Here is a 92,621-nt window from a genome sequence, read left to right on the forward strand (position 1 = left end):
GGGGGGGGCCGCACGGTGCGCCGCCGACGCGCCCCCCCCCCCCCCCCGGGGGGGGGGGGCGGGCGGGGGGGGGGGGGCCCCGGGGCCCCCCCGCCTCCAGTCCCTTGGTGGTGGCGACTACTGCAGGTCGGCCAGGAAGCGGTCCGTCCACGCGAGGGCCGGAGCGCTCGGGACCGAGCTGCAGGTGGACATCGCCGTCGTCGAGGAGCACGGGGTGTCGCGGTCGAGCGACCAGTAGTGGACCCCGGCGAGCCCGTTCGCCTTCGCGTAGGCGGACAGCGTGTCCACGTCGGCGAGGGTGAAGACCTCGTCGGAGGCGTCGTTCACGCCGATCATCGGGGTGACCTCGATCTTCGACGGTGCGATGCCGTACGTGTGCTCGAGGTTCGTGACGGCCTGGATCGAGGACTTGCCCATCTCGCAGGTCGATCCGGACAGGACGCAGTTCGCGGTCGTCGCGCGGCCGAAGTCCATCGTCATGAGGTTGACGGTGTAGTTCGTCAGGCTCGACGCCTTGATGGCCTTGACCGTGGCGTCACCGGTGCCGTTCAGGCCGCCGAAGCTCCCGTCGCTGGCGGCCAGGGTCGCGAGCGTGAACGAGAACCGCATCCCCGGGTACTTCGACTGCGCGAGCGCTGCGGCGTTGACGAGGTTCTGCACGTCGGCGGCGGACTGCCCGCTCTCGATGTCGAAGTCGACGCCGATCATGTGCGGGGTGGCGTACCGGGCGATGAAGCTCTGCAGCGCGGTGCCCGAACACTTGAACGAGCCCGCTGCACCGCCGGTGCTCACGATGTAGTTCACGCCCGCGGCGTCGAGCTTCGGGATGTTGGCGCTCGCGAAGGCGTCCGCGGCGACACCACCCCAGTTCTCGCTGCCACAGGTACCGGTGGCGAAGGCGAGGGTGATCGCCTTGAGGCCCGGCTCCCGGGTGGACACCAGGCTGTTGCTCGACCCGACGACCGGGATGCGCGTGCCGGTGACGGCCGTGTTCATCACGTTCGTGTTCCAGTCGAGGTTCACGGTGACGTCCTTGTAGGGGCTGAAGACCAGGCCCTTCGCCGTCCCGCCGCTGCCGCCGGTGCCCGGGGTGGTGGTGCCGCCGCCGGGGTTGGTCGTACCGCCGCCGCCGGTGCCGGCGCAGGCTCCCGTGGACGTCCAGGGCTGGCCGCTGCCAGTCGCGCCGGAGTGGGTCGCGGGGTCGTCGCCCTGCGTCCACCAGTTCGCGGTGTAGTTCGTGCCGCTCTCGCTCACCGTCGCGCCGCCGTTGTACGCGGTGCCCGCGCTCCACGCGGTGGCGCACGCCGGTGTGGCCGCCATGGCCGGTGCTGCTGCGACGGACCCGCCCGCCAGTGCAGCCGCGAGGGCCGCGACGAGTCCGATCCTGAGTCTGGTCCTGCTGTTCACACGGTTCTCCTGTCCTCGGTCCGGCGGCGTTGCCGGACACGGGTGGAGCCCCTGCGGACCCGATTCCGCAGGAGCATTGTGGAATACCCCTGCATATTGCTCCGCGGTGGAACGACCTGTCCATGAAAGGACGTACAGGCAGCGTCGATCGGCTGGCGGATCAGTCCTTCGACGCGACGATCGTGAAGGTCGTGGGGAGGCGGTCGCGGTCCTCGCCGGGCCACTCCCACGAGCCGTCCCCGGTGTCGACCATGCGCGGGCTGAACCGCCACGGCAGCGTCCGACCCTCGTCGAGTCGGCGCAGCCGGAGCCCGACGCCGAGCAGGGCGTTCACGATCTCCGACAGTGGATGCGGCCACTCGTACGTGCGGGTGTTCGACACCGTGCCGTCGCCCGCGTAGGTGCCGGCGTCGTCCCACTGCTGGGCGGAGCCGTCCGCGAAGTACCGGTAGCGGGTGACGAGCCCGTCGGCGTCCTCGTCGAGCGCGTACAGCGCGGGGTGGCCGTCGCGGATGAAGAACACACCGCCCGGTCGCAGGAGCGCTGCGACCTGGGCGGCCCACCGGTCGAGGTCGTCGAGCCAGCAGATCGTCCCGATGCTCGTGTAGACGACGTCGAAGTCGCCCACCACCGCGGCCCGGGCGTCGAGGACGTCCGTCTCGACCCAGGTCACGTCGAGGCCGAGGCGTGCCGACAGCCCGGCGGCCGAGGCGAGCGCCGCGGGGGAGAAGTCCACGCCGGTGACGCGGGCGCCCTCCCGCGCGAGCGAGACCGTGTCCGTGCCGATGTGGCACTGCAGGTGGCAGAGGTCGAGGCCGGCGAGGGAGCCGTCCGGCAGCCACGGTCGCAGTGCGGGTAGGTCGTCGCGGACGACGGTCGAGCGGTGGTCCGGGTCGGTCAGGGCGTCGATCTCGTAGGCGCCCTCGTGGATGGGCACCCGGTCGTCCCAGTTCGCGCGGTTGGTGTCGCGGGCCTGCTCCCAGTCGACGCTGACGTGATCAGTGCTCATGCACCCGACCCTACGACAGCGACAGCCCGAGCTTCCGGCCGGACAGCCCCCGTCCCATCGTGCCGACGCGGTCTGCGATCGCCGCCAGCGCCACCGCCGCCGGGTCCTCGGGATCGCCGAGCACCACCGGGACGCCGGCGTCGCCGCCCTCGCGGAGCGGCACGGACAACGGCACGCTGCCGAGCACCGGGACGGCGGTGTCCTGGTCGCGGGAGAGCCGGCGGGCGGTCTCGGCGCCACCGCCCTCGCCGAAGAGGTGCAGCACCGACCCGTCGGGCTGCACGAGGCCCGCCATGTTCTCGACGACGCCGATCACCCGCTGCCCGGTCTGCCGGGCGACGGTCCCGCTCCGTTCGGCCACGTCGGCAGCGGCCGCCTGGGGCGTGGTGACGACCAGGACCTCGGCGTGGGGGAGCAGCTGGCCGACCGAGATCGCCACGTCACCGGTGCCGGGCGGCAGGTCGAGCAGGAGCACGTCGAGGTCGCCGAAGTACACGTCGGTGAGGAACTGCGAGACGGTGCGGTGCAGCATCGGACCGCGCCAGGACACCGCGGTCGAGACGTCGTCCACGAACATGCCGATCGAGACGACCTTCACGTCGTGCGCGACCGGCGGCAGGATCATGCTGTCGACCCGGGTCGGGCGAGGGGCCACGCCCGCGGCGTCGGTGAGCCCCATCAGCCCGGGGACGCTGAAGCCGTGCACGTCGACGTCCACGATGCCCACGCGCTGCCCGCGGGCCGCGAGGGCGGCGGCGAGGTTCACGGTGACCGTCGACTTGCCGACGCCGCCCTTGCCGCTCGTCACCGCGATCACCCGGGTGAGCGAGTCCGGGGTGAACTGCACGCCCCGGGGTCTCCCCGCGCGGAGTCGTTCGGTGAGCGCGGCACGCGTCGCCGGGGCCATCACGGACACGTCGACCGCCACGCTCGAGACGCCGTCCACGGAACCGGCGGCCGCACGCACGTCGCGCTCGATGGTGTCGGCGGCCGGGCATCCAACGATCGTGAGCTGCAGGTCGACGCGCACCGCGCCTCCTGGCTGCACGTCGACACCACGGATCATGTCGAGCTCCGTGACGGGCCGGCGGATCTCGGGGTCGATCACGCGGCCGAGCGCGGCGAGGACCGCGCTGCCCAGCTGCTCGTCCGACCGGCCGCCGTCAGCCACGGGCCGTCGTGCCGGACTCGTCGGCGAAGCCGGCGTCCTCGGCGTCGCGCCGGTCGAGTTCCTCGAGCAGCGAGCGGATCTCGGCGCGGATGAAGTCCTTCGACGCCATGTCCCGCATCGCCAGGCGGAGCGCCACGACCTCGCGGGCGAGGTACTCGGTGTCGGCGAGGTTCCGCTCGGCGCGCTGCCGGTCTTGCTCGAACTGCACGCGGTCGCGGTCGTCCTGCCGGTTCTGGGCGAGCAGGATGAGCGGCGCCGCGTACGACGCCTGCAGGGACAGCACGAGCGTCAGGGCCGTGAAGCCGATCGCCGCGGAGTCGAACTGCCAGGGCTTCGGGGCGAGCGTGTTGTAGCCCATCCAGACGACGCAGAACAGGGTCAGGCCGACGAGGAACCAGGGCGTTCCCATCGCACGCGCGATGCCCTCGGTCGCGCGACCGAAGGCGTCACCGCGACCTCGGCGCCGGGTCGGCAGGACGCGGGTGCGCATGCCCTTGGGGGAGTCGAGTCGAGCATCGGTCCGCTCGCGATCGCGGCGGTTGTCATCCGTTCGGGCCACGGGTGGTCCTCCTTCCCGTCGTCACGGGCGTCCTGCGTGGGCGTTGGCGCGGAAGCGGTGAGGGTTCCCCCTCGCCCTGACTTCGCCAGTCGTCCGGCAGGACGTGGTCGAGGACATCGTCGATCGTCACCACCCCGACGAGACGGTGGGCATCGTCGACCACGGGGACGGACAGCAGGTTGTAGGTCGCCATGATGCGCGTGACCTCGGCCGCGCTCGCGTCGACGCGGACCGGGTCGGTCTGCTGGTCGATGAGCGTGCCGAGTCGTTCGTTCGGCGGGTAGCGGAGCATCCGCTGGAAGTGCACGAGGCCGAGGAACCGGCCGGTCGGTGGCTCGTACGGCGGCAGCGTCACGCAGACGGCGGCGCCGAGCACCGGCGCGAGTTCGTGGCGGCGGACGAGTGCGAGCCCCTCGGCGACGGTGGCGTCGGCGGAGACGATCACCGGTTCGGTCGTCATGAGACCACCGGCGGTGTCTGGTTCGTACTCGAGGAGCATGCGGACGTCCTGCGCCTCTTCCGGCTCCATGAGCTGGAGGAGGGCCTCGCTGCGCTCGTCGGAGAACTGCGCGAGGACGTCGGCCGCGTCGTCCGGCTGCATGTGGTCGAGCACGTCGGCCGCACGTGAGTCGACCAGCCGGGTGAGGATCTCGATCCGCTGCTGGTCGGGCATCTCCTCGAGCACGTCGGCGAGCCGGTCGTCGGGGAGCTCCTCGGCGACCTCGAACCGCCGCTCCTCGGGCAGGTCGAGCAGCGTCGACGCCAGGTCGGCCGGCAGCAGGTCGGAGTAGGCGGCGATCACGTGTTCGGCTGACTGGGCCTCGCCGGGGAGCTCGTCCTCGGTGACCTCGTTCCAGGTCGCGAACGTCGTCGGGCCCTTGCCGAACGGGGACGGCGTGGTCTTCGGCTTGCGGAGGAAGAGCTGCGACACCTCCCAGTCGCCCTGCCCGCGGTCCTCGATCGCGACGTCCTCGATGGTGGCGCGGATGCGCTCCTTCTTGATGAGGACCTTGCGACCGAGCATCTCCGCGATCACCCGGACCTCGCCACCGCGCTGCTCGAAGCGGCGCATGTTCACGAGGCCGGTCGTGATGACCTGCCCGGCACCGATCGAGGTGATGCGGCCGATGCTCACGAAGATCCGGCGCTTGCCCGGGACCTCGACGATCAGACCGACGACGTGCGGCGGATCGGCCCGGCGGTACACCACCAGGACGTCTCGGACGCGGCCGACGCGGTCTCCCGCGGGGTCGAAGACGGAGCACCCGGCGAGGCGGGCGACGAAGACCTTCGTGGCGCTCACCCGACCCAGCGTAGTCGGTGCGTCTGGCCGGATCCGCCGTGGCGGTCGGCGGCTTCCCTGAGAGTGCACGTGCGATTGCAAGGTGTGCGGTGAATGATGGCTGTGTGAGCAATCAGAGCCCGTTCGGCGGCCGGACCGCCCAGGCCTTCCCGACGCTGCCCAAGGGCGACGTCCTCGGCACCTACGACAGCTACCCCGACGCCCAGCGCGTGGTGGCGAAGCTCGCCGAGGCCGACTTCCCGGTCAACCAGCTCTCGATCGTCGGCAACGACCTCAAGACCGTCGAGCGCGTCACCGGCAAGATGACGTACGGCCGTGCGGCGATCGCCGGCGCGCTGTCCGGCCTCTGGCTCGGCATCTTCTTCGGCATCGTGCTGACGCTCTTCTCGCCGAGTGCCGGTGGCCTCATCCTCGCCGCCGCCATCATCGGTGCGGCGTTCGGCATGCTCTACGGCATCGTCTCGTTCGCGATCACGAAGCGGCAGCGGGACTTCACGAGCGTGCACCAGGTCCTCGCGACGAACTACCAGATCGTCGTCGAGCCGCAGCTCGTGGGCCAGGCACGTCGCATCCTCGGTGAGGCCGGGCTCGCCCCCACCACGCACTGGAACCCCGGTACGCCGGGTGCACCGGGACCGCAGAGCGGGCCGGGGGCCGGGTTCCAGGGGCCGCCGCCGCAGCAGCCGTGGCGTCCGGGTCCCGGTTCCGGCTCCGGTGCTCCCGGCTCCGGCGGGCAGTCGGCCGGGTCCGGTGGCGGGTGGGGTGCCGGTCAGCAGGGATCGCCGTACGGTGGGCACGCCACGCCGCACCACCAGCCAGGAGGCGCGCAGCAGCCCGGCACGCCGCCCTCCGGCGCGCAGACGGCGACGCCGCGCTACGGCACGAACGAGGGGCCGCGCTACGGGGAGACCCCGGCGACCGCTCCCGCGCCGGCAGCGCCCGCGTCCGCACAGCAGCCGCGTGCGGAGGAGCCGCCGCGCTACGGGGAGCGGGTGACCGGGGCGACGCCGCCGGCGCCGAGCTCCGCCGAGTCCGCGGAGTCGGCGCCCCCGAAGGACGACGAGTCGCGTTGAGTCGCTGGCGGCCGCCGAGCTCGGGGTCGGGGCGGGGCTCGGGGCCGAGATCGGGGCGAGGCCGGTGCCGAGGTCGCACGACGCGCCGCTCACGTCCGCCGAGGTCGCACGAACGGCCGTTCCCCGTCGCGGGGAGCGGCCGTTTCCGCGACCTCGGCGGCGGCCGTCCCGCGCGCGGATCGTCGAGCGGGCGGGACACGCCGCGCGCGGGTCGTCGAGCGGGCGGGACACGCCGCGCGCACGTCGTCGAGCGGGCGGGAACGGCCGCCGAGGTGCTGCGAGCGGGACGTACTTCGCCCGCTCGGGGCCCGGGCTAGAGGACCTTCGAGTAGCAGATCGAGGTCGGCACCCCGACGTACGGCCCGAAGTTCGCGATGCGCGTGAACCCCTCGCGCTCGTAGAACCCGATCGCACGCTTCTGCTCGTTCCCGGTCTCCAGCACGAGCGCCGGCGAACCGAGGTCGAGCGCAGCGTCCTCCAACCGACGCAGCAGCGCCGCCGCGACACCGGCACCCCGGGACTCCGGCCGGACGTACATCCGCTTGATCTCGGTGATGCCGTCCTGCACGACCCGCAGCCCGCCGCAGCCGAGCGGCGTACCGTCGTCGTCCCGCGCGAGGAAGAACACCGCGATGGAGTCCGCCGTCGGCTTGTCGCCGGGTTCGGTGTCGCCGCCGTACGCACGGTCGATCTCCAGGCGCTGGGCGGCGCGGAGCCGCTGGGCGTCGGGGGAGTCGAAGTGCTCGACGTCGATCGAGAACGCGCTCTCGCTGGGGCTGGGGGAGACCTCCGGTGTCGTCACCCGCTCAGGCTAGCGGCCGGAGCGGGCGATCCACCCCTCCACTTCCGAGGGGGTCCGGGGGATGCCGACGGACAGGTTCTCGGCGCCGTCCTCGGTCACGAGGATGTCGTCCTCGATGCGGACGCCGATGCCGCGGAACTCCTCGGGCACGGTGAGGTCGTCCTGCTGGAAGTACAGGCCGGGCTCGATCGTGAAGACCATGCCGGCCTGCACGGTGCCGTCGATGTACATCTCACGCCGGGCCTTCGCGCAGTCGTGCACGTCGAGGCCGAGGTGGTGGCTCGTGCCGTGCACCATGTAGCGACGGTGGAACTGGTTGTCCTGCTGGAGCGATTCCTCGGCGCTGCCGGGCAGGAAGCCCCACTCGGCGGTCTTGCGGGCGATGACCTCCATCGCGGTGGCGTGCACCTGACGGAAGGTGATGCCGGGCTTCACGATGGCAAAGGCCGCGTCCGCCGCTTCGAGCACGGCTTCGTACACGAGGCGCTGCACGTCGGTGAAGGTGCCGCTGACCGGGAGCGTGCGGGTGATGTCGGCCGTGTAGAACGAGTCGACCTCGACCCCGGCGTCGATGAGGATCAGGTCGCCCGGCTCGACGGCGCCGTCGTTGCGGGTCCAGTGCAGGATGCAGGCGTGGTGGCCGGAGGCGGCGATCGTGTCGTAGCCCACGGTGTTGCCGTCGGCACGGGCACGGCGGTTGAACGTCCCCTCGACGATGCGCTCGCCGCGGGGGTGCGCCAGGACCGCGTCGAAGTCGGCGATGACGTCGTCGAAGCCGGCCTTGGTCGCGTTCACGGCCTTGCGGAGCTCGTTGACCTCGTACGCGTCCTTCACGAGGCGCAGCTCGGAGAGGTCGCGGGCGAGGGCGTCGTCCGTCGCGGGCACGCCGTCGGCCTCGGGCGCGCCACCGACGGCGCTGCCGATCCGGTCGTCGAGTCCGCGGGTGAGGTCGGTGTCGGCGTCGCGCACGACGAGGGCCGAGGCGTCGAGCCCGGCGCGCACGGCGTCGAACGCGCCGAGGTCGGCGGTCGCGAGACCGAGGTCCGCCGCGACCTCGTCCAGCGAGGGGCGCGGGCCGACCCAGAACTCCCCGATCTCGGGGTTGGCGTAGAACTCCTCGGAGTCGCGCCCGGCGGTCGCGCGGAAGTACAGCGTGGCGTCGTGCCCGGAGCCGTTCGGCGTCATGACGAGCACGGAGCCGACGACGGTGTCGGTGCCCCAGCCGGTCAGGTGCGCGAACGCGGAGTGCGGGCGGAACGGGTAGTCGCAGTCGTTCGATCGCACCTTGGCCTGGCCGGCCGGTACGACGATCGTCCGGCCCGGGTGCAGCTCGGAGAGCTTCGCGCGGCGCTCGGCAGCGAAGGCGGCCTGCTCGCGGGGGTCGGGCAGCGGACGGTCACGATCGGCCCACTGCGAGCCGATGTAGTCCTTGAACGTCGAGGATCCGGGGGTGGTGGAACGGTTGCTCGTCGCGCGGGGCGTGGTGTCGGACATGCACCCATCATCGCACCGCCCGTCGTCCCGCGGCCTGTGCGCCCGCTCACCTGTGGATAGCATTGTCGACGTGCCCGATCCGTTCATCGACCTGCACGCGCACTCGAGCGTCTCCGACGGCACCGAGCGACCCGCGGACCTCGTCCGGGCGGCAGCAGCCGCCGGACTGGACGCCGTCGCGCTGACGGACCACGACACGACCGCGGGGTGGGACGAGGCCACGGCGACCGTCCGCGACCTGCCGGTCACGCTCCTCCCGGGTCTCGAACTGAGCACCCGCGTCGGCTACCGCAGCGTGCACGTGCTCGGCTACCTGGTCGACCCCGCCGACCCGGCGCTCGTCGCCGAGACCGAACGGATCCGCGACGGACGCCTCGCCCGGGCCCGCCGGATGGTCGACCGCATCGGCCGCGACCACCCGATCACCTGGGACGACGTGCTCGCGCAGTCCCGCGACGGAGCCACGATCGGCCGCCCGCACATCGCCGACGCCCTCGTCGCCCGCGGGCTCGAGGCCGACCGCAGCGCGGCGTTCCGGGGGATCCTGCACCCGGCCTCCGGGTACTACGAGCCGCACGAGGCGCCGTCCCCGCTCCGGGGCGTCGAGCTCATCCGACAGGCCGGCGGCGTGCCCGTCATCGCCCACCCCGCCGCGTCGTCGCGGGGGATCGTGATCGACGAGCCGATGCTCCGCGAACTGGTCGAGGCCGGGCTCGGTGGGCTCGAGGTCGACCACCGCGAGAACCTCGCGCACGGCAAGCGCACCCTGCTCGACTGGGCGACGCGGTACGGCCTGTTCGTGACCGGGTCGAGCGACTACCACGGCACGGGCAAGCCGAACCGGCTGGGCGAGCACCGCACGGCGTTGGCGGCGTTCGACGCCATCCGCTCCGAGGCGACCGGCAGCGCGCCCGTCGTCGGCGCCGGCTCCCGCCTGGCCTGAGAGCGGCCGCCCGGGCGTCAACGACGTCAAGTCAACGACGTCAAAGCGACAGTCTTCGCGCTGGTTGCTCCGACCTGGCCGTCAAAGCGACGGGATGCCGCGGAACGTTCGCGGGAGTCTGTCGCTTGTGCGGCAGGCGACTCCGGCCCGGCGCGGCCCCCGCCCGGCGCGGCCCGCACACGACGAAGGGCCCGTCGCGTCGGCGACGGACCCTTCGGTGACGGCCTGGAGGCGCTACTCGCCGTTCGACGACCCCTGCGGCGCCGAGGCGGTCGCCTCGGACGAGCCGCTGCCGCTCCCGCGGCGGCGACGCCGACGACGACGCTTCGCGGCGCCGTCGGTCGAACCGTCGGCCGGTGCGCCCTCGGCACCACCGGACTGGGCCGGGGACTCGGCGTCCGCAGGCTGCGAGGCGGACCGTGCCGCGCCTCCCGAGCCGTTGCCGGAACCGGATGCCGAACCCGAGCCGGACCGCGTCCGGGTGCGGGGCGGACGCGAGCCGCTGCGCGGACGGTCGCCCGACTGTTTCTCGGCGGGGCCACCGGCCGATGCCGCGTGCGCCGAAGCGCCGGGCAGACGGCCCTTGGTGCCGGCCGGGATGTCGAGTTCCTCGAACAGGTGCGGCGACGACGAGTAGGTCTCGACGGGCTCGGGGATGCCGAACTCGAGCGCCTTGTCGATCAGCGTCCACTTGTGCAGGTCGTCCCAGTCGACGAACGTGACCGCGATGCCGGTCTTGCCCGCACGGCCGGTGCGCCCGGCACGGTGCAGGTAGGTGTCCGGGTCGTCCGGGATGGTGTGGTTGATCACGTGCGTGACGTCGTCCACGTCGATGCCGCGGGCCGCGACGTCGGTGGCGATCAGCACGTCGCGCTTGCCGGCCTTGAAGGCGGCCATGGCACGCTCGCGCTGCTCCTGGTTGAGGTCGCCGTGCACCGCTGCGGCGTTGAATCCGCGGTCCTTGAGCTCCTCGACGAGCTTCGCGGCGGCGCGCTTCGTGCGGGTGAAGATCACGGTCTTGCCGCGCCCCTCGGCCTGCAGGATGCGGGCGATGACCTCGTCCTTGTCGAGCGAGTGCGCGCGGTAGATGAGGTGCTTGATGTTCGCCTGCATCAGACCCTCGTCGGGGTCGGTCGCGCGGATGTGCACCGGGCGGCTCATGAAGCGGCGGGCGAGCGCCACGATCGGCGCGGGCATCGTCGCCGAGAACAGCATCGTGTGCCGCACCTCGGGGATGGCCTGGAAGATGCGCTCGATGTCCGACAGGAAGCCGAGGTCGAGCATGCGGTCGGCCTCGTCGAGGACGACCTCCTGCACGTGCGACAGGTCGAGCAGGCGCTGGCGCTGCAGGTCGATCAGGCGCCCGGGGGTGCCGACGACGATCTGGGCGCCGGCCTTGAGCTGCTCGATCTGCCCCTCGTACGCCTTGCCGCCGTAGATCGCCGCGATGGTCGTCGGGCGGTTCGAGGTGGCGAGCTCGAGGTCCTCGGTCACCTGGACCGCGAGTTCGCGGGTCGGCACGACGACGAGGGCCTTGACGCCGGGCGCCGGGTCGGCTCCGAGTCGCTGGATGAGGGGGAGGCCGAAGCCGAAGGTCTTGCCCGTACCCGTCTTGGCCTGGCCGATGATGTCCTGGCCGGTGAGGGCGAGCGGGATCGTCTGCTGCTGGATCGGGAAGGGCTCGAGGATGCCCTTCGTCGCGAGCGCGTCGACGATGTCCTGCTCGATGGAGAGGTCTGCGAAAGTCAAAGAATCACCTTAGTTCTGGTGGAAGTCCCGACCAGTCTACCGGCGGGTCGGGCTCGGTTCTCCAGGCCCCTATGCTGGAGCCGTGGTGTCGTGGTGGAACCGGAAGCGCGCGGCGGAGCTCGCGTCCGCGTGGCTCGCGTCGCGGAACCCGCGGAACGCCTCGCCCGTGGAACGTCTGCAGCTCGACGACGTCAGCCCCGAGCTGGACGTCTACCTGGGCCAGGCGGCGTACCTCGAACTCTCGCTCTACGAGACGATGGGCCGCGCCGGGGCCGGTGCGCCGACCCTGTCCGGCCGGCTCGTCACGGGCGTGCTCGCGACGACGGCGCTCGAGCGGCACCGCGCCATCGTCGCCGAGATCGAACGGACCGGCGGTGACCCGGCTGCGCTGATGGCCCCCCACCGCGAGGCGATCGACCTGTTCCTCGAGCGCACGAGCGGCGCGGACTGGTACGAGTCGATGCTCACGGGCTACGTCACCGCGGGGATCCTCAACGACCTGTTCGGCTCGCTGCTCCGGTCGCTCCCGGCCGAGGTCCGGCAGCGCCTGAAGACCGTGTTCGACGCGCGTGAGGAAGCCGCCGTCGTCGAGGAACTCACCGAACGCATCGCCGAGGACCCGCAGGTCGGGTCGCGACTGGCGATGTGGGGGCGTCGGCTCGTCGGGGACACGTTGCTCGTGGCCCGGTCGGCGCTCGCATCGCACGCGCGTGAGGACCAGGAACGGCTCGAGCCGGTCTGGACCGAGCTCATCGCTGCGCACACGCGGCGCATGGACGCGCTCGGCCTGACGGCCTGACGGCCCCCGGGTCAGGCGCCGGAGGCCTTGACGCGCTCGTAGTACGCCGCGTCGGCAGCCGTACGGCGCTTGCCGAGGACCCACTCCGCGACGAGGGCGACCACACCGGCACCGACCAGGGCGACGACCCAGATCCAGGTCGCGTCGTACTGCCAGCCGGCCCAGGTCAGGGCCTCCCACAGCACCGCGGCGACGATGCCGCCGACCGCGGGGCCGAGCAGGGAGCCACGGCTCGAGCGCCACGGCAGGACCACGTGCGCGACGGCCCCGAGGATCAGCCCGCCGAGGACCGCGAAGAGCAGCTCCACGTCAGGCGACGAAACCGATGCGACGGGACTCTTCCGCGCCGACCTCGACGTAGGCGAGGGACGCGACGGGGACGATGAACCGACGGCCCTTGTCGTCCTGCAGCGAGAGGTGCGTCGCCTTGTCGTCGAGCGCGGCCGCGACGGCCTTCTCGATCTCGTCGGCGGTCTGGGCGGTCTCGAACGCGATCTCGCGCGGGCTGTTGGTGATGCCGATCTTGATGTCCACGAGCACAGCGTATCCGAGCGGCCCCGACGGCCATCGGGCGTTCGCCGCAGGCGCACTGTCGGTCGCTGCGGTTACCGTACGAGGGTGCCCCAGACGACGCTCACGCCCGCACCCGAGGCCACGGGCGTCGCGCGGGCGTTGGCGTCCGACCCGTCGCAGGCCGCCGTGCTCGCGCTGCCGGACGGCCGGCACGCCGCGGTCATCGGCGCACCGGGCACCGGCAAGACGACCACGCTGTCGCGGCTGGTGGCAGCACGGCTCACGCGCGACGACGCGATCTCGCCCGACGGTCACGCCACAGTCCTCGCCCTGACGAGCGCCCGCACGGCCGCGACCGCGCTCCGCGACCGGCTCGCCGCCTCGGTCGACCGGGTGATGCCGGGGGCACTCGCACGGACGGTGAACTCGCTGGCCTTCCAGCTCGTCGCGCACGCCGCCGCCGTCCAGGGCCTCGAGACCCCGACCCTCCTGACCGGCGGCGAGCAGGACCGCATCATCGCCGACCTGCTCGACGGGCACGAGACCGACGGCACGGGTCCGGACTGGCCGGCACCGATCACCGCCGTCGTCCGCGAACGCGCCGGCTTCCGCACCGCCTTGCGCGACGTCATGATGCGGGCGGTCGCCGCGGGCGTGGAACCCGAGGACATGCGCGAACTCGGGGACGACACCGGGCGTCCGGAGTGGCGGGCCGTCGGGGACTTCGTCGACGAGTACCGCGCCGCCGTGACCTCGTTCCGGGCCACCAGCCTCGACGCCGCCGAACTCGTCGCCTACGCCACGGCCGCCGTCCTGCGGGGGCAGGTCCCGGCGAGCGTCGCCGCGCTGCGCCTCGTCGTGGTCGACGACACGCAGGAGCTCGTCGAGGGGGAGATCGCGCTGCTCGGGGCGCTCGCCCGCTCCGGCGTGCAGATCGTCGCCTTCGGTGACCCCGACATCGCCGCGTCGGCGTTCCGCGGGGCCGAGCCCGACGTGCTCGGCCGCCTGGCCTCCCGGCTCGGTGTGGACCGCGTCGACGAGCTGGTCCTCGGCACGGTGCACCGGCACGCGGCACCCGTCCGCGCCCTCGTCTCCGGCATCACGGCGCGCATCGGTGCCGCCGCGGCCGGACGGCAGCGCACCGCCGTGGCGACCACGGCGGACGCCCGCCCCGACGCCGTCGTGCACCTCGAGGGCGCGAGCCGTGCCGCGCTCGTCGTCGCGATCGCCCGGCGGCTCCGCGAACACCGGCTGCTCGACGGCGTGCCGTGGCACCGGATGGCCGTCGTCACCCGCAGCGGTGCCGCGATCCCCGAGCTCGTCCGCGCGCTCTCCGTGGCCGAGGTCCCTGCGACCGCCGGGGCCGCGCCCGTCCGACCCCGCGACGACACCGCGGCGCGGTCCCTGCTCGACGCCGCGGCCGTCGCGCTCGGGGTTCTCCCGCTCGACCCGGTGCTCGCGACGTCCTTCGCGACCGGGCCGCTCGGCGGGCTCGACACCCTGGCGATGCGGCGACTCCGCCTCGCGCTGCGGCGGGAAGAACTGGCCGGTGGCGGTACCCGCACGGCCGACGAACTCCTCGTGGACGCACTCGGCGCGCCCGAGCGCCTGGCGACCGTCGACGCCGGGTTCGCCCGACGCGCGACGCGGCTCGCACGGAGCCTGGTGCAGGCGCACCACGACGCCGAGTCCGGTGCGAGCATCGAGGAGATCCTCTGGGGGCTCTGGGAACGGAGCGGGCTCGCCGGCGCCTGGGGCGGCCAGTCGGCCGCCGGCGGGGTCGGTGCGGCCGAGGCCGACCGGCACCTCGACGCCGTGGTCGGGCTGTTCACCGCGGCGAAGCGGTTCGTCGAGCGGACGCCGGACGCCCCCGCGCGGGTGTTCGTCGACGACCTGCTCGGCGCCGACCTGCCCGAGGACTCGATCGGGCCCGACCGCACCGCCGGCCGGGTCCGCGTGCTCACCCCCTCGGCCACGATCGGGCTCGAGTGCGACGTCGTCGTGGTGCTCGGGCTGCAGGACGGCGTCTGGCCGAACACCCGGGTACGGGGCAGCCTGCTCGACCCCGACGGCCTGGTCCGTGCCGCCGCGGGGATCGACCACGAGACGATCGACGACCGCGCCGCCGTGATCGCCGACGAACTCCGCCTGTTCGCCCGTGCGGTGTCCCGCGCCACCACCCAGGTGATCATCGGGACGGTGGCGAACGACGACGAGTCGCCCTCGCCGTTCGTCCGCCTCGTGCCCGTGCCGCCCGACCGGCAGCCGACCGTGCACCCGCTGTCCCTGCGCGGCCTCGCCGGATCGCTCCGTCGGCGCGTGGTGGCCTCGGGCGACCACGAGGCCGCGTCCGCCCTCGCGCGCCTGGCCGAGGCAGAGGTCCCCGGCGCCGCTCCGGACGACTGGTACGGGCTCGCCGAGCCCTCGACCGACGACCCGCTCGTCGACCTCGACGCCGAGCCGGCACCCGAGCACGAGGGCGGCGAGCCCGTGCCCCCGACCGTGTCGGTCTCGCCCTCCCGCATCGGTACCTTCGAGGAGTGTCCCGTGCACTGGTTCGTGCAGACCTTCGGCGGCAGCGCCCCGAGCCCCGCGATGGGCATCGGGACGATCGTGCACGAGACCATGGAGCACGCCACCGCCGTCGACGTGGAGTCCCTGTGGCAGCACGTCGAGGGCCGGTGGGACGAGCTGACGTTCGAGTCGCCCTGGATCGCCGATCGCGAACGCGCCCGCACCCGTCGCATGATCGAGGGACTGAGCGACTACCTCCGCACCTTCGCGAGCGCCGGACGCCGACTGCTCGGCGCCGAGACCTCGTTCGCGCTCGTCACCGGGCCGGCACGGATGCGCGGCAGCATCGACCGGATCGAGGTCGCCCCGGACGGCCGTGTCAGCGTCGTCGACCTCAAGACCGGGCGCTCGATGCCGAGCGAGAAGAACGACATGCCCGAACACCCCCAGCTCGGCGCGTACCAGCTCGCGGTCGAGGACGGCGCGGTCGAGGGGGTCCCCGCCGGCTCGGCGATGGCCGATGCCCGGCTCGTGTTCGTGCAGAACGCCCGCAGCGGCCGTGCCTACTCCGAGCGGACGCAGCAGGCGTTCGACGACGAGGCGCGTGAGGCCTACCGCCAGCGGCTGCACACCGTGGCGACGGGCATGGCCGGACGGACCTTCCTGGCGAACGTCGACGACCACTGCGAGAAGGCCCGGACCGGCGTCGAGTGCCGGATCCACGTCGTGGGTGAGGTGACCTGGTGAACGAGGAACAGCTGCTCGGCCCCGACGGTGCCCGCACCGCCGACCCCGACCGCGTCGAGCCGCCCCGGCACGACGCCGACGCGATCGCCGACGCCCTCGGACGCCCGCGCCCCACGCCGCAGCAGCGCGCCGTCATCGAGTCCCCGCTCACCCCGGCGCTCGTCGTCGCGGGAGCCGGCAGCGGGAAGACCGAGACGATGGCGTCGCGGGTCGTCTGGCTGCTCGCGAACGGGATGGTCCGCCCCGACGGCATCCTCGGCCTGACCTTCACCCGCAAGGCCGCCGGCGAGCTGTCGGTCCGCATCAACGACCGCATCCGCGCGCTCGAGGACGTCGGGCTGCTCGAGGCCGGTGACGCGTTCGAGGCGCCGACGGTGTCCACCTACAACGCGTTCGCCAACTCGGTCTTCCGCGAGAACGCCCTGCTCGTCGGCCGCGACGGCGAGTCCCAGGTGCTCACCGAACCGTCCGCCTGGCAGCTCGCGCGCCGGGTCGTCGTCGCGGCGCGGGACGACCGGCTGGCCGGGCTCGACCGCGACGTCGACACCGTGACCGCCGCGGTCGTCTCGCTCGCCGGCGCGGTGTCCGAGCACCTCGTCGAACCGGAGCGGTTGCGTCGGTTCGCGATCGAGTTCGCCGAGCTGCTCCAGCTGCCGGGGAACGCCCGCGGTGGCGCGTACAAGGCGATCACCGACGCCGTCGCCGCGATCGGTGCCCTCGAGCCCCTCGTCGACCTGGTCGAGGAGTTCCGCCGGCAGAAGGTGGACCGCGGGTTCGTGGAGTTCTCCGACCAGATCGCGCTCGCCCTCGCCGCGGCCGAGTCGGCACCGCGCGTCGTCACCGACCTCCGGCAGCGGTACGGCGTCGTGCTCCTCGACGAGTACCAGGACACCTCGGTCGTGCAGACGCGGTTCCTCGCCCGGCTCTTCCGCGGGCACCCGGTGATGGCGGTCGGCGACCCCCACCAGTCCATCTACGGGTTCCGTGGGGCGAGCGCCGCCAACCTCGCCCGGTTCCCGCGGGACTTCGGCGGGACGTCCGACGACGGCGCCGACGCCGCACGCCCCGTCACCTTCGCGCTCTCCACCAGCTGGCGGAACCCGGTCGACGTCCTCGCCAGCGCCAACGCCGTCGTCGCGCCCCTGTCCGAGGCGTCCGAGGTCGACGTCGAGCGCCTCGTCCCCCGACCCGGGGCGGACGCCGGGACGGTCCACGCCGTGTTCCCGGAGACCCTCCCGGACGAGGCCGCCGCCGTGGCGGAGTGGTTCGCCGCGCGCCGCGCCGCCGACCCGACGGGGTCGATGGCGCTCCTGCTGCGCTCGCGGAAGGACCTCGCCGCGTTCACCGCCGCCCTCGGCGACCGTCGCGTGCCGTTCCACGTGCTCGGCACCGGCGGACTCCTGCAGCGGCCGGAGATCGTCGACCTCGTCGCGTGCCTCCGCGTGCTGCACGACCCCGCCGCCGGCAACGACCTCATCCGGCTGCTCGCCGGCGCCCGGTGGCGGATCGGCGCCGCGGACATCGCCGCCCTGCACGCCCTGGCCCGCTGGCTGTTCGGCCGCGACCACACCCAGCAGCGACTCGACGACGACGTCACCGCAGCCTTCCGGGCATCGGTCGCCGCGGGGGAGCACGGCTCGATCGTCGACGCCCTCGACTTCGTCGCCACCGCCCCGGACGAGCACGGCGCGCTCGCCGACATCAGCGAGACCGGACGCCTCCGGATGCGCGACCTCGGCCGCCAGCTCCAGGCGCTCCGGTCCCGGGCCAGCGGCGACCTCGTCGACTTCGTCACGCTCGTCGTGCAGGAGATGCGGCTCGACATCGAGGTCGCCGCGCACGAGCAGGGGAGCGGGGCGTTCCTCGACGCCTTCATCGACGAGCTCGCGGGCTTCGTGATGACTGACGACCGAGCCGACCTCGGCGCGTTCCTCGGCTGGATCGACGCCGCTGCCCGTCGCGACGACATGGGTCCCCGCTCCGAGGAGCCCGAGGCCGGCACCGTGCAGATCCTGACGATCCACGGGTCGAAGGGCCTCGAGTGGGACGCCGTGGCGGTTCCCCGACTGGTCGAGGGTGCGCTCCCGGCCCGCCCGCTGGAGGGCTCGTCCGGGTGGATCGGCTTCGGCCGGCTGCCGTACGAGTTCCGGGGCGACGCCGACGAGCTGCCGCGACTGGACTGGCGCGGGCACGACACGCAGAAGGACGTCACGCTCGCGATCGACGCCTACAAGGAACAGGTGAAGGCCCGCAACGAGGACGAGGAGCGTCGCCTCACCTACGTCGCGCTCACCCGGGCGAAGCACGACCTGCTCGTCTCCGGCTCGTTCTGGGCGGGCGGGGTCCGACCCACCGAGCCGAGTCGGTACCTGCGCGACCTCGTCGACGCCGGTGTCGTGGACGCCGCCGCCGTCCCCGAGACGACCGAGCACGAGGAGAACCCCCTCGGTGACGCCGGGGCCACGCAGTCCTGGCCGCACGTGCCGTTCGGGCAGCGCGCCGCCCGGGTGGTCGCCGCCGCCGACCGCGTGCGGAACGCCAACCCCGGGGCGGCCGGTCGGTTCAGCGCCGACATCGACCTGCTGCTCGCCGAGCGCGCCGCGAACCGGTCGGCCCGGCACCGGGTGGTCGTCCCGCACCGCGTCCCGGCGTCCGGGTTCAAGGACTACCTGGCCGAACCGGACGCCGTGGCCGAGCGGCTGCGGCGCCCGATGCCGGAGCGGCCCTACCGCGCGACCCGCCTCGGCACGCTCTTCCACCAGTGGGTCGAGCAGCGTGCCCGCAGCGGCGGTTCGCTCGAGACGCTCGACGCCTGGCCGGACGAACTCGACCTCGACCCGGACGACGTGGTCGACGCCTCGGCGGACGTCGCGGTCACCGACGACGACGCCCGTCGGCTCGCCGACTTCCAGGCGACCTTCGCCCGGTCACGGTGGGCGGAGCTGACACCGATCGAGGTCGAGCGCGAGATCCACATCCCGTTCCTCGGCCACAGCGTCGTCTGCAAGCTCGATGCGGTGTACGAGATCGACGGCCGGGCCGAGGTCGTCGACTGGAAGACCGGCAAGGCCCCGTCGGGCGACGACGACCTGGCGAAGCGGCAGCTGCAGCTCGCGTTGTACCGGGTCGCCTACGCGGAGTTCACCGGGCGTTCGATCGACGAGGTCGACGCGGTGTTCTACTTCGTGGCCGACGACCTCGAGGTCCGGCCGCGCGAACTCCTCGACCGCGCCGGACTCGAGCGCGCCTGGCGGGACGCGATCGGCTGACGCCGGCCCGGCGCCGGCCGGCCGCGCTGACGCCGGCCCGGCGCCGGCTCGGCGCCGGCCGGCCGCGCTGACGCGGGCCCGCGGGTCGAACCACGAATCCGACGTCGAACCACGCGCGGACGCTGGTTCCGTGTCGGAATCGTGGTTCGATCCGGACCGGTGGCGCGGCGGACCGCCGGCGACGGGGCGGGGGCGAGCCGCGCCTCCAGGGCCGACGCGCGTCAGCTGCGCCGACGCGCGTCAGCTGCGCCGACGCGCGTCACCCGTGCCGACGCTCGGTCGACGACAGCAGCTGCTCGACCTCGCCGATCTCCATCGTCTCCGGCGAGACCGACTGCAGCGGTGCCGCGCTCGGCGTCTGGACCGCGTCCACCAGCCGGTGCATCATCGCGACCGCGTCGTCGACGACCTCGGTGCTCTTCACCTGCACGCCGTGCAGCAACCACTGCGCGGTCTCGAGCTCGTGGTGCACCCGCGCGCGCTGCGCGAGCTGCCGGTCCCGGCCGCCGCCGTTCGCCTCGTACGCGCTGAGGACGGTGTCGAACGCGTCCTTGCGGCCGGCGAGCACCCACGCGAGGTCCTTCGCCGGGTCGCCGAGCCGCAGCTCGCCCCAGTCGATGACGCCGGAGACGTCGTCACCGGAGACCAGGATCGTCTCGGTGCCGAGCGACCCGTGCACGACGGTGGGCGTGAACTGCCAGAGCTGCTGGTCGCGTGCCGCGCCCTCCCACCGCTCCTTGAGCGCCGCCGGGACGAGCTTCGTGGCGACCGCGCGGTCCATCACGGAGACGGCGGAGCGCAGGACCTCGAACGGGGTGAGGGACGGCAGGCCGGCGTCGGTGACGAAGCTCGTCGGCAGCTGGTGGATCGCGGCGATCGCCCGGCCGACGCTGGTCGCGAGCTCCGGTCGTTCGACGAGGGCCTGCAGCTTCGGGTGCGTCCCGGGCAGGTACGAGGTGACGATGGCGCGGGTCGAGCCGATCGGCGCCTGTCCGCGGTACTCGGCGACGCCGAACGGGAGGCGCGTGCGGATCCCGGCGCTCAGCGCTCGGATCGCGACGAGGTCGGCGGACTGTCGGGCCTCGGCCCGCTGGTTGCGTGGACGGCGGATCGCGGACCAGGCGCCGTCGGCGTCGCGGAGGACGGCCGACTCGTAGTCCCCGGACGCGGCCGAGCCGAGCGTGCGCGTGCCCGTGACGACGAGGCCTGAGACGGCCGTGGTCGCCAACGCGGCTAGAGTGAACTGGGATCCCGCCATGCCCCTCAGGGTAGGTCCGCAGCCGGTGGTCGAGCGTGCGCCACGCTGGCCCGCGGCAGCCCGGGCTCCCGCACCGCCGACCCGATCCGACCCGAGGAGCCCCCTGCCGTGACCGTCGAGTTCGCCGCGAGGCTGCCCCTCTCCCGCAACGACCTCGACCGCGACGCGGAGTTCCGCACGACGGACGACCTCGACCGGGTGCTGCGGGACGACCCGTCGACCCGGTACCTGCCCGTCCGCGGCTCCGAGATGCTGCGGAACGCCGACGGCGCCCTCCGCTTCGTCTCCGCCGATGCCGTGCCGGTCGACGCGGTGACGCTGTACCTCGGTCGTGCCGTGTCCGACGCCCCCGATGCGCCCGCCGGCACCCGGTTCGTCGCCGCGTTCCTCGACGCCGAGACCGCCGCCCGGATCGAACCGGCCGACGACGCGTGGGAGAGCCTGCGGATGTTCGGGACCGAGCTGTCGCCGCGCGACCAGGGCCTCGCGGTCGAGGCCGTGGCGATGGCGAACTGGCACGCCGTGCACGGCTTCTCGCCCCGCACCGGGTCCGCGACCGACGTGGTCACCGGCGGCTGGGTGCGCCGCGATCCCGAGGGGCACGAGCACTTCCCGCGCACCGACGCGGCGATCATCGTCGGGGTCACCGACGCCGACGATCGGATCCTGCTCGGGTCGAACGCGGCGTGGGACGCGGACCGGTACTCGCTGCTCGCGGGCTTCGTCGAGCCGGGGGAGTCGCTCGAGGACGCCGTCCGGCGCGAGGTCTGGGAGGAGTCCGGCGTCCGCGTCGAGGAACCCGAGTACCTCGGCTCGCAGCCGTGGCCGTTCCCGGCGTCGCTCATGCTCGGCTTCCGCGCCCGTGCGGTGGACGGGGACCCGACGACGGCTCGGCCGGACGGCGTGGAGATCCTCGACGTCCGGTGGTTCTCGCGCGACGAGATCCGGGAGCGTGCGGGCGACACCCTGCTGCTGCCGGGCAAGACGTCGATCGCCCGCGCCATCATCGAAGAGTGGTACGGCGGGCCGCTGGACCTGCCGTGAGCAGCGCCGCCGCCGGGGCCGGGGCCGGGGCCGAGCCGCTCCGACCGCCGTCGCCGGACGAGCTCCTCGCCGCCCTCGACGCCGAACAGCGCACCGTCGCCCGGACCCTGCTCGGTCCCGTGGCCGTCCTCGCCGGCGCCGGCACCGGCAAGACCCGCGCCATCACGCACCGCATCGCGTACGGCGTCGCCACCGGCACCTACGCGCCGAACCACGTCCTCGCCCTGACCTTCACCACCCGGGCGGCCGGCGAACTGCGGTCGCGGCTGCGCTCCCTCGGCGCGGGCACGGTGCAGGCCCGCACGTTCCACGCCGCGGCGATGGCGCAGCTCAGCTACTTCTGGCCGGACACCGTCGGCGGACACGCCCCGAAGATCGTCGAGTCCAAGGGCCGGATGATCGCGCACGCGGCGGACACGGTCGGCCTGCGGGTGGACACCCCGACGCTCCGCGACCTGGCCGGCGAGGTCGAGTGGCGGAAGGTCCAGATGCTCTCGTACGACGAGTACGAGGCCGCGGCGGCCGAACGGGTCATGCCGCGCGACACCGCGCCGCGCCGGGTCCTCGACCTCATGCGCGCGTACGAGCAGCTCAAGGACGACCGGCGGCAGCTCGACTTCGAGGACGTCCTGCTCGCGACGCTCGGCATGGTGGAGTCCGAACCCCGGGTGGCGTCGTACGTCCGGCAGCAGTACCGCTTCTTCGTCGTGGACGAGTACCAGGACGTCTCGCCCGTGCAGCACGACCTCCTGCGCGCGTGGCTCGGCGGCCGGGACGACGTCTGCGTCGTCGGCGACGCCAGCCAGACGATCTACTCGTTCGCGGGGGCGTCGAGTCGCTACCTGCTCGGCTTCGGCTCGGAGTTCCCCCGCGGATCCGTGCTGCGGCTCGAGCGGAACTACCGCTCCACGCGCGAGGTGGTGCACGCCGCGAACGCGCTCATGCGCGGGCAACCGGGCGCCCTCGACCTCGTCGCGCAGCACACCGAGCCCGGACCACGGCCCGAGGTGGTGGCGTGCGTGCACGACGGCGACGAGGCGCAGACGGTCGCCCGGACCATCGCGTCGCTGGTCGCCGACCCTGCCTCGGGCGCGTCCTACGGGGACGTCGCGGTCCTCTACCGCCTCGGCGCCCAGGCCGCCGCGGTCGAGTCGGCGCTCGGACGCGCGGGCATCCCGTACCGGGTCCAGGGCGGCACCCGCTTCTTCGACCGCCCCGAGGTCAAGCTCGCGGTGCACCACATGCGGGGCGAGGCCGTCCGGCAGACCGACGACGAGCTCACCCGGCGGGTCGGCCTCGTGCTGCAGGTGAGCGGGTGGACGCCGACGCCACCGGAGGGCACCGGCGCCGTGCGCGAGCAGTGGGAAGCGCTGCAGGCGATCATGGGCCTCGCCGAGGACGCTCCCGCCGGCACGACGATGCAGCAGTTCACGCAGGACCTGGTGGACCGTGCCGCGACGCACCACGAGCCGGAGCTGGACGCCGTGACCCTCGCCACGCTGCACTCGTCCAAGGGTCTGGAGTGGCCGCACGTCGTGGTGATCGGTGCGGCCGAGGGGCTGCTCCCGATCTCGTACGCCACCACCGACGCCGAGATCGACGAGGAACGCCGGCTCTTCTACGTCGGGCTGACCCGTGCCCGCCGGTCGGTGACGGTCACGTGGTCGCGACAGGGTTCCACGCGTGGGGGAGCCCGGGTGGCGAGTCGGTTCCTGGCAGCGCTCGGCACGAACAGCGCGGATGGAACGTCACCGGGAGCCGACTGACCGACAGGTCGTCGCGGTCGAAGACCAGTTGGTCCGGACCGGGGTGCTGGGTTCGGGACGGCAGCCGTTCGAGGAGCATCCGGGTCGCCGCCGCCGCGACCGCCGCGATCCGGTAGGGCGAGAGCGGTGCCGCGGGGCGGCCCCACACCTGCGCCGCGATGGCCGGCCAGCACGGGTCGTCGTCGACGTGCGCGTACTCGACGCACTGGAGGCACGGCCCGGCACCCGGGACGACGAACGGCCCGAGGCGCACGCGTCCGTCCCCGACGACGACCGGCAGGTGCGCGGTGCCCCGCCGGGTCCAGGCCGCGCGGACCGCCGGGTCGACGACGTGGTCGGCCACCACCACGGCGAGCTGGGGATCCGGGTCGGGGACGGTCACCGGTCCGCCCCGCGGCGCCGTCGTGCGTGCGACCGTGACGCCCTCGCCCGAGAGCAGTTCGGCGACCGCGTCCGGCAGGGTCCCGGTGCCGTGCACCTCGACCCGGGCCAGCGGTTCGGGCAGGACGTCGACGACCGCGGGCGAGGCGTCCCCGAGGACGCGCGCGGCGAGACCGGGTGGACACCCGCTCGCCGCGGCGACCCCGGAGAGCGCGTCACGGCCGGTCTCGCGACGGAGTGCGCAGAGGAACCGTTCCTCGGCCGTGCTCGGGACCGGCACGACGGCGCGCGGCGGATCGACCCCGAGCTGGACGGTGGTCGGGTCGCGCCAGACGAACTCGAGGGTCGGATCGATGCGGATGCCCATGCCCCCACGCTGGCGGACCGGGCGCCCGCGCGGGACAGGGACGGCGGATCTGTGGAGAACTACTTCGGAGCGTCGCCCTCGTCGACGTTGCCGGACTCGTCCTCGCGCGGACGGTCACCGGTGGCGTCGTTTAGCAGGTCCTCGAGCGCCTTGTCGAACTCGTCGTCCTCGGCGGAGCGGCCGGGGTGGCGCAGCCGGGCCACGAAGGCGTCCGGCGCGTCGATGTCGTCTGAGGTCGGGACCGCGTCGAAGTGCGACCAGAGCGCGTCGCGCTGCTCCGTGCCGAGCTCGTCGGTGACCCGCTGCCACATCGCCGCGGCTTCGCGGAGGCGACGGGGACGCAGTTCGAGACCGACGAGGGTGGCGAACGCGGACTCGGCCGGACCGCCGGCAGCGCGACGACGACGGACCATCTCGGCGATCGCGCCGGACTTCGGCAGACGCTCGGTGGCGGCGGCGGTCACGGTGTCGACCCAGCCCTCGACGAGCGCGAGCATCGTCTCGAGGCGGGCGAGGGCGGCCTCCTGCTCCTCGGTGCGCGGCGGGATCAGGGCACCGGACGCGAGGGCGTCGCGGAGTTGTTCCTGGTTCGTCGGGTCGATCTCGGACGCGAGCTCCTCGACGCGGTCGAACGGGATGTGGATGCCCCGCGCGTAGTCGGTGATCGACGAGATGATGTGCAGGCGGAGCCAGCGGGCCGAACGGAACAGCCGTGCGTGCGCGAGTTCCCGGACGGCCAGGTAGATGCGGACCTCGTCCTCGGGGACGTCGAGTCCCTCGGCGAACTCGGCCACGTTCTGCGGCAGGAGTGCGGCGACCTGCTCGTCGAGGAGCGGCACGCCGACGTCGCCGCCGGACACGACCTCCTTCGAGAGCTGCCCGACGACCTGGCCGAGCTGGATCGCGAACAGTGCGCCGCCGACGCCGCGCATCGCCTTCGAGACGTCGCCGAGCATCGCCTTGAGCTGCTCCGGGGCACGCTGCTCGATCGCCTCGGTCAGGGCGTTCGAGATGCTCAGCGCCACGGGTTCGGCGATCTGCGCCCACACCGGCGTCGTCGCCTTCGCCCACTGCTCGCGCGTGTAGAGGCTCGGCGTCGCGGTGAGCTCGGCGACCGAGGTGGCCTCGTCCAGCCAGAGCGCCGCGACCTGGAACGCCTGGTCGGCCGCCTGCGAGGTCGCGGGGTCGACCGGGTGGCCACCTTCACGGGCGATCGCGGTGGCGCGCTCGGACGCGACGGAGAAGTCGATGCCGTCACCGCCCGACTGCGCGGCACGCTGCAGCTGGCTCATCAGGTTCGCGACGAAGGCCGGGTCGTTCGGCAGTCCGGCGGCACCGGCGAGCTGCGACGGGTCGATCTGGCCCTCGCCGGAGAGGAGCTTCCGGAGCATCTCCTGGAAGTCGTCGTCCGGCCCCGGCTGCGGTTCATCAGGCATGACGACTACGCTAATCGCTGCTCACGGGGCCGCGCCTGGGACGCCCCCGTGGGAACGCCCGAACCGCTGCGCCGAGGGCGAACAGCCCCCGTGGAAGGACGTTCTCGTGACCCTCTTCGCCGCCGAGCCCCGCCGTCGTCCCCGTTCCCGGACCGTCGGCTGGGCGTTCGTGATCGGTGCCGTCGTCCTCGGGCTCCTCGCCAGCCTGCTGCCGAGCCCCTACCTGATCGAGGTCCCCGGCCCGGTGTACAACACCATCGGGACCCAGGAGCAGGGCACGGGCAAGGACGCGAAGCAGGTCAAGCTCATCCAGGTCGACGGCCACCCGACCTACCCCACCGCCGGCGCACTCGACATGCTCACCGTCGGCATCCAGGGCGACGCCACGAACCGCCCCTCCTGGACGAGCGTCATCCGGGCGCTCTTCACGAAGTCCGAGGCGGTCATCCCGGCGTCCGCGATCTACCCCGAGGGCGTCACCACCGACCAGGTCAACCAGCAGGACACCGCCGACATGCAGCAGTCGCAGCAGTCCGCCGTGGCCGCGGCCCTCATCCAGCAGGGGTACGAACTGCCCACCGACCTCGAGGTCGGCACGGTCCAGAAGGGCTCGGCAGCCGACGGCGTCATCGAGAAGGGCGACGTCATCCGCTCCTTCGACGGGACCTCGCTCACCGAGAACGCCGACGCCACCTCGCTCCGTGAGCTGGTCGCGAAGCACGGCACCTCGGGCCCGGCGACGGTCGTCGTCGGACGCGACGGCGCCGAGAAGACGGTCGAACTGACGCCGCGGAGCGAGCAGGGCACGGCCCTGATCGGCGTGGGCGTGACCGAGCAGTACGACTTCCCGTTCCGCGTCTCCATCGAGCTCCAGGACGTCGGCGGCCCGTCGGCCGGGATGATGTTCGCCCTCGGGATCATCGACGAGATCACGCCGGGCAAGCTCAACGGCGGCAAGCACGTCGCCGGCACCGGCACGATCACCGCCGACGGCGAGGTCGGCGCGATCGGCGGCATCCGGCAGAAGCTCTACGGCGCGAAGGACGCCGGCGCGACCGTCTTCCTCGCGCCGGCCGACAACTGCGGCGAGGTCGTCGGCCACGTCCCGGACGGACTCGACGTCTACAAGGTCGCCACGCTCGACCAGGCGGTCACCGACCTGCAGACGATCGCCTCCGGGAAGAGCACCGCGAAGCTCGCGCGCTGCACGTCGTAGACCCGGCCACGCGCTCCAGGCGACGTCCGCGGCCGTCGCGATCCGTGCCTCCCGAACCGCGTTCCAGGAGGCGCGACCCACCATCCTGAGCCTCCGTACAGTTTCAGGGGTGCTCGCGCCACATAGGATCGATGCACTGACGGCCCGCCGCGCCGGGCCCGCCGGTTCGACACGTCTGGAGCACATCAAGTGACGACAACCTCGTCCACCTCGGGGCGGCGTTCGCCGCGGGTCCCGATCGTGGTCACGATCATCGTGCTGGCCGCACTGGTGATCGCCTTCTTCATCTTCGCGAGCCTGTACACCGACTACGCGTGGTTCGCGCAGCTCGGCTTCCAGCAGGTCCTGACCACGCGGTGGATCGCCGGGACCCTGATGTTCCTCGCCGGGTTCCTCGGGATGGCGGTGCCCGTCTACGCGAGCATCGCGATCGCGTTCCGGTTCCGGCCGGTCTACGCGAAGCTCAACTCGCAGCTCGATCGCTACCAGCAGGTCATCGAGCCGCTGCGCCGTGCCGTCATGATCGGGATCCCGGTCGTGCTCGGCATCTTCGCCGGGCTGTCGACCGCCGGCCGGTGGACCATGGTGCTCGAGTACTTCAACCGGACGCCGTTCGGCAAGACCGACCCGCAGTTCGGGCTCGACATCGGCTTCTACGTGTTCGAACTGCCGTTCTGGCGCGCGATCGTGGCCTACTCGTCGGCCGTGGTGCTCATCGCCGGGCTGGCCGCGCTCGCCGCGTGCTACCTGTACGGCGCGATGCGCTTCGGCGGGCGCGAGGTCCGGATCTCGAAGGCCGCGCGCATCCAGCTCGCGATCACCGCCGCCGTCTACGTCGCGCTGCAGGCCGTGAGCCTCTGGCTCGACCAGTACGCCGCGCTGACGAAGTCGAACTCGCTCATCACCGGTGCGCAGTACACCGAGGTGAACGCCGTCATCCCGGGTCGCGAGATCATGGCGGGCATCGCCGCGATCGTGGCGATCCTCTTCATCGTGACCGCGGTCATCGGCCGCTGGCGCATCTCGATCGTCGGTACCGGGCTCCTGCTCGTCGCGGCGATCGTCATCGGCGGCATCTACCCGTGGATCGTCCAGCGCCTGCAGGTGAAGCCCTCGGAGCGGACGTTCGAGTCCGCGTACATCGAGCGGAACATCAAGGCGACCCGTGACGCCTACGGTGTCGCGGGCGTCCAGGAGCAGAACTACGACGCGACGACCGAGGCGAGCTCCGGCGCCCTCGCGCAGGACGCCCAGACGACGGCGAACATCCGCCTGATCGACCCGAAGATCGTCTCGGACACCTTCAGCCAGCTGCAGCAGTACCGGCAGTACTACCAGTTCCCGAAGGAACTCGACGTCGACCGCTACGACGTCAAGGGCGAGACCGAGGACACCGTGATCGCGGTCCGCGACATCGACCTCGACGGCCTCAGCGCGCAGGCGAACACCCCGTACAACCGTGCCTTCGTCTACACGCACGGCTACGGCGTGACGGCGGCCTACGGCAACCAGCGCGCCAGCGACGGCAAGCCGGTGTTCCTCGAGTCGGGGATCCCGTCCAACGGTGCTCTCGGCGACTTCCAGCAGCGCGTGTACTTCGGCGAGACCTCGCCGGCGTACTCGATCGTCGGTGCGCCGAAGGGCTCGAAGAACGTCGAGCTCGACTACCCGTCCGGCTCGGACGAGAACGACGACAGCGGCGGCAACGCCACGACGACGTACGCCGGCGACGGCGGCCCGAGCATCGGCAACTTCTTCAACCGGCTCGTCTACGCCGCGAAGTTCCAGTCCGAACAGATCCTGCTGTCGAACGCCGTGAACCAGGACTCGCAGATCCTCTACGACCGCGACCCGATCACGCGCGTGCAGAAGGTCGCGCCGTACCTGACACTCGACAACGACGCGTACCCGGCGATCGTCGACCACCGCATCCAGTGGGTCGTCGACGGCTACACGACGAGCGACGCGTACCCGTACTCGCAGAGCCAGAGCCTCTCCGACACGATCGCGGGCGCCGAGAGCTCGGCGTACCGGACCGACCAGGTCAACTACATCCGGAACTCGGTGAAGGCCACGGTCGACGCGTACACGGGCAAGGTGACGCTCTACGCCTGGGACACCAAGGACCCGGTGCTCAAGACGTGGCAGAAGATCTTCCCGACGGCGACGAAGCCCGTGTCGAGCATGAGCGCGGAGCTGCTCGACCACGTGCGGTACCCGACCGACCTGTTCAAGGTGCAGCGGTCGATCCTCGGCACCTACCACGTCACGAACGCGAACTCGTTCTACTCGGGTGACGACGCATGGAACGTGCCGCAGGAACCGACCTCGGGGACGAACGACACCGACACCTCGGACGCGTCGACCACGACCAACTCGGGCACGAACGCGCTCGGGGCGACCACCACGACGACGGCCAAGGGCAACCTGCAGGACCCGTACTACCTCACGATGAAGGTGCCGGGGCAGGGGACCGCGTACACGCTGTACACGACCTACATCCCGCAGCAGTCGGCCGGGGCGAACAACCGGAACGTGCTGACCGGGTACCTCGCGGTGGACTCCGATGCCGGAGGCGCGGGGAAGGGCAAGAAGGGGTCCGGCTACGGCAAGCTCACGCTGTTGACGATGCCGAAGACGGACAACATCCCCGGGCCCGGGCAGGTGCAGAGTCTCTTCAACGGTGACTCGACCGTCTCGCAGGAGCTGAACATCCTGAAGCGCGGGAACTCGACCGTGAAGCAGGGCAACCTGCTCACGCTCCCGGTGGGTGGCGGCTTCCTCTACGTGCAGCCCGTGTACGTGCAGTCGACGTCGAGCGGCTCGTACCCGCTGCTGCAGAAGGTGCTCGTGGCGTTCGGCGACAAGATCGCGTTCGAGGACACCCTCGACGAGGCGCTCAACAGCCTCTTCGGCGGCGACTCGGGTGCGTCGGCCGGTGACTCCGGTGCGTCGGGTGGCTCGGGTGACTCGGGTGCGTCGTCGGGTTCCGACTCGGGTTCGTCGGACTCGGGTTCGTCGGGTTCCGAATCCGGTGCGTCCTCGGGCTCGTCCGGCTCCGGCGCGGTCGACAACGCGGCGCTGCAGAAGGCCCTGAACGACGCCAAGCAGGCGCTGCAAGACCGCCAGGACGCCTACGCGGACAACGACCTGGTCGCCGCCGCCGAGGCCGACCAGCGGCTGCAGGACGCGATCCAGGCCGCCACCGAGGCCGAGGGCGGGAACTAGACACACCGTGGCGGGGCACTCGATTTGTGCCCCGCCACGGCCCCGTGTAGGCTGTTCAACGTGCCGCGGGGTGGAGCAGTTCGGTAGCTCGCTGGGCTCATAACCCAGAGGTCGTAGGTTCAAATCCTGCCCCCGCAACCAAGCGTCACAGAGAAGGCCCCGGTCCAGTCGGACCGGGGCCTTCTTCGTGTGCGGGTGCTGGCTGGTGCGTGTGCACGTCCGCCCGAGTCTCGGCCGGGCGGACAGTTTCGCGCCCGCACTACGCGAAGAATGTCCGCGGAGCCGAGTCTCGGGCCGCCCGGTACGCTCGGCGGATGGGCACCCTCACCGTCGCCGCGGCGCAGTTCGCACCCGTGGACGACCCCGTCGCGAACCTCGAGACCGTCCGCGCCGCGGCAGTCGACGCCGCCGCCCGACACGCCGACCTCCTCGTCACGCCGGAGTACACCTCGTACTTCACCGCCGAGATCGACGACCGGTTCGTGGCCGCCGCCCAACCGCTCGACGGTCCGTTCGTCACCGGTCTGCAGGCCGTCGCCCGCGAGGTCGGCATCGCCCTCGTCGTCGGCGTCGCCGAAGCCGCTGACGTCCCGGACCGCTTCCGGAACACCCTCGTCGCGGTCCTGCCCGACGGGTCGATCGCTGCGACGTACCGGAAGGTGCACCTCTACGACGCGTTCGGCTCGAAGGAGTCGGACCACATCGAGTCCGGCGACCCCGAACAGCTGCCGGTGTTCGAGCTCGGCGGGCTGCGCGTCGCCCTCGAGACCTGCTACGACCTGCGGTTCCCCGAGGTCACCCGGCGCCTCGCCGCACCCGAACACGGCGCCGCCGACGTCGTGGTCCTGCCCGCCGAGTGGGTCCGAGGCCCCGGCAAGGAGCACCACTGGAGGACGCTGCTCACCGCCCGTGCCATCGAGAACACCGTGTGGGTGGTCGGGGTGGGACAGACGCCGCCGATCGGCATCGGGGGCTCGGTCGTCCTCGACCCCTCGGGCGTCGCGGTCGCCGCTGCCGGGGCGGTCCCGGGGATGCTCGTCGCGGGGATCGACACCGCCGTGACGGACGCCGTGCGCCGCACGAACCCGTCGCTGGCGCTCCGCCGCTACGAGGTCACGCCCCGCCCCTGACCCGCGCGGCGTTGGGCGGGCGAAGTGTGCGCATTTGCGCCCCCGCGAGCGGGCGAAATACGCCCCTCTGGAGGCGCGAGCGGATCCGATTCCGCCCGTTCGCGTTGGGGCGCGGCGGCGCTCGTGCCGAGCGGGCGAAATGCGTGGGCCTGGCGGAGCGGGCGGGCACTGCTCCGCCCGCTCGCGGTGGGGCGCGGTGGCGCTCGCGGCGAGCGGGTGAAATGCGTGGGCACGGAAGCGCGAGCAGCGTCGATTCCGCCCGCTCGCGTTGGGGCGCGGTGGCGCTCGTGCCGAGCGGGTGAAATGCGTGGGCCTGGAGGCGCGAGCAGCGTCGATTCCGCCCGCTCGCGTTGGGGCGCGGCGGTGCTCGTGCCGAGCGGGCGAAATGCGCCGCCCGGCAGGCGCGGACGGGCACTGTTCCGCCCGCTCGCGGTGGGGCGCGGTCGCGCCGGCGCCGAGCGGGCGAAATGCGTGGGCCTGGAGGCGCGGGTCGGGTTGATACCGCCCGCTCGCGGTGGCGGGCGGGTCCGGTCCGCCCGCCCGACCGCGGGGGAGTCAGCCGCGCAGGGCGAGACCGGCGAGCCGAGCGGCGGCGTCCTCGAGCACCGAGCGCCGCTTGCAGAAGGCGAACCGCACGAGTGACCGGTAGCCGGCGGCGTGATCGGGTCGGACGAACGCCGAGACCGGGACACCGACCACCCCGGCGAGCTCGGGGAGCTGCAGGCAGAACGCCCGGGCGTCCTCGTACCCGAGTGCGGCCGTGTCGGCGATGACGAAGTACCCGCCGTCCGGGCGCATCACCTCGAAGCCGGCCGCTCGGAGTCCCGCGGCGAGCAAGTCGTGCTTGGCGGACAGCTCGGCGGCGATGCCGGCGAACACACTGTCCGGCAGCCGGAGCCCGGTCGCCACCGCGGGCTGGAAGGGCGCGCCGTTCACGAACGTCAGGAACTGCTTCACGGTGGTGATCGCGTCGACGAGCGCCGGTGCCGCCGTGAGCCAGCCGATCTTCCAGCCGGTGGTGCTGAAGGTCTTCCCAGCGCTCGAGATGGTCACGGTGCGATCGGCGGCACCGGGCAGGGTGGCGATCGGGACGTGCGGGACGTCGAAGGTCAGGTGCTCGTACACCTCGTCGGTGACGATCACGGCGTCGTACTTCGTGGCCAGTTCGACGATCGTGGTGAGCACCTCCGTCGGGAGGACACGGCCGGTCGGGTTGTGCGGGGTGTTCACGAGCACCGCACGGGTCCGGTCGGAGAACGCGGCGCGGAGGGTGTCCTCGTCCGGGAGGAAGTCGGGCGCCCGCAGCGGCACCGTCACGTGGGTGCCGCCGGCGAGACCGATGAGCGCGCCGTACGCGTCGTAGAACGGTTCGAAGGTGATGACCTCGTCGCCCGGCTCCACCAGGGCGAGGAGCGTCGCGGCGAGGGCCTCGGTCGCGCCGGCGGTGACGAGCACCTGGCGGTCGGGATCGACCTCCAGGCCGTACCACCGGGCCTGGTGCTCGCTGATGGCCGCCCGGAGGTCCGGGGTCCCGCGTCCGGGCGGGTACTGGTTGAGGCCGTCGCGGATGGCTCCGACCGCTGCCTCGAGGACCTCGGCGGGACCGTCCTCGTCCGGGAATCCCTGCCCGAGGTTGACCGCGCCCGTGGCCGCCGCGAGCGCACTCATCTCGGCGAACACCGTCGGCGCGGGGACGCCGTCCGGGCCGAGGAGCATCGCTCCCTCTGCTGCTCGCAACCAGGGTCCTGCGTGACGCATGTGGTTCCCTCCGAGGTGTCGACCGCACTCGCGGCGCTGAACGGACCCCAACCTAGCGGCCGGGCCGAGGGCATCTCGGGAACGGCCGCACAGCCCACGCATAAGATCGCCATAGGTCGCTTGCAGCGTCACCAGGAGCACCGCTCAGGTGGGTGCGACAGACTGCACGAGCTTGAAAGGAGCACGTCCAGCATGACCGACACCACGCCCAACGGGCAGGGCGACGACATCCGTCCGGACGACGCGGCCGCGAAGGCCGCATCCGAGGACGCTTCGCCGAACGACTCCGAGCACTTCGACCACGCGTTCCGCGACGACGCTCCGAGCAGCGATGCTCCGACGAGCGACCGTTCGCCGAACGACGGCTCCGCGGACCACACCGACGTGATCGCTCCCGCGAGCGAGACCGATGTCATCGCGGCCTCGAACGACCACCCGACCGACCGGTACACGGCGCCGTACCCGACGGTGTCCCAGCACGACTCCGACGCCGGCCAGACGAGCCAGTACGGTCAGACGAGCCAGTACGGTCAGGCGCCGGCCGGGTACGGTGCGCACGCCACCCCGTACGGCACCGACCACGCGCAGCAGTCCCAGTACGGCCAGCAGCAGTACGGCCAGCAGCAGTACGGCCAGCCGCAGTACGGCCAGGACCAGCAGCAGTACGGCCAGTCCCAGTACGGCCAGCAGCAGTACGGGCAGCAGTACGGCGAGTCGCAGTACGGACAGCAGGCGCAGTACGGCCAGCAGCCCCGCTACGGCGAGTACGCCCAGCCGACCTCGGCGCCGGCATCGGCCTCCGAGTACGCCGGAGCCCCGTCGGCCCAGGCCCCCACGAGCGCGTTCGGCGACGTCGACGGCTCGAACCAGCGCAACGGCCACTACTTCGACACCGGAGCCGCCGGAGCAGCCGGAGCAGCGGGCGCAGCCGGAGCAGCAGGCGCCGGAGCAGCAGCCCCCGGCCGCCGCACCGGCACCGGCCGCGGCCGCCTCGCCCTCCCGATCATCGCCGGCGTCGTCATCGCCGGCCTCGTCGGCGGCGGCGCCGGCTGGCTCGCCGCGTCCAACACGCAGGGCGGCGGCAACGTCGTCGGGTCCTCGAGCGCGCAGGGCGGCGGCAACCTCACCGTCAACGACTACAACAACGCCACGGTCGTCACCGCGGTGGCCGCGCAGGCGACCCCCTCGGTGGTCACGATCAACGTCTCGTCGAGCAGCGAGGCCGGCACCGGTTCCGGCGTCGTCTTCAGCAAGGACGGCTACATCGTCACGAACACCCACGTGGTGACTCTCGACGGCGACAGCTCCAACGGCACGATCACGGTGACGACGTCGGACGGCAAGATCTACCCGGCGAAGCTCGTCGGCACGGACCCGACGGTCGACCTCGCGGTCATCAAGATCGACGCGACCGACATGAAGCCGATCAGCTTCGCGGACTCGTCCGACCTCAACGTCGGCGACACCGCGGTTGCGATCGGTGCGCCGCTCGGCCTGTCGAACACGGTGACGGACGGCATCGTCTCGACCCTGAGCCGCAGCATCCAGGTCACCTCGAGCGCTCCCACCGAGGGCGGCGACTCGAACGAGGGCGGGAACGGCTCGAGCGGCGGTCCCTTCGACTTCTGGGGCAACGGCGGCAACGGCAGCGACTCGTCGACGAACAGCACCGTCTCGCTGCCGGTCATCCAGACCGACGCGTCGATCAACCCCGGCAACTCGGGTGGTGCGCTGCTCGACTCCAAGGGCAAGCTCATCGGCATCAACGTGGCCATCGCGAGCGCGGGCAGCTCGTCCGACTCGTCGTCGAGCCAGTCCGGCAGCATCGGCGTCGGCTTCTCGATCCCGTCGAACCTCGTCAAGCGGGTCGCGAACGAGATCAAGGACAACGGCTCCGCCACGCACGGGCTGCTCGGTGCGACCGTGGGCGACGCCGCCGAGGACGCGAACGCCACGCAGATGGGCGGCCTCATCAAGTCGGTGTCGTCCGGTGGCGCGGCTGCCAAGGCCGGCCTGCAGAAGGGCGACGTCGTCACGAAGATCGGCTCGGCGACGGTGTCCGACGCGACCGACCTCACGGCACAGGTGCGGTACTTCGCCGGTGGTGCGAAGACCACGATCACCTTCATCCGCGGCGGTGAGACGCGCGAGGCGGACGTCACGCTCGGCACCTACAAGGGCTGACGCGACCAGCGACGGACGGGAGGCGCGGTGCCAGCTGGCACCGTGCCTCCCGTCCGTCTGCCGGTCGCCCCGACGACCCGCGGCGACTTGATAGGCTCAGGGTCGCTCTTGCGGGGCGGCACCGTCCGCGGTGCGTCCCGTGCACCCAGGTGAGGACCCCGAGGTACCGATGCAGACAGACGGACAGCCCCTGCCGGGCGTCTCGTACGTGATGCCCGTCCTCAACGAGGTCACCGAGGTCCGGGCAGCCGTCCAGAGTCTGCTCGAGCAGGACTACTCCGGTCCGTTCGAGGTCATCCTCGCCCTCGGCCCGTCGATCGACGGCACCAACGAACTCGTCGCCGAGATGAGCGCGGCCGACCCCCGGATCCGCGCGATCGAGAACCCCGCCGGCTCCACGCCCGCCGGGTTGAACGTGGCGATCCGCGCGTCCGTGCACCCCGTCGTGGTCCGTGTCGACGCGCACTCGGTGCTGCCGCAGGACTACACGCGGATCGCCGTGCGCGTGCTGCAGGAGTCGGGCGCGGACAACGTCGGCGGGATCATGCGCGCCGAGGGGCGGACCCCGTTCGAACGCGCCGTGGCGCTGGCGTACGGCAGCCGCGTCGGGCTCGGTGGTACGCCGCACCACGTCGGCGGCCAGGCCGGTCCGGCCGAGACGGCGTACCTCGGCGTGTTCCGGCGTGACCGACTGTTCGAGGTCGGGCTGTTCGACGAGGGCATCAAGCGCGGCCAGGACTGGGAGCTCAACCGGCGCCTCCGGCAGACCGGTGGCACGGTGTGGTTCACCCCGGAGCTCGTCGTCACGTACCGCCCGCGGCCGAGCCTGAAGCGTCTGGTCCGGCAGTTCGTCGCCACGGGGCTGTGGCGCGGCGAGCTCGCCCGCCGGTTCCCCGCCAACAACGGCCTGCGCTACTTCGTGCCCCCGGCCATGGTCGCCGCGATGGCGCTCGGCATCGTCGCCGGCATCGTCGGGATCATCGGCGCCGCACTCGGGACGGGGGCGGCGTGGGCGCTGCTCGGCTTCGTGGTGCCCGCCGTCTACATCGTCTTCGTCGTGCTGGGGGCCGTCGCGGTCGCCCGGCGGTCGGGGCTGCCGACGCTCCTCTGGCTCGTCGTGGTGCTGCCGTGCATCCACGTCGGGTGGGGACTCGGCTTCATCATCGGCTTCCTGACCCGGACGTCCGAGCTGACCACGCACACGGGACGGTGACCTGACCTCTTGACCGATGACACGACCGGCCGCGGGAACGCCCGCCCCACCTCGATCGCCGAACTCCGTGCCGTCGCCCAACCGGACGAGGTCCGTTCGCGGGCGAACGCCGAGCACTGGACGGCGTCGCTGTACCTGCGGGACGTCTCGCCGTACCTGACGTGGGTGCTGCTGAAGACCCGCGTGACGGCGAACCAGGTGACCGGCCTGATGATCCTCGTCGGGTGGAGCGTCGCGGCCGCCCTGCTCATCCCGGGCATCTGGGGCGCGGCGCTCGCGCTCGTGCTCGGGCAGCTGCAGATGCTCGTCGACTGCTGCGACGGCGAGGTCGCCCGGTGGCGGGGGACCCGCTCGCCCGCCGGCGTGTTCCTCGACAAGGTCGGGCACTACACGACCGAGGGACTCATCCCCATCGCACTCGGCGTCCGTGCGGCCACGTGGCCGATCCACGGCGCGGACTGGATGTGGACCACGATCGGTTGCGCGCTGGGGCTCGTGATCGTCCTCAACAAGGCGCTCAACGACATGGTGCACGTCGCACGGGCGAACGCCGGGCTCGACAAGCTCGTCGACCGTCGCGACGCCGGCACCGCCCCGTCCGGACGACGGCTCGCGACGCTGCGTCGCGCCGCGCGGTTCCTGCCGTTCCACCGCCTGTACCACTCGGTCGAGCTGAGCATCCTCGCGTTCGTCTTCGCGCTGCTGGCGCTCGTGATCGGTCATCCCCTGGCCGACCGGATCCTGGTGGGCGCGCTCCTGCCGCTGGCGATCCTGGCGACGTTCGGGCACTTCGTGGCGATCATCTCGTCGAAGCGGGTCCGCGGGTGACCCCGGGCACGCTCCGTCGTCACGCCGTCCCGCACCGCGAGCGGCCCCGGGTCGCCGTGGTGAGCCTGTCGCAGGGGACCCGCCCGGACGACCTGCGTCGTGGACTCGAGAGCGTGCTCGCGCAGCAGGACGTCGACCTCGACGTGGTGTGCGTCGGCAACGGATGGGAGCCGACCGGTCTGCCCGAGGGCGTCCGCGCGCTGGCCCTGCCCGAGAACGTGGGCATCCCCGCCGGGCGGAACGCCGGGGCCGAGGTGGTCGACGGCGACTACGTGTTCTTCCTCGACGACGACGCCTCGGTGCCGTCGGAGACGTTCCTGCGTGACGCGATCGACCTGTTCGAGCGCGATCCGTCGCTCGGTCTCGTGCAACCCCGGGTCGTCGACCCCACCGGCGCTGCGAACCCGACGCGCTGGATCCCGCGGATCCGCAAGGGCGAGCCCGACCACTCGTCGCCGGTGTTCTCGGTGTGGGAAGGGGCGGTCGTCCTGCCGATGGACGTGTACCGCGCGACCGGCGGTTGGGGAACGGAGTACTTCTACGCGCACGAGGGCATCGAGCTCGCGTGGCGCGTGTGGGATGCCGGCCGACGGACCTGGTACGCCGGGGACCTCGTCGCGCACCACCCCGCGATCGACCCGGCACGCCACACCGAGTACTACCGGCTGAACGCCCGGAACCGGGTCTGGCTGGCTCGGCGCAACCTGCCGGCGGTGCTCCGACCGCTGTACGTCGGGTCGTGGGCGGCGATCCAGGTCGCACGCTGGTGGCGACACCCGCAGCGGCTCGCCACCTGGTTCGGTGGCGTCCGTGAAGGCTGGCGGAGCGACTGCGGTCCCGTGCACGTGATGGGCTGGCTCACGATCGGCCGCATGACGCTCGCCGGCCGTCCGCCCGTCGTCTGACCCGCCCGCACCGAACCGTCCCCGGACCCAGGAGGAGAGACCATGCCGATCATCAGTGACGCGCGCACGGCCCTGCGGCTCGCCGACCGCCTGCTCAAGTCGCGACGCAGCCGTCGTGAACTCGCACGCCGGCTGCCGTCGGTGGTGGCCCCTGCTCCGGGCACCGTGGAGATCGCCGTCTACTTCGCCGACGGCCCCGTGAACATGTACCAGGTGCGGCAGTGGTACGCCCCCCTCGCCGAACTCGCGGCGACTCACCCGGTCGCGATCATCGCGCGAAGCCCCGGCACCATGCTCACCCTGCTCGACGAGTCCCCGGTGCCCGTGGTCTACGCGCGCCAGGTCGTCGACCTCGAGCAGTTCGTCGAGCAGCAGGCCCCGAAGATCGTCTTCTACGTCAACCAGAACGCCCGCAACTTCCAGATGATGCGGTACGGGCGCATGTGGCACGTCTTCGTGAACCACGGCGAGAGCGACAAGATGTACATGACGACGAACCAGTTCAAGGCGTACGACTACGCCCTGATCGCTGGCGACGCCGCTCGTGGACGGCTGTCGGACGCCCTGTGGGACTACGACCTGGATGCCCGGACGATCTCGATCGGTCGCCCGCAGGCCGACCACTTCGCCGGCGCCGCGCCGTACCCGGCCGACGACCGCACGGTCGTGCTCTACGCGCCGACGTGGGAGGGGGACCGCGCAGCGGCCGCCTACGGGTCGATCGCGAGCCACGGCACCACGATCGCCGAACGGGTGCTCGCGTCGCCGGCGCACCGGCTCGTCTACCGGCCGCACCCCCGCAGCGGTGTGCGCGACGCCGCGTACAAGGCGGCGCACGAGCGGATCGTCGCTGCCATCGCGAGCGCCAACGCCGCCGACCCCGGCGCCCACCACGTGTACGACGACGGCGCCGAGCTGGGGTGGCAGCTCGCCGGAGCGGACGTGGCGATCACGGACATCAGCGCGATGATCTACGACCGGCTCGCCGTGGGCAAGCCGCTCATCGTGACCCGGCCGGTCTCGCCCGAGGCGGACGTCGACGAGCGAGGGTACCTGAGTGACGCCAACTGGTTGACGGCGTCCGATGCGCAGGACGTCGTCGCGCGGGTCGACGCCGCGGCGAACGACGCCGCCGAGCTCGCGAAGCTGCAGCACTGGGTCGAGCGGTACTTCGGGGACACGACGCCGGGTGCGGCGACGAAGCGGCTGCACGACGCGGTCGAACGGCTGCTCGCCCGCTGGCAGACCGTCGCGGCGTCGCGCGGCGAGGACTGAGGGACCGACCCGGACCCACCGGTCGGCGGTGGCACGACGAGGACGGTCAGGCAGCACGGGCGTCACCCACGAGGGACATCCGCCAGAGGTACTCGGAGCGGTCCGGTCGACGCCAGCGGACGATCACCACGCCCGTGTCGTCGGCGGTGGCGCCGAACACGGCGATCGAGAGCGACCGACCCGGTTCGAGCCGGTGCACGGCGAGCGGCGGGCAGTAGCCGCTGCCGAGGTGGGTGAGCGTGATGCCGTCGACGGGTTCGTCGCCGGTGTTCAGCAGGTCGTAGCGGCGCGGGGCACGGGAACGGTCGATCGAGAACGGAACGGGGTAGGCCGGTGTCGGGTGGTGCATGCCGTCACCGTAGGGTGAGGGTCTGACGTCCGGCGGCCGGTTCGGCTCGGGGGAGTGGCGGCTGTGGAGAGCGGCCCGGGGGACCCTGGTTGTGGACGGGGACCGGTGGTCAGACGGCGTAGTCGGACGAGTACCGCTGCAGTGCTTCCTCGATCGTGCCGTCGAGCTGCAGGCGACCCTTGTCGAGGTACAGCCCACGCTCGCAGAAGCGGCGGAGGTCCTTGTCGCTGTGCGAGACGAAGAACAGCGTGCGGCCACCGGCGAGGAGCTCCTCGATCCGCTTGTAGCACTTCTCGCGGAACCCCTTGTCGCCGACCGCCAGGACCTCGTCCACCAGGATCACCGGTTCGTCGAGGCGCGAGATGACCGCGAACGCGATGCGCACCTTCATGCCGCTCGACAGGTGCTTGTACGGGGTGTCGACGAAGTCGCCGATCTCGGCGAACTCGATGATCTCGTCGAAGGCGTCGCGGATCTCCGCCCGGGACATGCCGTGCAGTCCCGCCGTGAGGTAGACGTTGTCGCGGACCGAGAGGTCTCCGACGAAGCCACCGGTGATCTCGATCAGGGGTGCGACCCCGGCACCGACGTGGATGCGTCCCTCGTCGGGGAGCATGACCTGGGCCACGAGCTTCAGCAGCGTCGACTTGCCCTGACCGTTGCGGCCGACGACCCCGATCGCCTCACCCGGGCGGACGTCGAACGACACACCCCGGAGCGCCCAGAACTCGTCCGCGCGCTTGCGGCGGTTGCTGCCGGCGAAGAGGTCCTTGAAGCTCCGGCTCGCCCGACGGTTGCGCTTGAACCGGATGCCGGCGTCGCGGACGGAGATCACGGGGGCGACCGTCGCGCTGCGGCTGGTCTGCTCGGTGGCGGTCATCACAGCTCCTTCAGGACGCGGTGTTCGCTGCGGCGGAACACGACGAGTCCGATCGCGAGGACGACGACGGTGACGACGACGGAGACCCCGACCTCGAACCAGTTCAGCTGCGACGGGAAGAACGCCGCGCGGTAGATGCCGAAGATGCCGCTGAGCGGGTTGAAGGCCGCGAGGTCGTGCAGCTTGTCGGGCAGTGCCGACGTGCCGTAGATGATCGGCGATGCGTAGAAGAGGAACCGGAGCACGAGCTTCACCGCACGCTCGAGGTCACGGAAGAAGACCACGAGCGGCGCGACGATCAGGCCGAGCCCGTACACGAGCGCGCACTGCAGCACGATCGCGAGCGGGTAGAGCGCGATCTCCCAGTGCCAGTGCGCCCCCGTCGCGATCGCGAACACGGCGAGCACCGGCAGGCTGAGGAGGAACTCGATGCCCTTCGACGCCGTGACCCGGGCGACCCAGATGCTGCGCGGGATCGTCGTCGACCGGATGAGCTTGGTCTCCTTGATGAACGCCCGCGTGGAGTCCGAGACAGCACCGGTGAACCACATCCACGGCAGCAGCGCCGACAGCAGGAACACGATGTACGGCTCTTCGCCGACCGACCCGCGGTGGAACACCTGCGTGAAGACGAACCAGTAGATCGCCGACATCACGAGCGGGTCGAGGATCGACCAGAAGTAGCCGAGCGCCGAGGTCGAGTAGCGGACGCGGAGGTCTCGGATCGTCAGCAGCCAGAGGGCATGACGATAGCGCCGACCGGCGCTCCGGGACGCCGCTGGTGCGGCAGCCGCGGGCGCGGTCGGCGCACTCGCTGTGGTCACGGTTTCCCTTCGGGCGGAACCGCCGAGGGGGTCTTGACGCTGGTTCAGGCGAACAGGTTGTTCGCGCGCTCGAGGTCCTCGGCGAAGTCGATCTCGACCGCGTAGAGGTCGGAGATGTCGATCGGGCTCCAGAGTAGCCCGTCCTCAGCGATGGCAGCCTCGATGCCGCCCTCGAAGTACTCCTGGTCGTCGACGCGACCGAGCTGGCGGATGAGCGCCTGCTTGTCCTTCGAGGACACGTAGTTGATGCCGACGGCTTCGCCGAGGCCACCGACGACCTGCTTCGACAGCTTGTGGATGAAGCCCTCGGCGTCGACGGTGTACTTGACCTCTTCGTCGGAGACCTTGTCGGTGTTGACGCTGACGAACGAGCGGTCCTCGTCGATCATGTCGGCCGCACGCACCAGGGCACGCGGGTCGAAGACGACGTCGCCGTTCATCCAGAGCACACCGCCCTTGCCCGTCGCCTTGAGGGCGCGGAGCAGGCTCTTCGAGGTGTTCGTGGAGTCGTAGGACTCGTTGTAGACGAAGTTCGCCTCGGGGAAGGCCTCGACGATGTACTCCGACTTGTAGCCGACGACGATCGTGACGCGTGCGCTCGAACCGAACGCCGCACGGATGTTGTCGAACTGCTGCTGCATGATGGTGCGGCCGTCGCTCAGTTCGGTCAGCGGCTTCGGCAGGCTGCGCCCGAGGCGGCTGCCCATCCCCGCTGCGAGGATGACGATCTGCGTGGTCATGCTGGTCCCTTCTGGTGTCCGCCCGCGCGCCCTGGGGCACGGGCGGGCCTCGTCGAGTGTGCTCCCGGAAGATCCGATCTGCCCGGGAAGACCGCCGTCTCTGCGCGCATTCGCAGGGAGGGATCGTCACGGGGACACCGGCCGGGGCAGGTTTCCAAGTGGTGAACACTTCGTTGTGCCTCGGTGAATGATACGGAACGACCCTCCGCCGGGGTACGGTCTCGGCCGCTTCGTGCTCATTTCGTGACACAGCGCCGGGGATTCGGGACACTGCGCCCGAGGCGTCCCCCGCTGTCCGGTGAGCGTTGGTACGGTGGGGCGGTGGCCGCAGCAGCAGGGGACGACGACGACGTGTACGCCACGTCGGACGCTGCCTGGCTGACCGAGGAAGCGGACGCCGACACCGAGGCCGAAGCGGCCGCCGACGGCGACGACGACACCGCGGACGACGCTGCCACCGAGGACGACGACGCCACCGCGGCGGGAGACGCCGCTGACGACGACATGGGGGACGGGGATGCACACGACGCCTCCGCTGAGGACACGATGACCGACGACACGACGGCCACCGAGACGACGGAGACGGGGGCGGACCGCGTCGCCGCGCAGGCGGTGGCGCCGACGACCACCGGTCGCCGCCCTGCCAAGGCGCGCGGCGGCAAGGGACGTGCCACCCGCCCGACGCAGACGGCGGGGACGACCGGCACCGTGCCTCCTGGCCCGCGCGACGGGGCGGACGAGACGGACGCGACCGCCGGCACGGACGCGACCGACCGCGCGACCCCGACCGACCGCGCGACCCCGACGGACACCGCAACCGCCACGGACCCCGCAGCGGACACGGCAGCGCCCGACACCGCAGCGGACACCGCGGCGCCCGACACCAAGTCCGCGAAGAAGCGCCCGAGCGGCACGAAGCGCCCCGCGCCCACGGCCAAGCAGCCCCAGCAGCCCGTCGTCCTCCGTGCCGACGGCCTCGTGAAGCGCTACGGCCAGACCCTCGCCGTCGACGAGGTCGACCTCGAGATCCGCCAGGGCTCGATCTTCGGCGTCGTCGGCCCGAACGGCGCCGGCAAGACGACCACCCTGTCGATGGTCACCGGACTCCTGCGCCCCGACGCCGGCAGCGTGACGGTGCTCGACCACGACGTGTGGGCCGACCCGACCGCCGCCAAGCGGGACCTCGGCGTGCTGCCGGACCGGCTCCGGCTGTTCGACCGGCTGACCGGCGCGCAGCTGCTGTACTACTCGGCGACCCTCCGCGGGCTCGACGGTGCCACCGCGCGCAAGCGCAGCAGTGACCTGGCCGAGGCGTTCGGTCTCGGCGAGGCGCTCGGCCGTCAGGTCGCCGACTACTCCGTGGGCATGGCGAAGAAGATCGCCCTCGCGGCGACCCTCATCCACTCGCCCCGGGTGCTCGTGCTCGACGAACCGTTCGAGTCCGTCGACCCGGTGAGCGCAGCGACCATCACCGAGATCCTCCGTCGCTACACGCGCGGGGGCGGCACGGTGGTGCTCTCCAGCCACTCCATGGAGCTCGTGCAGCGCACGTGTGACTCCGTCGCCATCATCGTCGGCGGCAAGGTCCTCGCCTCCGGCACGATGGCGCAGGTCCGCGGGCGCAAGAGCCTCGAGGACAAGTTCGTCGAACTCGCGGGCGGCCGCGTCGTGGCAGAGAGCATGGAATGGTTGCACAGCTTCTCCGGCTGAGGGCAGACCTACTCGCGGGCGAGGTCCGCGGGAGCGCCCGTCGGTCGGTCCTCGTCGTGCTCGGCAGCCTCGCGGGACTCGTCGCCGCGGTGCTCGTCGCGATCGAGGTCGTCGGGCTCCGTGACGCCGCACCCGAGGTCGCGCGTTCGGTCGTCGTCCCGGTCGGCACGCTCATCGCCTTCGCGTTCACGGTCGTCCCCCTCGTCGTCGGGCGCGGCGACCAGTTCGATCCGCGGCGCTTCACCGTGTTCGGCATCGGCCGACGTGACCTGGCGGTCGGGCTCGGGGTCGCCGGACTCATCGGGGTCCCGGTCGTCGCGGTCGCCGTCGTGGCCGTCGCGCAGTCGGTCGCGTGGATGCGCGGTGCGGGTGTCGGCGTCCTCGGCGTCGTCGCCGCCCTCCTCGCCATCGCCACGTGCGCCCTGCTCATCCGCGTCGGCAGCGCCGTCGGTGCGTCCCTGATCGGTCCGCACCGGTCGCGGGACGCCGGCTGGTTGGTCGCGCTGGTCATCGTCGTGCTGGCGATCCCGGCCGTCTCGCTCCTGCTCCGCGTCGACTGGCTCGACCCGGCCGGCGCCGAGATGCAGCGCGTCGCCGACATCGCCGGGTGGACGCCGTGGGGCGCCGCCTGGGCCGTGCCGGCCGACGTCGCGAGCGGCCGTGTGGGCGAGGGCATCGTCAAGCTCGTCATCGCGGTGGTCGTCGTGGCCCTGCTCGGCCTCGCCTGGTGGGCCGTGGTCGGCCGGGCGCTCGAGACCGTCGACGGCCGTGCGCGGACCCGTCGGTACCGGGGCCTCGGATGGTTCGACACGCTCGGCTCCACGCCCGTCGGCGCGGTGGCGGCACGGGCACTCACCTACTGGGGACGCGACCCGCGGTATCGCGCGTCCTACCTGATCATCGTGTTCGTCCCGCTCGTCGTCATCCCGCTCGGGGTGGCCGGCGTGCCGTGGCACTGGACCGCCCTGGTGCCGCTGCCGCTGATGGCGCTCATCGCGGGCTTCCTGCCGCACAACGACGTCTCGTACGACAACACCGCGGTGTGGCTGCACGTCGCCTCGGGAGCCCCAGGCTGGAGCGACCGACTCGGTCGCCTCGTGCCGGTGCTCACCGTGGGCATCCCCGCACTCGTCGCCGGCTCGTGGGTCTCCGCGTGGCTGTTCGGCGACTGGACTGCCTTCCCGCTGCTGGTCGGCGTGAGCACGAGCGCGCTCCTGTCCGGCCTCGGGCTGTCGAGCGTCGTGTCCGTCCTGCTGCCGTACCCGACCGTCCGACCGGGCGACCATCCCTTCCAGCAGCCGCAGGCCGCCGGTGTCCTCGCCTCGGTCGCGCAGTCGTCGATGGTGGTCGGCATCCTGGTCTGCTCCGTCCCCGCGGCCTGGCTCGCGGTGCTCGCGTTCGTCGACGGCCCGGAGCCGTGGGGGGTCCTGACCCTCGTCGTCGGGGTCCTGGTCGGCGTGGTCGTGCTGGTGGCGGGCGTCGCGATCGGCGGTCGCCTCTTCGACCGCCACGGGCCGGACCTGCTGGCCGCAGCGCAGCGCAACTGAGCCGGGTCGCCTCCCGGGGTGACCACCTGACGGCCTGGAGGCGCGGGTCGACCCCGCCCCGCGCCTCCAGGCCGTCACAGGTCGGCCACGCCCCCGCGCGATGCGGACCGTCGCGGCGCGCGCCCGGTCGTCGTACCCTGGACGCATGAGCATGACGGAACCCGGTGGCGGCCTCGACGTGATGGACCGCGAGCTCGAGAAGCTCCTCGAGGAAGAGGCGATCGAGCCCGGCGACCACGAGCGCTTCTCGCACTACGTCAAGAAGGACAAGATCCTGCAGTCGGCCCTGACCGGCAAGCCCGTCAAGGCGCTGTGCGGGAAGAAGTGGATCCCCGGTCGCGACCCCGAGAAGTTCCCGGTCTGCCCCGACTGCAAGGCGATCTACGAGAAGATGAAGGCGGAGTGACGCCGACGCTCAGATGACGAGCGTGGGGATGGCCGGGTCGCCTCGACCGATGCGTGACGCGTCGGCGGGCAGCTCGGCCTTCGCCATCTTGTGGTGCGCGCGGGCCGCTTCGACGCCCTGCACGCCGAGGAACGCCGGGTCCACCTCGCCGTTCGTCACCACGGGGACGAGCAGCGGGCGCTCGTCCGGCCCGACCTGACCCGTGGTCAGCACGACCTCGGCGGTGGCGATGCCGTTGCGGAGGCGGCGGCCGGCCTGCTTGCGTCCGCCGACGGTGGCCTTCTCGGCCGACTTCTTCGCGACCGGGACCCAGCCGGCGTCGGCCGCACCGCCGTCGGCTGCGTCGCGGTGGCTCGCGTCGCGGTGGCTCGCGTCGCGGTGGGCCACGAGCTTGAACACCATGCCCGCGGCCGGGTGGCCCGATCCGGAGACCACCGAGGTCCCGACGCCGTAGGAGTCGACCGGCGCCGCGCGGAGTGCCGCGATCGTGTACTCGTCGAGGTCGTTCGTGACCGTGATCTTCGTGTCGGTCGCCCCGAGCCGGTCGAGCTGTGCGCGGACCGACGCCACGACGGACGGCAGGTCGCCACTGTCGATGCGGACGGCGCCGAGCTTGCCGTCGGTGAGCCGGACCGCGGTGTCGACGGCGGCCTCGATGTCGTAGGTGTCGACGAGCAGCGTCGTGCCGGTCCCGAGGGCGTCGATCTGCGATCGGAAGGCGTCCTCCTCCGAGTCGTGGAGGAGCGTGAACGCGTGCGCCGCGGTGCCCATCGTCGGGATGCCCCAGGTGCGCCCGGCCTCGAGGTTGCTCGTCGCCCCGAAGCCCGCGATGTACGCGGCCCGGGCGGCGGCGACGGCGTTCCACTCGCCGGTGCGCCGGGAGCCCATCTCGGCGAGGGGTCGACCGTCGGCAGCGGAGACCATGCGTGCGGCGGCGCTCGCGATCGCGCTGTCGGCGTTGAAGATGCTCAGCGCGAGGGTCTCGAGCACGACGGCCTCGGCGAAGGTGCCCTCGATCTGGAGGACGGGGGAGTTCGGGAAGAAGACCTCGCCCTCGCGGTAGGCGCGGATGTCCCCGGTGAACCGGTAGTCGGCGAGGTACGAGGCCGTCCCGGCATCGATGACGCCGCGGTCGCGCAAGAACGCGATCTCGTCGTCGCCGAACCGGAAGTCCGTCAGCGCGGTCAGGAACCGGCCGAGGCCCGCGGCGACACCGTAGCGGCGCCCGTCCGGCAGACGGCGGGCGAAGACCTCGAACACGCACCGGCGGTCGGCCGTGCCGTCCTTGAGGGCCGCGTCGACCATGGTGAGTTCGTACTGGTCCGTGAGGAGCGCGCTGGTCACCTCTCCGACACTAGTGTCGCCCGGGCTCGGAGGTACGGATCCGCCGGCCGGCGCGCGCGAGCGGGCGGTATGTGCCGCGTCGGCGCGGTGAGCGGTGCGTGTTCCGCCCGCTCGCGGGGTGGGTGGCGGCCTGGAGGCGCGGGGCGGCCTGGCGGGGGCGGGTCGCGCCTCCTGGACGGGACGTTGACGCGAGCGGGCGGATTCCGTTGGGTCGGCGCGGTGAGCGGTGCGTGTTCCGCCCGCTCGCGGGGCGGGCGGGCCCGCGCGCTCGGTACGCTGGTGTCGTGACGGATGCACCGATCGGAGTCTTCGACAGCGGGGTCGGCGGACTCACGGTGGCCCGCGCCATCATCGACCAGCTGCCACGCGAGAGCATCCGGTACGTGGGCGACACCGTGCACTCGCCGTACGGCCCGAAGCCCATCGCGGACGTCCGTCGCTACGCGCTCGAGGTGATGGACGACCTCGTCGAACAGGGTGTGAAGGCCCTCGTGATCGCGTGCAACACCGCTTCGTCCGCGGTGCTCCGCGACGCCCGCGAACGGTACGAGCAGGCGTACGGCATCCCGGTCGTCGAGGTCATCCAGCCCGCTGCACGCGCCGCCGTCAAGCAGACCCGTACCGGACGCATCGGCGTGATCGGCACGGTCGGCACCATCGCGTCGCGCTCGTACGAGGACGCTTTCGCGGTCGCGTCGGACATCAGTCTGAGCCTCGCGGCATGCCCGCGCTTCGTCGAGTTCGTCGAGGCGGGGGACACCTCCTCCCCAGCGCTCCGCGAGGTCGCTGCGGGCTACCTCGCACCGATCCGCGCAGCCGACGTCGACACGCTCGTCCTCGGGTGCACCCACTACCCGCTCATGTCCGCCGCGATCCAGTACGTGATGGGTCCGGACGTGACGCTCGTCTCCAGCGCCGAGGAGACCGCCAACGACGTGTACCGACGACTCGTCGAGCACGGACTCGAACGCACCGCCACCGAGCCGCCGACCTACTCGTTCGAGGCGACCGGCGACGACAAGAACGGCTTCATCCGACTCGCCCGACGCTTCCTCGGCCCCGAGGTCTCCAGCGTCGGCCACCTCCAGACCGGGGCCATCACGCTGCCCCGCATCGAAAGGACCCCATGAGCGACACGCTCCGCATCGACGGCCGCACCGCGACCGACCACCGTCCCGTCACGATCGAGCGGGGGTGGAGCACGCAGGCCGAGGGCAGCGCGCTCATCTCGTTCGGCAACACCAGGGTGCTCTGCACCGCGTCCTTCACCAACGGCGTCCCGCGGTGGCTCGCCGGCAAGGGTACCGGCTGGGTCACCGCCGAGTACTCGATGCTGCCCCGCTCCACGAACGAGCGCATGCAGCGCGAGTCGATCAAGGGCAAGGTCGGCGGGCGCACGCACGAGATCTCCCGCTTGATCGGCCGATCGCTCCGCGCGGTCGTCGACACGAAGGGTCTCGGCGAGAACACGCTCGTCATCGACTGCGACGTGCTCCAGGCAGACGGCGGCACCCGCACGGCGTCGATCACCGGCGCGTACGTCGCGATGGTGGACGCGATCGAGTGGGGGCGCGACCGCGGGTTCGTGGCGAAGAAGGCGACCCCGCTGCTCGACAGCGTGCAGGCCATCTCCGTCGGGATCGTCAAGGGCGAGCCGATGCTCGACCTCGCGTACACCGAGGACTCCGCCGCCGACACCGACATGAACATCGTCACCACGGGCTCGGGCAAGTTCATCGAGGTACAGGGGACCGCCGAGCACGCACCCTTCGACCGCGACGAGCTCAACGTGCTGCTGGACCTCGGGCTCGCGGGCAACCAGTCCCTCGCGGCGATCCAGAAGTCCGTGCTGGGGCTCGCGTGACCTCGCGCACGGTGGTCCTGGCGACGCACAACCAGGGCAAGGTCGTCGAGTTGCGCGAGATCCTCGGGTCGGCACTGGGCGACGGTGTCGAGCTCGTCGGGTACGACGGCCCGGAGCCGGTCGAGGACGGGGACACCTACGCCGCGAACGCCCTCATCAAGGCCCGGGCAGCGGTCGCGCACACGGGGCTCCCGGCGCTCGCCGACGACTCGGGCATCGCTGTGGACGCATTGGACGGTGCTCCCGGCATCCACTCGGCGCGGTACGCCGGCACGCGGGTCGACGCGGACAACATCGCGCTGCTGCTGCGGAACCTCGACGGGGTCGTCGAGCGCACGGCGGCGTTCGTGTGCGCCGCGGCGTTCGTCACGCCGGACGGCACCGAGCACGTGGTCGAGGCGGTCTGGAACGGCGAGGTCACGACCGAGCCCATCGGCGACGGTGGGCACGGGTACGACCCGGTCTTCCGGCCGGACGACGCCGACCGGACGTCGGCGGAGCTGACGCGCGAGGAGAAGAACGCGCTGTCGCACCGGAGCAAGGCGTTCCGCGGGATCGCGCCGGTGGTGCGGGAGTACTTCGGCGTCTGACGCGCGGGCGCGCGGCTGCGCGGCTGCGCGTCCGCACAACCGAAGACAACCCGAGCCACGTCGCGACGTGGCTCGGGTTGTCTTCGGTTGTGCGAGGGCCCAGCGCCGCCGCGGTTGTGCGGCGAGCGGGCGGAATGTGCCGCGCGGGGGCGCCGAGCGGGGCGTACTTCGCCCGCTCGGCGGAGCGGGCGGCGGCTCGGCGCGGCGGACGTGCGGCGAGCGGGCGGAATGTGCCGCGCGGGGGCTTCGAAGGGGACGTACTTCGCCCGCTCGGCGGAGCGGGCGGCCGCTGGGCCGCCGCGGGCGCGCGGCGAGCGGGCGGAATGTGCCGCGCGGGGGCGTCGAGGGGGACGTATTTCGCCCGCTCGGCGATGCGAGCGGACCGAGCGGGGCGGGCGGCCCGGCGCGGCCCGGCGCGGCCCGGCCGGCCCGGGCCGGCACGGCCCGCGACGGACAGGAGGCGCGGTGCCAGCCGGCACCGCGCCTCCTGTCCGGCAGGACGGACCGTCAGCGCTGCGGCTCGGTCCCCGCCTCGGCCGCGGCCTCGTCGCGCTTCGCCTTGCGCGCGTTCCGGAAGTACGTCAGCGCCATCGGCACGACCGTCACGACGACGGCCGCGAGCAGGATGATGTCGATGTACTCGCGGACGATGTGCGCGACGAACGGGATGTGCCCGATGAAGTACCCGAGGAACGTCACCCCGACGCCCCACACGACGGCGCCGATCGCGTTGTACAGCGAGTACTTCTTGTAGTTCATCCGGCCCACGCCGGCGGCGATCGGCAGGAACGTCCGCACGACGGGGACGAACCGGGCGAGGATCACCGCGAGGGGCCCGAACCGGTGGAAGAACGCGTTCGTGCGGTCGACGTTCGCCTTGGAGAACAGCCCGCTCTCCTTGCGCTCGAAGATGGGCGGGCCGGCCTTCTTGCCGATGTAGTAGCCGAGCTCGCCGCCGAGGAACGCGGACGCGGCGATCATCAGCGCGGCGATCCAGACGGGGATGCCGCCGATCTCGCCACCGCGGTCGAACGCGAAGAGGCCGGTGATCACGAGCAGGCTGTCGCCCGGGAAGATGAAGCCGACGAGCAGCCCGGTCTCGGCGAAGATGATGGCGCACACCACGAACACGGCGATGGCCCCGAAGTTGTCGAGGATGTACTGCGGATCCAGCCAGGGGATCAGGGCGAGTGCGACGGAGTGCATGGTTCTTCCGGTCGTGGAGGCGGGGACACGGGGAGGCGTCCCGCAGGACGAGGGTACCGTCCGCCGATGACGGCAACGTCCCTCGGTGGTATGAGATGCGTGAGGACGCAACTTCTGGTGCGGAAGGAGGGACTCGAACCCTCACGCCAGGGGCACAGGAACCTAAATCCTGCGTGTCTACCGATTCCACCACTCCCGCGAGCAGCGGCAGTCTACCGAGCGCCGCCCGCGCGCCGGACGTGATCCGCGCCTCCTGGGCCGCCCCGACCGGCCGTTCGGCGGACGGTCAGCGCAGCTTCCGTGGGAGGTACCGCGGCACGTACCGCAACAGGATGCCCGCGCCGACCAGGCCGAGCACCCCCATCACGCCGCTCGCGACGGCGATCGACGCGACGGCGGTCACGCCGGAGATGAGGAGCGGTGCAGCGGCTTGCCCGAAGTCGCCGGTGAACCTCCAGGCGCCCAGGAACGGCGCCGGGTGGTCCCGCGGCGCGAGGTCCGCGCCGAGCGTCATGAGGATGCCCGACCCGACCCCGTTCGCGAGCGACATCCCCATCGCGATCGCGACGAACCAGCCCACCCGGGCGTCGAGGTGTCCGGACCACGCGAGCAGGAAGTAGCTGATGCTGAGCCCGACCATGCAGGGGAGTGCGCTCGCCAGGCGGCCCCACCGGTCCATGATCTGCCCGCTCGTGTAGAAGAGCGCGAAGTCGACCGCACCGGCGATGCCGATGACGAGGGCTGCGGTCGAGTCGTCGAGCCCGACGCTGACCGCCCAGAGCGGCAGGATGACCTGGCGGCCGGCGCGGAGCGCGCCGATCAGGCCGGCACCGCTGCCGAGCCGGAGGAGCACGGCCCGGTTCGCGCGGATGGTGCGGAAGAGGCCGTGCGCTTCCTCTTGGACGAACTGCGCACCGGTGTCGGTGGGTGGCTCCGTGGTGGTCGCGTCGGTCTTGTCCCTCGCGTCGTCCGTCGTGGGCCGGGAGGCGCGGCTCGGCCTGCGGAAGCCGCGTGCGCCCGTCGCGGGGTCGCGCAGGACGAGGAGCGTCACGGCCGCCAGGAGGCAGCAGACGATGTGGATCCAGAACGCGCTCTGCGTGGTGCCCGTCAGGTGCACGACACCGGCGGCGATGAACGGACCGACGAAGTAGCCGAAGCGGAACACACCACCGAGGCTCGACAGCGCCCGTGCCCGGATGTGGAGGGGGATCGCGGTCGTCATGTACGCGTGCCGGGCGAGCGCGAAGACGGCGGTGGAGACACCGACGAGGAACACCCCGAGCGCGAGGACCCAGGCGTTCGGGGCGGCCGTGCACACCAGGAGCCCGACGACCGAGACGACCGCCGCGCCGATCATCGCGTTGCGCTCCCCGATGCGGGCGACCACCACCCCGGACGGCACGTCCCCGATGAGCTCGCCCACGAGGATGAGCGCCGCGACGAAGCCCGCGAACGCCAGGCTCGCGCCGAGGGAGCTCGCCGCGATCGGGATGATCGGGATGATCGCGCCCTCGCCGATCGCGAAGAGCGCTGCGGGCAGGAACCCGGACAGCAGGACCGACCGGAAGTCGAAGGCAGGGGTCTCGGAGGTCATCGCTCGGACAACGGTACGCCCGCGGTACCGCTTCGTCGGCGGGTTACCCTGGAGCCATGCGAGTTCTGGCGGCGATGAGCGGTGGGGTCGACTCGGCGGTGGCCGCAGCCCGGGCGGTCGACGCCGGGCACGACGTGGTCGGTGTGCACCTGGCGCTGAGCCGCATGCCCGGGACCCTGCGCACCGGCAGTCGCGGCTGCTGCACGATCGAGGACTCGATGGACGCCCAGCGCGCCGCGTCCGCGCTCGGCATCCCGTACTACGTGTGGGACTTCTCGGCCCGGTTCAAGGAGGACGTCGTCGACGACTTCGTGGCCGAGTACCAGGCCGGCCGCACGCCGAACCCCTGCATGCGCTGCAACGAGCGGATCAAGTTCGCGGCGCTGCTCGAGAAGGCGCTCGCCCTCGGGTTCGACGCCGTCTGCACCGGGCACTACGCCTCGATCGTCACCGGTCCGGACGGGGCGCGCGAGCTGCACCGCTCGGCGGCGTGGGCGAAGGACCAGTCGTACGTCCTCGGCGTCCTGACCGCCGAGCAGCTCCAGCACGCGATGTTCCCGCTCGGAGCGACGCCCTCGAAGGACGAGGTCCGGGCCGAGGCGGCAGCGCGGGGCCTCACCGTGGCGCAGAAGCCCGACTCCTACGACATCTGCTTCATCCCGGACGGCGACACCCGGGGCTGGCTGGCGGACCGGGTCGGCGCGGCTCCCGGCGAGGTCGTCGAGCGGGACGGCACGGTCGTCGGTGCGCACGACGGAGCGACCGGGTACACGGTCGGACAGCGGCGCGGACTGCACCTCGGTCGACCGGCACCGGACGGCAAGCCGCGGTTCGTGCTCGAGATCCGCCCGAAGGAGAACACCGTCGTGGTCGGCCCGAAGGAGGCGCTCGACGTGACCTCGATGTCCGGGTCGCGCTTCACCTGGGCCGGCACCGCGCCGGCCGACCCGTCCACGCCGTTCGCGTGCGACGTGCAGATCCGGGCGCACGCCGACCCGGTGCCCGCGACCGCACGGGTCACCGACGGCCAGCTGGTCATCGACGTCGACGAGCCGCTCTCGGGCGTCGCGCCGGGGCAGACCGCGGTCGTGTACGTCGGCACCCGGGTGCTCGGGCAGTGCACGATCGACGCGACGGTGTCGGCGGTGCCCGCCGCCGTCTGACCGCGCGGCGCTCCCGGGTTGCCCGTCGGCTGCGCGTCCGGTCGGTGGTTGCCGGTAGAACTGAGGGCATGAGCGACACGACGCCCGCGGACTCGACGTTCGAGACGATCGACCCCGCCGCACTCGACGCGGCGCAGGCGCAGCGTGAGGTCGACCGGCTCCGGTCCAGCATCAACGAGCTGCGGCACGCGTACTACGACGAGAACGGGTCGACGGTCGCGGACGGCGAGTACGACGGGCTCGTCCACCGCCTCGACGCGATCGAGCAGCGCTTCCCGGAACTCCTCACCGAGGACAGCCCGACCCAGACCGTGGGCGGCCAGGCGCAGACCGTGCAGTTCGCGCCGGTCGAGCACGCCGAGCGGATGCTCAGCCTCGACAACGTCTTCAGCCCGGACGAACTCGTCGACTGGGCGGTCAAGGTGCAGCGCGATGCCGGTGCCGAGCGCGTCCGGTTCCTCACCGAGCTGAAGATCGACGGGCTCGCGATCAACCTCCGGTACGAGAACGGTCGGCTCGTCTCGGCCGCGACGCGCGGTGACGGCGTCGTCGGCGAGGACGTCACCGGCAACGTCCGCACGATGGGCACGATCCCGGACCGCCTGTCCGGTTCCGGGCACCCGCCCCTCGTCGAGGTCCGTGGCGAGATCTTCTTCCCGGTCGAGCAGTTCGACGAACTGAACGCCAAGCAGCGCGACGCGGGGGAGCGGGTCTTCGCGAACCCGCGCAACGCGGCAGCCGGATCCCTCCGCCAGAAGGAAGAGGGCAAGTCCGAGGCGAAGCGCGAGCTCATGGTGGACCGGCTCCGTCGGCTCCGCATGCTCGTGCACGGCATCGGCGCGTGGCCCGTCCGCGAACTCGAACGGGACACCGACGTCCGCGCGCAGTCCGAGGTGTACGAGCTCCTGCAGACGTGGGGCCTGCCGACGAGTTCGCACTACCGGGTCTTCGACTCCATCGACGAGGTGCTGGCCTTCGTCAAGGACTACGGCGAGCGACGCGCCTCGGTCGAACACCAGATCGACGGCATCGTGATCAAGGTCGACGACCTCGCCCTGCACGAGGAACTCGGGTCGACGTCGCGCGCCCCGCGGTGGGCGATCGCGTACAAGTACCCGCCGGAAGAGGTCCACACGACGCTCCTCGACGTGGTCGTCAGCGTCGGTCGGACCGGTCGCGCCACGCCCTTCGCGGTGATGGCCCCGGCCGAGGTCGCCGGGTCGGTCGTGCGGCAGGCGACCCTGCACAACCAGCAGGTCGTCAAGGCGAAGGGCGTCCTCATCGGGGACACCGTGGTGCTCCGGAAGGCCGGCGACGTCATCCCCGAGGTGCTCGGTCCGGTCGTCGAACTCCGCGACGGTACCGAGCGCGAGTTCGTCATGCCGACGAACTGCCCCGAGTGCGGCACGCCCCTCGCCCCCGCGAAGGAAGGCGACATCGACCTCCGCTGCCCGAACGCGAAGAGCTGCCCGGCGCAGGTGCGCGGCCGGGTCGAGCACATCGCCTCCCGTGGCTCGCTCGACATCGAGGGGCTGGGCGAGGTCGCTGCGGCGGCCCTGACGCAGCCGCTCCACCCCGAGCAGCCCCCGCTCGAGACCGAGGCCGGCCTGTTCGACCTGACGATGGAGGACATCGTCCCGATCGAGGTCATCGTCCGTGACGCCGAGACCGGCATGGAGAAGACCACCGACGACGGTGCGCCGAAGCGCGTGACGCCGTTCAGCCGCGCGCGCAAGAAGACCGACCCGCCGTTCGACCCCGACGCACGGGGAGCGGACTACACGGGAGAACCGAGCCGGTACCCGTCGAAGAACGCGTTCGAGATGCTCGCGAACATCGACGCCGCCAAGACGAAGCCGCTCTGGCGGATCATGGTCGGCCTGAGCATCCGACACGTCGGGCCGGTGGCAGCCCGCGCGCTCGCGAACCACTTCGGGTCCCTCGACGCCATCCGGGCCGCCTCGCGCGAGGAACTCGCCGCGGTGGACGGTGTCGGCGGGATCATCGCCGACGCCCTGCTCGACTGGTTCGAGGTCGACTGGCACCGCGACATCATCGACCGCTGGACGGCGGCGGGCGTGCAGTTCACCACGCCCGGGCACCCCGGACCGGGCGCCGCGGACGTAGAAGGCGGCGTGCTCAGCGGGCTGACCGTCGTGGCGACGGGCTCCCTCGAGGGGTACAGCCGCGAGGGCGCGCAGGAGGCGATCATCGCCGCGGGCGGCAAGGCGGCCTCGAGCGTGAGCAAGAAGACGGACTTCGTCGCGGCCGGTCCCGGTGCCGGTTCGAAGCTCACCAAGGCCGAACAACTCGGGGTCCGGATCATCGACGCCGAGCAGTTCCGCCTGCTGGTGACCGAGGGGCCGGCGGCGCTCGGCGACGCGGCCGGCGACGAACCCGAGGACTGAGTCTGACTCAGGGGCACGTCCGGCGTCGGTCGGTGCGGTACGGCGCGCCTGTGTGTCCACCCAGTTCGGGGGACAAGTTGCAACGCGCACGTCCTCGGGAAGGCTATTCTCCTTACACTCGATAGAGCATCACCCGTCGTCTGCAGGGAGTCGACGGGACGGCCTTCCCGGGGGAGACCCGATTGCTGCTCATCGCCGCGGCTCTGCTCACCGCCTCGATGCACTCGCTCGGAGTGGTCGAGGTCCCAGTCGCGCCCGCCACCCACTCCGTGGCCGTCGTGCACGCGATCGCGCGGGTCCCTGAGGGTGCCTCAGTACCCCGACCGGTCATGACCGGGGTACACCTGACCGCGTCGGTGTCCGTGTCCGGGCCGTCGTCCGCGTCGGGTGGGGTCACCGTCGAGCGCGGGCAGGCGTTCCTCACCGACCTGTCGTCGCTCAGCGGCGCGGACCTCCTCCGTGCCGGGCAGGATCGTCACGTGCTCGCGACCGCCGAGGACGACCCGCCGACCGCCGCCGAGGTCACCGCCTGGTGGTCCGGACTCACCGACGACGAGCGCGACACGCTGACGACCCTCGCGCCGTCCGTCGTCGGGAACCTCGAGGGCGTGCCCTACGCGGTCCGTGACCGTGCGAACCGGGCGGTCCTCGCCACGGGTCTCGCCGACCACTCGGCCGCTGCCGCCGTGACCGCGATGCTCGGCCAGGTCCGCGACGCACTCGTGCACGAGGTCGGTGCACCGGACCGGTACCTCATCACGCTCGACACGCGAGGGGCCGGGCGCGCGGCCATCGCCGTCGGGGACCTGGACACCGCCGCCGACGTCACGGTCGTCGTCCCCGGCATGTTCTTCACCGTGACCGGCCAGATGGCGGACTTCACGAACACCGCGAACGACCTCTACACCGAGCAGGCGACCGTGGCCGGTCTGGCCGCGCCCGGCTCGGGCAACGGCGTCGCCGTCGTGGCGTGGATGGGGTACCGCACGCCGGACCTGTCGAACATCATGTCGCTCGGCATGGCCAAGACGGGCGGGGAGCGCCTCGCCCGGACGGTCGGCGGGCTCCGGGAGATCCGCGACGGCGACGAACCGCGGGTGAACATCGTCGCGCACTCGTACGGGTCGACCGCGGCGCTCATGGCGCTGGCCTCGGGGGAGATGAGCGCGGACACCCTGACGGTCCTGGGCTCGCCGGGGAGCGACGTGCGCACCTCGGCCGACCTGGCCGTCAGCGCCGGGCAGGTGTTCGTCGGCGATGCGCACAGCGACCCGATCGCCGGCTCCGGGTACTTCGGCACCGATCCCGGTTCCGCGGGGTTCGGCTCGACCGTGCTCGACCTGACCGGCGGCGTCGACGTGCAGGAGGCCGGCGAGGTGTTCCGCCGACCGGTCGGGCACAACGACTACCTCAAGCCGGGGACGGCGTCGCTGCACGACGTGGCGCTCATCGCCGTCGGCCGCGGGGACCTCGTCCGCGAGCAGGTCCGGCGCGGTGAACGCGGTGGCGACGGGCTGCCGCAGGCGTCGCCGGACATGTACCTCGTCCGACCGCAGGACCTCCAGCCCCGCGACTGATCCTGGGTGGGAACCTGAGCGGCGGTGCAGCGTGGACTCGTTCCACGGCAGAACCAGTCCAGATCGTGACCGTACGGTGCCCTGCATGCGTGTGGTGCGATGGCCTGGTGCTCTCCTGACGTTCGTCGCGATGTCGGCGCTGGCCGGCATGCTCGTCGCCGTGGCGGTCACGCCGGGGGTCGCCGTCGCGGGCGAGAGCACGTCCGGGGCGGTGTCCTTCTTCGAGGACCTGCCGAGCTACCTCGACATCCAGACGCCGCAGCAGGTCTCCTCCGTCTACGCGGAGAAGGGCGGACAGCAGGTCAAGATCGCCTCGTTCTACGCCGAGAACCGCACGACCGTGGCGTCCGGGGCGATGGCGAAGACGCTCAAGCAGGCGGCGATCGACACCGAGGACCCCCGCTTCTACGACGAGGGCGGCATCGACGTCGTCGGCACGCTCCGCGGTGCGGCGGCGACGGTCGTCGGCGGTGACGTGCAGGGCGGGTCGAGCATCACCCAGCAGTACGTGAAGAACGTCCTCGTGCAGCAGTGCGAGGAGCTCACGGGCAAGGACGCCGCGGACACCGAGAAGAAGGTCGCCGCGTGCTACGAGGACGCCGCCGGGGTGACCCCGCAGCGCAAGCTCCAGGAGATGCGGTACGCGATCGCCGTGAACAAGAAGTACTCGAAGGACCAGATCCTCACCGGGTACCTGAACCTCGTCGGGCTCGGCGGCCGCGTGTACGGCGCCGAGGCCGGTGCCGAGTACTACTTCGGCGTGCACGCGAAGGACCTCTCGCTCGTCCAGTCGGCCACCCTCGTCGCGATCCTCAACAACCCGTCGAACCTGCGCATCGACCAGCCGTCGAACGCCGACAACGGCGCGAAGAACGGCTACGCCGCCACCAAGGAGCGCCGCGACTACGTGCTGCAGCGCATGTACGTCCACCACGACATCACGAAGGCGCAGCTCGAGCAGGCGAAGGCGACACCGGTCACGCCGAAGATCACCGCCACGGCGAACGGCTGCTCCTCGGCGGCGACCGGGTACGACGCCGGGTACTTCTGCGACTACGTGCGCGACCAGGTGCTGCAGGACCCGGCGTTCGGCAAGACGGCCGCCGAGCGCATCGCGACGCTCGACACCAAGGGCCTCGAGATCCACACCTCGCTCGACCTCGACCTGCAGTCCCAGGCGCAGACCGCGCTGTCGACCTACGTCCCGTCGACGATGGCCGGCGTCGACGTCGGCGGCTCGAACGTCACCGTGGAGCCGGGCACCGGCCGGATCCTCTCGATGGTGCAGAACACGCAGTACACGCAGGGCGACACCTCGACCGCCGGGTCGACCGCGGTGAACTACAGCGCCGACAGCGGGTACGGCAACTCGGGCGGGTTCCAGACCGGCTCGACGTACAAGGTGTTCACGCTCGCCGAGTGGCTCGCCACCGGGCACACGCTCTCGCAGTCCGTGTCGACGACCGAGCACACGTTCCAGAACTCGGAGTTCACGAACACCTGCCAGAACGTCAGCGGCGGGACCTGGCCGGTGTCGAACGCCGAGAACGTGCCGTCGTCGATGACCGTGCAGGCCGCGACGTCGGAGTCGATCAACACCGCCTACGCCGCGATGGGCAAGCAGCTCGACCTGTGCAAGATCGCGCAGCTCGCCCAGTCAATGGGCATCCACCCGGCGGCTGGCGGCGCGCTCGGACAGACCCCGTCGTCGATCCTCGGCGTGAACAACCTGTCCCCGATCGACCTCGCCGAGGCCTACGCGGGCTTCGCGAACGGCGGCGTCGTCTGCACGCCGACCGCCATCGACTCCGTCACCGAGTCGGATGGCACGAAGATCACCCCGACGCCGTCGTCCTGCACGCAGGGTGTCGCTGCCGACGTAGCGGGGACGGTCGACTACGCGTTGCAGGGCGTCCTCACCGGGTCCGGCACGGCCGCGAGCGCCAACCCCGGCGACAGCACCCCGAAGTTCGCGAAGACCGGCACCACCGACGGTGACGTGCAGAACTGGCTCGTCGCGTCGAGCACGAAGTACACGAACGCGACCTGGATCGGCAACGTCCAGGGCAACGTGAGCCTGGCGAACTGGCCGTTCCTGCAGGGGACCACCGGGTACAGCGCGAAGTTCGGCGTCGGCAAGTCGATGATGTCGTACCTCGACCAGACCGTCGGCGGTGGCACGCTGCCGGCTGCGGACCCGGCGATGATCGGCCAGGCCAGCCACACGTCGTCGAGCGGATCGTCGAGCGGTTCCCAGGGCGACGCGGCGGCGACGCAGCAGCAGGGCCAGCAGCAGGGTCAGCAGACGGGAGCGCAGCAGCCGGCGCAGCAGTCTCCACAGAAGCCGCAGGGGAAGCAGAAGGGCCACTGAGGCACCAATAGACTGGTGCGCAATCCACGAACCGATCGACGGAGCACCATGCCTGACATCACGAGCGAGCAGGTCGCCCACCTGGCGAACCTCGCACGTATCGCACTCACGCCCGAAGAGATCGAGAAGCTCACGGGGGAGCTGTCGCACATCGTCGACAGCGTCGCCAAGGTCACCGAGGTCGCCACCCCGGACGTCCCGGCGACCAGCCACCCCGTGCCGCTCGGCAACGTCACCCGACCCGACGTGGTCGGTCCGACCCTCACGCAGGAGCAGGCGCTCTCGGGCGCACCCGACTCCGACGGCGAACGGTTCCGCGTGACGGCCATCCTGGGAGAAGAGCAGTGACCGACATCACGAAGCTGAGCGCCGCGGCGCTCGCCGACGCCCTCGTGGCGCGCGACGTCTCGAGCGTCGAGGCCACCCAGGCGCACCTCGACCGCATCCAGGCGGTGGACGGCGACGTCCACGCCTTCCTGCACGTCAACCAGAACGCGATCGCCGCGGCGAAGTCGATCGACTCCCGCCGTGCCGCCGGTGACGACCTCGGTCCGCTCGCCGGCGTGCCGATCGCGATCAAGGACGTCCTGTGCACGCAGGACATGCCCACGACGTCCGGCTCGAAGATCCTCGAAGGCTGGGTGCCGCCGTACGACGCCACCCCGGTCGCGAAGCTCCGTGCCGCCGGCCTCGTGCCGCTCGGCAAGACGAACATGGACGAGTTCGCCATGGGCTCGACGACCGAGTTCTCGGCGTACGGCCCGACGCACAACCCTTGGGACCTCGACCGCATCCCCGGTGGCTCCGGCGGCGGTTCGGCCGCCGCGGTCGCCGCGCACGAGGCACCGCTCGCCCTCGGCTCGGACACCGGCGGCTCGATCCGTCAGCCGGGTGCCGTCACCGGAACCGTCGGCGTGAAGCCGACCTACGGCGGGGTGAGCCGCTACGGCGCGATCGCCCTGGCCTCCAGCCTCGACCAGGTCGGCCCGGTGTCGCGCACCGTCCTCGACGCCGCGCTGCTGCACGACGTCATCGGCGGGCACGACCCGCGTGACTCCACGAGCATCCCCGACGCCTGGCCGTCGATGGCGGCCGCTGCGCGCGAGGGCCTGCAGGCGGACACGCTGCGCGGCCTGCGCGTCGGCGTGGTGAAGGAGCTCGCCGGTGGCGAGGGCTTCCAGGCGGGCGTCACCCAGCGCTTCCACGAGACGGTCGCCCTGCTCGAGTCGGCCGGTGCCGTCGTCGTCGAGATCGACGCCCCGTCGTTCGCCTACGCGATCAGCGCGTACTACCTGATCCTCCCGGCCGAGGCGTCGTCGAACCTCGCGAAGTTCGACTCCGTGCGCTTCGGGCTCCGCGTGACGCCCGAGAACGGTGCCACCGTCGAGGACGTCATGGCCGCCACGCGCGAGGCCGGTTTCGGTCCCGAGGTGAAGCGCCGCATCATCCTCGGCACGTACGCGCTGAGCGCCGGCTACTACGACGCCTACTACGGGTCGGCGCAGAAGGTCCGCACCCTCGTGCAGCGCGACTTCCAGGCCGCGTTCGAGCAGGTCGACCTGCTGGTCAGCCCGTCGGCCCCGACGACCGCGTTCCCGATCGGTGAGCGCATCGACGACCCGCTGGCGATGTACCTCAACGACCTGACGACGATCCCGGCGAACCTCGCCGGCGTCCCGGGCATGAGCATCCCGAACGGCCTCGCTCCCGAGGACTCGCTCCCCACGGGCGTGCAGCTCATGGCACCGCAGCGTGAGGACGCCCGGCTCTACCGGTACGGCGCCGCCCTCGAACGCCTGCTCGAGCAGCAGTGGGGCCGCCCGCTCATCGACAGCATCCCGGACCTCGACCAGAGTCAGCAGTCCGCTGCGCAGGAAGGTGTGATCTGATGGCGCAGAAGGACGCGCTGATGGACTTCGACGAGGCACTCCGGCTGTACGAGCCGGTCCTCGGCTTCGAGGTCCACGTCGAGCTCGCGACGAAGACCAAGATGTTCTCGGACGCGCCGAACTTCTTCGGCGGCGAGCCGAACACGAACGTGACGCCGGTCGACCTCGGGCTCCCCGGGTCGCTGCCGGTCGTCAACGCGCAGGCCGTGCGGTACTCGATCCAGCTCGGGCTCGCGCTCGGCTGCTCGATCGCCGAGTCCTCGCGGTTCGCCCGGAAGAACTACTACTACCCGGACAACCCGAAGAACTACCAGATCTCGCAGTACGACGAGCCGATCGCGTACGAGGGCGAGGTCGAGGTCGAGCTCGCCGACGGCACCATCTTCACCGTGCCGATCGAGCGCGCCCACATGGAAGAGGACGCCGGCAAGCTGACGCACGTCGGCGGTGCCACGGGCCGCATCCAGGGTGCCGAGTACTCGCTCGTCGACTACAACCGTGCCGGGGTCCCGCTCGTCGAGATCGTCACGAAGCCGATCTTCGGCGCCGAGGAGCGCGCACCCGAGCTCGGCGCGGCGTACGTGCAGGTCATCCGTGACCTCGTCCGAGCGCTCGGCGTCTCCGAGGCCCGCATGGAACGCGGCAACCTCCGCTGCGACGCGAACATCTCGCTGCGTCCCCGCGGGCAGGAGAAGCTCGGCACGCGCACGGAGACGAAGAACGTCAACTCGTTCCGGGCCGTCGAGCGGGCCATCCGCTACGAGATCCAGCGCCAGGCCGCGATCCTCGCCGCCGGTGGCTCGATCACGCAGGAGACCCGGCACTGGCACGAGGACACCGGTCGCACCTCGGCCGGCCGTCCGAAGTCCGACGCCGACGACTACCGCTACTTCCCGGAGCCCGACCTGCTCCCGGTCGTGCCGGACCCGGCCGTGATCGAGGAGCTCCGCGCTTCCCTGCCCGAGGCCCCGGTGGCACGTCGCCGTCGACTCAAGGGCGACTGGGGCTTCACCGACCTCGAGTTCCAGGACGTCGTGAACGGCGGGCTGCTCGACGAGCTCGAGGGGACCGTCGCCGCCGGTGCCGCACCGCAGGCCGCCCGCAAGTGGTGGACGGGTGAGATCAGCCGTGTCGCGAACACGCGGGACGCCGCCCCCGGTGACCTCGTCTCGCCGCAGCACGTCGCCGAGCTCATCGCCCTCGTCGAGTCCGGTGACCTGACCGACCGCCTGGCACGCCAGGTCCTCGAAGGCGTCATCGCCGGCGAAGGGTCGCCGTCGCAGGTCGTCGAGTCGCGTGGGCTGAAGGTCGTGTCGGACGACTCGGCGCTCACCGCCGCGGTCGACCAGGCGCTCGCCGCGCAGCCCGACGTCCTCGCCAAGATCAAGGACGGCAAGGTCCAGGCCGCCGGCGCCATCATCGGTGCCGTCATGAAGGCCATGCAGGGCCAGGCGGACGCCGCCCGCGTCCGCGAGCTGGTGCTGGAGCGCGCGCAGCAGTCGTAGTCCGGACCACACGATCGACGGGAGGCCCGGTGCCAGCTGGCATCGGGCCTCCCGTCGATCCTGGGGACGCGTCAGCGACCCGGTGACAGGATGAGTCGTGTCCGCAACGATCCGCGCCATCGGTACCGCCGTCCCCGAGACGACACTCGAGCAGGCTGCGGTGCGCGACCTCTTCGCGTCGCAGCCCGACCTGGGCCGGCTCGGCAGGCGGCTCGTTCCCGCCGCGTTCGACGCCTCCGCCGTGGAGCACCGGCACACGGTGCTCGACGAACTCGACAGCACGCGGCCGTCCGGCGCCTTCCGCGACGACCACGGCGTGCTGCGGTCCCCGTCGACCGGCACCCGGAACGACCGGTACCGCGAGCTCGCCCCGGCCCTGTTCGTGGCGGCCGCCCGCGACGCCGTGGACCGCGCGGGTGTGACATCCGAGTCGATCACCCACGTGGTGACCGTCTCGTGCACCGGGTTCACCCAGCCCGGCCCCGACCTCGACGTCGTCACCGAACTCGGCATCCCGCGCACGGTCTTCCGCCAGCACATCGGGTTCATGGGGTGCTGCGCGGCGTTCCCGGCGCTCCGCATCGCTGCGGCGTTCGCCGAGTCGGTGCCGTCCGCCGTGGTGCTCGTCGTCTGCGCCGAGCTCTGCACGCTGCACGTCCGGGCGAGCGACGACCCGGACCAGATCGTCGCCAACAGCGTCTTCGGTGACGGTGCGGCGGCCGCCGTGGTCACCGCCGAGGGTGCCGGACTCCGCCTGGACGACTTCGCGACGACGGTCGTGCCCGAGGGTGCGTCCGAGATGGCGTGGAACATCGGCGACGAGGGCTTCGAGATGGTGCTCAGCACGGCCGTCCCGAAGCTCGTCGGCGCCACGGTCGCCGAGGCCGTCGCACCGCTGCTGTCCGCCGTGGGCTCCGCTGCCGTCGACGTTCCGACCTGGGCCGTGCACCCGGGCGGCCGCGCGATCCTCGACCGGACGCAGGTCGCCCTCGGGCTGCCGGACGCCGCCCTCTCGGCGAGCCGCGCCGTACTCCGCGACCACGGGAACGTCTCGAGTGCCACCGTGCTCTTCGTGCTCCGCCAGGTGCTCGACGACGGCATCGACGACGGTGCCCCCGTCATCGCGCTCGCGTTCGGGCCAGGCCTGACGGTCGAGGCCGCCCGACTCACCGCCGTCGGCAGCACGCGACCGTCGATCCCGACCCGCGAGCAGGACGAACCGGCCAAGGCGGCGACCGCAGCGACCCGCGACCACGCGGTCGAGACGGCGACCACGGGCGTCTCGTGAGCCGCACCGAGGGGATCGACCCGCGCCTCCCGGCCGTCGACCTGACCACGCGCGCACTGGACCTCCACGAACTCATGGACGACCCGGACTGCGACGCGCGCGCGCTCGCGCGGACGTTCCGGCGCTTCGCCGTGGTGAACGCACTCGTGAGCGGCTGGCGCTCCGCGTGGCGGACGCACGTCGCGCCGGCGCTCCCCGCGAACGGGCGGGGACGCGTGCTCGACCTCGGGTGCGGCGGCGGCGACCTCGCGCGGGCGCTCGTCCGGTGGGCTGCCGCCGACGGGTTCGACGTCGAGGTCGTCGGGGCCGACCCGGACGCGCGGGCGATCGACGCGGCGACCCGGTCCACCCCGCGCGGTGTCACCTTCCGGCAGCAGTCGAGCGCCGAGCTCATCGCCGCGGGGGAGCGGTTCGACGTCGTCGTGTCGAACCACGTGCTGCACCACCTCGGCGACGAGGAGCGGCGTGGGTTCCTCGCGGACTCCGAACAGCTGGCGACGAGCCGCAGCCTGCACTCGGACATCCGGCGGTCGCGCTCGGCCTACCGGGCGTACGCGGTCGGTTCGACGTTGGTCGCGGCCGGCACCTTCGTGCGGGTCGACGGGTTGCGCTCGATCCGGCGGAGCTTCACGCTGCCGGAACTCCAGGACGTCCTGCCCACCGGGTGGCGGGCGGAGCGGGCGGCACCGCACCGGGTCCTCGCGATCCGCGACGCCTGACGTCCCCGGAGGGCGCTAGCGTCGCTGCATGGCCACGCCCCACCTGCACCGCGTCGCGGTCCTCGTGCTCGACGGGGCGAAGCCGCTCGACGTCGGGATCCCGGCGCAGGTCTTCTCGAACCGCCCGAGCATGCCGTACGAGGTCCGGGTGTGCGGCCCCCGCGTGGGACGCATCGCCGGGGGAGACGGCCTCGCGTACGCGGTCGACCACGGGCTGGACGCCCTCGAGTGGGCCGAGACGGTCTTCGTGCCCGGGTACCGGTTCCCCGCGGACACGCCACCGCCCGCCGACGTGGTGACGGCGCTCGGGCAGGCGCACGATCGGGGCGCCCGGATCGCGGCGATCTCCACCGGGGCGTTCGCCCTGGCCGCCGCAGGACTGCTCGACGGCCGCCGTGCGACCACGCACTGGCACTACACGCGGGTGCTCCGCGACCGGTACCCCGAGGTCGACGTGGACGAGGACGTGCTGTTCGTCGACGCCGGGTCGGTCCTGACGAGTGCGGGAGCGGCGAGCGGGATCGACCTGTGCCTGCACATCGTCCGGCAGGACCACGGGGTCGGGCTGTCGAACCACGTCGCACGGCGGCTCGTGAGTGCCCCGTACCGGAGCGGCGGGCAGGCGCAGTACGTCCCGCGGAGCATGCCCGAGCCACTCGGAGACGTCTTCGCCGAGACGCGGGAGTGGGCGCTCCGGCACCTCGCCGACCCGCTGACGCTCGAGGTCCTCGCCCGGAACGCGACGGTCTCGCCGCGGACGTTCTCGCGGCGCTTCGTCGAGGACACCGGGTACACGCCGATGCAGTGGGTGCTCCGGGCTCGGGTCGACCTCGCACGGGAGCTGCTCGAACGCTCGGACCTCGCCGTCGACCAGGTCGCCGAGCGGGCGGGGCTCGGGTCGGACGCCAACCTGCGGACGCACTTCCGTCGGATCCTCGGGACCTCGCCGACCGAGTACCGGCGGACCTTCCAGGACTGACCGCGTCGCCGCAGTGGTGGCGACATCCTTTCGAACGCTGGCTTCCCAGCCACTGGAGCCGCGCCTCCCGGGCCGTGAGCATGGACCGCGGAACGAAAGGAAGTCCACATGACCCGCATCGCGATCAACGGCTTCGGCCGCATCGGCCGCAACACCCTCCGCGCGCTCCTCGCCCGGGGAGGCGACGACCTCGAGGTCGTCGCCGTCAACGACCTCACCGCACCCGAGACGCTCGCCCACCTGTTCCGGTACGACTCCGCGCTCGGCCCGTTCGCCGGGACCGTCGAGGTCGACGGGGACACCCTCGTCATCGACGGACGGCGCATCCGCGTGCTCGCGTCGCGCGAGCCGGCGGAGCTCCCCTGGGGCGACCTCGGCGTCGAGGTCGTGCTCGAGTCGACCGGCCGGTTCACCGCGCGCGACGCGGCGGCGGGACACCTGACCGCGGGAGCCCGCCGCGTCCTCATCAGCGCGCCCGCCACCGGCGCGGACGCCACCATCGCGTACGGCGTGAACTCCGACGTGTACGACCCGGCGGTGCACACCGTCGTCTCGAATGCCTCGTGCACGACGAACGCGCTCGCGCCGCTGGCGTCGGTGCTCGACGACCTCGCGGGCATCGAGCACGGGTTCATGACGACCGTGCACGCCTACACGCAGGAGCAGAACCTGCAGGACGGTCCGCACCGCGACCTGCGTCGGGCGCGTGCCGCCGGCGTGAACATCGTGCCGACGTCGACCGGGGCTGCCAAGGCCATCGGGCTCGTGCTGCCGCGGCTCGACGGCAAGCTGTCGGGTGACGCGATCCGGGTGCCGGTGCCGGTGGGGTCGATCGTCGAGCTGAACACCGTGGTGTCGCGGGACGTCACCGTCGAGGAGGTCAACGAGGCCTACCGCGCTGCCGCCGCCGGGCCGCTCGCGGGGGTGCTGGCGTTCACGGCGGACCCGCTCGTGTCGACGGACATCACGGGGCGGCCGGAGTCGAGCGTGTTCGACTCGCTGCTCACCCGTGTCGACGAGGGGCGGCACGTGAAGGTGGTCGCCTGGTACGACAACGAGTGGGGGTTCTCGAACCGGGTGGTCGACATGCTGGGGCTGCTGGCGCGCGCGTAGCGCGGCGCGCGCGGCGCGCGCGCGGCACGGCGTGGCGGTCTCGCCGAGTCTCGGCTCTTCGGACAGTTTCGCGGCGCGGCGGCCCGCATCTCGTCCGCCCTGCCGAGTCTCGGGGCGCGCGACCACGGGATGGGCGCGAGCACGGTCGGACGGGAGGCGCGGTGCGGGCTGGCACCGCGCCTCCCGTCCGTGCGTGGTGACGTTTCGGGCTGGGCGACAGTTCACGGGTCCGGGCGGCCGTGAACTGTCGCTGGGCGCGAAACCTCGCGCGGCCCGCGCGCGGCGCGCGCGGCGCGTCAGCGGATCGGCGCCGTGGTGCTCGCGAAGGCGCGGGAGCGCACGGCCTGCCGGTAGCGGTCGAGCGCGGCGTCGTCGGCCCCGACGGACTCCAGCGCCGCCAACCCCGCCCCGAGCACGGGAGGATCGGTCACCCACGTCGGCACCGCTCCGGGCACCCGGGCAGCGAGGCCGTCGACGACGCCCTCGACGAGCAGGGCATCCCGCGCTGCGAGCACCCCGCCGCCGAGGACCACGGGCACCGGGCTCGCGGCTGAGCCACCGAGACCGAGACGCTCGAGCGCGACCGCGGCGAGCAGGACGATCTCCTCGGCCTGCCGCGCGACGACGCCGGCGGCCACGGCGTCACCCGCGCCGGCGACCTCGAACAGCACCGGGCACAGCCGGTTGAACACCCGCTGGTCGAGGCGGCCGAAGTGGATCGCCTCGGTCACCTCGCGGACGCTGCGGAGGCCCAGTGCCGCCGGGACGGCCGTGACCAGGGCCGTCGCCGGTCCGCGACCGTCGTCGGCGCGGGCTGCGTGCCACAGCGCACGGTTGCCGAGGTACGCGCCGCCGCCCCAGTCGCCGGAGACGTCCCCGATGGCGGGGAACCGTGCGGTGGTGCCGTCGGCCCGGACCGCGAGCGCGTTGATGCCCGTGCCGCAGACGACCGCGGCGGCGTCCGGCGACAGCGTCCCCGCCCGCAGCAGCGCGAACAGGTCGTTGTCGAGGACGTGCGGCGCGCCGCCGTCGGCCTCCCAGTGCGCGAGCGCCTCGGTTGCCGCGACGAGTTCGTCGTGCAGGTCGAGCCCGGCCAGGTACACGTGCGTCGTCCGGATCCGACGGTCGCCGAGGTCGCCGACGACCCGCGCCCGGACGTCGTCGAGGATCGGCCCGGCGACGTCCCACCCGCGGGTCTGCGGGTTCGAGCCGGGGCCCCGTGCGTGCCCGACGATCGATCCGTCGAGTGCGATCGCGACGACGTCCGTCTTGCTGCCGCCACCGTCGACGGCCAGGACGACGTCGCTCGGCGCCGGCGGGACGGGTGCGGGCGGACGGGTCGCTCGGGCGGTGCCGACGCCGCCTCCGGACGCTCCGGCTCCGTTCAGCCCGCCCACGTCAGCTGCTCCGATCGCGTCCACGGCAGGTGCTCCGCGTTCGCGGCCAGGAGCAGGTCGGTGAGCCGTTCGGCCTTGTCGACCTGCCCGACGAGCGGGTGCGCCCACATCGCGCGGAGCACGCGGTCGCGGCCTCCGTGCACGGCGGCGTCGAGGGCGAGGCGTTCGTACCCGGCGACGTGCGACACGAGTCCGACCATGTCGGCATCGAGTGGCGCGACGGGCAACGGTGTGATCGCCGCGCGGGTGACCCGGGCCGGGACCTCGATCACGTGGTCGTCGGGGAGGAACGGGAACGTGCCGTCGTTGCGCACGTTGAGGACCTGCACGTCACCGCGGTCGCCGAGGATCGAGGAGAGCACGTCGATCGCCGCCTCGGAGTAGTAGGCGCCGCCCCGCTGCTCGAGCTCGGCGGGCTTCGTCACGACGGACTCGTCCGCGTACTTCGCGAGCAGGGCCCGCTCGGTCTCCATGACGGCCTCGGCACGGGTGGGCGCGTGCAGCTGTTCCTCGAGCACGACGTCGTGGCTGTAGAAGTAGCGCAGGTAGTACGAGGGCACGGCGTGCTGCAGCCGGATGAGGTCGGCCGGCATGTGCACGCTCTCCGCCATCCGGTCGAGGGCACCGGTGTCGGCACGGAGCAGGTCGGACAGGACGTCGCGCTCACCGGAGCCGTCCGTCACGTGGACGCCGCGCTCCCACGTCAGGTGGTTCAGACCGACGTGGTCGAGCCGGACGGCCGACGGAGCGACGTCGAACTCCTTCGCGAAGCGCCGCTGGAACCCGATCGCCACGTTGCAGAGCCCGACGGCCCGGTGCCCCGCTTCGAGCAGTGCACGGGTGACGATGCCCACCGGGTTCGTGAAGTCGACGATCCACGCGTCCGGCTTGGCGTACCGCTTGACGAGCGACGCGTACTCGAGCACGACCGGCACGGTGCGGAGCGCCTTCGCGAACCCGCCGGGCCCGGTGGTCTCTTGCCCGATGCAGCAGGCGTCGTGCGGCCAGGTCTCGTCCTGGTGCCGGGCGGCCTGCCCGCCGATCCGGAGCTGGAACATGACGGCGTCGGCGTCCGAGACCCCGGCGACGACGTCGTCCGTGACGTGGATCGTGCCCGGATGGCCGGCGTGGGCGAACATCCGCTTCGCGACACCGCCGACGAGTTCGCGCCGGACGGGGTCGGGGTCGACGAGCCACAGCTCGTCGATGGGCAGCTGGTCGCGGAGCCGGGCGAAGCCGTCCACGAGTTCGGGGGTGTAGGTGGATCCGCCACCGATGACTGCGAGTTTCACTGTGGTGCTATCCCTTCACGCCGGTGAGCGCGATGCCCTCGACGAATGCCTTCTGTGCGAAGAAGAAGATGATGACGACCGGCACCATGACGACGACGGTCATCGCCATCGTCATCGACCAGTCGGTGCCGTGTTGGCCGCGGAACGTGGCCAGCCCGTACGCCACCGGCCAGGCGGCCTGGTTCTCGGAGGCGTACAGGAGCGGGCCGTAGTAGTCGTTCCACGAGTGGAAGAACATGAAGATCGCCGCCGACGCGATGCCGGGGCGGGCCATCGGGACGACCACGCGCCAGAGCACGCCCCACTCGCTGCATCCGTCCATGCGAGCGGCGTCCCCGTACTCCTTCGGGATCGTCATGAAGAACTGGCGGAGCAGGAAGATGCTGAACGCGTCGCCGAGCAGGTTCGGCAGGATGAGCGGCCAGAGCGTGCCGGTGAGGTGCAGCTCGGACCACATCACGTAGACCGGCACCGCGGTGACCTGCGGGGGCAGGAGCATCGCGACGATGATCACGGTGAAGATCAGGTTCGCGCCACGGAACTTGATCTGGGCGAGCGCGTACGCCGCCGGGACCGAGCTGACGAGCATGAACGCGGTGGCGAGCACGGCGTACATCGACGAGTTGCCGAACCACTGCACGAGCGGCAGTTCGGTGAACACCCGGCCGTAGTTCGAGAAGTCGAACGGGCGCGGCACGATCGACGCGGTGAGTGCCTGGTTGCTCGACATCAGCGACGTCAGGATGACGAACACGATCGGCGCGATGGTCAGGACGCCGAGCGCGACGAGTGCGGCGTGCTCGGCGATCCAGACCAGCAGGCTGCGGCGCGGACCGCGGGCGGAGGCGGACGCCGCACCGCGGGGAGCCCGGGCGAGCGGGGACTGGGACACGGCGGTCATCAGGACTCCTCGGGTCTGAAGACGGAGATGCGGCGCATCGTGAGGACGAGCACCACGGCGGTGACCACGAACAGCACCACGGCCATCGCGGACGCGTAGCCGAACTGGAAGTTCGCGAACCCGTGCTGGTAGAGCAGCTCGGTGTAGGTGAGCAGCGAGGTGCCCGGGTAGCCGAGCTGCGCCGCGGTGCCTCCGCCGATCGTGGCCTTGCCGCTGGCGACGCCCGACGCGACGGCGGCCTCGGTGAAGTACTGCAGGGCCGCGATCACCCCCGTGACGGCGGCGAACCCGATGACCGGCGCGATCGTCGGCAGCGTGATGTGCCGCACCTGCTGGACGCCGTTCGCCCCGTCGAGCGACGCGGCCTCGTACAGGTCGCGCGGCACGTCGAGGAGCGACGCCAGGAAGATGATCATGATGTCGCCCATCACCCAGACGCCCATGATCACGAGCGAGGGCTTCGACCACGCGGGGTCGTTGAACCACAGCGGGCCGTCGATGCCGAACACCCGCAGGATCTGGTTCACGGGGCCGGTGCCGGGGTTGAACAGGAAGACGAACGCGACGACGCTCGCGACGGGCGGCACCAGGGCGGGCAGGTAGAACAGCGTCCGCCAGAACCCGGTCGCCGTCTTCGCGCGGCTGAGCAGTCCCGCCACGAGCAGCCCGCAGACGATCCGGACCGGCACGAGGATGACCACGAACCACAGCGTGTTCACGACCGCGGGGCCGATCTGCGGGTCCTGGGTGAAGAGGAACCGGTAGTTCAGCAATCCGACGAACTCGGGTTCCTGCAGCTGGTTGTAGCGCGTGAACGAGTAGAAGATCGACGCGACGAGCGGGTACGCGAAGAAGATCACGAGGCCCGCCAGGGCCGGGGCGAGCATCGTCAGCGCGACCAGGCGACGGCGGGACTCTGCGGAGCGGCGCCGACGTGGCCGGCTCCCGGGGGCCGTCGAACGCGACCCGGCGCTGGCCGGCGGCCGGGAGGCGCGGGTGGGCCGCGCCTCCAGGCTGCCGGTCTCAGGGGTGGTGACGTCGGTCATGGTCACGGACCAGCCAGCTGGTTGGCGTTGTCGATGTCCGAGTCGAGCTTCTTGAGCTTCGCGTCGAGGTCGCCGCCGTTCTGCTGGTACGCCTGCCAGAACTTCGTGAAGGTGCCGATGTAGGCGGCGCCGTCCGCGGTGCCCGGCGAGGTCATCGTGTCCTTGTCGCCCGCGACGTCGACGAAGGTCTTGTAGTTCTCGTCGACCTCGAGCTTCGGAGACTCGAGGGCCGAGGTGAGCGTCGGGATGTTCTTGAGCCCGTTGCCCATCGTGACCTGCGCGTCGGTGTTCGTGGAGAGGTACTTCAGCAGCGCCCAGGCCAGTTCGGGGTGCTTCGACCCCTTCGCGATGCCCGCCACGTTGCCCGCGATGTAGGTCGATCCGTAGTTGCCGAGGCCGTCCATCACCGGGGTCGGCGCGGTGCCGTAGTCGAGGTCCGGCTTCTGGTCCTTGATGAAGGCGGTGCGGTACTCGCCGTCGATCTGCATCGCGACCTGACCGGTCTGGAACGCGTTGTCGGCGGCGAACTCCTGGCCGAGCCCCGAGGTGAAGGCCTTGAGCTTGTCGTAGCCGATCTCGTCGACGAAGCCCTTCTGCCAGGTGATGAGCTTCTTCCAGGCGTCGGACGTGCCGATCACGCTGTTGCCCTTCGCGTCGAGCCACGATCCGTCGACCATCGGGGCCCAGTGCTCGGGGGAGTTCTCGTAGAAGTCGATGAGCGGGTTGAAGCCGAGCTGCTTGATCGACCCGTCGGCGTTGTAGGTCGTCAATTTCAGCGCGTCGGCCTTGAGCTCGTCGAGCGTCTTCGGCGGGGTCGTGATGCCCGCCTTCGCGAGCAGCGGCTTGTTGTACATCAGCGCACTGACGTCGGCGAGGGCCGGCAGGGTGCAGCGCGTGCCCTTGTACTGCGTGTACGACTGCACGGCCTTCGGGATGTCCGACAGGTCGACCTTGTCACGCTTGATGTAGGGCGACAGGTCGCGGAAGGCGCCCGATGAGCAGAAGCTGCCCACGATGGCGGTCGAGTACGACAGGCCCACGTCGATGTTCTGGCCGGACGAGATCGCCTTCTGCAGCTTCTCGTCGTCCTGGCCGGCGTGGATGTCGACCGTGACGCCGGGGTTCTCCTTCTCGAAGCCGGCGACGGCGCTCTTCACGACGCCGGCTTCGCGCCCGGTGAAGAAGTGCCACAGGGACACGGTGCCCTTGAGCTCCTTCGGTGCGCTCTTCTCGATCGAGTCGGCGCTGCTGCCGGAGCTGCAGCCCGCGACGACGAGGGCGCCCACGGCGGCGACGGCCGTGGCGGTGACGATGCGGCGGAACGTCCGGCGGCGCGGGACGTTCGGTTGGGGGAGGGACACTGCGGTACTCGCTCTCTGGTCTCGCTCCGACGCGGTGCGGTCGCGGTGCCGCACGCCGGACGGATCCGGGCGTGCGACGTCGTTTCCGGGCGCGCCGAAGAGCCCTGGGACAGGGCCGGGTGATGGTGCCTCGAGTGGTGCGGGTGGGGTGGTGCTGGTCAGGGGCGCTCGGCCGGGTCCGGTGCGGGCACATCGTCGCTGATGCGCTCGAGCCGGTCCGCGAGCGCGGTGCGGACGACGTCGATGAGGACATGCCGCGCACCGTGCAGGACGGGGGTGTCGGGGACGCCGGGGGCCACGACGGCGGTGGACCAGCGCGTGCGGGTCCGGAGCCAGGCGGTCACGGCGGCGGCCAGGGCGGGTCCGCCCGCGATCCCGGTCGGGCCGTGCAGCACGACCGTCTCGGGATCGGCGACGGCGAGGGCGGGGAGCACGTTGTGCCCGACGCGCTCGCCGAGGGCGGTGGTGAACGGGTGCTGCTCGGGGAGCCCGGGCAGCTGCGGGAGCACCTGGCGCCAGTCGGCAGCGGTGCCGTCCGGTGCCGTGATCCCGTGTTCGGCGGCGAGTGCGATGATCGCGGACTCGGAGATGAGGTCCGCGACGATCGTGGCCGTCGGGTCGATGGAGCGTGCGTCTGCGGGCACGCCGAGGTAGCCGATCTCGCCGGCGGCACCGGACGCGCCGGTGTGCAGGTGGCCGCCGAGGTCGAGCGCCATGCCGAGGCCCTCGGCCATCCAGAACAGGGCGAACGACCCGGGGGTCCGTCCGGCGCCCATGTTCCGTTCGGCGATCGCCGCGAGGTTGGCGTCGTTCTCGATGACGACGCGGACCCCGAGTGCGGCGGAGAGCGTCGCGGCGACCCGGTCACGGGGCCAGCCGGGCAGCCCGTCGGTGAAGATGAGGGTGTCGGTCGCGTGGTCGACGCTCGCCTGGACCCCGACGCCCACCGCGGTGACGAGGTCCGGGTCGACGCCCGCGGCCGCCGCGGCCCGGGAGATCGCGGCGGCGACGATGTCGGCACCGGGCGCGCGCATCTCGGCCGGGGACATCGTGTGGGTCGCGACCGGGAAGGTGCGGCCGGCGGCGTCCACCACGGTGCTCCGGACGTCGACGAGCTGGACGTCGACCGCCACGCCGAGGTCGCGGTCGGTGATCGCTTCGTAGACCACCGCGCTCGGGCCCCGGCGACCGGCCTGCGATGCGGTGCCGGCTTCGCGGATGAGGGCCGCCGCCTCGAGCCGCCGGATGATCTCGGCCGCGGTCGGCTTGCTGAGCCCGGTGCGCTGGGCGATCTCGTTGCGGGTGAGCGGCCCGTCGTCGAGCAGGAGCTCGAGCGCGGCCCGGTCGTTGAGGACACGCAGGAGGCCGGGCTGGCCGGGGGTGCGTCCTCGAGTGGTCATGTCGAGGACTGTAACGGACAACCTTCTTTACTGAAAGGTTTGTTTACCGATTCGAAACACGCGTTCCGCTCCGCGAAACGTGCGGAGCGGAACGCGCGGCACGGAACGTCGACGTCGCGGACCGGCCCTACGGGCGCAGCAGCACCTTGATCGCGCGACGCTCGTCCATCGCGCGGTACGCCTCCGCCGCCTCGTCGAGCGGGAGCTCGAGGTCGAAGACGCGGCCCGGCTCGATCGCACCCGAGAGCACGTCCGGCAGCAGCTCGGGGATGTACGTGCGTGCCGGGGCCATGCCGCCCGCGACGGTGATGTTCGTGTCGAAGAGGTACCGCGTGCCGATCGTCGGCACCCCGTGCGGGACCCCGACGAAGCCGAGGTTGCCACCCGGGCGGACCGAGTGCAGTGCCTGGTCCATGCTCTCCTCGGTGCCGACGGCCTCGACCGCGCAGTCGGCCAGGTCGCCGTCGAGCAGCTCGCGGATCGCCGCGACGCCCTCCTCGCCACGCGCCTCGACGACGTCCGTCGCGCCGAACTCGCGCGCGAGCGCCTGTCGGTCGGCGTGCCGGCTCATCGCGATGATCCGCTCGGCACCGAGCCGCTTCGAGGCGAGGACGGCGGACAGCCCGACCGCGCCGTCGCCCACCACGACGACCGTCTTGCCGGGGCCCACGGCTGCCGACACCGCGGCGTGGTGCCCGGTGGAGAAGACGTCCGACAGGGTGAGGAGCGAGGGGACGAGCGCCGGGTCGACCGGGCCCGGCACCGCGACGAGGGTCGCGGAGGCGTCCGGGATGCGGACGTACTCGGCTTGGGCGCCGCCGACCGGGTCGCCGTACGCGTCCTTCCCGCCGAAGCCGGACAGGTGGTCGCAGCCGGTCGTCATGCCGTGGCGGCAGGCCTGGCACGTGCCGTCGTTCATGGTGAAGGGGGAGATGACGAAGTCGCCGACGTGCAGGTCCGTGACGGCGTCGCCCACCGCGACGACCTCGCCGACGAGCTCGTGGCCGATCGGACGCGGCTGCTTCGTCGGCGTGACGCCCCGGTACGGCCAGAGGTCCGACCCGCACACGCACGCCGCGACGACCTTGACCACGACGTCCTTCGGCGTGATGAGGTCGGGCTGGTCGCGGTCCTCGACACGGATGTCGTTCGGGGCGTGGATGATCGCAGCGCGCAAGGGTGTGCCTTCCGTCGAGATGGTGGGGTGTGCGGCCGGTCGACGTCGTCCGGGCCCGGGACGACAGTACCCTCGTGCGGGTGGACGACGACCGGTACGGCAGTGACGTGCTCTCGGGCGACTGGCGCTCGCGCGGGGTGCAGAAGGTGCGGCAGGTGCCGCTCGAGCGGGACATGGTCCTCGAGGACCCGACGACCGGCTGGGCCGGCGCCGTGGTGCGGCTCGAGGCCGGCAACGTGGAGCTCGAGGACTGGAAGGGGCGCACCCGGTCCTTCCCCTTCAGCGGGCAGTTCCTGCTCGAGGGCGAGCTCGTCACGCTGGGCCGCCCGCAGGCGCCGGTGGGGCGGTCTGCCGCCGCTGCACCGCCGGTCGGGAGGCGCGGCTCGGCCCCGGCGGTCCGGCACGCGTCCGACGGCGGTCGCCTCCGCACCGCGTCCGGATCGTTCGCCGTGGAGTCGCAGCGCGCCCGGGTGGCACTGCCCTCCCGGATCATGGTGGAGGGCAAGCACGACGCCGAACTCGTCGAGAAGGTCTGGGGAGCCGACCTCCGGGTCGAGGGCGTCGTCGTCGAGGAGCTCTCCGGCGTCGACAACCTGGCCGACGTGCTCGACGACTTCCGGCCCTCGCGCGACCGTCGTGTCGGCGTGCTCGTGGACCACCTCGTGCCGGGCTCGAAGGAGTCCCGCTTCGCCGACGCCGTGATGCGGGGGAAGTGGGGCGCGCACGTGCTCGTCGTCGGGCACCCGTTCGTCGACGTCTGGCAGTCGGTGAAGCCCGCCCGTGTCGGACTCCAGGCGTGGCCGACGATCCCGCGCTCGATCGAGTGGAAGAAGGGCATCTGCCAGGCGCTCGGATGGCCCTCCGCCGAGCAGGCCGACATCGCCCGGGCCTGGCAGCGGATCCTCGGCCAGGTGCGCACCTTCGCCGACCTCGAGCCGCAGTTGCTCGGTCGTGTCGAGGAGCTCATCGACTTCGTGACCGAGCCGAAGGACTGACGACCTGGCGTCGCCCGGCGCCGCGCCGCCGTTCCGCAGTGTGCGAGGTTCCCCGCACGGTGGCATGCCCGTGGCCCCTCACGATGCGCGGAACCTCGCACAGTGCGGCTCGCACCTCGCACAGTGCGAGGTGCGCGATCGGCCCCGGCCCGGAAATCCGCGGCGATCCCGGGCGCGGCGCATACCCTTGGAGCATGGACGGCATCGACGGACGCGTGCGCAGCGCTGTCGAGGTCTGGCTGCGCTGGCTGCCCCGCTGGCAGATCGGCACCGCGCGGCCCCGGACACGCATCTGCCGCAAGTGCACCGGTTCGCCGATCGCCACCGCCGCGGGCTTCGGACCGGACGTGCCGCACGCCGTCCAGCACGCGTTGATCGGCCGCATCTCGACGATCATCGAGGACGCCGTCGACGACTACACCGCCAAGAACCTGCCCCTGCTGCAGCGCGAACTCGAGCGGGCCGCGGCACGCAAGCGTCACGCCGGGTACCAGCCGACCGAGGGCCTGCAGCCGGAGTTCCAGGGCCTCGACGTCGACCCGGAGCCGTCACCGGGGGAGCCGTTCCTCTTCACGCTCGGCGAGCTGACCGGCACGGGCGCGCACGAGCAGGCGCCGCGCGAACCCTTGTCGGACGAGGCGAAGTCGGCGCTCCGTCACGAGATCGCCCTCTCCGACGAGTGCGCCCGTTCCACCGGCACGGCGGTCTGCCTGGCGCTCATCGACCACCGACCGCGGATCGCCGAGGCGGTCGAACGACTCGTCGAGCCGCAGATCGAGGCTCTGGTGTCGGACATGTTCCGCGGGTTCGACGGGCCGGAGGCACCGCGCGCCGGGCTGTTCTGACCGGTGTGCGGTCGGGGCGGGCGCACCTGACGGTCAGCGCTCGGCCGACACCGCCCCGCGCTGCCGGCGTCGGTCGACGGCACCGATGACGAGTCGAGCGAGCCCGCGCCACCCGAGCAGGAACACCCCGAGCACGATCGTCGCGACGATCACGAACGAGATCGGCAGCGGGTTGCCGTCCACGTCGCCCTGGCCCGTCGCCACCCGGATCGCCAACCCGACGAACACCGTGAGGACCCACACGACGACACCCGTGGGCCAGAAGCGCAGCGGGCGAGCCCACGCTCCGCTCGTCACGTAGGCGATCGCCCACCCGGCGAGGAACGGGTAGGCGGTGGTCCACAGCGCGAGTGCGGAGTTCGCCTCACCGTGCGAGGAGCGCCCGATCAGGGCGAACAGGACGATGAGCACGACGTCGATCACGGCTGCGAGCCAGCCCCAGGTGCGTTCGGTCACACCCCATTCTCGCAGTCGGCGACGGCCGCCCACCCGCACGCCGCGTTCACGCGCTCGTCACCTCCGGTTCGCCGGCGTCCGGCACGATCGGCGGATGACGTCGACCGCGCAGGCACCGACGGGCCGGATGGTCGCCACCGACGCTGCCCCGGACGCCGGGCGCGTCGTACGCCGGCCCCGCCTCGTCGCCCACCGGGGTGCGCCGCGCGTCCGGCGCGAGAACACCCTGCCGGCCATCGCCGTCGCCGAGGCCCTCGGCGCGGACACCATCGAGGTCGACGTCCGCCGCACCGCCGACGGCGTCGCCGTGCTGCTCCACGACGAGACCCTCGGCCGGATGTGGGGCGACGCCCGACCCGTGTCCGAGGTGGACTGGTGCGACGTCGCCCGGCTCGGGAACGGCCTCGACCGGATCCCACGGCTCGACGCCGCACTCGAACGGCTCGACGGCTGCCGGACCTCGCTGCTCGTCGACCTGACCGACCAGGAGGACGCCCTCGTCGCCGCGCGGACCGTCGCGGCGCACCGGGGGAGCACCGGCGTCGCGTGGTGCGGCGCGCCTGAGGCGATGGCGGCGGTCCGCGAGGCCCTTCCGGACGCCGACGTCTGGCTCGCGTGGGAGTCGCTCGAGGCGCCGACCGCGGAGGACCTCGCGCCGCTCGCGCCCTCGACGCTGAACCTCGACGTCGCGTTCCTCACGCCGCGCACCGTCCGGGCCGCGCACGAACTCGGCCTCGTCGTGTCGGTGTGGACCGTGGACGACCCCGAGCCGGCCGTCTGGGCCGCGATGTCGGGCGTCGACTCGATCACCACGAACGACGTCGCCGCGGTCCGAGCGGCACTCGCAGCGGCGGAACGGGACGGCTGGCCCGAGCGCGACCGCGAGCCCACGGAGACCGAGGTGGCCTCCCGCGCCGAGGCACTGGCGCACCGGATCGCCCACGAGGTGATCGCCTTCACCCGTGAGCACCCGGTCGGCGAGGTCACCACGAAGGCGCACCCGGCCGACCTCGTCACCGACGTCGACCGGCTCGTCGAGCGGCATGTCCGTTCCCGCGTCCGGACGGTGTTCCCGACCCACGGGTTCACCGGCGAAGAGTACGGCGAGGCACCCGGTGACCGGCACCGCTGGTACCTCGACCCGGTCGACGGCACGACGAACCTCGCGAACGGGGTGCCGTGGACCTCGATGTCGCTCTGTCTCACCCGCGGCGGTCGTCCACTCGTCGGCGTCGTCGCCGATCCGTGGCGCGGTGAGGTGCTCGAGGCCCGGAGCGGTCGCGGCGCCACCCTCCGTGACCGGACGCTGCGCCTCGACGACGCCCCGCGGGCACTCGCCGGAGCCGTCGTCGGCACCGAGCTCGACGGGCACCGGCCGTGGCCCGGGTTCGGCGCGTTCCTCGACGCCCTCGCGGCCCGCTCGTGCACGCTGCGGGTGCAGGGGTCCGGCACGCTCACGATCGCCCAGGTCGCGGCCGGACGGGGGATCGGCGGGTGCGTGTCGGCGTTCGACCCGATCGACCACGGTGCTGCGGTGTTGCTCGTGCACGAGGCCGGCGGCGTCGTGCTGACCCGGGAGGGCCCCGTCGACGGGTTCCCGCCGGCGGGTGGGCCGTTCCTGGTGGCACACCCGGGTGCGGCTGACGAACTGCACGCCGTGTGGACGGCAGCGCTCGCCGCCGTCTGAGCGTCACCCCTGTGGGCCTGGAGGCGCGGTGCGGGCCCGACCCGCGCCTCCCGGCCCACAGGTGGGCGCGTGACGAACCGCCGGCTCTCGGGTGACTCTGTGCGGGCGTTCAGTCAGTGGTCGCCGGCGCTCCCTAGGGTGGCAGTCCACGGCACCGCTCCACGGCGGGCCGCACTGCTCCGCCGCCGGCGGGGCGCACCCGAAGGAGCATCGACCATGGGATTCCTCGACCGCCTGCTCGGACGTCCGGAGCGCGACCAGAACGGCGCCGCGCAGCAGAACCAGTGGGGACAGCCGCAGCAGCCGCAGCAGCAGGGGTACCGCTACGGCCAGCAGTCCTACCACCAGCCCGCGCCCACGGGGGCGCCGGCGGCCGGCGGCCAGTACGGCACGCCGCAGTGGGGCGGCGGCGACCCGACCGGTGGTCAGCAGGCGTCGACCGACGACGAGCGTGCGGTCGAGCGCTACCGCTACCTGCTCCGCACGGCCCCGCCGGAGCGCATCGAGGAGGTCCACGCCGAGGCCTTCGCGAAGCTCACGGACGAGCAGCGCCGGATGGTCTACGACGAGTTCACGCGGTCCGCGCCGGCCGGCGAGGCCCCGCGCGGCGACGACCCGCGCTCCCTGGCCCAGGCCGCGACGCGCTCGGAGATCCGGCAGCCCGGGTTCATGGAGCGCTCGCTCGGCGGTGTCGGGAACGGGCGCGGCGGGATGTTCGGCGGTGCCGGGCAGCGCTCCGGTCCCTCGTTCGGCAGCATGATCGGCGCCTCGATCCTCGGGACGGTCGCCGGCTACGTGATCGGTTCGGCCATCATGAGCGCCTTCCTGCCGGACCCCGGATCGTTCGACGGCGGTACCGATGCTGCGGGTGACGGTGGTTCGGAGGACACTGGTGCCGACTCCGGTGACGGAGGCGCGTCCGACAGCGGCGCGTCCGACGGCGGCGGGTTCGAGAGTGCGGGCTGGGGCGACAGCGGATCCGACTTCGGCGGTGGCTTCAGCGACTTCGGTGGTGACTTCGACGTGTAGCGCGTCACGGTCGGCACCGACCATCTGATATGTTCCATGCTCGACAAGGGAGCGACATGGCCATCATCGAAGCCTCCGGGCTGACCAAGACGTACCGATCGAAGTCCGGTCCCGTGCACGCACTGGCCGGGCTCGACCTGGTGGTGCCGCAGGGCACCGTCAAGGCGCTGCTCGGGCCGAACGGTGCCGGCAAGACCACCACGGTGAAGGTGCTGACCACGCTCATCACGCCGGACAGCGGCACGGCGACGATCGACGGCATCGACGTCATCGCCGACCCGCAGGCCACCCGGCGTTCCATCGGGGTCTCCGGCCAGTACGCCGCGGTCGACGAGAACCTGACCGGGTTCGAGAACCTCGAGATGATCGGGCGGCTCTACCACCTCGGTCGTCGGACGGCGCGGGAACGGGCGCGCGAGCTCATCGACGTCTTCGACCTGGCCGAAGCAGGGGACCGCCCCGTGAAGGGCTTCTCCGGCGGCATGCGGCGGCGGATCGACCTCGCCGGCGCGCTCGTGATGAACCCCCGCGTGCTGTTCCTCGACGAACCGACCACCGGGCTCGACCCGCGCAGCCGGCTCGCGCTCTGGGGCATCATCGAGGGGCTCGTGGCCGAGGGCACGACGGTGCTCCTCACCACGCAGTACCTCGAAGAAGCCGACCAGTTGGCGGACGACATCGCGGTGATCGACGGTGGGACCGTCATCGCCGAGGGCACCTCCGACCACCTCAAGGCCCAGGTCGGCGGCCACCGGGTCGTCGTCACGCTGGTCGACCAGGCCGATGCGGACGCCGCCACGACCGTCCTCCGTCGCTACGGCGTCGGCGAGGTCGAGGCCTCCGGCGACGGCCGGACCCACGCCATCGCGGTCGAGGCCGGACCCTCGGCACTCCAGCGGGTGCTCGCCGACCTCGGTGACGCCGGCATCGAGCTGCACGACGCCGGCATGCGACGCCCCACCCTCGACGACGTGTTCCTCCGGCTCACCGGCCACGCGGCGACGGACGACGATGCGGTCGACCCGGCTGACACGAAGCAGAAGGAGGCGGCACGATGACCGCCACCACACCCGCCACGGCACTCGGCCGGCAGCTGCCCGTCGTCGTCACGTCGCCCGCGGCGGTCTGGCTCGAGGACGGCTGGACGGTCACGAAGCGGAACCTCATCAAGATCAAGCGGTCGCCGGACATGCTCGTGTTCGCGGTGCTGCAGCCGATCATGTTCGTCCTGCTCTTCAGCCAGGTCTACGGCGGCGCGATCCAGGTGCAGGGGACCGACTACACGCAGTTCCTGATGGCGGGGATCTTCGCCCAGACGGTCGTGTTCGGCGCGACGTTCTCCGGATCGGCGATGGCGCAGGACCTCAAGGAAGGGCTGATCGACCGGTTCCGCACGCTCCCGATGTCGGCGTCCGCGGTGCTCGTCGGCCGGACGAACTCCGACCTGGTGCTGAACGGCATCTCGATGGCGATCATGATGCTCACCGGGCTCGCGGTCGGGTGGCGGGTGAACTCGTCGCCGCTGGAGTTCCTCGCCGGCATCGCACTGCTGCTGCTCTTCAGCTACGCGTTCAGCTGGGTGATGGCGCTGCTCGGCATGAGCGTCAAGACGCCCGAGGTCATCAACAACGCTTCGTTCATGATCCTGTTCCCGTTGACGTTCATCTCCAACGCCTTCGTCCCGAGCGACACGCTGCCGCTCGTGCTGCGGGTCTTCGCGGAGTGGAACCCGGTGTCGTCGCTCGTGCAGGCCGCCCGCGAGCTGTTCGGCAACGTCGGCTCGGCGCCGGTGCCGGACATCTGGACGATGCAGCACCCGATCGTGACGGTGCTGATCGGGATCGCGGTGATGCTGGTGGTGTTCGTGCCGTGGTCGGTGAACAAGTACACCCGGATCAGCTCGAAGTGAGGCGTCGACCGGGTGCTCAGAGGAGCTTCCGCTGGAGCGCCCACGCCGTGAGCTCGTGCCGGTTCGACAGCTGCAGCTTCCGCAGGACCTTCGACACGTGCGTCTCCACGGTCTTCACCGAGATGAACAGGTCCGTGGCGACCTCCTTGTAGGCGTACCCGCGGGCGATGAGCCGCATCACCTCCTGCTCGCGCGCCGACAGGCGGTCGAGTTCCGTGTCGACCTGCGCGGTCTCGCCGCTCACGGCGCCGAACGCGTCCAGCACGAAACCGGCCAGCCGCGGCGAGAACACCGCGTCCCCCTCGGCCACGCGGTCGATCGCCTCGGCGACGTCGGCCTCCGACGAGCTCTTGGTGATGTACCCGCGCGCTCCCGCCCGGATCACCCGCACCACGTCGTCCGCCGCGTCCGAGACGCTCAGCGCGAGGAACCGGGTGTCCGGGTGGCCCGGGGCGGAGCGTGCGATCACCTCGGCGCCACCACCGCCCGCACCGCCGGGCAGGTGGACGTCGAGCAGGACGACGCGCGGTCGGGTCGCGGCGACGAGGTCGACGGCCTCGTCGACGGTCGCGGCCTCACCGACGACCAGGAGGCGCGGCGGCAGCCCGGCGCGCACGCCGGCCCGGAAGATGGAGTGGTCGTCCACGATGGCGACGGTGAGCGGTGCGGCCTGCGGCTGCGCGGTGGGGTCGTCGGTCACGGGTGCTCCTCGGTCGGCCGGTCGGGGGCGGTCAGGGGGAGGACCAGACGGACCTCGGTGCCGGTGCGTCCCGGCCCCGGCGCGATCGTCGCGGTGCCACCGATGCGCTGCATCCGGCCGACGATCGATTCGCGGACGCCGTAGCGGCCCTCCGGGACGGCCGCGGGGTCGAAGCCCGGCCCGCGGTCGCCGATGGTGACCTCCACGCGGTCGTGGGCGGTCTCGGCGTACACCCGGACGGTCCCACCGGCGTGCCGAGCGGCGTTGAGCATCGCCTCGCGGGCGGCCGCGACGATGCCCTCGGGCAGGTCGGCCCGCGCCGGACCGATCGCGATCACCTCGACCTGCGCCGGGTACTCGGTCTCGATCTCGACCGCGGTCGCCCGGAGCTGGGCCCCGAGGTCGGCGGTCGGCTCGGCCTGCTCGGCGAACAGCCACGACCGGAGTTCGCGCTCCTGGGCCCGCGCGAGCCGTGCGGCGTCGGAGCCCGGCTCGGCCCGCTGCTGGATGAGCGCCAGGGTCTGCAGGACGGAGTCGTGCAGGTGCGCCGCGATCTCGGCCCGCTCGACGTCCCGCACACGGGCGGCGCGCTCCTCGGCGAGGTCGCGGACGAGCCGGACCACCCAGGGCGCGACCACGACGGCGACGCCGAGCAGCACCGCGGTCGCGGCGGTGAGGACGGTCCAGACGTTCGGGTGCGTGCTGGAGGTGAAGAACAGCAGGATGCCGAGCACGACGAGCACGAGCGCGCCGAGGGCCCGGACGACGAGGGCGGAGGACCCCGCGGCGCGGACGTTCCGGAGGGCGTCGAGTTGCCGCCACGCGAGTGCCGCTCCGGTGGCGACGACGATCGCCGGCACGATGAACGCGAGCGGGACGTCGGCGCCCAGGCGTGAGGCGACCATCGCGCCGCCCGCCGTCAGCAGGGCGATGCCGAGCAGGATCTCCACGACCGGCGCCCGGCGCGCGTGCTCGTCCGGCGCGGCCTCGGCCTCCGCTGCGGGACGGGTCAGCACCGCCCGCAGGGACGTCGGCGTCGCCGGACCCTGGCTCGGCGTCGTCGCCCAGAGCCAGGCGTAGAGCAGGACACCGGCCCCGCCGCACACCGCCAGCACCGCGGTCGCGAGCCGCACCGCGCCGACGGGCAGCCCGGTGTGGGCAGCGAACCCGCCGCACACGCCACCGACGACCCGGAGGGCCGGGCGGGACATCGTGGCGGTCCGCATGGGCCAATCCTGGCACCCCGGGTCCGTCGATCGCGGGCTCCGGGGCGGGGATCAGGGGACGATCAGGGTGAACCCCGATGGTGCCGACCGTCGGCGGCCACGATGCTGGTGGCCATGACACAACAGGACACCGGCGGCCCCGCGTCGGCGACACGGTTCTTCGACTGGATCCGGGGCATCCACGTCACCCGGTCCGACGACCGCTGGCTCGCCGGCGTGTGCGGCGCCGTCGCCGAGCGCACCGGGCTCGACCCGCTCGTGGTGCGGGGCGTCGCGATCGTCGTGGCGCTCCTCGGCGGCCCGGTGTTCCTCGCCTACGCGGCGGGGTGGGCGCTGCTGCCGGACTCGTCCGGGCGCATCCACGTCGAGCGGATGGTCCGCGGGGTGCTCGACCCGGCGCTCATCGCCATCGGCGTCCTCGTGGTCCTGACCTTCGTCCCCGCCGTCCAGGGCATCTGGTGGCAGGGCGTCCCGGTGGCGTGGGGGATGCCCGGCTGGCTCTCGGCCACGCTCGGGACCGCGTGGACGATCGCCCTCGTGGGGTGCGCGGTGTGGCTCGTGGTGGTCCTGGCGCGCCGGGGCTCGCAGCCGGCAGCCGGCGAGCAGGCGGCGGCCGGTGAGCAGGCGGCGCACGGCGAGCCGGCGGAGCCGGGCACGCGCCGCGACTTCTGGACGAGTGCCGACGACCCCGCGCCGACGCCGTGGGCGGCGACGGGCGCGACCACGGCGGGTGGACCCGACCACGTCGCTCCCGGTGGGTCCGCGGCGGGGGCGAGCAGCGCCTCCTGGCAGTGGGACACGACCTCCGCGGCGGACCGACACCGTCAGCACACCGAGCGGATGCGCGCGGAACGGCAGCGTCAGGCGGAACGGCGCGCGGAGCGAGCCGACCGGCTCCCCGGTGCCGGGTACGTCGCCGTGAGCCTGGGCCTCGCCCTCGTCGTCGGAGCCGGCGTCGCGGTGTGGGCGCAGCAGACCGACCTGCCCGTGCCGGTGCTCGGGATCGCCGCCGCGGTCGCCGTGCTCGCCGTGGCGACCGTCGTGGCCGGCGTGCGCGGGCGGGAGAGCGGTGGCCTCGGGCTGTTCTCGACCATCGGGGTCGTCGCGCTCGTCGTGACGGGGGTGCTGCCGACCGGCACGCAGGTCACGGTCGTCGGCGGGACCACCTGGCGGGTGGACGACGTGCGGCCGGGCACCGAGCGGAACTACGCGATGGTGGTCGGTGGGCCGACGCTGGACCTCCGCGGGCTCGACGAGACCGACGGCGGCGGGACGGTGAACCTCTGGCTGGGAGCCGGGGGAGCCGAGGTCCAGCTGCCGACCGACGCTCCCGTCCGGGTCCGGGTGAGCGGCGTCGGGTACGGCGTCGAGCTCCGTCCGGACGACGACGCGGACGACAGCCTCGGTGGCGCGCTCGGCACGACGACCGTCGAGAACCGGGCAGCGCGATCGGCGGACGCCGCCGAGACCACGACCGTGCACGTGTGGGTCATCGGCGGCGGCGTCGACGTGCCGCGCGCCGTGACCGTCGACCAGTGAGGAACGAGACGATGACGAACGACGAGACCACCCCCGACGACCGGACCACCCCCGACGACCGGACCACACCGGTCGACCCGACCACCCCGACCACCTCGACCACCCCGTTCGACGGGGCCCCGGCACCCACTCGCCGCCCGCGCCGAGCACCCCGTTTCGGCACGGTCTTCTGGGGGGTCGTCCTCCTCGTGTTCGCCGCCGCGATGGCCGTGAGCGCCCTGCCGTGGTTCACCGTCGACCCGATGACGCTCCTGCTCGGGGCCTGCCTGACCGCCGGGGTCCTGCTCGTGGTGGCCGGTGTCGCAGCGGTGATCGCGAGACCACGGCGCTAGGACGGCCTACGATCGTGTCCGTGACCGCGACAGACGCCGAGCGGGCCGCGGAACGCGACGCGACCGAGCCTCCCCTCGACCGAAGCACCCGTGTGCGTCGCTGGATGCTGCACGGGGCCGATCAGGGCGCCTCGCACCAGGGCCCGCACCAGGTCGAGGTGGAGAAGACCCACTCGTGGTGGCGCGTCATGTGCCTCACGGGCGTCGACTACTTCTCGACGCTCGGGTACCAGCCCGCGATCGCCGCGCTCGCCGCCGGGCTCCTGTCGCCGATCGCGACGATCGTGCTCGTGCTCGTCACGCTGTTCGGCGCGCTGCCGGTGTACCGCCGGGTCGCGCAGGACAGCTTCCGGGGCGCCGGCTCGATCATGATGCTCGAGAAGCTCCTGCCCTGGTGGGCCGGCAAGCTCTTCGTGCTCGTGCTGCTCGGGTTCGCCGTGACGGACTTCATGATCACGATGACGCTGTCCGCGGCGGACGCGACGGCGCACATCGCCGAGAACCCCTTCACGCCGCACTGGTTCACCGAGATCCCGGTGCCGCTCACGCTCGCGCTGCTGCTCCTGCTCGGGGTGGTGTTCCTCCGCGGCTTCAAGGAGGCGATCGGCATCGCGGTCGCCCTCGTCGCGGTGTACCTGCTGCTCAACGCGGTCGTCGTCGGGGTGTCCCTGTGGCACGTGTTCGAGAACCCGATGGTCGCGAGCGACTGGTGGAGCGGCCTCACGGCGCAGCACAGCAACCCCCTCGTGATGATCGGCATCGCCCTCATCGTCTTCCCGAAGCTCGCGCTGGGCCTGTCCGGCTTCGAGACCGGCGTCGCGGTGATGCCGCAGGTGCGCGGCGACGCGTCCGACGACACGAGCGCCCGACCCGAGGGGCGGATCCGCGGGACGAAGCGCCTGCTCACCGTCGCCGCGGTCATCATGAGCTCGTTCCTCATCACCTCGTCGATCGTCACGACGTTCCTCATCCCGCAGCACGAGTTCCAACCGGGCGGCGGTGCGAACGGGCGGGCGCTGGCGTACCTGGCGCACGAGTACCTCGGTGGCGTGTTCGGCTCCGTGTACGACTTCTCGACGGTCGCGATCCTCTGGTTCGCCGGTGCGAGTGCGATGGCGGGTCTGCTCAACCTCGTGCCCCGGTTCCTGCCCCGCTACGGCATGGCACCGCAGTGGGCGCGGGCGACCCGGCCGCTCGTCATCATCTTCACGCTCATCGCCTTCGTGATCACGATCATCTTCCAGGCGAACGTCGACGCGCAGGGCGGCGCCTACGCCACGGGCGTGCTCGTCCTCATCACGAGCGCCGCGGTCGCGGTGACGCTGTCGGCCCGGCGCAAGCAGCAGAAGAAGCGCACGATCGGGTTCGGCATCATCGCCGTGGTGTTCGTGTACACGACCGTCGCGAACGTCATCGAGCGGCCGGACGGCGTCCGGATCGCCGCGATCTTCATCATCGCGATCGTGGTGGTCTCGCTGGTCTCCCGGGTCCGTCGGTCGTTCGAGCTCCGCGCGTCGTCGATCGAGCTCGACGCCACCGCCCGGCAGTTCATCGAGGCCGACGCCGACCAGTTCAGCTCGGTCTGCATCATCGCGAACGAACCGGGCGCCGGCACGGCCGAGGCGTACCGGTCGAAGGGGCGCGAGGAACGCCGCGACTCCGGCATCCCCGCCCGCGTGCCGACGATGTTCCTCGAGGTCCTGCCCGCCGACTCCTCCGACTTCGAGGAGGACCTCGTCGTCGAGGGCCACGTCATCCACGGGCACCGCGTGCTCAAGGTCCGGTCGGGCAACGTGCCGAACACGATCGCGTCGACGCTCCTCGCGATCCGGGACATCGCCGGCGTCGTCCCGAGCATCTACTTCGAGTGGAACGAGGGCAGCCCGATCCGCAACGCCATCCGCTTCGTGTTCACCGGCGTCGGTGACGTCGCGCCCGTGACGCGCGAGGTGCTGCGCGAGGCGGAGCCCGACGTGAACCGCCGACCGAGCGTCCACGTGTCGTGACGGGCGGGGCGGACGCGAGCCGCGCCTCCAGGCCCGTGGGCGGACTCGCGGCGGTCCTCGTCGCCGCGGGCGTGTGGGGGACCACCGGCACCGCGACGCACTTCGCGCCCGGGGTCCCCGCGTTCGTGTTCGGGGCCGTGACGTTCGGCCTCGGTGGGATCGTCCTCGCCCTCGGCGCCGGTCGCGGCACGCTCCGCGCGGTCGCCGACCCGGCGAGCCGTCGCTGGGCGCTGCTCGGCGCGGCGTCGCTCGTCGTCTACGCGGTCGCGTTCTACGCGGCCCTCGCCGACGCGGGCGTCGCGCTGGGCACGACGGTGGCCATCGGGTCGTCGCCCGTGTTCGCGGGGCTCGTCGAGTGGGTGGCGGACGGGAGGCGCGTCACGCGCAGGTGGGTCGTCGCCACCCTGGTGAGCGTGGTCGGGATGGTCGTCGTGACGCTCGCGCGGTCCTCCGAGCATGCGGGCGCGTCGGGTGGTTCCGACCGGGACGGGTCGCTCGTGCTCGGGCTCGGGAGTGCGCTGCTCGCCGGTCTGACGTACGCGCTGTACTCGTGGGCGGTCGCGCGGGGCATGCGTGCGGTGTCCGTTCCCGTCGCGCTGCCCGGCGGTGTGTCCGTCGCGGATCGTGCTTCGCTGCTGGCTCGCGCGTCCCTGCCGGCTCGCGCGTCGCTGCCGGGTCGCGCTTCCTTGCCGGCTCGCGCGTCCCTGCCGGGTGAGCGTGGACTCGTCGGTGCGGTGTTCGGGCTCGCGGCGGTCCCGCTCGTGGTGCTCGCCGTCGTGGGCGGGCAGGCGTCGCTCGGGGTCGCGGCGAACTGGCCGGTGTTCCTGTACCTCGCGCTCGTGCCGACGGTGCTCGGGCACTCGCTGTACGCCGTCGGGCTGCGGTCCGTGAGCGCCTCGGTCGCGACGCTGCTGTCGTTGTTCGAGCCAGTCGTGGCCGCGGTGCTCGCCGTGCTCGTGGTCGGGGAGCACCTCGGTGCCGGCGGCTGGGTCGGCATCGGGCTGGTGGTCGTCGGGCTGGCGGTCCTGGCCGTGCCGGAGCGGACGCGCGCCTAGCGGTGCGGGTGCGCCGCCAGGGACGCGCTGCCAGGGGTTCGCCGCTACTCGCCGAGGATCTGGTCGCGCACCTTCCGCCGCAGCACCTTGCCGATCATCGAGCGCGGCAGGTCCTCGACCACGACCACCCGGCGGGGCACCTTGTACGCGGCGAGGTGCTCGCGCGACCACGCCCGCAGGGCATCGGCGTCGAACGTCGCGGGGTCCTTCGGCACGACGGCCGCGACGACCTGCTCGTTGCCGCCCTGGGTGATCCCGACGACCGCGACCTCGCGCACGCTCGGGTGCTTGAGCAGGGCGTCCTCGACCTCGGTCGGGGAGACGTTGAACCCGCCGGTGATGATGAGCTCCTTGAGGCGGTCGACGATCCGGACGTACCCGTCGGCGTCGATCGCCACGATGTCACCGGTCCGGAACCAGCCGTCCGGCGTGAAGACCTCGTCGGTGGCCTCGGCCTTGCCCCAGTACCCACGGAAGACCTGGGGCCCGCGGACCTGGAGCTCGCCCGGCTCGTCGGTCCCGAGGACCTTCGTCGGGTCGTCCGGGTCGGCCACCCGCGCCTCGGTCGAGGACAGCGGCAGGCCGATCGACCCGAGGCGCCGGGCCGGGGACACCGGGTTCGCGAGCAGGACGGGGGAGCACTCGGACAGGCCGTAGCCCTCGACGAGGTAGCCGCCGGTGCGGGCCTCCCACGGCTCGACGACCTCCTTCGAGAGCGCCATCGCCCCGGAGATGCCGATCTCGATCCCCTCGAGCGAGACCTTCGCGGAGTCCGCCGCGTGCTGCAGCCGCGCGTAGATCGGGGGCACCGCCGGCAGGAACGTCGGCGGGTGCTTCTTCATCGCAGCGAGCACGAGTGCCGGGTCGAACGTCGGGAACAGCACGAGCCGCGAGGCCATGCTCATCGCGAAGGTCAGGCAGAGCGTCAGGCCGTAGGCGTGGAACATCGGCAGGACCGCGTAGACCACGCTGCCGTCACCGGGCTGGATCTGCGGGACCCACGCCCGGGCCTGTGCGGCGTTCGCGATGAGGTTGCCGTGCGACAGCACCGCACCCTTCGGTACGCCCGTCGTGCCGGACGTGTACTGGATCAGGGCGACGTCGTCGGTGGCGGGTCGGGGGTGGCGCTTCGACAGCTTCCGGTTCGACACGAGGTCGTCCCACGGCGTCGTGCCGCGCACCGTGGTGGTCAGCTTCGCCCGGGACTCGCGGGCCTTCGCGACCGGCAGCGACAGCGCGATCCGGGTCCCGCGCGGCATCGCGCGGGTGAGGTCGACCGAGACGATCGCGTCGAGCTTCACGTCCGAGGGGAAGTCCTGCAGCGTCGCCACCGACTTGTCCCACGCGATCGCGACCTTCGCGCCGTGGTCCTCGAACTGGTGGCGGAGCTCGCGCGGCGTGTACAGCGGGTTGTGTTCGACGACGACGGCGCCGAGGCGGAGCACGGCGTAGAAGGCCACGATGTGCTGCGGGCAGTTCGGCAGCACGATCGCCACCCGGTCGCCCGCGGTCACCCCGAGCTTGCGGAGGCCGTTCGCCGCCCGGAGGATCTGCTCCTCGAGCTCGGCGTACGTCGTCGTCCGCTTGAAGAACTCGAGTGCGACCTTCTTCGGGAAGCGCCTGGCGGACCCCTCCACGATGTCGTAGAGGGAGCCGGTCGGCTCGTCGATGTCGTGCGGGACCCCCGGGGCGTACGAGGCAAGCCAGGGACGAGGCGTGTCGATGCTCACGCCGACCAACCTAGTGGGCCACCCGAGCGCGTTGTCAGGGGCACGACGGACGATGGCGTCATGCCCTCTGTCGCCGATGCCTTCCGATCCCGTCTCAACGACACGTTCACCGGTGGTGCGACGGAGCGCCCGGCCTGGATCGACGAGCTCGAACAGGGCACGGACGCCGGGTTCTTCGGGCCCGGCTCCGCCACCTGGTCGGTGCACGGCGGGAAGCAGACGATCCTCGCGGGTGTCCGCGCCCTGCTCGTCCAGGCGCTCCACCCCGGGGCGCTCGCCGGCGTCGCCGACCACTCCCGCTACCGCGAGGACCCGTTCGGCCGCCTCGCCGGCACCATCCGCTGGATCTACACGGTCTCGCACGGCGACACCACAGCGGCCCGGTCCGCGAGCGCCTGGGTCCGGAAGCTCCACGAGCGCGTCCGTGGCGAGTACGTCGACGGCCACGGGGTCACGAAGCCGTACGCCGCGAACGACCCGGACCTCGCCCGGTGGGTGCACCTCGCGTTCACCGACGCCTTCCTCCGCAGCGCGCAGCTGTGGGGCGAACCCATCCCCGGCGGCGCCGACGCCTACGTCCGCGAGTGGGCGATCGCCGGCCGGCTGATGGGCGTCGAGGACGCCCCCGAGTCCGACGCCGAGCTCCGCGCCCAGATGAACGGGTACCTCGACCGCGGGGAACTCGTCGCGACCGCGCGGACGCTCGACGTCGTCCGGTTCATCAAGGACCCGCCCCTCGCACGCCTGCTGCGCCCCGGGTACCGGGCGCTCTTCGACGGCGCGGTCGTCTCCCTCGATCCGCGCCACCGCTCGATGCTCGGGTTGCGGACGCCTGCGGTCGGGCCGGTGGAGTTCCCGGTCCGTCGGACCGCGGGCGTGGTGCTCGACGGCATCGGTGCCGTGCTCGGGCACCAGCCGGGGACGGAGCGCGCGGCGCTCGTGCGGATCGCGCGGCTGGGCGGCGAGCGGCGGATTCCGGACGCGACCGTCTGACGGCCAGGAGGCGGGGGGGCCCCGGGGCCCCCCCCCCCCCCCCGGCCGGGGGGGGGGGGGGGGGCGGGTGGAACGCGGGCACCCCCGGGGGGTGCGCGGCCCCCCCCCGGGAGGCCGGGGGGGGGAGCGGGGCCCCCC

The 92,621-nt window shown here is 72.2% G+C and carries 75 protein-coding genes and 2 tRNA genes; 44 read left to right on the forward strand and 33 right to left on the reverse strand.

Going from position 1 to position 92,621, the window contains the following annotated elements; translation table 11 throughout:
* Nucleotides 1–117 precede the first annotated feature (117 nt).
* The 5 genes from ACIPKM_RS17340 to ACIPKM_RS17360 form a co-directional block, all read right to left on the reverse strand.
* Nucleotides 118–1,407, reverse strand: a complete 1,290-nt coding sequence (locus ACIPKM_RS17340; RefSeq protein WP_402737192.1) for a carbohydrate-binding protein — start codon at nt 1,405–1,407, stop codon at nt 118–120.
* A 160-nt stretch (nt 1,408–1,567) separates the two neighbouring features.
* The gene (locus ACIPKM_RS17345; protein WP_402737193.1) at nt 1,568–2,416 is read right to left on the reverse strand and encodes a class I SAM-dependent methyltransferase; all 849 of its coding nucleotides are present in this window, start codon (nt 2,414–2,416) and stop codon (nt 1,568–1,570) included.
* Nucleotides 2,417–2,426: 10 nt separating this feature from the next.
* Nucleotides 2,427–3,587, reverse strand: a complete 1,161-nt coding sequence (locus ACIPKM_RS17350; protein WP_402737194.1) for an Mrp/NBP35 family ATP-binding protein — start codon at nt 3,585–3,587, stop codon at nt 2,427–2,429.
* Nucleotides 3,580–4,146: a DUF1003 domain-containing protein gene (locus ACIPKM_RS17355; RefSeq protein WP_374115141.1), complete on the reverse strand. Its 567-nt coding sequence runs from the start codon at nt 4,144–4,146 to the stop codon at nt 3,580–3,582. Before ACIPKM_RS17355 ends, ACIPKM_RS17350 begins: the two co-directional genes overlap by 8 nt.
* Nucleotides 4,130–5,449 carry a magnesium transporter MgtE N-terminal domain-containing protein gene (locus ACIPKM_RS17360; RefSeq protein ID WP_070416690.1) on the reverse strand — a complete coding sequence of 440 codons (1,320 nt, stop codon included), beginning with the start codon at nt 5,447–5,449 and terminating at the stop codon, nt 4,130–4,132. Before ACIPKM_RS17360 ends, ACIPKM_RS17355 begins: the two co-directional genes overlap by 17 nt.
* A gap of 104 nt (nt 5,450–5,553) precedes the next feature.
* Between ACIPKM_RS17360 and ACIPKM_RS17365 the strand changes: the two genes are divergently transcribed.
* Nucleotides 5,554–6,522: a general stress protein gene (locus ACIPKM_RS17365; RefSeq protein ID WP_402737195.1), complete on the forward strand. Its 969-nt coding sequence runs from the start codon at nt 5,554–5,556 to the stop codon at nt 6,520–6,522.
* Nucleotides 6,523–6,835: 313 nt separating this feature from the next.
* Here the strand turns inward: ACIPKM_RS17365 and ACIPKM_RS17370 are convergent, their stop codons facing one another.
* Nucleotides 6,836–7,324: a GNAT family N-acetyltransferase gene (locus tag ACIPKM_RS17370; protein WP_092384196.1), complete on the reverse strand. Its 489-nt coding sequence runs from the start codon at nt 7,322–7,324 to the stop codon at nt 6,836–6,838.
* Nucleotides 7,325–7,333: 9 nt separating this feature from the next.
* Nucleotides 7,334–8,818, reverse strand: coding sequence for an aminopeptidase P family protein (locus ACIPKM_RS17375; RefSeq protein ID WP_402737196.1), 1,485 nt, complete (start codon nt 8,816–8,818; stop codon nt 7,334–7,336).
* Between the two features lie 70 nt (nt 8,819–8,888).
* On the opposite strand from ACIPKM_RS17375, the gene ACIPKM_RS17380 reads away from it, so the two are divergent.
* Nucleotides 8,889–9,761, forward strand: a complete 873-nt coding sequence (locus ACIPKM_RS17380) for a PHP domain-containing protein (RefSeq protein WP_083403228.1) — start codon at nt 8,889–8,891, stop codon at nt 9,759–9,761.
* 234 nt (nt 9,762–9,995) lie between these two features.
* Here the strand turns inward: ACIPKM_RS17380 and ACIPKM_RS17385 are convergent, their stop codons facing one another.
* Nucleotides 9,996–11,510 carry a DEAD/DEAH box helicase gene (locus tag ACIPKM_RS17385; RefSeq protein ID WP_402737197.1) on the reverse strand — a complete coding sequence of 505 codons (1,515 nt, stop codon included), beginning with the start codon at nt 11,508–11,510 and terminating at the stop codon, nt 9,996–9,998.
* A gap of 82 nt (nt 11,511–11,592) precedes the next feature.
* On the opposite strand from ACIPKM_RS17385, the gene ACIPKM_RS17390 reads away from it, so the two are divergent.
* The gene (locus ACIPKM_RS17390) at nt 11,593–12,309 is read left to right on the forward strand and encodes a ferritin-like fold-containing protein (RefSeq protein ID WP_070416686.1); all 717 of its coding nucleotides are present in this window, start codon (nt 11,593–11,595) and stop codon (nt 12,307–12,309) included.
* An 11-nt stretch (nt 12,310–12,320) separates the two neighbouring features.
* Here ACIPKM_RS17390 and ACIPKM_RS17395 read toward each other — a convergent pair whose 3' ends face one another.
* Nucleotides 12,321–12,617, reverse strand: a complete 297-nt coding sequence (locus ACIPKM_RS17395) for a hypothetical protein (protein ID WP_070416685.1) — start codon at nt 12,615–12,617, stop codon at nt 12,321–12,323.
* Between the two features lies 1 nt (nt 12,618).
* On the reverse strand, nt 12,619–12,843 hold the full coding sequence (locus ACIPKM_RS17400) for a DUF3107 domain-containing protein (protein ID WP_070419176.1): 225 nt from the start codon (nt 12,841–12,843) through the stop codon (nt 12,619–12,621).
* Nucleotides 12,844–12,927: 84 nt separating this feature from the next.
* Between ACIPKM_RS17400 and ACIPKM_RS17405 the strand changes: the two genes are divergently transcribed.
* Both ACIPKM_RS17405 and ACIPKM_RS17410 read left to right on the forward strand, forming a co-directional pair.
* Nucleotides 12,928–16,083: a PD-(D/E)XK nuclease family protein gene (locus ACIPKM_RS17405; protein ID WP_402737198.1), complete on the forward strand. Its 3,156-nt coding sequence runs from the start codon at nt 12,928–12,930 to the stop codon at nt 16,081–16,083.
* On the forward strand, nt 16,080–19,352 hold the full coding sequence (locus ACIPKM_RS17410; protein ID WP_402737199.1) for an ATP-dependent DNA helicase: 3,273 nt from the start codon (nt 16,080–16,082) through the stop codon (nt 19,350–19,352). Before ACIPKM_RS17405 ends, ACIPKM_RS17410 begins: the two co-directional genes overlap by 4 nt.
* Before the next feature lie 259 nt (nt 19,353–19,611).
* Here the strand turns inward: ACIPKM_RS17410 and ACIPKM_RS17415 are convergent, their stop codons facing one another.
* The gene (locus tag ACIPKM_RS17415; protein WP_070416684.1) at nt 19,612–20,610 is read right to left on the reverse strand and encodes a phosphotransferase; all 999 of its coding nucleotides are present in this window, start codon (nt 20,608–20,610) and stop codon (nt 19,612–19,614) included.
* A gap of 108 nt (nt 20,611–20,718) precedes the next feature.
* Between ACIPKM_RS17415 and nudC the strand changes: the two genes are divergently transcribed.
* The gene (gene nudC, locus ACIPKM_RS17420; RefSeq protein WP_402737200.1) at nt 20,719–21,654 is read left to right on the forward strand and encodes an NAD(+) diphosphatase; all 936 of its coding nucleotides are present in this window, start codon (nt 20,719–20,721) and stop codon (nt 21,652–21,654) included.
* Entirely contained in the window at nt 21,651–23,420 is a 1,770-nt protein-coding gene (locus ACIPKM_RS17425) for an ATP-dependent helicase (protein ID WP_402737201.1), read from the forward strand. The genes nudC and ACIPKM_RS17425 overlap by 4 nt, the downstream gene beginning before the upstream one ends.
* On the opposite strand, the gene ACIPKM_RS17430 is transcribed toward ACIPKM_RS17425, so the two are convergent.
* Nucleotides 23,311–24,168 carry a hypothetical protein gene (locus ACIPKM_RS17430; protein ID WP_402737202.1) on the reverse strand — a complete coding sequence of 286 codons (858 nt, stop codon included), beginning with the start codon at nt 24,166–24,168 and terminating at the stop codon, nt 23,311–23,313. The genes ACIPKM_RS17425 and ACIPKM_RS17430 overlap by 110 nt on opposite strands.
* Before the next feature lie 59 nt (nt 24,169–24,227).
* A complete protein-coding gene (locus ACIPKM_RS17435; protein WP_402737203.1) occupies nt 24,228–25,604 on the reverse strand; it encodes a zinc-dependent metalloprotease in 1,377 nt (458 codons plus the stop codon).
* Nucleotides 25,605–25,710: 106 nt separating this feature from the next.
* Between ACIPKM_RS17435 and ACIPKM_RS17440 the strand changes: the two genes are divergently transcribed.
* From ACIPKM_RS17440 to ACIPKM_RS17455, 4 genes are all read left to right on the forward strand, one after another.
* Complete coding sequence (locus ACIPKM_RS17440) at nt 25,711–26,820, forward strand: PDZ domain-containing protein (RefSeq protein WP_402737204.1); 1,110 nt, start codon at nt 25,711–25,713, stop codon at nt 26,818–26,820.
* 240 nt (nt 26,821–27,060) lie between these two features.
* On the forward strand, nt 27,061–30,048 hold the full coding sequence (locus ACIPKM_RS17445; protein WP_402737205.1) for a UPF0182 family protein: 2,988 nt from the start codon (nt 27,061–27,063) through the stop codon (nt 30,046–30,048).
* A gap of 64 nt (nt 30,049–30,112) precedes the next feature.
* Nucleotides 30,113–30,189: transfer RNA gene (locus tag ACIPKM_RS17450), tRNA-Met, on the forward strand.
* A gap of 173 nt (nt 30,190–30,362) precedes the next feature.
* A complete protein-coding gene (locus tag ACIPKM_RS17455) occupies nt 30,363–31,178 on the forward strand; it encodes a carbon-nitrogen hydrolase family protein (RefSeq protein ID WP_402737206.1) in 816 nt (271 codons plus the stop codon).
* Between the two features lie 555 nt (nt 31,179–31,733).
* On the opposite strand, the gene ACIPKM_RS17460 is transcribed toward ACIPKM_RS17455, so the two are convergent.
* Complete coding sequence (locus ACIPKM_RS17460) at nt 31,734–32,936, reverse strand: aminotransferase class I/II-fold pyridoxal phosphate-dependent enzyme (protein WP_402737207.1); 1,203 nt, start codon at nt 32,934–32,936, stop codon at nt 31,734–31,736.
* A gap of 192 nt (nt 32,937–33,128) precedes the next feature.
* Between ACIPKM_RS17460 and ACIPKM_RS17465 the strand changes: the two genes are divergently transcribed.
* The 5 genes from ACIPKM_RS17465 to ACIPKM_RS17485 all read left to right on the forward strand — a co-directional run bounded on the left by ACIPKM_RS17465 (nt 33,129) and on the right by ACIPKM_RS17485 (nt 39,341).
* Nucleotides 33,129–35,120, forward strand: coding sequence for a S1C family serine protease (locus ACIPKM_RS17465; RefSeq protein WP_402737208.1), 1,992 nt, complete (start codon nt 33,129–33,131; stop codon nt 35,118–35,120).
* A 169-nt stretch (nt 35,121–35,289) separates the two neighbouring features.
* On the forward strand, nt 35,290–36,333 hold the full coding sequence (locus ACIPKM_RS17470; protein WP_092384174.1) for a glycosyltransferase family 2 protein: 1,044 nt from the start codon (nt 35,290–35,292) through the stop codon (nt 36,331–36,333).
* 9 nt (nt 36,334–36,342) lie between these two features.
* Nucleotides 36,343–37,161, forward strand: a complete 819-nt coding sequence (locus tag ACIPKM_RS17475; RefSeq protein ID WP_070416675.1) for a CDP-alcohol phosphatidyltransferase family protein — start codon at nt 36,343–36,345, stop codon at nt 37,159–37,161.
* Nucleotides 37,158–38,066: a glycosyltransferase family 2 protein gene (locus ACIPKM_RS17480; RefSeq protein ID WP_070416674.1), complete on the forward strand. Its 909-nt coding sequence runs from the start codon at nt 37,158–37,160 to the stop codon at nt 38,064–38,066. The genes ACIPKM_RS17475 and ACIPKM_RS17480 overlap by 4 nt, the downstream gene beginning before the upstream one ends.
* A gap of 42 nt (nt 38,067–38,108) precedes the next feature.
* Complete coding sequence (locus tag ACIPKM_RS17485) at nt 38,109–39,341, forward strand: CDP-glycerol glycerophosphotransferase family protein (RefSeq protein ID WP_402737209.1); 1,233 nt, start codon at nt 38,109–38,111, stop codon at nt 39,339–39,341.
* Between the two features lie 46 nt (nt 39,342–39,387).
* Here the strand turns inward: ACIPKM_RS17485 and ACIPKM_RS17490 are convergent, their stop codons facing one another.
* From ACIPKM_RS17490 to ACIPKM_RS17505, 4 genes are all read right to left on the reverse strand, one after another.
* Nucleotides 39,388–39,690, reverse strand: coding sequence for a hypothetical protein (locus ACIPKM_RS17490; RefSeq protein ID WP_092384168.1), 303 nt, complete (start codon nt 39,688–39,690; stop codon nt 39,388–39,390).
* A gap of 109 nt (nt 39,691–39,799) precedes the next feature.
* On the reverse strand, nt 39,800–40,570 hold the full coding sequence (locus ACIPKM_RS17495) for an ABC transporter ATP-binding protein (protein ID WP_070416671.1): 771 nt from the start codon (nt 40,568–40,570) through the stop codon (nt 39,800–39,802).
* Nucleotides 40,570–41,394, reverse strand: coding sequence for an ABC transporter permease (locus ACIPKM_RS17500; RefSeq protein WP_070416670.1), 825 nt, complete (start codon nt 41,392–41,394; stop codon nt 40,570–40,572). The genes ACIPKM_RS17495 and ACIPKM_RS17500 overlap by 1 nt, the downstream gene beginning before the upstream one ends.
* Nucleotides 41,395–41,438: 44 nt before the next feature.
* Nucleotides 41,439–42,134: an NTP transferase domain-containing protein gene (locus tag ACIPKM_RS17505; RefSeq protein ID WP_070416669.1), complete on the reverse strand. Its 696-nt coding sequence runs from the start codon at nt 42,132–42,134 to the stop codon at nt 41,439–41,441.
* A gap of 321 nt (nt 42,135–42,455) precedes the next feature.
* Between ACIPKM_RS17505 and ACIPKM_RS17510 the strand changes: the two genes are divergently transcribed.
* The 3 genes from ACIPKM_RS17510 to ACIPKM_RS17520 all read left to right on the forward strand — a co-directional run bounded on the left by ACIPKM_RS17510 (nt 42,456) and on the right by ACIPKM_RS17520 (nt 45,797).
* Nucleotides 42,456–43,844, forward strand: coding sequence for an ABC transporter ATP-binding protein (locus ACIPKM_RS17510; RefSeq protein WP_402737210.1), 1,389 nt, complete (start codon nt 42,456–42,458; stop codon nt 43,842–43,844).
* Nucleotides 43,820–45,391, forward strand: a complete 1,572-nt coding sequence (locus ACIPKM_RS17515; protein WP_402737211.1) for an ABC transporter permease — start codon at nt 43,820–43,822, stop codon at nt 45,389–45,391. Before ACIPKM_RS17510 ends, ACIPKM_RS17515 begins: the two co-directional genes overlap by 25 nt.
* 145 nt (nt 45,392–45,536) lie before the next feature.
* Nucleotides 45,537–45,797 (forward strand): DUF3039 domain-containing protein, encoded by a 261-nt coding sequence (locus tag ACIPKM_RS17520; protein ID WP_092384164.1) that lies wholly within the window; start codon nt 45,537–45,539, stop codon nt 45,795–45,797.
* A 9-nt stretch (nt 45,798–45,806) separates the two neighbouring features.
* Here ACIPKM_RS17520 and ACIPKM_RS17525 read toward each other — a convergent pair whose 3' ends face one another.
* Nucleotides 45,807–47,141 (reverse strand): nicotinate phosphoribosyltransferase, encoded by a 1,335-nt coding sequence (locus ACIPKM_RS17525; RefSeq protein ID WP_402737212.1) that lies wholly within the window; start codon nt 47,139–47,141, stop codon nt 45,807–45,809.
* Between the two features lie 284 nt (nt 47,142–47,425).
* Here ACIPKM_RS17525 and murI point away from each other — a divergent pair, with 284 nt between their 5' ends.
* The 3 genes from murI to rdgB are packed head-to-tail and all read left to right on the forward strand — an operon-like array spanning nt 47,426 to nt 49,595.
* Entirely contained in the window at nt 47,426–48,271 is an 846-nt protein-coding gene (gene murI / locus ACIPKM_RS17530) for a glutamate racemase (RefSeq protein WP_070419170.1), read from the forward strand.
* A complete protein-coding gene (gene rph / locus ACIPKM_RS17535) occupies nt 48,268–49,005 on the forward strand; it encodes a ribonuclease PH (protein WP_070416667.1) in 738 nt (245 codons plus the stop codon). The genes murI and rph overlap by 4 nt, the downstream gene beginning before the upstream one ends.
* Entirely contained in the window at nt 49,002–49,595 is a 594-nt protein-coding gene (gene rdgB, locus ACIPKM_RS17540) for an RdgB/HAM1 family non-canonical purine NTP pyrophosphatase (protein WP_070416666.1), read from the forward strand. Before rph ends, rdgB begins: the two co-directional genes overlap by 4 nt.
* 507 nt (nt 49,596–50,102) lie before the next feature.
* On the opposite strand, the gene ACIPKM_RS17545 is transcribed toward rdgB, so the two are convergent.
* From ACIPKM_RS17545 to ACIPKM_RS17555, 3 genes are all read right to left on the reverse strand, one after another.
* On the reverse strand, nt 50,103–50,801 hold the full coding sequence (locus ACIPKM_RS17545) for a DedA family protein (RefSeq protein WP_070416665.1): 699 nt from the start codon (nt 50,799–50,801) through the stop codon (nt 50,103–50,105).
* 115 nt (nt 50,802–50,916) lie between these two features.
* Nucleotides 50,917–51,000, reverse strand: a tRNA-Leu gene (locus ACIPKM_RS17550).
* 87 nt (nt 51,001–51,087) lie between these two features.
* Nucleotides 51,088–52,395: an MFS transporter gene (locus ACIPKM_RS17555; RefSeq protein ID WP_092384158.1), complete on the reverse strand. Its 1,308-nt coding sequence runs from the start codon at nt 52,393–52,395 to the stop codon at nt 51,088–51,090.
* Between the two features lie 56 nt (nt 52,396–52,451).
* Between ACIPKM_RS17555 and mnmA the strand changes: the two genes are divergently transcribed.
* From mnmA to gap, 11 genes are all read left to right on the forward strand, one after another.
* On the forward strand, nt 52,452–53,558 hold the full coding sequence (gene mnmA, locus ACIPKM_RS17560; protein ID WP_402737213.1) for a tRNA 2-thiouridine(34) synthase MnmA: 1,107 nt from the start codon (nt 52,452–52,454) through the stop codon (nt 53,556–53,558).
* Between the two features lie 68 nt (nt 53,559–53,626).
* Nucleotides 53,627–55,966 carry an NAD-dependent DNA ligase LigA gene (gene ligA, locus ACIPKM_RS17565; protein WP_261647456.1) on the forward strand — a complete coding sequence of 780 codons (2,340 nt, stop codon included), beginning with the start codon at nt 53,627–53,629 and terminating at the stop codon, nt 55,964–55,966.
* A gap of 329 nt (nt 55,967–56,295) precedes the next feature.
* Nucleotides 56,296–57,543: an alpha/beta hydrolase gene (locus tag ACIPKM_RS17570; RefSeq protein ID WP_181015137.1), complete on the forward strand. Its 1,248-nt coding sequence runs from the start codon at nt 56,296–56,298 to the stop codon at nt 57,541–57,543.
* A gap of 85 nt (nt 57,544–57,628) precedes the next feature.
* On the forward strand, nt 57,629–59,914 hold the full coding sequence (locus ACIPKM_RS17575; protein WP_402737214.1) for a transglycosylase domain-containing protein: 2,286 nt from the start codon (nt 57,629–57,631) through the stop codon (nt 59,912–59,914).
* 48 nt (nt 59,915–59,962) lie between these two features.
* The gene (gene gatC, locus ACIPKM_RS17580) at nt 59,963–60,262 is read left to right on the forward strand and encodes an Asp-tRNA(Asn)/Glu-tRNA(Gln) amidotransferase subunit GatC (RefSeq protein ID WP_070416660.1); all 300 of its coding nucleotides are present in this window, start codon (nt 59,963–59,965) and stop codon (nt 60,260–60,262) included.
* Complete coding sequence (gene gatA, locus ACIPKM_RS17585) at nt 60,259–61,803, forward strand: Asp-tRNA(Asn)/Glu-tRNA(Gln) amidotransferase subunit GatA (RefSeq protein ID WP_070416659.1); 1,545 nt, start codon at nt 60,259–60,261, stop codon at nt 61,801–61,803. Before gatC ends, gatA begins: the two co-directional genes overlap by 4 nt.
* On the forward strand, nt 61,803–63,308 hold the full coding sequence (gatB, locus tag ACIPKM_RS17590) for an Asp-tRNA(Asn)/Glu-tRNA(Gln) amidotransferase subunit GatB (protein WP_071295008.1): 1,506 nt from the start codon (nt 61,803–61,805) through the stop codon (nt 63,306–63,308). The genes gatA and gatB overlap by 1 nt, the downstream gene beginning before the upstream one ends.
* 97 nt (nt 63,309–63,405) lie before the next feature.
* A complete protein-coding gene (locus tag ACIPKM_RS17595) occupies nt 63,406–64,596 on the forward strand; it encodes a type III polyketide synthase (RefSeq protein ID WP_402737215.1) in 1,191 nt (396 codons plus the stop codon).
* Nucleotides 64,593–65,315, forward strand: coding sequence for a methyltransferase domain-containing protein (locus ACIPKM_RS17600; RefSeq protein WP_402737216.1), 723 nt, complete (start codon nt 64,593–64,595; stop codon nt 65,313–65,315). The genes ACIPKM_RS17595 and ACIPKM_RS17600 overlap by 4 nt, the downstream gene beginning before the upstream one ends.
* Nucleotides 65,316–65,343: 28 nt before the next feature.
* Nucleotides 65,344–66,294 carry a GlxA family transcriptional regulator gene (locus ACIPKM_RS17605; RefSeq protein ID WP_070416656.1) on the forward strand — a complete coding sequence of 317 codons (951 nt, stop codon included), beginning with the start codon at nt 65,344–65,346 and terminating at the stop codon, nt 66,292–66,294.
* A gap of 108 nt (nt 66,295–66,402) precedes the next feature.
* Complete coding sequence (gene gap, locus ACIPKM_RS17610) at nt 66,403–67,407, forward strand: type I glyceraldehyde-3-phosphate dehydrogenase (RefSeq protein ID WP_071295010.1); 1,005 nt, start codon at nt 66,403–66,405, stop codon at nt 67,405–67,407.
* A gap of 296 nt (nt 67,408–67,703) precedes the next feature.
* Here gap and ACIPKM_RS17615 read toward each other — a convergent pair whose 3' ends face one another.
* From ACIPKM_RS17615 to ACIPKM_RS17645, 7 genes are all read right to left on the reverse strand, one after another.
* A complete protein-coding gene (locus ACIPKM_RS17615) occupies nt 67,704–68,804 on the reverse strand; it encodes an N-acetylglucosamine kinase (RefSeq protein ID WP_402737217.1) in 1,101 nt (366 codons plus the stop codon).
* Entirely contained in the window at nt 68,792–70,096 is a 1,305-nt protein-coding gene (locus ACIPKM_RS17620) for a 6-phospho-beta-glucosidase (RefSeq protein ID WP_402737218.1), read from the reverse strand. The genes ACIPKM_RS17615 and ACIPKM_RS17620 overlap by 13 nt, the downstream gene beginning before the upstream one ends.
* Before the next feature lie 7 nt (nt 70,097–70,103).
* Nucleotides 70,104–70,997: a carbohydrate ABC transporter permease gene (locus ACIPKM_RS17625; RefSeq protein ID WP_402737219.1), complete on the reverse strand. Its 894-nt coding sequence runs from the start codon at nt 70,995–70,997 to the stop codon at nt 70,104–70,106.
* Complete coding sequence (locus tag ACIPKM_RS17630; RefSeq protein WP_217637349.1) at nt 70,997–72,043, reverse strand: carbohydrate ABC transporter permease; 1,047 nt, start codon at nt 72,041–72,043, stop codon at nt 70,997–70,999. Before ACIPKM_RS17630 ends, ACIPKM_RS17625 begins: the two co-directional genes overlap by 1 nt.
* Nucleotides 72,044–72,045: 2 nt before the next feature.
* Nucleotides 72,046–73,404 (reverse strand): extracellular solute-binding protein, encoded by a 1,359-nt coding sequence (locus ACIPKM_RS17635; protein ID WP_402737220.1) that lies wholly within the window; start codon nt 73,402–73,404, stop codon nt 72,046–72,048.
* A gap of 158 nt (nt 73,405–73,562) precedes the next feature.
* On the reverse strand, nt 73,563–74,804 hold the full coding sequence (locus ACIPKM_RS17640; protein WP_309778946.1) for an ROK family transcriptional regulator: 1,242 nt from the start codon (nt 74,802–74,804) through the stop codon (nt 73,563–73,565).
* Between the two features lie 127 nt (nt 74,805–74,931).
* On the reverse strand, nt 74,932–75,981 hold the full coding sequence (locus tag ACIPKM_RS17645) for a zinc-binding dehydrogenase (protein ID WP_402717085.1): 1,050 nt from the start codon (nt 75,979–75,981) through the stop codon (nt 74,932–74,934).
* Between the two features lie 80 nt (nt 75,982–76,061).
* On the opposite strand from ACIPKM_RS17645, the gene ACIPKM_RS17650 reads away from it, so the two are divergent.
* A complete protein-coding gene (locus ACIPKM_RS17650) occupies nt 76,062–76,976 on the forward strand; it encodes a DUF3097 domain-containing protein (RefSeq protein ID WP_402737221.1) in 915 nt (304 codons plus the stop codon).
* 194 nt (nt 76,977–77,170) lie between these two features.
* A complete protein-coding gene (locus ACIPKM_RS17655; protein WP_070416650.1) occupies nt 77,171–77,821 on the forward strand; it encodes a spermidine/putrescine ABC transporter substrate-binding protein in 651 nt (216 codons plus the stop codon).
* A gap of 33 nt (nt 77,822–77,854) precedes the next feature.
* On the opposite strand, the gene ACIPKM_RS17660 is transcribed toward ACIPKM_RS17655, so the two are convergent.
* Complete coding sequence (locus tag ACIPKM_RS17660; protein ID WP_070416649.1) at nt 77,855–78,277, reverse strand: DUF3054 domain-containing protein; 423 nt, start codon at nt 78,275–78,277, stop codon at nt 77,855–77,857.
* A 94-nt stretch (nt 78,278–78,371) separates the two neighbouring features.
* Here ACIPKM_RS17660 and ACIPKM_RS17665 point away from each other — a divergent pair, with 94 nt between their 5' ends.
* The 4 genes from ACIPKM_RS17665 to ACIPKM_RS17680 all read left to right on the forward strand — a co-directional run bounded on the left by ACIPKM_RS17665 (nt 78,372) and on the right by ACIPKM_RS17680 (nt 82,902).
* The gene (locus ACIPKM_RS17665; RefSeq protein WP_402737222.1) at nt 78,372–79,964 is read left to right on the forward strand and encodes an inositol monophosphatase family protein; all 1,593 of its coding nucleotides are present in this window, start codon (nt 78,372–78,374) and stop codon (nt 79,962–79,964) included.
* Between the two features lie 216 nt (nt 79,965–80,180).
* On the forward strand, nt 80,181–80,993 hold the full coding sequence (locus tag ACIPKM_RS17670; RefSeq protein WP_083295011.1) for a hypothetical protein: 813 nt from the start codon (nt 80,181–80,183) through the stop codon (nt 80,991–80,993).
* A gap of 56 nt (nt 80,994–81,049) precedes the next feature.
* Nucleotides 81,050–82,051, forward strand: coding sequence for an ATP-binding cassette domain-containing protein (locus ACIPKM_RS17675; protein ID WP_402737223.1), 1,002 nt, complete (start codon nt 81,050–81,052; stop codon nt 82,049–82,051).
* Nucleotides 82,048–82,902 carry an ABC transporter permease gene (locus tag ACIPKM_RS17680; protein WP_402737224.1) on the forward strand — a complete coding sequence of 285 codons (855 nt, stop codon included), beginning with the start codon at nt 82,048–82,050 and terminating at the stop codon, nt 82,900–82,902. The genes ACIPKM_RS17675 and ACIPKM_RS17680 overlap by 4 nt, the downstream gene beginning before the upstream one ends.
* Nucleotides 82,903–82,918: 16 nt before the next feature.
* Here the strand turns inward: ACIPKM_RS17680 and ACIPKM_RS17685 are convergent, their stop codons facing one another.
* Together ACIPKM_RS17685 and ACIPKM_RS17690 are read right to left on the reverse strand one after the other, a co-directional pair.
* On the reverse strand, nt 82,919–83,602 hold the full coding sequence (locus tag ACIPKM_RS17685; protein WP_402737225.1) for a LuxR C-terminal-related transcriptional regulator: 684 nt from the start codon (nt 83,600–83,602) through the stop codon (nt 82,919–82,921).
* Nucleotides 83,599–84,828 (reverse strand): PspC domain-containing protein, encoded by a 1,230-nt coding sequence (locus tag ACIPKM_RS17690; protein ID WP_402737226.1) that lies wholly within the window; start codon nt 84,826–84,828, stop codon nt 83,599–83,601. The genes ACIPKM_RS17685 and ACIPKM_RS17690 overlap by 4 nt, the downstream gene beginning before the upstream one ends.
* Before the next feature lie 114 nt (nt 84,829–84,942).
* Here ACIPKM_RS17690 and ACIPKM_RS17695 point away from each other — a divergent pair, with 114 nt between their 5' ends.
* The 4 genes from ACIPKM_RS17695 to ACIPKM_RS17710 all read left to right on the forward strand — a co-directional run bounded on the left by ACIPKM_RS17695 (nt 84,943) and on the right by ACIPKM_RS17710 (nt 89,760).
* Entirely contained in the window at nt 84,943–86,367 is a 1,425-nt protein-coding gene (locus tag ACIPKM_RS17695) for a PspC domain-containing protein (RefSeq protein ID WP_402737227.1), read from the forward strand.
* 11 nt (nt 86,368–86,378) lie between these two features.
* A complete protein-coding gene (locus ACIPKM_RS17700) occupies nt 86,379–86,699 on the forward strand; it encodes a hypothetical protein (protein ID WP_402737228.1) in 321 nt (106 codons plus the stop codon).
* A 104-nt stretch (nt 86,700–86,803) separates the two neighbouring features.
* A complete protein-coding gene (locus ACIPKM_RS17705) occupies nt 86,804–88,705 on the forward strand; it encodes an amino acid transporter (protein ID WP_402717313.1) in 1,902 nt (633 codons plus the stop codon).
* A complete protein-coding gene (locus ACIPKM_RS17710) occupies nt 88,702–89,760 on the forward strand; it encodes an EamA family transporter (RefSeq protein ID WP_402737229.1) in 1,059 nt (352 codons plus the stop codon). The genes ACIPKM_RS17705 and ACIPKM_RS17710 overlap by 4 nt, the downstream gene beginning before the upstream one ends.
* Nucleotides 89,761–89,804: 44 nt before the next feature.
* Here the strand turns inward: ACIPKM_RS17710 and ACIPKM_RS17715 are convergent, their stop codons facing one another.
* Nucleotides 89,805–91,490, reverse strand: a complete 1,686-nt coding sequence (locus ACIPKM_RS17715; RefSeq protein WP_071302943.1) for a long-chain-fatty-acid--CoA ligase — start codon at nt 91,488–91,490, stop codon at nt 89,805–89,807.
* Nucleotides 91,491–91,550: 60 nt separating this feature from the next.
* Between ACIPKM_RS17715 and ACIPKM_RS17720 the strand changes: the two genes are divergently transcribed.
* A complete protein-coding gene (locus tag ACIPKM_RS17720; protein ID WP_071295024.1) occupies nt 91,551–92,483 on the forward strand; it encodes an oxygenase MpaB family protein in 933 nt (310 codons plus the stop codon).
* The last annotated feature ends 138 nt before the right edge of the window (nt 92,484–92,621 follow it).

The sequence above is a fragment of the Curtobacterium sp. NPDC086286 genome, from assembly GCF_044746255.1.
Classification (GTDB): Bacteria; Actinomycetota; Actinomycetes; order Actinomycetales; family Microbacteriaceae; genus Curtobacterium.

Excerpts from the sequence above, each read along its gene's own strand:
- ACIPKM_RS17345 (WP_402737193.1), bottom strand. The coding sequence starts at position 2,416 with ATGAGCACTGATCACGTCAGCGTCGACTGGGAGCAGGCCCGCGACACC.
- ACIPKM_RS17375 (WP_402737196.1), bottom strand. The coding sequence starts at position 8,818 with ATGTCCGACACCACGCCCCGCGCGACGAGCAACCGTTCCACCACCCCC.
- ACIPKM_RS17415 (WP_070416684.1), bottom strand. The coding sequence starts at position 20,610 with ATGGCGGGATCCCAGTTCACTCTAGCCGCGTTGGCGACCACGGCCGTC.
- ACIPKM_RS17430 (WP_402737202.1), bottom strand. The coding sequence starts at position 24,168 with ATGGGCATCCGCATCGATCCGACCCTCGAGTTCGTCTGGCGCGACCCG.
- ACIPKM_RS17435 (WP_402737203.1), bottom strand. The coding sequence starts at position 25,604 with ATGCCTGATGAACCGCAGCCGGGGCCGGACGACGACTTCCAGGAGATG.
- ACIPKM_RS17455 (WP_402737206.1), top strand. The coding sequence starts at position 30,363 with ATGGGCACCCTCACCGTCGCCGCGGCGCAGTTCGCACCCGTGGACGAC.
- ACIPKM_RS17460 (WP_402737207.1), bottom strand. The coding sequence starts at position 32,936 with ATGCGTCACGCAGGACCCTGGTTGCGAGCAGCAGAGGGAGCGATGCTC.
- ACIPKM_RS17465 (WP_402737208.1), top strand. The coding sequence starts at position 33,129 with ATGACCGACACCACGCCCAACGGGCAGGGCGACGACATCCGTCCGGAC.
- ACIPKM_RS17470 (WP_092384174.1), top strand. The coding sequence starts at position 35,290 with ATGCAGACAGACGGACAGCCCCTGCCGGGCGTCTCGTACGTGATGCCC.
- ACIPKM_RS17485 (WP_402737209.1), top strand. The coding sequence starts at position 38,109 with ATGCCGATCATCAGTGACGCGCGCACGGCCCTGCGGCTCGCCGACCGC.
- ACIPKM_RS17490 (WP_092384168.1), bottom strand. The coding sequence starts at position 39,690 with ATGCACCACCCGACACCGGCCTACCCCGTTCCGTTCTCGATCGACCGT.
- ACIPKM_RS17495 (WP_070416671.1), bottom strand. The coding sequence starts at position 40,570 with ATGACCGCCACCGAGCAGACCAGCCGCAGCGCGACGGTCGCCCCCGTG.
- ACIPKM_RS17505 (WP_070416669.1), bottom strand. The coding sequence starts at position 42,134 with ATGACCACGCAGATCGTCATCCTCGCAGCGGGGATGGGCAGCCGCCTC.
- ACIPKM_RS17515 (WP_402737211.1), top strand. The coding sequence starts at position 43,820 with ATGGTTGCACAGCTTCTCCGGCTGAGGGCAGACCTACTCGCGGGCGAG.
- ACIPKM_RS17520 (WP_092384164.1), top strand. The coding sequence starts at position 45,537 with ATGAGCATGACGGAACCCGGTGGCGGCCTCGACGTGATGGACCGCGAG.
- rph (WP_070416667.1), top strand. The coding sequence starts at position 48,268 with ATGAGCGACACGCTCCGCATCGACGGCCGCACCGCGACCGACCACCGT.
- ACIPKM_RS17545 (WP_070416665.1), bottom strand. The coding sequence starts at position 50,801 with ATGCACTCCGTCGCACTCGCCCTGATCCCCTGGCTGGATCCGCAGTAC.
- ACIPKM_RS17555 (WP_092384158.1), bottom strand. The coding sequence starts at position 52,395 with ATGACCTCCGAGACCCCTGCCTTCGACTTCCGGTCGGTCCTGCTGTCC.
- mnmA (WP_402737213.1), top strand. The coding sequence starts at position 52,452 with ATGCGAGTTCTGGCGGCGATGAGCGGTGGGGTCGACTCGGCGGTGGCC.
- ligA (WP_261647456.1), top strand. The coding sequence starts at position 53,627 with ATGAGCGACACGACGCCCGCGGACTCGACGTTCGAGACGATCGACCCC.
- ACIPKM_RS17570 (WP_181015137.1), top strand. The coding sequence starts at position 56,296 with ATGACCGGGGTACACCTGACCGCGTCGGTGTCCGTGTCCGGGCCGTCG.
- ACIPKM_RS17575 (WP_402737214.1), top strand. The coding sequence starts at position 57,629 with ATGCGTGTGGTGCGATGGCCTGGTGCTCTCCTGACGTTCGTCGCGATG.
- gatC (WP_070416660.1), top strand. The coding sequence starts at position 59,963 with ATGCCTGACATCACGAGCGAGCAGGTCGCCCACCTGGCGAACCTCGCA.
- gatB (WP_071295008.1), top strand. The coding sequence starts at position 61,803 with ATGGCGCAGAAGGACGCGCTGATGGACTTCGACGAGGCACTCCGGCTG.
- ACIPKM_RS17605 (WP_070416656.1), top strand. The coding sequence starts at position 65,344 with ATGGCCACGCCCCACCTGCACCGCGTCGCGGTCCTCGTGCTCGACGGG.
- gap (WP_071295010.1), top strand. The coding sequence starts at position 66,403 with ATGACCCGCATCGCGATCAACGGCTTCGGCCGCATCGGCCGCAACACC.
- ACIPKM_RS17625 (WP_402737219.1), bottom strand. The coding sequence starts at position 70,997 with ATGACCGCCGTGTCCCAGTCCCCGCTCGCCCGGGCTCCCCGCGGTGCG.
- ACIPKM_RS17630 (WP_217637349.1), bottom strand. The coding sequence starts at position 72,043 with ATGACCGACGTCACCACCCCTGAGACCGGCAGCCTGGAGGCGCGGCCC.
- ACIPKM_RS17640 (WP_309778946.1), bottom strand. The coding sequence starts at position 74,804 with ATGACCACTCGAGGACGCACCCCCGGCCAGCCCGGCCTCCTGCGTGTC.
- ACIPKM_RS17655 (WP_070416650.1), top strand. The coding sequence starts at position 77,171 with ATGGACGGCATCGACGGACGCGTGCGCAGCGCTGTCGAGGTCTGGCTG.
- ACIPKM_RS17665 (WP_402737222.1), top strand. The coding sequence starts at position 78,372 with ATGACGTCGACCGCGCAGGCACCGACGGGCCGGATGGTCGCCACCGAC.
- ACIPKM_RS17670 (WP_083295011.1), top strand. The coding sequence starts at position 80,181 with ATGGGATTCCTCGACCGCCTGCTCGGACGTCCGGAGCGCGACCAGAAC.
- ACIPKM_RS17675 (WP_402737223.1), top strand. The coding sequence starts at position 81,050 with ATGGCCATCATCGAAGCCTCCGGGCTGACCAAGACGTACCGATCGAAG.
- ACIPKM_RS17680 (WP_402737224.1), top strand. The coding sequence starts at position 82,048 with ATGACCGCCACCACACCCGCCACGGCACTCGGCCGGCAGCTGCCCGTC.
- ACIPKM_RS17690 (WP_402737226.1), bottom strand. The coding sequence starts at position 84,828 with ATGCGGACCGCCACGATGTCCCGCCCGGCCCTCCGGGTCGTCGGTGGC.
- ACIPKM_RS17695 (WP_402737227.1), top strand. The coding sequence starts at position 84,943 with ATGACACAACAGGACACCGGCGGCCCCGCGTCGGCGACACGGTTCTTC.
- ACIPKM_RS17700 (WP_402737228.1), top strand. The coding sequence starts at position 86,379 with ATGACGAACGACGAGACCACCCCCGACGACCGGACCACCCCCGACGAC.
- ACIPKM_RS17705 (WP_402717313.1), top strand. The coding sequence starts at position 86,804 with ATGCTGCACGGGGCCGATCAGGGCGCCTCGCACCAGGGCCCGCACCAG.
- ACIPKM_RS17720 (WP_071295024.1), top strand. The coding sequence starts at position 91,551 with ATGCCCTCTGTCGCCGATGCCTTCCGATCCCGTCTCAACGACACGTTC.